The organism is Bradyrhizobium sp. STM 3562, assembly GCF_045571435.1.
Classification (GTDB): Bacteria; Pseudomonadota; Alphaproteobacteria; order Rhizobiales; family Xanthobacteraceae; genus Bradyrhizobium.
The window spans coordinates 6,399,484-6,514,826 of record NZ_CP120694.1; the positions used below are offsets into that span (position 1 = coordinate 6,399,484).

General features: G+C 63.8%; 99 protein-coding genes and 2 pseudogenes (2 of these 101 only partly in view). 43 read left to right on the forward strand and 58 right to left on the reverse strand.

Annotated features, from left to right (window positions below; genetic code table 11):
* The 3 genes from hpaD to P6U23_RS29525 form a co-directional block, all read left to right on the forward strand.
* Window positions 1–257 carry the 3' portion of a 3,4-dihydroxyphenylacetate 2,3-dioxygenase gene (hpaD, locus tag P6U23_RS29515; RefSeq protein WP_407175906.1) on the forward strand. It extends 727 nt beyond the left edge of the window, so the window shows 257 of its 984 coding nt (coding positions 728–984); the start codon falls outside the window, past its left edge; it ends in the stop codon at window positions 255–257.
* Window positions 258–417: 160 nt separating this feature from the next.
* Window positions 418–1,290 (forward strand): fumarylacetoacetate hydrolase family protein, encoded by an 873-nt coding sequence (locus P6U23_RS29520; RefSeq protein ID WP_407175907.1) that lies wholly within the window; start codon window positions 418–420, stop codon window positions 1,288–1,290.
* A gap of 156 nt (window positions 1,291–1,446) precedes the next feature.
* Entirely contained in the window at window positions 1,447–3,072 is a 1,626-nt protein-coding gene (locus tag P6U23_RS29525; protein ID WP_407175908.1) for a thiamine pyrophosphate-dependent enzyme, read from the forward strand.
* Window positions 3,073–3,139: 67 nt separating this feature from the next.
* On the opposite strand, the gene P6U23_RS29530 is transcribed toward P6U23_RS29525, so the two are convergent.
* The 12 genes from P6U23_RS29530 to P6U23_RS29585 all read right to left on the reverse strand — a co-directional run bounded on the left by P6U23_RS29530 (window position 3,140) and on the right by P6U23_RS29585 (window position 14,582).
* Window positions 3,140–4,366, reverse strand: a complete 1,227-nt coding sequence (locus P6U23_RS29530; RefSeq protein WP_407175909.1) for an MFS transporter — start codon at window positions 4,364–4,366, stop codon at window positions 3,140–3,142.
* Window positions 4,367–4,589: 223 nt separating this feature from the next.
* A complete protein-coding gene (gene alkB / locus P6U23_RS29535) occupies window positions 4,590–5,243 on the reverse strand; it encodes a DNA oxidative demethylase AlkB (RefSeq protein ID WP_407175910.1) in 654 nt (217 codons plus the stop codon).
* The gene (locus P6U23_RS29540; protein ID WP_407181627.1) at window positions 5,240–5,989 is read right to left on the reverse strand and encodes a 2OG-Fe(II) oxygenase; all 750 of its coding nucleotides are present in this window, start codon (window positions 5,987–5,989) and stop codon (window positions 5,240–5,242) included. The genes alkB and P6U23_RS29540 overlap by 4 nt, the downstream gene beginning before the upstream one ends.
* A 123-nt stretch (window positions 5,990–6,112) precedes the next feature.
* The gene (locus tag P6U23_RS29545; protein ID WP_407175911.1) at window positions 6,113–6,799 is read right to left on the reverse strand and encodes a DUF2848 domain-containing protein; all 687 of its coding nucleotides are present in this window, start codon (window positions 6,797–6,799) and stop codon (window positions 6,113–6,115) included.
* On the reverse strand, window positions 6,792–8,144 hold the full coding sequence (locus P6U23_RS29550; protein WP_407175912.1) for an amidase: 1,353 nt from the start codon (window positions 8,142–8,144) through the stop codon (window positions 6,792–6,794). The genes P6U23_RS29545 and P6U23_RS29550 overlap by 8 nt, the downstream gene beginning before the upstream one ends.
* Before the next feature lie 23 nt (window positions 8,145–8,167).
* Window positions 8,168–8,488: a hypothetical protein gene (locus tag P6U23_RS29555; protein WP_407175913.1), complete on the reverse strand. Its 321-nt coding sequence runs from the start codon at window positions 8,486–8,488 to the stop codon at window positions 8,168–8,170.
* 4 nt (window positions 8,489–8,492) lie between these two features.
* Window positions 8,493–9,833: an acyclic terpene utilization AtuA family protein gene (locus P6U23_RS29560; protein WP_407181628.1), complete on the reverse strand. Its 1,341-nt coding sequence runs from the start codon at window positions 9,831–9,833 to the stop codon at window positions 8,493–8,495.
* The gene (locus tag P6U23_RS29565) at window positions 9,833–10,552 is read right to left on the reverse strand and encodes an ABC transporter ATP-binding protein (protein ID WP_407175914.1); all 720 of its coding nucleotides are present in this window, start codon (window positions 10,550–10,552) and stop codon (window positions 9,833–9,835) included. Before P6U23_RS29565 ends, P6U23_RS29560 begins: the two co-directional genes overlap by 1 nt.
* Window positions 10,542–11,273, reverse strand: coding sequence for an ABC transporter ATP-binding protein (locus P6U23_RS29570; RefSeq protein ID WP_407175915.1), 732 nt, complete (start codon window positions 11,271–11,273; stop codon window positions 10,542–10,544). The genes P6U23_RS29565 and P6U23_RS29570 overlap by 11 nt, the downstream gene beginning before the upstream one ends.
* Entirely contained in the window at window positions 11,263–12,183 is a 921-nt protein-coding gene (locus tag P6U23_RS29575; protein ID WP_407175916.1) for a branched-chain amino acid ABC transporter permease, read from the reverse strand. Before P6U23_RS29575 ends, P6U23_RS29570 begins: the two co-directional genes overlap by 11 nt.
* A complete protein-coding gene (locus tag P6U23_RS29580; RefSeq protein WP_407175917.1) occupies window positions 12,176–13,102 on the reverse strand; it encodes a branched-chain amino acid ABC transporter permease in 927 nt (308 codons plus the stop codon). Before P6U23_RS29580 ends, P6U23_RS29575 begins: the two co-directional genes overlap by 8 nt.
* Window positions 13,103–13,334: 232 nt before the next feature.
* Window positions 13,335–14,582, reverse strand: coding sequence for an ABC transporter substrate-binding protein (locus tag P6U23_RS29585; protein ID WP_407175918.1), 1,248 nt, complete (start codon window positions 14,580–14,582; stop codon window positions 13,335–13,337).
* A gap of 103 nt (window positions 14,583–14,685) precedes the next feature.
* Between P6U23_RS29585 and P6U23_RS29590 the strand changes: the two genes are divergently transcribed.
* From P6U23_RS29590 to P6U23_RS29615, 6 genes are all read left to right on the forward strand, one after another.
* Entirely contained in the window at window positions 14,686–15,603 is a 918-nt protein-coding gene (locus P6U23_RS29590) for a LysR family transcriptional regulator (RefSeq protein WP_407175919.1), read from the forward strand.
* A gap of 295 nt (window positions 15,604–15,898) precedes the next feature.
* A complete protein-coding gene (locus tag P6U23_RS29595) occupies window positions 15,899–16,309 on the forward strand; it encodes a Zn-ribbon domain-containing OB-fold protein (protein ID WP_407175920.1) in 411 nt (136 codons plus the stop codon).
* A 4-nt stretch (window positions 16,310–16,313) separates the two neighbouring features.
* On the forward strand, window positions 16,314–17,453 hold the full coding sequence (locus P6U23_RS29600; protein WP_407175921.1) for a thiolase C-terminal domain-containing protein: 1,140 nt from the start codon (window positions 16,314–16,316) through the stop codon (window positions 17,451–17,453).
* A 104-nt stretch (window positions 17,454–17,557) separates the two neighbouring features.
* On the forward strand, window positions 17,558–18,472 hold the full coding sequence (locus P6U23_RS29605) for an SDR family oxidoreductase (RefSeq protein ID WP_407175922.1): 915 nt from the start codon (window positions 17,558–17,560) through the stop codon (window positions 18,470–18,472).
* 107 nt (window positions 18,473–18,579) lie between these two features.
* Window positions 18,580–19,743, forward strand: coding sequence for an SMP-30/gluconolactonase/LRE family protein (locus P6U23_RS29610; protein ID WP_407175923.1), 1,164 nt, complete (start codon window positions 18,580–18,582; stop codon window positions 19,741–19,743).
* Window positions 19,744–19,914: 171 nt separating this feature from the next.
* Window positions 19,915–21,030 carry an SMP-30/gluconolactonase/LRE family protein gene (locus tag P6U23_RS29615; protein ID WP_407175924.1) on the forward strand — a complete coding sequence of 372 codons (1,116 nt, stop codon included), beginning with the start codon at window positions 19,915–19,917 and terminating at the stop codon, window positions 21,028–21,030.
* An 83-nt stretch (window positions 21,031–21,113) separates the two neighbouring features.
* Here the strand turns inward: P6U23_RS29615 and ppc are convergent, their stop codons facing one another.
* Window positions 21,114–23,909 carry a phosphoenolpyruvate carboxylase gene (ppc, locus tag P6U23_RS29620; protein WP_407175925.1) on the reverse strand — a complete coding sequence of 932 codons (2,796 nt, stop codon included), beginning with the start codon at window positions 23,907–23,909 and terminating at the stop codon, window positions 21,114–21,116.
* 145 nt (window positions 23,910–24,054) lie between these two features.
* Complete coding sequence (locus tag P6U23_RS29625) at window positions 24,055–24,870, reverse strand: crotonase/enoyl-CoA hydratase family protein (protein WP_407175926.1); 816 nt, start codon at window positions 24,868–24,870, stop codon at window positions 24,055–24,057.
* A 104-nt stretch (window positions 24,871–24,974) separates the two neighbouring features.
* On the opposite strand from P6U23_RS29625, the gene P6U23_RS29630 reads away from it, so the two are divergent.
* The 4 genes from P6U23_RS29630 to P6U23_RS29645 all read left to right on the forward strand — a co-directional run bounded on the left by P6U23_RS29630 (window position 24,975) and on the right by P6U23_RS29645 (window position 30,729).
* On the forward strand, window positions 24,975–25,847 hold the full coding sequence (locus P6U23_RS29630) for an SDR family oxidoreductase (protein ID WP_407175927.1): 873 nt from the start codon (window positions 24,975–24,977) through the stop codon (window positions 25,845–25,847).
* A 96-nt stretch (window positions 25,848–25,943) separates the two neighbouring features.
* Entirely contained in the window at window positions 25,944–27,062 is a 1,119-nt protein-coding gene (locus tag P6U23_RS29635) for an IS630 family transposase (RefSeq protein WP_407175928.1), read from the forward strand.
* Window positions 27,063–28,296: 1,234 nt separating this feature from the next.
* On the forward strand, window positions 28,297–29,877 hold the full coding sequence (locus tag P6U23_RS29640; protein WP_407175929.1) for a fatty acid--CoA ligase: 1,581 nt from the start codon (window positions 28,297–28,299) through the stop codon (window positions 29,875–29,877).
* A gap of 72 nt (window positions 29,878–29,949) precedes the next feature.
* Window positions 29,950–30,729: an enoyl-CoA hydratase-related protein gene (locus tag P6U23_RS29645; protein ID WP_407175930.1), complete on the forward strand. Its 780-nt coding sequence runs from the start codon at window positions 29,950–29,952 to the stop codon at window positions 30,727–30,729.
* 203 nt (window positions 30,730–30,932) lie between these two features.
* Here the strand turns inward: P6U23_RS29645 and P6U23_RS29650 are convergent, their stop codons facing one another.
* On the reverse strand, window positions 30,933–31,727 hold the full coding sequence (locus P6U23_RS29650; protein WP_407175931.1) for an enoyl-CoA hydratase/isomerase: 795 nt from the start codon (window positions 31,725–31,727) through the stop codon (window positions 30,933–30,935).
* A 162-nt stretch (window positions 31,728–31,889) separates the two neighbouring features.
* Here P6U23_RS29650 and P6U23_RS29655 point away from each other — a divergent pair, with 162 nt between their 5' ends.
* The 3 genes from P6U23_RS29655 (at window position 31,890) to P6U23_RS29665 (ending at window position 37,281) form a co-directional block, all read left to right on the forward strand.
* Window positions 31,890–32,669, forward strand: coding sequence for an SDR family NAD(P)-dependent oxidoreductase (locus tag P6U23_RS29655; RefSeq protein WP_407175932.1), 780 nt, complete (start codon window positions 31,890–31,892; stop codon window positions 32,667–32,669).
* Between the two features lie 404 nt (window positions 32,670–33,073).
* A complete protein-coding gene (locus P6U23_RS29660; protein ID WP_407175933.1) occupies window positions 33,074–34,105 on the forward strand; it encodes an efflux RND transporter periplasmic adaptor subunit in 1,032 nt (343 codons plus the stop codon).
* Window positions 34,106–34,107: 2 nt separating this feature from the next.
* Entirely contained in the window at window positions 34,108–37,281 is a 3,174-nt protein-coding gene (locus tag P6U23_RS29665; protein ID WP_407175934.1) for an efflux RND transporter permease subunit, read from the forward strand.
* A 5-nt stretch (window positions 37,282–37,286) separates the two neighbouring features.
* Here P6U23_RS29665 and P6U23_RS29670 read toward each other — a convergent pair whose 3' ends face one another.
* On the reverse strand, window positions 37,287–38,948 hold the full coding sequence (locus P6U23_RS29670; protein ID WP_407175935.1) for a flavin-containing monooxygenase: 1,662 nt from the start codon (window positions 38,946–38,948) through the stop codon (window positions 37,287–37,289).
* Between the two features lie 276 nt (window positions 38,949–39,224).
* Here P6U23_RS29670 and P6U23_RS29675 point away from each other — a divergent pair, with 276 nt between their 5' ends.
* The gene (locus P6U23_RS29675; protein ID WP_407175936.1) at window positions 39,225–40,358 is read left to right on the forward strand and encodes a nitronate monooxygenase; all 1,134 of its coding nucleotides are present in this window, start codon (window positions 39,225–39,227) and stop codon (window positions 40,356–40,358) included.
* A gap of 174 nt (window positions 40,359–40,532) precedes the next feature.
* Window positions 40,533–42,044, forward strand: coding sequence for an acetyl-CoA acetyltransferase (locus tag P6U23_RS29680; protein ID WP_407175937.1), 1,512 nt, complete (start codon window positions 40,533–40,535; stop codon window positions 42,042–42,044).
* Window positions 42,045–42,089: 45 nt separating this feature from the next.
* On the opposite strand, the gene P6U23_RS29685 is transcribed toward P6U23_RS29680, so the two are convergent.
* From P6U23_RS29685 to ltnD, 6 genes and pseudogenes are all read right to left on the reverse strand, one after another.
* Window positions 42,090–43,292, reverse strand: a complete 1,203-nt coding sequence (locus tag P6U23_RS29685) for an efflux RND transporter periplasmic adaptor subunit (protein ID WP_407175938.1) — start codon at window positions 43,290–43,292, stop codon at window positions 42,090–42,092.
* Window positions 43,282–46,461: pseudogene (locus P6U23_RS29690) on the reverse strand (efflux RND transporter permease subunit). The gene P6U23_RS29685 and the pseudogene P6U23_RS29690 overlap by 11 nt, the downstream one beginning before the upstream one ends.
* 216 nt (window positions 46,462–46,677) lie before the next feature.
* Window positions 46,678–48,369: a methyl-accepting chemotaxis protein gene (locus P6U23_RS29695; RefSeq protein WP_407175939.1), complete on the reverse strand. Its 1,692-nt coding sequence runs from the start codon at window positions 48,367–48,369 to the stop codon at window positions 46,678–46,680.
* 177 nt (window positions 48,370–48,546) lie between these two features.
* Window positions 48,547–49,821, reverse strand: coding sequence for a 3-oxo-tetronate kinase (gene otnK / locus P6U23_RS29700; RefSeq protein WP_407175940.1), 1,275 nt, complete (start codon window positions 49,819–49,821; stop codon window positions 48,547–48,549).
* The gene (gene otnI, locus P6U23_RS29705) at window positions 49,818–50,600 is read right to left on the reverse strand and encodes a 2-oxo-tetronate isomerase (RefSeq protein WP_407175941.1); all 783 of its coding nucleotides are present in this window, start codon (window positions 50,598–50,600) and stop codon (window positions 49,818–49,820) included. Before otnI ends, otnK begins: the two co-directional genes overlap by 4 nt.
* 23 nt (window positions 50,601–50,623) lie before the next feature.
* Complete coding sequence (gene ltnD / locus P6U23_RS29710; protein ID WP_407175942.1) at window positions 50,624–51,685, reverse strand: L-threonate dehydrogenase; 1,062 nt, start codon at window positions 51,683–51,685, stop codon at window positions 50,624–50,626.
* Between ltnD and P6U23_RS29715 the strand changes: the two genes are divergently transcribed.
* Window positions 51,636–52,313: an aldolase gene (locus P6U23_RS29715; protein ID WP_407175943.1), complete on the forward strand. Its 678-nt coding sequence runs from the start codon at window positions 51,636–51,638 to the stop codon at window positions 52,311–52,313. The two genes, ltnD and P6U23_RS29715, sit on opposite strands and share 50 nt — an antisense overlap.
* Window positions 52,314–52,449: 136 nt before the next feature.
* Here the strand turns inward: P6U23_RS29715 and P6U23_RS29720 are convergent, their stop codons facing one another.
* The 6 genes from P6U23_RS29720 to P6U23_RS29745 form a co-directional block, all read right to left on the reverse strand.
* Window positions 52,450–53,154, reverse strand: a complete 705-nt coding sequence (locus P6U23_RS29720; protein WP_407175944.1) for an ABC transporter ATP-binding protein — start codon at window positions 53,152–53,154, stop codon at window positions 52,450–52,452.
* Entirely contained in the window at window positions 53,138–53,869 is a 732-nt protein-coding gene (locus P6U23_RS29725; RefSeq protein WP_407175945.1) for an ABC transporter ATP-binding protein, read from the reverse strand. Before P6U23_RS29725 ends, P6U23_RS29720 begins: the two co-directional genes overlap by 17 nt.
* Window positions 53,866–54,846 carry a branched-chain amino acid ABC transporter permease gene (locus P6U23_RS29730; protein ID WP_407175946.1) on the reverse strand — a complete coding sequence of 327 codons (981 nt, stop codon included), beginning with the start codon at window positions 54,844–54,846 and terminating at the stop codon, window positions 53,866–53,868. The genes P6U23_RS29725 and P6U23_RS29730 overlap by 4 nt, the downstream gene beginning before the upstream one ends.
* Window positions 54,846–55,679, reverse strand: coding sequence for a branched-chain amino acid ABC transporter permease (locus tag P6U23_RS29735; protein ID WP_407181629.1), 834 nt, complete (start codon window positions 55,677–55,679; stop codon window positions 54,846–54,848). Before P6U23_RS29735 ends, P6U23_RS29730 begins: the two co-directional genes overlap by 1 nt.
* Before the next feature lie 66 nt (window positions 55,680–55,745).
* Window positions 55,746–56,996, reverse strand: coding sequence for an ABC transporter substrate-binding protein (locus P6U23_RS29740; protein ID WP_407175947.1), 1,251 nt, complete (start codon window positions 56,994–56,996; stop codon window positions 55,746–55,748).
* A 96-nt stretch (window positions 56,997–57,092) separates the two neighbouring features.
* Window positions 57,093–57,911, reverse strand: a complete 819-nt coding sequence (locus P6U23_RS29745) for a putative hydro-lyase (RefSeq protein WP_407175948.1) — start codon at window positions 57,909–57,911, stop codon at window positions 57,093–57,095.
* A gap of 130 nt (window positions 57,912–58,041) precedes the next feature.
* Here P6U23_RS29745 and P6U23_RS29750 point away from each other — a divergent pair, with 130 nt between their 5' ends.
* From P6U23_RS29750 to P6U23_RS29760, 3 genes and pseudogenes are all read left to right on the forward strand, one after another.
* Window positions 58,042–58,968 carry a LysR family transcriptional regulator gene (locus P6U23_RS29750; RefSeq protein WP_407175949.1) on the forward strand — a complete coding sequence of 309 codons (927 nt, stop codon included), beginning with the start codon at window positions 58,042–58,044 and terminating at the stop codon, window positions 58,966–58,968.
* Window positions 58,969–59,079: 111 nt separating this feature from the next.
* Window positions 59,080–60,329 (forward strand): annotated as a pseudogene (locus tag P6U23_RS29755) (Zn-dependent hydrolase).
* 29 nt (window positions 60,330–60,358) lie between these two features.
* Window positions 60,359–61,270 carry an NAD(P)-dependent oxidoreductase gene (locus P6U23_RS29760; RefSeq protein ID WP_407175950.1) on the forward strand — a complete coding sequence of 304 codons (912 nt, stop codon included), beginning with the start codon at window positions 60,359–60,361 and terminating at the stop codon, window positions 61,268–61,270.
* 123 nt (window positions 61,271–61,393) lie between these two features.
* Here P6U23_RS29760 and P6U23_RS29765 read toward each other — a convergent pair whose 3' ends face one another.
* Window positions 61,394–62,473, reverse strand: coding sequence for a tartrate dehydrogenase (locus P6U23_RS29765; RefSeq protein WP_407175951.1), 1,080 nt, complete (start codon window positions 62,471–62,473; stop codon window positions 61,394–61,396).
* Between the two features lie 174 nt (window positions 62,474–62,647).
* Here P6U23_RS29765 and P6U23_RS29770 point away from each other — a divergent pair, with 174 nt between their 5' ends.
* Window positions 62,648–63,421, forward strand: a complete 774-nt coding sequence (locus P6U23_RS29770) for an SDR family oxidoreductase (RefSeq protein WP_407175952.1) — start codon at window positions 62,648–62,650, stop codon at window positions 63,419–63,421.
* 125 nt (window positions 63,422–63,546) lie between these two features.
* Here P6U23_RS29770 and P6U23_RS29775 read toward each other — a convergent pair whose 3' ends face one another.
* Complete coding sequence (locus tag P6U23_RS29775; RefSeq protein ID WP_407175953.1) at window positions 63,547–64,395, reverse strand: alpha/beta hydrolase; 849 nt, start codon at window positions 64,393–64,395, stop codon at window positions 63,547–63,549.
* A 101-nt stretch (window positions 64,396–64,496) separates the two neighbouring features.
* Here P6U23_RS29775 and P6U23_RS29780 point away from each other — a divergent pair, with 101 nt between their 5' ends.
* Window positions 64,497–65,918: an amidase gene (locus tag P6U23_RS29780; RefSeq protein ID WP_407175954.1), complete on the forward strand. Its 1,422-nt coding sequence runs from the start codon at window positions 64,497–64,499 to the stop codon at window positions 65,916–65,918.
* A gap of 59 nt (window positions 65,919–65,977) precedes the next feature.
* Here P6U23_RS29780 and P6U23_RS29785 read toward each other — a convergent pair whose 3' ends face one another.
* On the reverse strand, window positions 65,978–66,622 hold the full coding sequence (locus P6U23_RS29785; RefSeq protein WP_407175955.1) for a TetR/AcrR family transcriptional regulator: 645 nt from the start codon (window positions 66,620–66,622) through the stop codon (window positions 65,978–65,980).
* 199 nt (window positions 66,623–66,821) lie between these two features.
* Between P6U23_RS29785 and P6U23_RS29790 the strand changes: the two genes are divergently transcribed.
* The 5 genes from P6U23_RS29790 to P6U23_RS29810 are packed head-to-tail and all read left to right on the forward strand — an operon-like array spanning window position 66,822 to window position 71,642.
* A complete protein-coding gene (locus tag P6U23_RS29790) occupies window positions 66,822–67,031 on the forward strand; it encodes a ferredoxin (protein ID WP_407175956.1) in 210 nt (69 codons plus the stop codon).
* 54 nt (window positions 67,032–67,085) lie between these two features.
* Entirely contained in the window at window positions 67,086–68,330 is a 1,245-nt protein-coding gene (locus P6U23_RS29795) for a cytochrome P450 (RefSeq protein WP_407175957.1), read from the forward strand.
* Between the two features lie 40 nt (window positions 68,331–68,370).
* Window positions 68,371–69,693: an MFS transporter gene (locus tag P6U23_RS29800; protein WP_407175958.1), complete on the forward strand. Its 1,323-nt coding sequence runs from the start codon at window positions 68,371–68,373 to the stop codon at window positions 69,691–69,693.
* Window positions 69,694–69,708: 15 nt separating this feature from the next.
* Window positions 69,709–70,371, forward strand: coding sequence for a sulfite oxidase-like oxidoreductase (locus tag P6U23_RS29805; protein ID WP_407175959.1), 663 nt, complete (start codon window positions 69,709–69,711; stop codon window positions 70,369–70,371).
* A 47-nt stretch (window positions 70,372–70,418) separates the two neighbouring features.
* Window positions 70,419–71,642 carry an alpha/beta fold hydrolase gene (locus tag P6U23_RS29810; protein ID WP_407175960.1) on the forward strand — a complete coding sequence of 408 codons (1,224 nt, stop codon included), beginning with the start codon at window positions 70,419–70,421 and terminating at the stop codon, window positions 71,640–71,642.
* 16 nt (window positions 71,643–71,658) lie between these two features.
* Here P6U23_RS29810 and P6U23_RS29815 read toward each other — a convergent pair whose 3' ends face one another.
* From P6U23_RS29815 to P6U23_RS29870, 12 genes are all read right to left on the reverse strand, one after another.
* Window positions 71,659–72,741, reverse strand: coding sequence for a YeeE/YedE family protein (locus P6U23_RS29815; RefSeq protein WP_407175961.1), 1,083 nt, complete (start codon window positions 72,739–72,741; stop codon window positions 71,659–71,661).
* A gap of 114 nt (window positions 72,742–72,855) precedes the next feature.
* Entirely contained in the window at window positions 72,856–73,848 is a 993-nt protein-coding gene (locus P6U23_RS29820) for a zinc-binding alcohol dehydrogenase family protein (protein ID WP_407175962.1), read from the reverse strand.
* Window positions 73,849–73,987: 139 nt separating this feature from the next.
* On the reverse strand, window positions 73,988–75,319 hold the full coding sequence (paaK, locus tag P6U23_RS29825) for a phenylacetate--CoA ligase PaaK (protein ID WP_407175963.1): 1,332 nt from the start codon (window positions 75,317–75,319) through the stop codon (window positions 73,988–73,990).
* Window positions 75,320–75,364: 45 nt separating this feature from the next.
* Complete coding sequence (gene paaI / locus P6U23_RS29830; protein WP_407175964.1) at window positions 75,365–75,817, reverse strand: hydroxyphenylacetyl-CoA thioesterase PaaI; 453 nt, start codon at window positions 75,815–75,817, stop codon at window positions 75,365–75,367.
* Between the two features lie 100 nt (window positions 75,818–75,917).
* Window positions 75,918–76,997 (reverse strand): 1,2-phenylacetyl-CoA epoxidase subunit PaaE, encoded by a 1,080-nt coding sequence (gene paaE, locus P6U23_RS29835; protein WP_407175965.1) that lies wholly within the window; start codon window positions 76,995–76,997, stop codon window positions 75,918–75,920.
* Between the two features lie 149 nt (window positions 76,998–77,146).
* Window positions 77,147–77,659 (reverse strand): 1,2-phenylacetyl-CoA epoxidase subunit PaaD, encoded by a 513-nt coding sequence (gene paaD, locus P6U23_RS29840; RefSeq protein ID WP_407175966.1) that lies wholly within the window; start codon window positions 77,657–77,659, stop codon window positions 77,147–77,149.
* Window positions 77,653–78,426, reverse strand: a complete 774-nt coding sequence (gene paaC / locus P6U23_RS29845) for a 1,2-phenylacetyl-CoA epoxidase subunit PaaC (protein WP_407175967.1) — start codon at window positions 78,424–78,426, stop codon at window positions 77,653–77,655. Before paaC ends, paaD begins: the two co-directional genes overlap by 7 nt.
* 121 nt (window positions 78,427–78,547) lie before the next feature.
* Window positions 78,548–78,835: a 1,2-phenylacetyl-CoA epoxidase subunit PaaB gene (gene paaB / locus P6U23_RS29850; RefSeq protein WP_407175968.1), complete on the reverse strand. Its 288-nt coding sequence runs from the start codon at window positions 78,833–78,835 to the stop codon at window positions 78,548–78,550.
* A gap of 18 nt (window positions 78,836–78,853) precedes the next feature.
* Window positions 78,854–79,846, reverse strand: coding sequence for a 1,2-phenylacetyl-CoA epoxidase subunit PaaA (paaA, locus tag P6U23_RS29855; protein WP_407175969.1), 993 nt, complete (start codon window positions 79,844–79,846; stop codon window positions 78,854–78,856).
* Between the two features lie 77 nt (window positions 79,847–79,923).
* A complete protein-coding gene (paaX, locus tag P6U23_RS29860) occupies window positions 79,924–80,796 on the reverse strand; it encodes a phenylacetic acid degradation operon negative regulatory protein PaaX (protein WP_407175970.1) in 873 nt (290 codons plus the stop codon).
* Window positions 80,797–80,845: 49 nt separating this feature from the next.
* A complete protein-coding gene (locus P6U23_RS29865; RefSeq protein ID WP_407175971.1) occupies window positions 80,846–81,613 on the reverse strand; it encodes an esterase/lipase family protein in 768 nt (255 codons plus the stop codon).
* A 233-nt stretch (window positions 81,614–81,846) separates the two neighbouring features.
* Window positions 81,847–82,323 (reverse strand): phasin, encoded by a 477-nt coding sequence (locus tag P6U23_RS29870; protein ID WP_407175972.1) that lies wholly within the window; start codon window positions 82,321–82,323, stop codon window positions 81,847–81,849.
* A 477-nt stretch (window positions 82,324–82,800) separates the two neighbouring features.
* On the opposite strand from P6U23_RS29870, the gene P6U23_RS29875 reads away from it, so the two are divergent.
* The gene (locus P6U23_RS29875; RefSeq protein ID WP_407175973.1) at window positions 82,801–83,721 is read left to right on the forward strand and encodes an alpha/beta fold hydrolase; all 921 of its coding nucleotides are present in this window, start codon (window positions 82,801–82,803) and stop codon (window positions 83,719–83,721) included.
* Here P6U23_RS29875 and P6U23_RS29880 read toward each other — a convergent pair whose 3' ends face one another.
* A complete protein-coding gene (locus P6U23_RS29880) occupies window positions 83,722–84,717 on the reverse strand; it encodes an alpha/beta fold hydrolase (protein ID WP_407175974.1) in 996 nt (331 codons plus the stop codon). It lies immediately after the preceding gene.
* 33 nt (window positions 84,718–84,750) lie between these two features.
* Complete coding sequence (locus P6U23_RS29885; RefSeq protein ID WP_024512157.1) at window positions 84,751–85,008, reverse strand: DUF6489 family protein; 258 nt, start codon at window positions 85,006–85,008, stop codon at window positions 84,751–84,753.
* A 315-nt stretch (window positions 85,009–85,323) separates the two neighbouring features.
* Here P6U23_RS29885 and P6U23_RS29890 point away from each other — a divergent pair, with 315 nt between their 5' ends.
* The 12 genes from P6U23_RS29890 (at window position 85,324) to P6U23_RS29945 (ending at window position 99,348) form a co-directional block, all read left to right on the forward strand.
* Complete coding sequence (locus P6U23_RS29890; protein WP_407181630.1) at window positions 85,324–86,925, forward strand: ABC transporter substrate-binding protein; 1,602 nt, start codon at window positions 85,324–85,326, stop codon at window positions 86,923–86,925.
* 99 nt (window positions 86,926–87,024) lie between these two features.
* Entirely contained in the window at window positions 87,025–88,005 is a 981-nt protein-coding gene (locus P6U23_RS29895) for an ABC transporter permease (protein WP_407175975.1), read from the forward strand.
* Window positions 88,006–88,008: 3 nt separating this feature from the next.
* A complete protein-coding gene (locus P6U23_RS29900; RefSeq protein WP_407175976.1) occupies window positions 88,009–88,983 on the forward strand; it encodes an ABC transporter permease in 975 nt (324 codons plus the stop codon).
* 29 nt (window positions 88,984–89,012) lie between these two features.
* A complete protein-coding gene (locus P6U23_RS29905; protein ID WP_407175977.1) occupies window positions 89,013–89,999 on the forward strand; it encodes an ABC transporter ATP-binding protein in 987 nt (328 codons plus the stop codon).
* Window positions 89,996–90,979, forward strand: a complete 984-nt coding sequence (locus P6U23_RS29910; protein ID WP_407175978.1) for an ABC transporter ATP-binding protein — start codon at window positions 89,996–89,998, stop codon at window positions 90,977–90,979. Before P6U23_RS29905 ends, P6U23_RS29910 begins: the two co-directional genes overlap by 4 nt.
* Window positions 90,980–91,090: 111 nt before the next feature.
* The gene (locus P6U23_RS29915; protein WP_407175979.1) at window positions 91,091–92,896 is read left to right on the forward strand and encodes a gamma-glutamyltransferase family protein; all 1,806 of its coding nucleotides are present in this window, start codon (window positions 91,091–91,093) and stop codon (window positions 92,894–92,896) included.
* A 234-nt stretch (window positions 92,897–93,130) separates the two neighbouring features.
* Window positions 93,131–93,841 (forward strand): DUF1028 domain-containing protein, encoded by a 711-nt coding sequence (locus P6U23_RS29920; protein ID WP_407175980.1) that lies wholly within the window; start codon window positions 93,131–93,133, stop codon window positions 93,839–93,841.
* Window positions 93,838–94,827, forward strand: a complete 990-nt coding sequence (locus P6U23_RS29925; protein ID WP_407175981.1) for an ABC transporter ATP-binding protein — start codon at window positions 93,838–93,840, stop codon at window positions 94,825–94,827. The genes P6U23_RS29920 and P6U23_RS29925 overlap by 4 nt, the downstream gene beginning before the upstream one ends.
* Window positions 94,824–95,933 (forward strand): ABC transporter ATP-binding protein, encoded by a 1,110-nt coding sequence (locus P6U23_RS29930; protein WP_407175982.1) that lies wholly within the window; start codon window positions 94,824–94,826, stop codon window positions 95,931–95,933. Before P6U23_RS29925 ends, P6U23_RS29930 begins: the two co-directional genes overlap by 4 nt.
* 9 nt (window positions 95,934–95,942) lie before the next feature.
* Window positions 95,943–97,469 (forward strand): ABC transporter substrate-binding protein, encoded by a 1,527-nt coding sequence (locus tag P6U23_RS29935; protein WP_407175983.1) that lies wholly within the window; start codon window positions 95,943–95,945, stop codon window positions 97,467–97,469.
* A 43-nt stretch (window positions 97,470–97,512) separates the two neighbouring features.
* Window positions 97,513–98,454 carry an ABC transporter permease gene (locus P6U23_RS29940; RefSeq protein ID WP_407175984.1) on the forward strand — a complete coding sequence of 314 codons (942 nt, stop codon included), beginning with the start codon at window positions 97,513–97,515 and terminating at the stop codon, window positions 98,452–98,454.
* A 3-nt stretch (window positions 98,455–98,457) separates the two neighbouring features.
* Window positions 98,458–99,348: an ABC transporter permease gene (locus P6U23_RS29945; RefSeq protein WP_407175985.1), complete on the forward strand. Its 891-nt coding sequence runs from the start codon at window positions 98,458–98,460 to the stop codon at window positions 99,346–99,348.
* A 169-nt stretch (window positions 99,349–99,517) separates the two neighbouring features.
* On the opposite strand, the gene P6U23_RS29950 is transcribed toward P6U23_RS29945, so the two are convergent.
* The 6 genes from P6U23_RS29950 to P6U23_RS29975 all read right to left on the reverse strand — a co-directional run bounded on the left by P6U23_RS29950 (window position 99,518) and on the right by P6U23_RS29975 (window position 106,704).
* Window positions 99,518–100,261, reverse strand: coding sequence for a hypothetical protein (locus P6U23_RS29950; RefSeq protein WP_407175986.1), 744 nt, complete (start codon window positions 100,259–100,261; stop codon window positions 99,518–99,520).
* 132 nt (window positions 100,262–100,393) lie between these two features.
* On the reverse strand, window positions 100,394–103,486 hold the full coding sequence (locus P6U23_RS29955; RefSeq protein ID WP_407175987.1) for a MexW/MexI family multidrug efflux RND transporter permease subunit: 3,093 nt from the start codon (window positions 103,484–103,486) through the stop codon (window positions 100,394–100,396).
* Window positions 103,487–103,586: 100 nt separating this feature from the next.
* A complete protein-coding gene (locus P6U23_RS29960; protein WP_407175988.1) occupies window positions 103,587–104,780 on the reverse strand; it encodes an efflux RND transporter periplasmic adaptor subunit in 1,194 nt (397 codons plus the stop codon).
* 1 nt (window position 104,781) lies between these two features.
* Window positions 104,782–105,483, reverse strand: a complete 702-nt coding sequence (locus P6U23_RS29965) for a TetR/AcrR family transcriptional regulator (RefSeq protein WP_407175989.1) — start codon at window positions 105,481–105,483, stop codon at window positions 104,782–104,784.
* A gap of 91 nt (window positions 105,484–105,574) precedes the next feature.
* The gene (locus P6U23_RS29970) at window positions 105,575–106,165 is read right to left on the reverse strand and encodes a thiamine pyrophosphate-dependent enzyme (protein ID WP_407175990.1); all 591 of its coding nucleotides are present in this window, start codon (window positions 106,163–106,165) and stop codon (window positions 105,575–105,577) included.
* Window positions 106,162–106,704, reverse strand: coding sequence for a phosphonopyruvate decarboxylase (locus P6U23_RS29975; protein ID WP_407175991.1), 543 nt, complete (start codon window positions 106,702–106,704; stop codon window positions 106,162–106,164). Before P6U23_RS29975 ends, P6U23_RS29970 begins: the two co-directional genes overlap by 4 nt.
* Window positions 106,705–106,948: 244 nt before the next feature.
* Here P6U23_RS29975 and P6U23_RS29980 point away from each other — a divergent pair, with 244 nt between their 5' ends.
* On the forward strand, window positions 106,949–108,172 hold the full coding sequence (locus P6U23_RS29980) for a cytochrome P450 (RefSeq protein ID WP_407175992.1): 1,224 nt from the start codon (window positions 106,949–106,951) through the stop codon (window positions 108,170–108,172).
* Between the two features lie 324 nt (window positions 108,173–108,496).
* On the opposite strand, the gene P6U23_RS29985 is transcribed toward P6U23_RS29980, so the two are convergent.
* The 7 genes from P6U23_RS29985 to P6U23_RS30015 all read right to left on the reverse strand — a co-directional run.
* A complete protein-coding gene (locus P6U23_RS29985) occupies window positions 108,497–109,360 on the reverse strand; it encodes a sugar phosphate isomerase/epimerase family protein (protein WP_407175993.1) in 864 nt (287 codons plus the stop codon).
* Window positions 109,360–110,553: a dihydrodipicolinate synthase family protein gene (locus P6U23_RS29990; RefSeq protein WP_407175994.1), complete on the reverse strand. Its 1,194-nt coding sequence runs from the start codon at window positions 110,551–110,553 to the stop codon at window positions 109,360–109,362. Before P6U23_RS29990 ends, P6U23_RS29985 begins: the two co-directional genes overlap by 1 nt.
* A 10-nt stretch (window positions 110,554–110,563) precedes the next feature.
* Entirely contained in the window at window positions 110,564–111,715 is a 1,152-nt protein-coding gene (locus P6U23_RS29995) for a Gfo/Idh/MocA family protein (protein WP_407175995.1), read from the reverse strand.
* Complete coding sequence (locus P6U23_RS30000) at window positions 111,712–113,115, reverse strand: hypothetical protein (protein ID WP_407175996.1); 1,404 nt, start codon at window positions 113,113–113,115, stop codon at window positions 111,712–111,714. The genes P6U23_RS29995 and P6U23_RS30000 overlap by 4 nt, the downstream gene beginning before the upstream one ends.
* A gap of 7 nt (window positions 113,116–113,122) precedes the next feature.
* Complete coding sequence (locus tag P6U23_RS30005; RefSeq protein ID WP_407175997.1) at window positions 113,123–113,968, reverse strand: ABC transporter ATP-binding protein; 846 nt, start codon at window positions 113,966–113,968, stop codon at window positions 113,123–113,125.
* A gap of 12 nt (window positions 113,969–113,980) precedes the next feature.
* Window positions 113,981–114,976, reverse strand: a complete 996-nt coding sequence (locus P6U23_RS30010; RefSeq protein ID WP_407175998.1) for an ABC transporter substrate-binding protein — start codon at window positions 114,974–114,976, stop codon at window positions 113,981–113,983.
* 64 nt (window positions 114,977–115,040) lie between these two features.
* Window positions 115,041–115,343: the 3' portion of an ABC transporter permease gene (locus P6U23_RS30015; RefSeq protein ID WP_407181631.1), read on the reverse strand. Its footprint extends 480 nt past the window's final position; only the last 303 of its 783 coding nucleotides appear in the window; its start codon lies off the right edge, out of view; the stop codon is at window positions 115,041–115,043.

Consider the following 115,343-nt stretch of genomic DNA (forward strand, 5'->3'; position numbering starts at 1 on the left):
CCGGCCGGCACGGCATCTCGAATGCGTTCTTTCTTTACGTGCGCGATCCCGACGGCCATCGCCTGGAGCTCTACACCAGCGACTACTTTACGATGGACCACGATCACGCTCCCTTGCGCTGGTCGCTCAAGGATCCGCGGCGGCAGACGCTGTGGGGCGCGCCGGCGCCGCGCTCATGGTTCGAGCAGGGCTCGCCTTTCACGGGGCAAAAGGTGCGCGAGCCGCTGTTTGTTGCGGATGTGACGGTTGCGGATTGATGGGGATGAAAAGCAAAGATTGTTACCACGAGTCCTCCCGGCGAAAGCCGGGACCCATAACCAAAGGGCGTTGTGGCGGCAAAGGGCGTCTGTCATCGTGCCCGATTGATGGATCACGCGGTATGGGTCCCGGCGCTCGCCGGGACGACGGAGAACCAGCATGACCTGCGCCCGCCTCGCAACCTATTCCGTTGGTGGCAGGACCAGGTACGGCGCCGTGCTCGACAACGGCATCGTCGACCTCTCCGCGCGTCATGGCAAAGACTACCCGACGCTGCGCGAGGCCGTCGCCGCCGGCGCACTCTCAAAGCTCGCAGACCAAGCGGCGCGGCAATCGCCCGATCATCCGCTGGACGCCATCACCTGGTTGCCGCCGATCCCCGCGCCGGAAAAGATCATCTGCATCGGCGTCAATTATCCGGATCGCAACGCGGAATACAAGGACGGCCAGGAGGCGCCGAAATATCCGTCGATGTTCATGCGTACGCCGCGATCCTTCGTCGGCCACAACACGCCCCTGGTGCGACCGCGCGCCTCGCAGCAGCTCGATTATGAGGGCGAGGTCGTGCTGGTGATCGGCAAAGCAGGCCGGCACATTTCGGAAGGTGCGGCCCTTGACCACATCGCAGCGCTGACGCTCTGCAATGAGGGCAGCATCCGCGACTGGCTGCGGCACGCCAAGTTCAACGTCACCCAAGGCAAGAATTTTGATGCCAGCGGCAGCCTCGGCCCCTGGCTCGTCCCCTATACCAGCGAAAACCAGATCGCCGATATCCGCCTGACCACCCGCGTGAACGGCGAAACGCGGCAGGACGATCGCACGTCGCGGCTGATCTTCCCGTTCCGCTACCTGATCAGCTACATCTCGACCTTCACCACGCTCGTTCCGGGTGACATCATCGTGACTGGCACGCCGACCGGCGCCGGTGCACGCTTCGATCCGCCGCGTTATCTCAAGCCCGGCGATGTCGTCGAAGTCGAAGCCGAAGGCATCGGCCTGTTGCGCAACGGCGTGATCGATGAAGGCCTCTGAGCATGATCCGGAAAAGTGGAAACCGGTTTTCCCTCGCGACAAACGCGGGGACGCGTTTGCGCGGAGATCATGCTCAAACAAAGAGATGAGATCAGGATCCGATTCCGTCTAATCGGATCATGATCGAAGCCAATCCGCAATCAACTGGATCCCGCAATGACCACAATGACCGGCGGCGAAGCGATCGTGAGCGGCCTTGTCGCCCACGGCATCAACACGGTGTTCGGCCTGCCCGGCGCGCAGGTTTACGGGCTGTTCGACGCGTTTCACCAGGCGCAGTTGAAGGTGATCGGCGCGCGGCACGAGCAGGCCTGCGGCTACATGGCCTACGGCTATGCGCGATCGAGCGGCAGGCCCGGCGTGTTCAGCGTCGTGCCCGGCCCCGGGGTGCTCAATGCAGGCGCCGCCATGCTAACCGCCTTCGGCTCGAACGAGCCGGTGCTGTGTCTGACCGGACAGGTGCCGACGGAATTCTTGGGCAAGGGCCGCGGGCATCTGCACGAGATGCCCGACCAGCTTGCGACCTTGCGCACCTTCGTGAAATGGGCGGAGCGCATCGAATATCCCGATGTCGCGCCGACGCTCGTGGCCCGTGCGTTCCAGGAAATGTTGTCGGGCCGGCGTGGCCCGGCTGCGTTGGAAATGCCTTGGGACGTGTTCACCCAACGCGCGGCAACAGGTCCGGCGAAAGTGTTCGAGCCGTTCCCCGCGCCGCTTGCAGATCCCGATCGCATCAAGACCGCCGCGGCATTGATTGGCGCCAGCAAGCAGCCGATGATCTTTGTCGGCAGCGGCGCCATCGATGCACGCGAAGAGATTCTCGAACTTGCCGAACTGATCGATGCGCCAGTGGTAGCGTTCCGCAGCGGACGCGGCATCGTCTCCAACGCCCACGAACTGGGATTGACCATCGCGGCCGCCTACAAGCTCTGGCCGCAGACCGACCTGATGCTCGGCATCGGCACGCGCATGGAACTGCCGACCATGTTCCGCTGGCCGTTCCGGCCCGAGGGCATCAAATCGGTGCGCATCGATATCGATCCGGTCGAGATGCGGCGGCTCACGCCCGACGTCGCGGTCATAGCGGATGCGAAGGCGGGCACGCGCGACCTGCTTGCGGCCGTCCGCAAGGCCGGCTACCGCAAGACCAGCGGCCGGCGCGCGGAGATCGCCGAAGCCTCCGCCGCTGCGCTCACGGACATTCAGCAGGTGCAGCCGCAAATGGCCTATCTGAACATCCTGCGCGAGGTGCTGCCGGACAACGCCATCGTCACTGACGAACTGTCTCAGGTCGGCTTTGCCTCCTGGTACGGCTTTCCGGTCTACGAGCCGCGCACCTTCATCACTTCGGGCTATCAGGGCACGCTCGGCTCGGGCTTTCCGACCGCGCTCGGCGCCAAGGTCGCCAATCCCGACAAGCCGGTGGTCGCCATCACCGGAGATGGCGGCTTCATGTTCGGCGTGCAGGAGCTCGCAACCGCCGTGCAATTCAACATCGGCGTGGTGATGCTGGTGTTCAACAACAACGCTTACGGCAATGTCCGGCGTGACCAGCGCAACCGCTTTGAGGGCCGCGTAGTGGCGGCCGACCTGGTCAACCCGGATTTCGTCAAGCTCGCGGAGTCGTTTGGCGTCGCGGCCAGCCGCGTCACCTCACCGGATCACTTCCGGCCCGCGCTGGAAAAGGCGCTCGCGCATGGCGGGCCTTATCTGGTTGCGATCGAGGTGGAAAGGGACTCGGAAGTCTCGCCCTGGACGTTCATTCATCCGACGCGGCCGTAGTCTCTGTTGTTGTTCTCCGGGTCGATGCTGGCGCATCGCCCCGGAATGACGGAGTAAGAGAGCTAGACTAGATCCCTCGCGCGCTTGGCGCCCTCGAGGCTGCAAGCACCAGCAGCGCGCAGCCCGCGACGAGCCAGCACGCGACCGGGGCCCAGTGCAGCAACGGCGCATAATCGGGCAGTTTTTGCAGCCCGCCCGCGACCGCCGCCATCCGCGCAAATGTCGCAAGCGCAAGGGCGGAGAACACGAGGCCCGTCACCCTGCCCTCCGCGCCCGTGGCGCCGATCGCGAGCGCGGCCGAGACCGCGCTCATCAGCATGCAGCCCCAGGCGGAGCCGGCGAGGAACTGGGCCACGATCAGCGTGTTGAGACTGCCCGCAATTTCTGCGACCCCGATCGCAACCGCGCCCAACAATCCGGCGATGCCCATCACGATCAGACCACCGCGATGCTTGACCACGACGCTTGCCGGAAACATCGCGATGTTGAACCCGATCCAGAACACCGGCATCAGCCATTGCAAGTCGTCGTTCTTCGCAAAGCGCAGATAGGATGGGGCGCTGTTGACGGAAAAATGCAACTGATAGCCGAGTGCGAGCAGCACCGTCATCGCGATGAGGAGCACCGGCACTTTGCCGAGCGGCCTTGCAGGCGTGCGCGGACCCTTCCGCGCAGTCTGTTGAGCAACTTCGGCCTCGACACGTGCGAGACCAAGCGCGGTGAAGAACAGCACGACGCTGGACAGGATGAAGGGAAGCCGCGGGTCCAGATCGCGCAGGACCACGCCCAGATACGGTGACACCGCGCCGGCGATGCCATAGCCGAGCAGGACCAGGGCCGCGAGGAACGGCAGCCGCGGCTTGGCGCTATACTTGCCAAGCAGGATCAGCGGTGGCGCGCGCAACGCGGATGAGGTCACGGCCCAGATCGCGATCAGCGCGATCAGGCCGGCTTTCGCGCCCGGCCCTATACCGGCGACGAAGGGCAAAGCCGCGAAAGCCGCGCATGACAAGAGCGTCAAGCTGCCGACGAAAACGCCGATCCGGCCGACCAGCGCTTCGATCCTGTCGGCGACGATGCCCATCGCGGTGTCGGTGACGGTGAAGATCGCCTGATCCATCATCAGGATCAGGATCACGGCGGCGGGTGCAATCCCGACCTGCGCTGCGAGCTTTGGCAGATAGATGACGTAGGTGGTCCAAAGCAGCGTAAACACCAGTTGTAGGAATGCGAGATAGAGGCCGGTGCGATTGGCGCCCGCGCTCGTTTCGATTGCCAGCTCTTCGGTGGTCATACAGGGCCTCCGGCGCGCGAGCATAGCCCTGCCGGAGCCTCGGCGAAATTGACGGCTCTTCACCTTCGCGTGCAAGACCGGCGCCAGTGTTGTGTCTCTGACATCCGATTCACTCGGTGTCATTCCGGGGCTCGCGAAGCGAGAACCCGGAATCTCGCGCCACAACCTCTTCATTCCGGGTTCAGCCCTGCGGGCTGCCCCGGAATGACGGAGATTCACAACACTAGCGCGCCCGCCGGAAGGTTAGGTTGATGCGTTGGCGACCCATTGCAGCATGTTCGCCATCGGCGAGCGGCGCGACGCCGTGAAAGAACAGCCGCGACGGCCCGCCCCACACCACGACATCGCCATGTTGCAACCGGTAGCGCTGCGGCTTGTCGGCGCGTTTCGGACCACCGAAGAGAAAAACGGCAGAAAGGCCGAGCGATACCGAGACGATCGGCTGACCGAAATCGCGTTCGTCGCGGTCCTGGTGCAGGGACATGCGCGCGCCGGGCTCGTAACGATTGATCAGACAGGCGTCCGGCGCAAAACCGGCGAAGCCCGCGCGACTGGCGGCCTCTCGGGCCAGCAGGAGGAAAACCGCCGGCATGGCCGGCCACGGCTTTCCGCTCTGCGGATCGATGGCGTCGTAGCGATAGCCGCTACGGTCGGTAACCCAGCCGACGGAGCCGCAATTGGTCATCGCCACCGACATCTGGTGACCGCCCGGCGTGTGCATATGACGAAGCGGGGCTTGCACGATGATCGCGTGCAACGCGGGCATCAGATCATGTTCGAACGCTTTGGCAAAGCCGCGCAACAGCATCGCGCCTTGCGCGATCTTTTGCTGCGCAGGGCCAATGTCGAGGACGCCTTCAAACAGATCCGCAGTCATTTGGCGTCGTGAAAGATCACGCCCACGGTATGGCGGTGGCCTGCACGGAGGCGGCTCACGCCATGGCGCATGTTCACGCGATAAGGCCCGCGTGTCCCCTGCACCGGGCGGTGATGCACGGCAAAGGCGACCGCATCGCCCTGGCATAGAGCGACCACCTCGGCGCGCGACTGCATGCGCGGCCGCTGCTCGGTCAGCACGAATTCGCCGCCTTCGAAATCGCGGCCCGGCGCCGACAGCAGGATCGCCACCTGCAGCGGGAAGACGTGCTCGCCATAGAGATCCTGGTGCAGGCAGTTGTAATCGCCGGCCTCATACTGGAGCAGCAGCGGTGTTGGGCGCGTTTGCCCCGCGTCGTGACAGCGCTTGAGGAAAGCCTCATGCCGTTCGGGGTAGCGGATATCGATCCCCATCGCTTCGTTCCAGCGGTTGGCGATGCCGCGGAGCCGCGCGTAAAGCTCAGGACGCAGTTGCGCGATGATGTCCGGCAAGGGATAGGAAAAATACTTGTACTCGCCGCGGCCGAAGCCGTGGCGCGCCATCACGATGCGGCTGCGGAAATGCGAATCGTCAGGATAGAGCGCGGCGAGACGCCGGCACTCCTCGGGTGTGAGGAGCTGCTTCAACACCGCGCAGCCCTGCGCATCGAGCTCGCTTTCCACGCGCGCCCAATCGATGGCCTCGACGCGGGCGGCGACGTCGGAGGATGGAACCGTACGAACGATTTTCTTGGCGTGTGCGATCATGCCCGCAGTCTCGCAGATCGCGCGGGGTGCGACCACCCGATTTCCGACGCGTGATGTCGGTGTCGCTGGAACCTAGCACTCCTCGTCGTCCCGGCGAAAGCCGGGGCGACAGCGGAGATAAACCTAGCCCCGCACCGGCAGCGTAATCACGTCATACGCATGCTGGATGCTGCGCTTCAGCACCGGATCTTTCAGCTCGAACTCGAACCGTTCCGCCGGGCGGATGCCGCCCTTGGCGGCAAAGGTGCCGCCGAACATGGCGCAGCCGTCGGGCAGTTTGCCGCCTTCAAAGCCGCGCTTGATCAGTTCGTCGACCGGCAGCATCGCGTCCAACGTGCCTTCCTGATAGAGCTCGCGCTCGCCTGCGGTGCAGGCATAGGAGCGCAGGATCAACCGGTCCCAGTGCGCGGCGACGTCCTCCAGCTCCCACAACACCGACGCGATCGGCTTGTCGCACATCTGCTTCGAGACGGTGACGTTATAGGTCTCGACCTTGCGGTCGGTGTGGTCGGAGCCCAGGCCGACAAAGATGCGCCCCTGCCAGCCGATCAGCACGAATTCGACCTCCCCGCTGGACTCGCCGCCGCAGACCTCGATGCTGTCTTCCTGCGTCAGCCGCCGCGCCGAGGCGCGGTAGTAGATCGGCGTCGTTGCGGGGCGCGCGATGCCGAGCGCCTCGAGCTCGGCAATGTGCTTGTCGCGCGCCACGGGATCGCGCCCCGTCCAGCCGGCGATCACGAGCTGATCGATTGCGAGCGTCAGCGGCGTCGTGGTGCTCTTGCCGTCGACGGTGAAGGTGAGGTCAAACACGGATCACTCCCTCCAATGCAGCCGCAAGCTCGAGGATGCGGCGGTCCGCGCCGCCGGGCGCTGCCAGCATGAAGCCCACCGGCACCTCGCCCTCCTTGTGGGCAGGAAGCGAGATCGCGCAGCCGTCGATCAGGTTGATCAGCGAACAGTTGCGAAGGGAACGCAGGTTCTCGGTCGTGAACGCCTTATCGTCGGCGGCGAGATCGGCGATGCGCGGCGGGGTATTGGCCGTGGTCGGCAGCACCAGCGCGTCATAGGACGCAAGCCGCGCATTGATGCGCGCAATCAGCGAGCGGCGCGCGTTGAGCATATCGATATAGTCGGGCGCGCTGATGGCCTCGCCACGCAGGATGCGCACGGAGACACGCGGATCGTAAACGTCGCCCTTGCTGGTGAGCAGATAACGATGCCAGGCGTAGCTTTCAGCGGCGGCGAAGCCGCCCTTGCTGTTGATCGGGCCGGCATCGAGGAACTCCGGCACTTCGATATGTTCGATCTCGGCACCCAATCGCGACAATGTTTTCAAAACGCGATCGAAGGTCTGCGCCACCGGCTCATCAAGATCGTCCAGCACGATGGTGGTCGGCACCGCCAACCGCACGCCCTTGATCGGGCGCTGGCGCAGTGCCGTGACCGGCTCATCCGCCAGCACCGCATCGAGGATCGCGCAACAGCCGACGCTGCGCGCGAGCGGCCCATAGCTGTCGAGCGAAAACGACAGCGGCACGCCGCCGTCGAGCGGAATCCGCCGCTGCGTCGGTTTATAGCCGACGATGCCGTTATAGGCGGCCGGAATCCGGCAGGAGCCGCCGGTGTCGGTGCCGAGCGCGCCATGCGCCATGCCGTCGAGCACGGAGACCGCGGCGCCCGAGGACGAGCCGCCGGGGATATGGCCTTCGCTCCGCCGCCAGGCGCCCTTCGGCGTCCCGTAATGCGGATTGATGCCGATGCCGGAAAAGGCGAACTCGGTCATGTTGGTGCGGCCGATCACGACGAACCCCGCGCGGCGCAGCCGCGCCACGACAGGCGCATCGGCTTCGGCCGGGGCGGAATCCTCCAGCGCGCGTGAACCCGCGCGGGTCACCTGTCCCTTGATGTCGAACAGGTCCTTGATGGAAATCGGAATGCCGGCAAAGCGCGAGGGCGCCGCGTTGGCCCTACGCAGGCGATCCATCGCGTCGGCCGCATCAAGCGCGGCATCCTTGTCGACATGGATGAAGGTGCGCTGCCCCTCGCCGGCGGGGTCGGCGATCCTGGCAAGGCATTCCTCAGTCAGCTTGCGGGCGCTGGTGCGGCCGGCTTCGAGATCATCGGCGAGTGAGTTAAGGGTCGGAAGCTTGGTCATGATCATCTCGCCTGACAGTTCAGTTACGCTTTATCGACAGGCGTCTCGATCTCCAGATCGAGCAGCGCTGAAGACAGCGACTTGCCGTGCGCATCCAGCGCCAGCGATCGCGTCACCCCGCCGCCGAGCGCCCGGCTCATCACGAAGTTCAACGCACCTATCCTGGGCAGCTCATAGCGCACCACATCGCCTTCGACAACGCCGGCGAAATGAGCCTTCACCCGCGCCGCCGTCACCTGGTCGAGCAGCAGCGGATAATCCTTCAGATCATAGGCGATCACGGAAATGTTTGAGGTATTGCCCTTGTCGCCGGTGCGGGAATGAGCGATTTCGCGCAACTTCATCGCGTTACACCTCGACAAAGCGCACTTGCGGTTTTGCCAGTTCGCGCGGCAGCAGGACGGAGGCGACCGCCACCACCTCGCGGGCGGATTTCCAGGCGCCACCGCCGCCGGCGGGACCGTTGGTATACAGCGTTTCGACCTCGTTGCCGATCCTGACGGCTTCGCGCAGATTTTCGGTGCGGCCGGTGACGCGGATGCGCACCTCATAGGGCTCGTTGGGATGCACGGAGACTTGCGGCCCGTGTAGCGAGTCCATGCCGATCAGGTCGAAGCGCAATTCGCTCGCGGCAACACGCGTCAGCTTCAGCCGCTCGCGGACGATGTCGAGCGCCAGCCGCCCGCGCGCCAATGCTCCGGGGCCTGCATAGGAGATCTGTCCCTCGCCGATGAAACTGTCGATATAGCCGACCGAGACCTTGAGCGTACCGGTCGGCTCCGTGCCGCGCCCGCCGGTGATGCGGACGCGATCCGGCCCGATCTCCTCGACCTCGACTTGCGAGAAATCCGCCACCACGTCGGGCTGGATGTATCGCGTGGGATCGTGCACCTCGTATAGCAACTGCTCCTTGCAGGTCCGTGCGGTGACGGCGCCGCCCGAGCCCGCGACCTTGGTGACGACAAGCGCGCCGTCCTCGCCGACCTCGCCGATCGGAAAGCCGAGCCGCGCGAGGCCGGCGACGTCCTTGTAGGGCGGATCGGCAAAATAGCCGCCGGTGATCTGTCCGGCGCACTCCAGCAAATGTCCGGCGACCGTGCCCTTGCCCAGAAGAGTCCAGTCGTCCATGGCCCAGCCGAAGGCGTGGATCATCGGCGCCAGGAAAAGCGCGGGATCGGAGGCGCGGCCGGTGATCACGATATCTGCGCCGGCCGAGAGCGCGTTCGCGATCGGCTCGGCGCCGAGATAGGCGTTGGCGGAGATGACGCGGTTGCCGAGCTGCTTGATGGTGCCGGCAAATTCCAGGATTGGCAGATCACCTCGGCTGCAGGCATCCAGCACGTCATCTCCGATGATCGCCGCGATCTTCAGCGACGAGAACCCGAGCGAACGCGCGATCTCCGCGGTCTTCTTCGCCGCCGCTTCCGGATTGGCGGCGCCCATATTGGTGACGATCTTGATGGCTTTGGCGGCGCATAGCGGCAGCACGGCGCGCATCCGCTCTTCCAGAAGAGGATCGTAGCCGAGGTCCGGATTCTTCAGGCGCGCCTGCTGCGCCAGCGCCACCGTGCGCTCGCCCAGGCATTCGAACACAAGATAGTCGATATCGCCCCTTTCGGCGAGCTCGACCGCCGGCTCGATACGGTCGCCCGAATAGCCAGCGCCGGAACCTATTCTGATGGTCCGCATCATTTCAGCCCGAAATAGGCGCGGTGCAGGGCCTCATTGCCGCTCATCTCGACCACCGTGCCGGAGAAGCGGATGCGTCCGCCTTCCAGCACGAACACCCGCGTCGCGACTTCCAGGAAACTGATATTCTGCTCGGCGATCAAGAGCGCCAGTCCCCGTCCCTGCAGACCGCTGAGGACGCGGATGACTTCCTTGACGAATAACGGCGAGAGCCCTGCCGAGGGCTCGTCCATCACAAGGAGCTTGGGCTCGGCGGAGAGCGCCTTGGCGATGCCGAGCATCTTCCGCTGGCCGCCGGAGAGACTCGAAGCCAGCGCGCGGCGCTTGTCGCGCAAGACCGGAAAGAGCTGGTAGAGCTCCTCCATCCGACGGCCCGGATCGGCGTGGCCGAGCGCCTGCGCGCCGATGCGGATATTTTCCTCGATGGTGAGATCGGGAAACACCGCAAGCTCCGACATGTAGGTCATGCCGCGCCGCATGCGGTCGCTGGAGCGCATATGGGTGATGTCGTCGCCGGCGAGCTGGATGGTGCCGCGGCGCGCTTCGACCAGGCCAACCAGGGATTTCAGGAAGGTGGTCTTGCCGGCGCCGTTGGCGCCCAGCAGCAGCACGGTCTCGCCGGGCCGCACGTCGAGATCGACGCCCCACAACACCTGCATGCTGCCATAGCCGGCCTCGATGCCGGCAGCGTTCAACAGCGGCGCGGCCTCAGGCGGCATGCTCGCCTCCCAGGAACACCTCGATCACCTGCGGCTCCTGCACGGCGGCGGCCAACTTGCCCTCGAAAATCTCCTTGCCGGCGTTCAAGACGATGACGCGATCGGTGATGTGCTCGATAAAGCCCATCAAGTGCTCGACCACGATGATCGCCATGCCGCTTGCGGCCAGCGCCTTGATGTGCCCGGCGATCCAGTCGAGCTCCGCCGGATTGAGCCCGGCGGCGAGCTCGTCGAGCAGGAGCAGCCGCGGGCGGGTGGCGAGCGCGCGGGTCAGATCCAGCATCTTCTGCTGCGCGCTGTTGAGCTCGGACGCCGGACGGTCGGCGAGTTCGGTCAGGCGATATTCGTCGAGCAGATCGGCAACGCTCGGCGGCGCCACCGCCGGGCGCCCGTGGCTGAGCGCGACCTGGACATTCTCGCGCACCGTGAGCGACATGAAGGGCTTTGGGACCTGGAAGGTGCGGTTGATGCCGCGGTGCACCAGCTTATGCGAGGCGATGCCGCCGATCGGCTGGCCATCCAGTGTCACCTCGCCGCCATCGGGCGCATAGAGGCCGGAGATCACGTTGATGGCGGTGGTCTTGCCGGAGCCGTTGGGACCGACCAGTCCCAGGATCTCGCCGGGAACGACGTGGAAGCTCAGCCCGTCGAGCGCGTGGAAGCCGCCAAAGCGCTTCACGAGCTTTGCGACGTTGAGAATGGGCTTTGGCCTAGGGGACATGCCATCCCCTCCGCGTCGCCAGCGACACCAGGCCTGCCGGCAGGAACAACACCAGGCCCATGATCAGGAGGCCATAGATGAGCTGGAAATATTGCGGCGTGGTGAAGCCGATCAGGTTGTAGATGCCATAGAGAATGATGACGCCGACGATCGGCCCGGTGATGGTGGCGACGCCGCCGAACAGCGCGAACACGATCGCAAAAATGCTGAACTCGCCGGAGAAGACGTTGTCGGGATAGAACACCGAGACGTACCAGGCGTAGATGCCGCCGGCGAGCCCGGCGACCAGCGCCGATGCCAGCCAGGCAACGACGCGCATCTTCACGACGTTGACGCCCGCCATGGCGGCGCTCACCGAATCCTCCCGCACCGCCTGCAGGGCGAGCCCGAAGCTGGAGTTTTTCAGATACACGACGGCGGCCACGGTCAGCGCGAGCACGACGAGTGCGGCCATATAGGCTGAATTGGGATTGAAGGTGCCGGTCAGCGATACGCCATACGGCCCCTTGGTGATGCTCTCCAGCGCCGGATTGGCGACCAGGTGCAACACCGCAAGAGATGCCGCGAGGTTGGCGATGGCGAAATAGGCGCCCGACAGTCGCAACAGCGGCGTCAGCAACAGCCCGAGCAGGATGCCGACCACGCCCGCGGCCAGCACCGCGAGCAGCGCCGGCGCCTGCAGATGCATCACCATGATGGCAAAGCCATAGGCGCCCGCGCCGAAAAAGCCGACATAGCCGAACGGAAGATAGCCGGTGAAGCCGTAGATGATGTTCACGCCCTGCGCGAGGATCAGGAAGATCACGAAATTGAACAGCAGGAGATGGTTTTGATACACGCCCGGCAGCACCGCCAAGACGATCACCAGCGGCGCGAGAATGAAGAGCGTATGCTTGAGAGCGCTAGGCAACGCGCACCTGCCTTCCGAGCAGCCCGCTCGGACGCAATAGCAGGATCAGGATCAACAGAACGTAAGGCAAGAGATCGGCCCAGGAGGAAAGATAGGTCTGCACCAGCATGTAGCAGACGCCATAGACGACACCACCGAGCGCGGTGCCGAGCGGATTGCCGAGCGAGCCCAGCACCACGATCGCGAAGGAGGTGACGGTGGCATCGGCACCGAAGGCCGGCGTTACCGACCCGAACATGAAGGGCGCGAACACGCCGGCCACCGCGGCAAGGCCGAGGCCTATGCCGAAGGCGGCCGCCGAGACGCGATCGACGTCGATGCCGGTCGCAAGCGCCTCATCTCGCCGCGACATCACCGCGCGCGTCAGCGTGCCGAGCCGGCTACGGTAGAGATAGAGATAGACCAGGCCGATCGCGATGAGGCTGGTCACCGCCGCGATCACCCAGGGCGCCGGAAATCCTTGGCCCAGAATCTGCACCGGCCCGGCCGCGCCCGGTTTGCCGCCAAACCACTTCACCTTGATGGTCGAAAACACCGTGCCGAGCAGCCGGCTCTGGATCGAGCGCTCGCTGGTGCCGGCGAAGATCGTCGTGATGGCTTCGATCACCTGCGACAGGCCGAAGAACAGGATGATCGAGAGCATCTCCGGATTGACCGAGCCCTGCAGCCTGGGCACCAGCACCCAATAGAGCAACAGACCGGCCAGCAGGAAGACGATGAACGCAAGCGGCACCGCGAACAGCGGATCGATGCCGGCGAGCGTCACCACCCCGAGCGCAATGAAGGCGCCCAGCATCAGCACGTCGCCATGCGCAAGGTTGACGATGCGCATGACGCCGAACACGAGATTGAGGCCGATACCGACCAGGCTGAAATAGAGACCGAACAGGACGCCGGCGACCAGCGCGTAAGTTAACATGCTGGATCAGTACCGCTGTCTGGCCAGGTACCCATCCCGCACCGTCATCCTGAGGCGCTCGCGAAAGCGAGCTTCGAAGAGTGAACGGCCCCCGCTGCGAGAGCCAGGCCGTCGCCCTTCGAGACGGCCGCGTTGCGGCCTACTCAGGGTGACGGGGATGGAGAGCCCATCTCGTCTAAGTCCAGTCATTGCGCCCTCCGCAGACGTCCCTTCTTGTTCACCCGCACCCGCCTCACGGAGCTGGATAGACCGGTTTGCCGGTCGCGGTCTCGTGCGGATAGATCGAAACGAACTTGATATGGCCGTGATCGTCGAGCGCGAGCTGACCGAGCGGCGTCAATTCGCCGATCTGTCCGCCCGTCTCGTCGAGCGCGAAGGTGCCGTCCAGGGTCTTGAGCTGGCCGGAGAGGCTGAACACGGCGCGCCGCAGCTCCATCTGATCGAGCGAGGTCGCGACCGACAGCGTCTTTTCGATCACGAGCCCGGTGGTGTAGCCCGCCACAGCATTGAAGCCGAACTCGATCTTGCCGTCAGGATATTTCTTGTCCCAGGCGGCCTTATAGTCTTTCATCGGCATGCCGAAATTGACTGGATATTCCAATTCCGACGGCGGCACATAGGTCCAGATGTGCTCAAGTCCCTTGGCGCCGATGTTCTTCTCCAAAAGCCCGGTCTCGAGCCCGGCATAGATCGCGAACAGCATCTTGAACTTGATGCCGACGTCCTGGACGTTGCGCAGGAGGGCAATGTCGTTCGGCGCGTAGCCGAAGTGGATCACGGCATCCGGATTGGCGTTGTTGATGTTGTTGATGATGACCGTGTAGTTCGTGGTCTCGGTCGGCACACCCTGATCATAGACGATCTCGATCGGCGCGCCGGAATCCTTCACGAACTTGCGGAACGCGTTGGCCTGCGTGCCCGTGAACTCGTTGGTGGCGTAAAGAATGGCGATCTTCTTGATGCCGAGGCCGGGACCGTCATGGGTGATGAAGTCGGCAACCGGCTTCGGCCAGACGGTCGACACCGGGTCGGCCATCAGTGCAATGTAAGGATTGTCCTTGGAAAAGAAGCTTGCGCCGGTACCGGTCTGGTCGAACAGGAACATCTTGTGGTCGCGCGCGATCGCCACGGCAGGCGCGGTCAGCACCGAGCCGGAATCGGCGACCAGGAGATCCACCTTGTCCTGGGTGATGAGCTGATTGTAGAGCGTCGAGGCGGTCGCGGTGTTGCTCTGGTCGTCGTAGGAGATGAGCTTGACCGGCAGCTTCTTGTCGAACGCCTTTACAAAGACACCGCCCTCGGCGTTCTTCTGATCGGCCCAGAGCTTCAGCGCGCTATAGACCGGCATCGAGATCGAGGCATAGCGGCCCGAGGAGGCATACAGGGTGCCGATCTTGATCTCGGCCGGCGCGTCCGCCGCAAAGGCCGGTCCGGCCAGCAGCGCGGCCGCGGCCAGCGCGGCCAAACTGTTCTTGAACATTACGTTTCCTCACCAGTGTTGTCGGTCCCTTTTGGCGCGTCCGCGCGGACAAATCAACTATACGAGGATTGAAATAATTCAATCTCAGCCATACGATTTATCTATGGACATCAGCCTGCGGCAAATGCGCTCCTTCGTCGCCGTCGCCAAGCTCGGAAGTTTTACGCGCGCCGCCGAATTCCTTCACGTATCCCAGCCGACGCTCACGGTGCAGATCAGGCGGCTTGAAGAAGCGCTGCAGCTCAAGCTCTTCGATCGCAATCCGAGGTCGGTGAACCTGACGCGCGTCGGCCGCGACCTGCTTCCCTCCTTCGAGCGGACGCTGCAGGATCTCGATTCCGTGCTGCTGGACGTGAAGCACGTGTCCACCGCGCAGCTTGGCCTCGTGCGGATTGCCGCGCTGCCGTCCTTTGCCGCGAGCCTGTTGCCTGATTCGATCAGGCACTTCAGGAAGCAGAACCCCGGCGCGTCCTTTGCCGTGAAGGACGTCATCGCAAGCGCGGTGCTTGGCCTCGTCCGCTCCGACGAAGTCGATCTAGGGCTCACCGGCGGCAATGTCGATTTTCCGGACATCGAGGTTCTGTTCAGGGCGAGCGACGAGATCAGGGTCATCTATCCCAAGGGCCACCCGATCGATCGATTTTCCCGCATCACAGCCGAGCGCCTGGCGCAGTTTCCGATCGTGATGATGGACAGCCGCACCAGTGTGCGTGCGGTGACGGACAACGCCTTCCGAAAGGCGAAGCTGATGCCGACGCCGGTGACGGAAACCACCCAGATGATGACGGCGCTCGGCATGGTGCGCGCCGGCATCGGCATCACACTGTTGCCGGCTTCCGCGCGCGAGATCGCGGCCGAGCCGACCTTGCGGGCTCGACATATCAGCGACCCCAATTTTTCGCGGCCGGTTTGGCTGATCAAAAGGAAGAACCGCACGCTGCCGCCGTTGAGCAAGGCCTTTGCCGATCACCTCTCGCGCGAGCGCGTCAGCTTTCTGAAGCGGGACGATGACGATCGCTAGATCACGTTGCAGAGCCGGACGAGCGTCTTCGACTAACCGGTCATTGCGAGGAGCGAAAGCGACGAAGCAATCCGCATCCGCGGAGAAAGTCTGGATTGCTTCGCTTGCGCTCGCAATGACGCCTGAGCGTGGGCGCGCGACCACTCGATTCGCTGAGCTCGGCGGCGGCTCCAGCGCAGATTTTGCGCGCCGTGGAATACGTAAAGCGCGCACGCGCATAGCTGCCTCGCCGTTGACGGCAGGTCCTCAATTGGCGCATCAAGATCGCAACGATCTCGATGGAGGAATTGCCGACATGGCCGAGGCAGCGCGGGCGCGACCGAAACCGACTCCGGAGACACAGCATTTCTGGGACGGCACGCGAGCGGGCGAGCTTCGCCTGCAGCGCTGCGAGGCTTGCGCGAAGACCTATTTTCCGCCGCGGCCGTTCTGTCCCGCCTGCGGCTCGCGCGAGGTCTCAGTCTTCAAGGCGAGCGGCAAAGGCAAGCTCTACAGCTACATCATTCATCACCGGCCGGCGCCCGGCTTCACCCCGCCCTATTCCATTGCGGTGGTGGAGCTCGATGAAGGTCCGCGACTGATGACCAACATCGTCGATTGTCCGCAAACGCCGGAAGCGCTCACGCTCGATATGCCCGTCGAGGTCAAGTTCGAAAAGCTCGACGAGCAGATCACCCTTCCGCTGTTTCGTCCAGCGAAGGGGTAAGCCGATGCGTAGAAACCAGGTCGCCGTCGTCGGCGCCGCCGAGACCACCGAGCTTGGCGTCATTCCCCACATGTCGCAGATCCAGTTGCACGCGGACGCGGCACTGAACGCCATCAAGGATGCGGGGCTCAAGCTCTCCGACATCGACGGCTTTGCCACCGCGGTGGAGACACCGCAGCAGATCTGCCATTATCTTGGCATCACCCCGACCTGGGTCGACGGCACTTCGGTCGGCGGCTGCTCCTTCATGCTGCACGTCCGCCACGCCGCGGCCGCGATCGAAGCCGGCCTCTGCAAGACCGTGCTGATCACCCATGCCGAAAGCGGCAAGTCCAACATCGGCCGCACGCCGCGCCTGGTCGGACCCGACAGCCTGAACGGGCAATTCGAACTGCCTTACGGCGTCACCACGCCGGCCAGCATGTTTCCCATCCCCGTGCTGCGATTCATGAAGACCTACGGCATCACCCATGAGCAGCTCGCCATGGTCGCGGTGGTGCAGCGCGAATGGGCGGCGAAAAACCCGCGCGCGACCATGAAGGAGCCGATCACGGTTGCAGATGTGCTCAACTCGCGGATGATCGCCTATCCGTTCCGGCTGCTGCAGTGCTGTCTCGTCACCGACGGCGGCGGCGCCTTGATCCTGACCTCCGCCGACCGCGCCAAGGATTTCCCGCATAAGCCGGTCTACATCCTCGGCACCGGCGAGAGCGTAGAGACGCCGATGGTCAGCCAGATGGAGACGTTCAATTCCTCGCGTGCCTTCAAGGTGGCGGGGCCGCTGGCCTTTCAGGAAGCCGGCATCGCGCACAAGGATGTCGATCACCTCATGATCTACGACGCCTTCGCGCATCTGCCGCTTTACGGGCTCGGCGATCTCGGCTTCATGCCGTATGAGGAGACCGGGAAATTCATCGCCGAGGGCAACACGCGCCCCGGTGGCAAGCTGCCGCTCAATACCAATGGCGGCGGCCTCTCCTACATGCATTCGGGCATGTACGGCATGTATGCGCTGCAGGAAAGCGTGCGCCAGATGCGCGGCATCGCGCCGGCACAGGTGCCAGGCGCGAAGATCTCGGTGTGCCATGGCGTCGGCGGGATGTTTGCCGCATCAGGCACGATCATTTTCACGAACGAACGTTAGCAACTCTCGTCATTCCGGGATACGCCGAAGGCGCAGATCCGGAATTTCGAGATTCCGGGTTCGATGCTGCGCATCGCCCCGGAATGACAAATGAAGGAGACATCATGACAAAATCACTGCAGGACAAAGTTATCGTCGTCACCGGGGCCGGTCGCGGCATCGGGCGCGAGATCGCGCTGCTGTGCGCGGCGGAAGGCGCCAAGGTCGTGGTGAACGACCCCGGCGTTGCCTCCGACGGCTCCGGCGCGAGCGCGGCGCCGGCCGAGGAGGTGGTCGAGGAGATCAAGAAGCGCGGCGGCACGGCGGTCGCGAATTTCGAAAGTGTCGCGGAAGCCATCCCCGCAAGCCGTATCGTCAAGGCCGCGACCGATCACTTCGGCCGACTCGACGGGGTCGTCAACAACGCCGGCATCCTCCGTGACATGATCTTTCACAAAATGAGCGTGGAAGCGTTCGAGGCGGTGATCAAGGTGCACCTGATGGGCTCCTTTTACGTCTCGCATGCGGCGGCCCGGCTGTTCCGGGAACAGGAGAGCGGCGCCTTCGTCCACTTCACCTCGACGTCTGGTCTGGTCGGCAATTTCGGCCAGGCCAACTACGCGGCGGCCAAGCTCGGCATCGTCGGCTTATCGAAATCGATCGCGCTCGATATGCAGCGCTTCAATGTGCGCTCCAACTGCGTCTCCCCGTTCGCCTGGAGCCGGATGATCGGGACCATCCCGACCGAGACCGAAGCCGAGAAGGCGCGCGTGGCCAAGATTCAACAGATGGGCCCCGAAAAGATCGCCCCCGTTGTGTCCTATCTGCTCAGCGATGCGGCCAAGGACGTGACCGGCCAGATTTTTGCGGTGCGCATGAACGAGATCTTCCTGATGGGCCAGTCGCGTCCGTTGCGCTCGGTGCAGCGCAGCGAAGGCTGGACGCCGCAGACGGTCGCCGAGCATGCGATGCCGGCGCTGAAAGCTTCGTTCTACAAGCTCGACCGCTCGGCGGATGTCTTTAGCTGGGATCCGATTTGAGCGGCTCCGCGAACGACACTACCTGAGATTGCAATTCGGATTCTGCCTGCTTTATGCCGGAATGCGGGCAGATGGTTTCCTTCCAACAAAAAATTTGGGAGGGAATCATGACAACTCCACTGACCTTTTCCGACAACAATGCAAAAGCCGGTAACCTCAACCGCCGCACTCTGCTGAGGGGCGCGGCGGGAGCACTGGCGACGGCCGTGACCATGGAGACGGCCGCTGCCGCAACGGTGGCGCCACTTGGCCAAACCGGCACTCCGACACGATCAACCGCGCCGCTGCCCTTGGGCCCGCTTCCCGGGAGTCGCTATCCGGATTCCCACCTGGAGTCTGCCCATCCCAAGGCCACATTCGGACCTTCCGGCTTTCCGGCCTTCGCCGGCACCATGGCGGTTGAACGCGTTGCGACGGGAATGCGCTGGGCCGAAGGGCCGGTCTACTTCGCAGCCGGGCGCTACGTGCTGTTCAGCGACATTCCCAACAATCGCATCATGCGCTTTTCCGAAGATGACGGTCACCTGAGCGTATACCGCCAGCCATCGATGAACTCGAACGGCAACACCATCGATCGAGAAGGACGCCTGATTACTTGCGAACATAGCGGCCGGCGCGTGACCAGGACTGAACTTGACGGCTCGATTACGATCATTGCCGACAAGTACAATGGCAAGAAACTGAACTCGCCGAACGATGCGGTCGTCGCTTCCGATGGTTCGATCTGGTTTACCGATCCGATCTATGGCATCGGCGGCTTTTACGAGGGCGTGAAGGCCGAGCCCGAGCAGGAAAAGCACAATGTCTACCGGGTCGATCCGAAATCCGGAGAGATCAAGGTCGTGGTCGACGACTTCGTAGAGCCCAATGGCATTACCTTCTCGCCCGACGAGAAGAAGCTCTACGTCATCGACACCGGTTTTACGGACGGACCGGACAACCCGTCGCACATCCGCGTGTTCGACGTGGATATCGGGACTGGAAAAGTTTCGAACGGCAAAGTCTTTGCGGAAATGCCCAAGCCCAGCATCACCGATGGGATGCGTGCTGACACCGCCGGCCGCATCTGGTGCTCCGTTGGTTGGGGCGATCCGAACGAGGACGGCGTGCGCTGCTACACCCCCGAGGGTGAACTGCTCGGCAAGATCCACATCCCGGAAACGGTCGCCAATCTGTGTTTCGGCGGCCAGCAACGAAACAGGCTTTACATCTGCGGCTCGAGCTCGCTGTACGCAGTCTACACGAGCGTGCAGGGCGCTATGAAGCCATAACCGGCCCCGGGAAAGTGAAAGCGCAAAAGCGCCCACAATTGTTGGGTTAAAGGATTCGATCGAAAAGAGACTGTGGATCAAACTATCTCTGGTTGCTTGGCCTGATCCGCCCGCTTTATGCCGGAATGCGGGCGGATGTTTTCCCTCCAACAAAAACCGTTGGAGGAAACAATGACAGCTCCACTGACCTTTCCCGACAATGACGAGAACAAGACTGGCAATCTTAATCGCCGCACCCTGCTGAAGGGTGCGGCGACGTTGGCCACCGTGAGTGCGATGGCCTCAGAGGCATCCGCACGCGACTACGGCCGGAGCGCCGAGCCCGAGCGATATCCCGATCCCGATGTCGTCGTGATCGATCCGAAGCGCTTCAAGGCCAAGGTCGGCAACACCGCGATCAAACGCCTTTACACGGGCTGCCTTTGGGCGGAAGGCCCGGCCTGGAACGCACAAGGCCAATATCTGGTCTGGAGCGACATCCCCGCGAACCGCCAGCTTCGCTACCTGGACGATGACGGCCACATTTCCGAGCAGTTCCACAAGCCGTCCAACGAAGCCAATGGCAGCACCTTCGATTTCGAGGGACGGCAGATCACGGCCGAGCGTACCCGGCTGGTCCGCTACGAGCACAATGGCTCGGTCACAGCGCTCGCCGAGCAGGCGGGCGGCAAGCCGCTGAATGGCCCGAACGACATGGTCGTGCATCCCAACGACGGATCGATCTGGTTCACCGACCCCGGTTACGGCGCGCTCAGCACCTACGAGGGACAAAGGGCGAATACGGGATCGCTGCAGCCCTATCAGAAGGAAGCAGTGTATCGGCTGGATGCGAAGACCGGCCAGCTCAGCAAGGTCGCCGACGATCCCTTCAAGCCAAACGGCATCGCCTTCAGCCACGATTACAAGAAGGTCTATGTCTGCGATACCGGCACGACGCATTATCCGCAGGCCAAGAACATCGTTTGGGTCTATGATCTCAACGGCGACAAGCTCTCAAATCCGCGCCAGTTCATCGACATGACGCTGAACGGCAAATCGGGCTTCCCCGACGGCCTGCGGGTCGATATCGATGGCAATGTCTGGGTCGGCGCGGGCTGGGTCGGTCCGGGTTATGATGGCGTGCAGGTCTTTTCCGGCGACGACGGCGCCCGGATCGGCCAGATCATCCTGCCTGAAACCTGCGCCAATCTCTGCTTCGGCGGCAAGAAGCGCAACCGCCTGTTCATGACGGCGAGCCAATCGCTCTATGCCGTCTATGTGGAGACACAGGGCGCGCATAATTGTTGATTTTGCACCAGCCACTACTCTCACCGTCATGGCCGGGTTTGTCCCGGCCATGAGGAATGAGCATGGGGCGATATCGTCCTTCGCTATCCCGTATTCCTCAGCCCCGCCGAGATACCGTTGATGGTGAGCTGGATGCCGCGCAGCACCTGCTCATCGGGATTTTGCGCGCGGTGCTCTTTCAACAGTTCAACCTGCACGTGGTTGAGCGGGTCGAGATAGGGGAAACGGTGGCGCACCGAGCGCTCCAGCAGCGGGTTGCTCTGCAACAGCCGGTCATGCCCCGTGATGTCGAACAGCGTCTCGATCGAGAGATGCCATTCGCGCCGGATGCGGCCGAAGATCTTTTCGCGCAAGTTCGCGTCGGGCACCAGCTCGGCATAGCGCGAGGCGATCGCGATCGAGCTTTTGGCCAGCACCATATCCATGTTCGAAAGCAGCATGCGGAAGAACGGCCACTCCTGATACAGCTCCTTGAGGAACGGCATGCCCTGCTCGGGATGCTCTTCGATCCAGGTCTCGACCGCGCTGCCAAAGCCGAACCAGCCCGGAAGCATGAGGCGGCATTGCGCCCATGAAAACACCCAGGGGATCGCGCGCAGGTCCTCGATCGCGCGCGTCTTCTTGCGCGACGCCGGGCGGCTGCCGATGTTCAGTGTCGCGATCTCGTTGATGACGGTGGAGGCCCAGAAATAATCGACGAAGCCGTCGGTCTCGTAGACGAGGCCGCGATAGGCCTTGAAGGCGAGTTCGGACAGCCGCTCCATGGCGGTGAGATATTCATGCTTGGGCGCATGCTGACGCGGGTGCAACAGGCTCGCCTCGAGCGTCGCGGCGGCGAGGATTTCCAGATTGTTGCGCCCCACTTCCGCATTGGAATATTTGCTCGAGATGATCTCGCCCTGCTCGGTGATGCGGATCTGGCCGTTCACCGCCCCGCCCGGCTGGGCAATGATCGCATCATAGCTCGGCCCGCCGCCGCGGCCGACCGAGCCGCCGCGGCCGTGGAAGAGGCGAAGGCGGACGCCGTGACGCTCGAACACTTCGACCAATCCGATCTCGGCCTTGTAAAGCTCCCAGCCTGAGGTGACAAAACCGCCGTCCTTGTTGCTGTCGGAATAGCCGAGCATCACCTCCTGCACCGCGCCGCGGCTGTCCACCAGGCGCCGGTAATCGTGCAGCGCCAGCATGCGGTCCATGATGCCGGCGCAGGCCTGCAAATCCTCGATGGTTTCGAACAGCGGCACGATGTTGATGGCGCTGCGCCCCGACGGATTGATCAGGCCGACTTCCTTCAAGAGCAGCGCCACCTCCAGCATGTCGGACATGCCCTTGCACATGGAGATGATGCACTGGGGAATGACATCCGAGCCGAATTTCTCGTGCGCTTCGGCCGCGGCCTGGAACACCGCCAGCTCACTCAGCGTCTCCTCGCTGTATTTGACGAATTTCGAGATCAGCGGCCGCGTGTTGCGCAGCTCGCTGGCGAGCAGCGCCACCCGGGCGTCCTCGGTGAGCGCAAGATAGGACATGCCCGGCGTCGCCGCGTCCAACAACTCGGCAACCGTGCGCTCGTGCACCGCCGAATTTTGGCGGATATCGAGCCGCGCCAGATGGAAGCCGAAACAATCGACGGCACGGCGCAGCAGCCGCAACCGTCCGCGCGCGATCACCCGCGCATTGTTGGCGAGCAGCGAGCGGTGCAGCACGTCGAGATCGGCCTTGAGCTCCTGGGCGGTCCGATACGGCGCGGCCTCGCCAACCGGCTTGCGGCTGATCTCAACCTCAAGCTTGTGCGCGGTTGCGGTCAGACGCGCATAGATGCCGGACACCGCGAGACGGTAGGGCTCGCCGCTGCGATGCGGCGAGGTGTCGGGCGAACGTTCGGCGAGCGCACGCAAATCCTCCGAGACATCGGCGAGATGCGCGGCAATGGACAGTTCCGCGCCGAGCGCGTGCAGCTCTTCGAGATAGAATTGGATGATGCGGCTCGACTGCAGGCGCAGCGTGCCGCGCATCACGTCGGCGGTGACGAAGGGATTGCCGTCGCGGTCGCCGCCGATCCAGCTTCCCATCTTGAGGAACGAGGCGATCTCGCCGGCGGCCTCGTCGTCCGCATCGAGCCGGTCTTCCAGCGCGCAAATGAGCCGCGGCACCTCGTGCAGGAAGGTATAGTCATAGAACGCGAGGCCATTGGTGACCTCGTCCAGCACGGTCAGCTTGGTCCGGCGCAACAGGTTGGTCTGCCACAGCGTCAGAACCGCGCGGCGCAACTGCTCATCGCCCGCCTCGGCCTCTTCGGCCGTGAGCTGCACGCGCTCGCGCCGGTCGAGCAGCATCGCGATCTCCATTTCGCGATCCATGGTGCTCTTGCGGCGGACCTCGGTCGGGTGCGCGGTCAGCACCGGGCTCACCAGCGCGTCCTTGAAGAACTTGCGCAGGTCGGGTGCGGAAAAGCCGGCGGCCTTTGCATGTTCCAGAGTTTCGGCCAGGACCCCTGCGCGCGGCGCGCCCCTGGCATTGCTGCGGGCGCGCATCTGGCGGATGTTGTTCTGGTCCTCGGCGATGTTGGCGAGGTGGGAGAAATAACTGAAGGCGCGGACGATGCGCACCGTCTCGGAGGTCGACATGCTGTCGAGGATGGATTCGAGCTCCCGCCGCGCCGCGCGATCCTCGTCGCGGTGGAAGCGGATCGAGGTCTGCCGGATGCGCTCGACCAGATCGAACACCTCGGCCCCCTCCTGGTCGCGGACGGTATCGCCGAGGATGCGCCCCAACAGCCGGATGTCGTTACGCAAGCGGGCGTCTTCCTCGAGCGCCTGCGCCTCATCGGCGCGGTTGGCCCGCTGTTCGAGCTCGGAAGGCATGGTCTGGGGGAACATGGTCGAGGGCTCCAGCAACTGCCCGGCAATCCCGGAGTCTGCAATTTTTTTGACGCAGCGCAAGATAAAGAAAGAGGCGGCCTGAGGTTCTCGCCACTGTCATTCCGGATTGGCCTGTTCGAGGCGCCCCGGAATGACAACAACATCAATCCGGGTCCACGAACTTCGGCGCACGCTTTTCGAGATTGGCGCGGACGGCTTCCGTCTGATTGGGGCTGCCGATCAGCTTCTGCTGCTCGATGGATTCGGCAAGCAGCGCCGGTCCCGGGTCAACCGAGAGCTTACTTAGCATGCGCTTGGCGGCACGGATGGCGTCGGGACTCTTGCCGGCGATCTCGCGCGCCATCTCCAATGCCGCCGCGCGCGGGTTATCGCAGATCCGGCTTGCGAGGCCATAGCTCAACGCTTCCTGAGCGGAAAAGATTCGCCCCGTATAGGTGAGCTCGCGCAGGATATCGTCGCGCACGAGGCTTGCGAGAATCGGCGTGCCTGCCATGTCAGGCACCAGCCCCCATTTGATCTCCATGATCGACATCCGCGCATCGGGCGCGAGAAGGCGGATGTCGGCGCCGAGCGCGAGCTGAAAACCGCCGCCGAAGGCGACGCCATGGACGGCGGCGATCACCGGTACCGGGAGCTGGCGCCAGCCCCATACGGCAGCCTGGGGAAAATTTGCAAGTCCGTGCGTGCGAAGCGTGAGGTCGCGTTTTTCGCCGCCCGGAATTCCGTTCCCGCCATTTTCGTTCATGGCCGCAAAGCGCCCCATGTCGAGGCCGGCGCAGAACGCCCGCCCCTCGCCGGAGAGCACCACGGCGCGCAGTCCCTTCTCCCGGCTCAGCCTGTCGCTTGCATCGACCAGCGCCTCGAACATGGCGGCATCCAGCGCGTTCATCTTGTCGGCGCGCACCAGGCGGACATCGGCGACGCCGTCGGCGATCGAAATCGAGACGCGCTGCTCCATCGGGCTCTCCTGAACAGATTGTTGTTTGTTTGCCGCTTTACAGAACGGCGCCGGACGGATTTAGTCAATCGAGCAATCAACAAGCGATCGCTCGGGCGGACATCATGTTCAAAGACAATCTTCTCCTCGGCCGACGCATCCTGGTCACGGGTGGCGGGACTGGTCTTGGCAAGGCAATGGCCGCGCGGTTTCTTCAGCTCGGCGCCGATGTCCATATCTGTGGCCGCCGCAAGATCGTCTGCGACGAGACCGCAACCGAACTGATGGACCTCTATGGCGGCCGGGTCACCAGCCATGGCGTCGATATCCGCAACCAGCTCGCGGTCGACGAGATGGTGGAGAATATTTTTCACGAAGGTCCCCTCACCGACCTCATCAACAACGCGGCCGGCAATTTCATCTCACGCACCGAAGAGCTGAGCCCGCGCGGCTTCGACGCGGTCGCCAATATCGTCATGCACGGCACCTTCTATGTGACCCATGCGGTGGGGCGGCGCTGGATCGCGGCAAAACTGCCCGGCAATGTGGTGTCGATCACGGTGACCTGGGTGCGCAATGGCTCTCCTTACGTGGTGCCGTCGGCGATGAGCAAGTCCGCCATTCATGCCATGACCATGTCGCTGGCCACCGAATGGGGCCGCTACGGCATCCGCCTCAACACCATCGCGCCCGGCGAGATCCCGACCGAGGGCATGAGCAAGCGCATCAAGCCCGGCGATGATGCCGGCGCGCACACCAAGGCGATGAATCCGATGGGGCGGGTCGGCACCATGGAGGAGTTGCAGAATCTCGCGGTGTTCCTGATCTCCGGCGGCTGCGACTGGATCAACGGCGAGACCATCGCCATGGACGGCGGCCAGGCGCTGGCCATGGGCGGCAACTTCTATCAGCTCCGCGACTGGAGCGACGACGACTGGGCGAAGGCGCGGGAGTCCATCAAGGCCCAGAACGAAAAGGACAAGGCGCAAAGGGGCTAGTGTCCCGAGTCACAAGTTCGCAATCATAGATTCGCAGTAGATTCGCGTCGCTGTGCCAAGAATCAAGAATGAAGGCAAACAGCGGCGGAGTCTCCAATGGCGGTTCGGCAACTTGCCCCCCTGATATTGAGCGATGATGAGCGTGCCGAACTGACGTCGCTGATGATGCGACGGAAAACGGCGCAGGCGCTGGCTCTGAGGGCCCGGATCGTGCTGACCTGTGCAGAAGGTGGCCAGAACAAGGAAGTGGCGGCCAAGCTGGGGCTGGACCGGCAGACCGTAGGCAAGTGGCGGCGGCGTTTTATGGAGCAGCGCGCGGCCGGGCTGCACGACGAGCCGCGCTCCGGCGCGCCGCGCACGATTGACGATGCCCGCATCGAAGCCGTGATCGTGAGGACGTTGGAGAGTTGCCCTGAGAACGCCACTCATTGGAGCTCCCGCGACATGGCAAAGACCAGCGGCCTATCGGTGTCGACGGTGCAACGCATCTGGCGGGCCTTCGGGCTCCAGCCGCACCGGATGGAGACGTTCAAGCTCTCGACCGATCCGAACTTCGTGGCCAAAGTGCGCGATGTCGTGGGCCTCTACGTCTCACCGCCGGAGCACGCCATCGTTCTGTGTGTGGATGAAAAGTCTCAAATCCAGGCGCTGGACCGCAGCCAGCCGATGCTGCCGATGCGTCCCGGCCAGGCAGCCCGAAGGAGCCATGACTACAAAAGGCATGGCACCACATCGCTGTTCGCCGCCCTCGATATTGCGACCGGACGGGTCATCGGCAAGTGCTACGGGCGCCACCGTACCGCCGAGTTCCGCAAGTTCCTCGACGAGATCGAGGCTGCCGTACCGCGCGAACTCGACGTCCATCTCGTCATGGACAATTACGTCACGCACAAGACCCCAATGATCCGCAGATGGCTGGCCAAAAGACCGCGTTGGCACGTGCACCTGACCCCGACCAGTTCGTCATGGCTCAACCAGGTCGAGCGCTTCTTCGCGCTCCTCACCGACAAGAAGATCAGGCGCGGGGTCTATCGCAGCGTCGCCGCCCTCAGGGCGGACATCGCCTCGTTCATCGAACGACACAACGCCGATCCCAAACCGTTCCGATGGACCAAATCCGCCGATGACATCCTTGCTTCCATCGAGCGCTTCTGCCGTTACAATGCCCCGGCAAAACACGACGCGATGTTGCGAACTTCTGGTTCGGGACACTAGTTCAGCATGGTCATGGCTTTCGCCGGGGTTGCTTGCGATTTCAAACAGCATTGTCAGACAGCCGCTCACTCCGCTGTCATCGTCCGGCTTGGCCGGACGATGACATAACCCGTGGCGCGCATTGTGGGCTCACAACGGGCGATACGGGTTGTTGGATGCCCCGCGTTCGCGGGGCGTGACGAGTGAGAGACATGGGTCCTTATTCCCGCAGCGCCTTTCGCCCGAGCCTTGCATCGTCCATCACCCTCTTTCGAGAGGGCGCAGGGAAGACCGGATGGCCGCTGCACCCGGGGCCGCCGCGCAAAGAAATCTGCGCGAGCGCGCGTCAACCACAGGTACAGGCGGGATCAGCCCGGCCTTCCCTGCGCGGTGGCTTTACGGCTTATACGCGCTCTCCCCGGTGAACCAGCGTTTGCCACCGTCATCAGCGCGATGCGCCAGGCATCGTCGCCAATTTGGCGCCTGCATGGGCGCGCCAGGACCACGCGACTTCGCCGTCCGCAAATGATGCCGCTCGTCTGTCGGCGCATTCACGGCCACCGCATCCCCGCCTCACGTTTCGTGACGACCGCGATACGTCCCTCTGCATCGAGGCGAGATGGAAGAACGATACGGCAAATCCGAATTTCGGAAAAGCAGAATATTTTCGAACGAAAGGCTTGACAGAAGTTCGCGCAAGCAGCCCGCCGGGCAAATCACTCTGCGAGTCGTATGAGGTCGTGTCGTTTACAAGCCCGAAGGCCTTGAGGCATCGACATCAACATCCGCTGTTTCCCTCAACCGGACGGTTGCCGCCCAGGAGTGGAATGACGCAAATGTGAAGGGTTTCGGATGCCGGCCGCTTGAGGACGACGCCGCGCATTCTGCGGCCGGCATCCGAAACCCTTCACATCTTCGACCTATTCCACGGACGCGCCAGCCATTCCATTTCAGCTTTGCCCCGCAAGCAACTGGTGACCGGCTGCGCCGACAGCGTCTTTCGCGATCATTTCTTACTGCGGTTATGGGTCCCGGCTTTTCGCTGGGACGACTGCCGTATAGTGGGTGGTAGCGCCGGCCAACGATCCATCACGACAGAGCAGAGTTTGTAAGCCTGGGAGCCATTCCAGCAACATTTCCGCTTGTGCTTATGGGTCGCAGCCGGGACGACCTGCCTGAAAGGGACCCCTCCCCGTATTGTCTTTGTTGCCGCGTGACGTCACTATCGCGGCAAAGAAAACGATACGGGGGAAACATGTCCATTGCCGAGCGGCCGGCGACGCTGGCCGAGATGGTGCGGCTGCAGGCCCAAAACCGCGGCAACGCCACCGCTTTCGACTTTGAAAGTCGCACGACCAGCTTCGCCGAGTTCGACCGCAAGACCAACCGTGTTGCCCGCGCCCTGAGCGCGCTCCGCGTCCGGCCCGGCGAACGCATCGCCTACCTCGGCAAGAACAGCGACATCTATTTCGAATTGCTGCTCGGCGCCATGAAGGCCAATGTGGTGATGGCGCCGGTGAACTGGCGGCTCGCCGGCCCCGAGGTGGCCTTCATCGTCGAAGACTGCAAAGCGCCGGTGCTGTTCGTCGGGCCCGAGTTCATCACGCTGGTCCGCAACATCGCGCCGGAGCTGAAGACCGTGCGGACGATCATCGCCACCGAAGGCGGCGCGCCGGAATGGCCTGACTTTACCACCTGGCGGGACGCGCAGAGCAGCGCCGATCCCGGCGTCGAGATTACGCCAAAGGATATCGCCATCCAGCTTTATACCTCCGGCACGACGGGCAAGCCGAAAGGCGCGATGCTGTCGCACGCCAATTTTCTCAACCTGGTCAACGCCGGCAGCGAAGCCGAAAGGCCGGACTGGAACAAATGGACCACCGAGGACGTCTCGCTGGTGGCCATGCCGATCTTTCACATCGGCGGTTCGGGCTGGGGCGTGATGGGTCTTTATCACGGCGCGCGGGCGGTGATCGCGCGCGAGTTCGACCCGACCAAGGTGCTCGATTTCTTCGAGAGGGACGGAATCACGAAAATATTCATGGTGCCGGCGGCCATGCAATTCGTGGTGCGCCAGCCCCGCGCGCGAAGCGTGGATTTTTCACGCCTGAAATACATGCTCTACGGCGCCTCGCCCATTCCGGCAGCGCTGCTGAAGGAGTGCATCGAGGTGTTCAAATGCGGCTTCGTGCAGATGTATGGCATGACCGAAACCACCGGCACGATCGTCGCGCTGCCGCCCGAAGACCACATCGAGGGATCGGAACGGATGCGTTCGGCGGGCAAACCGCTGCCCGGCGTCGAGCTTGCGATTCTGGACGCCGAGGGCAACCGCCTGCCGCCGCGCCAGGTCGGCGAGATCGCCACCCGCTCCGGCTCCAACATGGTCGGCTACTGGAATTTGCCAGAGGCGACCGCGAGAACGCTCGACATGGACGGCTGGCTGCGGACGGGAGATGCCGGTTACATGGACGAGGACGGCTATCTCTATATCCACGACCGCATCAAGGACATGATCATCTCGGGCGGCGAGAACATCTATCCCGCGGAGGTGGAAAGCGCGATCTGCGATCACCCTGATGTAGCGGAAGCCGCCGTGATCGGCATCCCCGATGACAAGTGGGGTGAAGCGGTGAAGGCCATCGTGGTGCTGAAGCCGGGCATGACGGCGACGGCTGCCGACATCATCAATTTCACGCGTGAGCGCATTGCCGGCTACAAGACACCCAAATCGGTGGACTTCATCGCGGCATTACCGCGCAATCCCTCGGGCAAGATCTTGCGGCGGCACTTGCGCGATCCCTACTGGGCGGGGCAAGACCGACAGGTGAATTGATCCTCAGACCGCGCGCCAAGCGCTAGAATCTGGCCAAGCATTCCGCGCTACAGAAAAAGAAAGGAAGCGAGCATGGAGCTGAGATTTTCGAAGGTGGAGCGCAAGGGACCGATCACCATCGTCACGCTGTCGCGGCCCGAGGTGTACAACGCGCTGCATATCGAGGCGCATTTCGAGCTCAACAAGGTGTTCGACGATTTCTCCGCCGATCCCGAGCAATGGGTGGCGATCGTCACCGGCACCGGCGACAAGGCGTTTTGCGCGGGCAACGACTTGAAATGGCAGGCGGCAGGCGGAAAGCGCGGCTGGGACAAGGGCGGCTTTGCGGGACTGACCTCGCGCTTCGACTGCGACAAGCCGATCATCGCGGCCGTGAACGGCGTCGCCATGGGCGGCGGCTTCGAGATCGCGCTTGCCTGCGACCTCATCATCGCCTCCGAGAACGCGACTTTCGCCCTGCCCGAGCCGCGCGTCGGACTTGCGGCGCTCGCCGGCGGCCTGCACCGGTTGCCGCGGCAGATCGGCTTGAAGCGCGCGATGGGAATGATCCTGACCGCGCGCCACGTCTCGGCGCGCGAGGGCCACGAGCTCGGCTTCGTCAACGAGGTGGTGCCGCAGGGCGAGGCCCTGGCCGCCGCCGAGCGCTGGGCGGAGATGATCTGCAAGAACTCGCCGATGTCGATCCGTGCGTCGAAGCAGACGATTCAGCGCGGCCTTGCGGTCTCGCTGGAACAGGCGATCGCCGAACAGCGCGAGTACCCCGCCGTGAAGGCGATGGTGGAGTCGCAGGATTACATCGAAGGGCCGAAGGCGTTCGCCGAGAAGCGGCCGCCGAAATGGCTGGGGCGGTGAGCCCCAACCTCGTCATTCCGGGGCGGTCCGCAGGACCGAACCCGGAATCTCGAGAGTCCGCCTTCGATGCTTCGCATCGCCTCGGAATGACGGTGGATGGTCAGGCATCGCGCGGCGCAGGCGGGTACCGCCGGACAGCTTGCCCCCAACGACGGTTGCGCCCGGGTAGCAATCGATGACCGAACGCGTAAGTGCGTCCTCGATCATTTGCCCGTAAACTTCGCCGGGCGCTTCTCGAGGAACGCGGTGACGCCCTCGCGAAAATCCTCCGTGGCTCCGGCGGTGCGCTGCGATTGGAATTCCAGGTTGAGCTGATCCTCGAAGGAGTTTTCCGGGCTATCCCAGTAGAGCTTGCGGATCAGCGACAGGGCAACGGTCGGCCCGTTCGCAAGCTCGCGCGCGAGCTTCATCGCCTCTTCCATCAGCACGGCATCGTCATAGACCCGGTTGATCAATCCCCATTCCAGCGCCTTCTCCGCCGGCAGCCGCTCGCCCATCAGCGACAACTCGATCGCGCGCGCCTTGCCGACCAGGCGCGGCAGCAGCCAGGTCGAGCCGCAATCCGGCACGAGGCCGATACGGCGGAACGCCTGCAGGAAATAGGCCGAGCGCGCGGCAAGGATCATGTCGCCCATCAGCGCAAAGCTCATGCCGGCGCCGGCCGCCGGGCCGTTGACGGCGGTGACCAGCGGGCAATGCAGGTTGCGGACCCGCCGCAGGAACGGATGAAAGCCGGTCTCGAGCGCCGCACCGGCGTTGCTGCGGCCCGGCTTCTGCTGCTGGTTACGGCCTTGCAGATTGGCGCCGGTGCAGAAGGCGCGCCCCGCTCCCGTCAGCACCACACAGCGCACCTCGGCCTTTCTTGCCTCGATTTCATCGAGCGCCTCGCTAAGACCGCCCAGCATGTCCAGGGACACCGCGTTCATGACCTCCTGGTGATCCATCCGGAGAACCGCGACCGGTCCATCGATCTCGAGCGTGCAGTGCTTGAATTGCATGGTTTCCTCTCACCTGGTGATCCGCATTTTCCGTGGCGCGGATGGAATAGGGTTCATGGCGCATATTTGATTTTTGCCGCGCGCTTGTCCATGCTCGGGGGCAACGTCGATCTCCCGCAAAACGCACGGCTGACGTGCGTCATCCAACAACGGAAACGCCTCATGAACATGTTCGACCTCACCGGCCGCGTTGCGGTCGTCACCGGTGGCAATGGCGGTATAGGCCTCGGCATCGCACAGGCACTTGCGTCTGCAGGCTGCAATGTTTCGATCTGGGGCCGCAATGCCGACAAGAACAAGGCGGCTGCTGCGACCATGGCCGCCGGCCCCGGCAAGGTGCACAGCCGCATCTGCGATGTCACCGATCCTGCCTCCGTGAGAGATGCCATGATGGCGACGCTGGACACGTTCGGCCGGCTCGACGGTTGCTTTGCCAATGCCGGCATCGGCGGCGGCGGCCGGCGCGCCTTCATCGAACGCACCGAAGAGGAATGGCGCACGATGTTCGCCACCAATCTCGACGGCGTGTTCCACGTGTTCCAGGCGGCGGCCCGTCATATGACGGAGCGCGCCAATAATGGCGACAAGTTCGGCCGGCTGGTTGCGACGTCGAGCCTCGCCTCGCTGTTCGGCACCGCGCGCAACGAACATTATGCAGCGACGAAAGCCGCCATCAATGCGGTGGTCCGCGCGCTCGCGGTGGAGTTGGCGCGTTATGGCGTGACCGCCAACGCCATTCTGCCCGGCTGGATCAAGAGCGAGATGACCGCGAAGATCATGTCGGACGAGAAATTCGTCGGCAACGTGATGCCGCGCATCCCGATGCGGCGCTTCGGCGAGCCCGGCGATTTCGGCGGCATCGCGGTTTACCTGATGAGCACGGCCTCGTCCTATCATACCGCGGATTGCTTCGTGATCGACGGCGGCTACACCGCGTTTTGATCTTTGCGCGTGAGGCGAGTTGGGACCAAACACCGTCGTCATACCCCGCCATCGGGTCGGCGCAAAGCGCCGCCCGATGACAGGCTCCGGCGGGGTATCCAGTACGCCGTATCGCCTCGGCTCTAGCACCGCCGTCTCCGGAATACTGAATCGCCCGCCTGCGCGGGCGATGACAGCTCAGTCTCCGTCGCGAGTCCGTCTCCTCGCGGCGCGTCAGGCCTCCGGGTTTGCCAACGGCAGAGGTGCGGACAAGTCCCCTTCCCGATTGTGACTTCGCCTGGACCAAGGCAGCATGTCGTGGCGGCCATCCCACCCGACCGCCACGATTTTTTCGGCTATAACTGCCCTGGGGAGGGCACCAAGGGTAAATGAGCAAGCGGCAGGCACGGGCAGGATCGCTGTGGATGCGGTTGCTGATTGTGGCAACCATGATCGCCCTCGGTGTGCTGATCGGCTGGGGATTCCTGACCGGACGCCAGGAGGCGGCGAGCGAGGCCGAACGCGAGCGCACGATCAAGGTCCCGATCCGGGCCTCCACCGAAAATGGCGAGCCGGTGATCAGGCTCGACGAGGATACGCTGCGGCGCAGCGGCATCGAAACAGCCACGCTGCCCGCGGCGCCGCATGACGAAGAGCTGCGCGCTTATGGCGTCGTGCTCGACGTGGCCCGACTGACCGAACTCAGCAACAGCTACGCCACGGCCAAGGCGCAGGTGCAAACCGCGCAGGCGAAACTGGCATCCTCGAAGCCGGCGTTCGAGCGCGCGCAGAAGCTCATCAGCGAGCCGCAGGCGGTTTCGCAGGCCCAGCTTCAGGCGGCTCAGGCAGCCTATGGCACGGACCAGGCGAGCCTGGCCGCCGCGGAATCCCAGTTACGCACGCTTGCGGCGACGGCGTACCAGGAATGGGGCCCCGTGCTTGGCAGATCGCTTGTCGAGGGCTCGCCTGACATCACCCGGCTCATCGAGCGGCAGGATTTCCTGCTGCAGGTCAGCTTGCCGCCCGGCGTCACGCTGGCGAAGCCGCCTGCGGCGGCCTCCATTGAAACCGGCAAGGGCAGCCGGGCCGCGATCACCTTCGTCTCGCCGGCAACGCGCATCGATCCGAAGATTCAGGGCGTGAGCTTTTTCTTTACGGCGCCGGCGGAAAGCGGCGTCCTGCCTGGGATGAACGTGCTCGGGTTCCTGCCATCCGGCCGATCCATTGATGTCGCCGCGGTGCCCGCCTCCGCGGTCGTCTGGTGGCAGGGGCGAGCCTGGGTGTATCGGCGCACCGCTCAAGACACCTTCGCACGCACGGAGATCGCGACCGATCGGCCGATGCCGGACGGCGGCTATCTCGTGAAGAACTTGCCCGATCATGCCGAGATCGTGACGCGCGGCGCGCAATTGCTGCTGTCCGAGGAATTCCGCGCGCAGATCCAGGTCGAGGACTAGCCGTGAGCGCCGCCCATCCCTCAGGTCCCCAGGCCGCGATCATCGGATTCGCGATCCGCTTCCGCGGCATCGTCGCCGCACTGGCCTGCCTCCTGGTGGCGTACGGCGTCTATGCGCTCGGCCGGGCCAAATACGACGTGTTCCCGGAATTTGCCCCGCCGCAGGTCAGCATCCAGACCGAGGCCGTCGGGCTGACGCCCGAGCAGGTGGAGATCCTCGTCACCCGTCCGATCGAGAATGCCATCAGCGGCGTGTCCGGTATCAGGACGTTGCGCTCGACATCGATCCAGGGCCTCTCGGTTGTGACGGTGTTCTTCGATCCCGCAAGCGACATCTACCGCGACCGACAGGTCGTCGCCGAGCGGCTCGCCGCGGCGACCCAGCAGCTTCCGCAGGGACTGCAGCCGCCGGTCATGACACCGCTCACCTCCTCGACCAGCCGCATGCTGGTGATCGGCCTGACCTCACAGACGCGCTCGCTGATGGAGCTGCGCACGGCCGCCGACTGGACCGTCCGCCCGCGGCTCCTCGCCGTCCCGGGCGTTGCCAGCGTCACGGTGTTCGGCGGCGACAAGCGTTCGATCCAGGTGCAGGTCCATCCGGACGAGCTCATCCGCTACGATCTCACGCTCAACGATGTGCTGACGGTGGCGCGCCGGTCCACCGGCGTGCGCGGCGCCGGCTTCGTCGACACCAGGAACCAGCGGATCGTTTTCCAAAGCGAGGGACAATCGCTCAAGCCCGACGACATTGCCCGGACGGTGCTGTTGAGCCGGGGCGCCGCGAGCGTGACCTTGGGCAATGTCGCCGATGTGGTCGAGGCGCCTGAACCACCGATCGGCGGCGCGGAGATTCAAGGCGGCCCTGGCGTGATCCTGAACGTGGCGGAACAGTATGCGGCCGACACGCTCGAGGTCACGAAGAATGTCGAGCGGGCGCTCGAAGAGCTGCGGCCGACGCTGCTGGCTGACGATATCGCCATTCATGCCGATCTGTTCCGTCCGGCCAACTTCATTAACACCGCGACGGGCAACGTCCGGGATTCGCTGATCCTGGGCGGCCTGCTCGTGGTCGTGATCCTGTTCCTCTTCCTGTTCGATCTGCGCACCGCGGCGATCTCCTGCACCGCCATCCCACTGTCGCTGCTGGCCGCAACCATCGTGCTCGAGCGGCTTGGGGCATCGCTCGACACCATGACGCTCGGAGGACTTGCGATTGCGATCGGTGTCGTGGTGGATGACGCGGTGATCGATGTCGAAAACATCGTCCGCCGCCTGCGCGAGAACCGGCGATCGCCCCAGCCGCGACCGTTCGCGCGCGTCATTCTCGACGCGACGCTCGAAGTCCGCGGCGCCGTGGTCTATGCGACATTTGCCGTCATCCTGGTCGTGCTGCCGGTCATGACGCTGACCGGCACCGCAGGGCGCCTGTTTGCACCGCTGGGGTTTGCCTACACCACGGCGGTGCTGGCTTCGCTCGTGGTCGCGCTGACGGTAACGCCGGCCCTCTCCATGGCGCTGCTTCCCGGCAAGGTGCCGACGCGCGATCCGCCGCTGATCCGATGGACGCGCGGCCGCTATGAGGCTCTCGCGCGGCGGGTCGCGGAGCGGCCTCGGACGATCATCATCACAGCCGCCATGCTCACCGTTGCGGGCTGCGCCGCGCTGCCGTTTCTTGGCGGCGGCTTCATTCCGGAGCTGAAGGAGGGGCATTTTGTCGCCCACATGTCGGCAGTGCCCGGCACGTCGATCGACGAGTCCTTGCGGATCGGCGGCCGCATTGCCGATGCGCTGCGGCGGGTGCCGGGGGTGCGGTCGGTTGCGCAACGCGCGGGGCGCGCCGAGGAGTCTGAGGACACCTGGGGTCCTCACTACAGCGAGCTCGAAGTGGATTTGCAGCCGGGCCTGTCGGGCGAGGAGGTCGAAAAGGCGCAAGCCGATATCCGCCGCACCTTCGCCGGGTTCGTGGGCGTAAACACCGCGGTGATGACCTTTCTGACGGAACGCATCGAGGAGACGCTGTCCGGCTACACTGCGGCGGTCGCGATCAACGTCTTCGGCAACGACCTCGACGTTCTCGATCGTAAGGCACAGGAAATCGCGCGAACGCTCGGCGAGATCGATGGCGCGACCGACGTTCAGGTCCAGTCGCCGCCCGGCTTGCCGCAGCTTTCGATCCGCTTACGCAAGCCCGATCTGGAGCGCTGGGGCTTTGATGCGGTCGAGGTGCTCGAACTGATCCGCGCCGCCTATCAGGGCGATGTCGTTGGCCAGACCTATGATGGCAATCAGGTCTTCAACGTGATCACCATTCTCGACGCGAGCAGCCGGGACAATATCAGCAAGGTCGGCGACCTGCCATTGCGCAGTCCGGGCGGGGCCTACGTTCTGCTCAAGCAGATCGCGGACATCTACCAGACCTCGGGACGCTACCAGGTTCTGCACGAAGGCGCGCGTCGGGTGCAGACAGTGACGGCCAATGTCAGCGGCACCGACCTTGTTTCCTTTGTCCGGGCCGCCAAGGCAGCGATCAGTGCCAAGGTCCAGCTTCCTCCCGGCACCTACGTCCAATTCGCCGGTGCCGCGCAGGAGGAATCGCGCTCCAAGCGCGACCTTGCGGTCAATTCACTGATCGCGACCGTCGGAATCCTCCTGTTGCTCTCGGTCGTCACGCGGAACTGGCGCAACCTGCTCCTGGTGCTGGCGAGCCTGCCCTTCGCGCTGGTCGGCGGCGTGCTCGCCGTCTTTGCCACCGGCGGACTGCTTACCCTGGGCGGCATGGTCGGCTTCATCACGCTTTTCGGGATCAGCCTGCGCAATTCCATCCTGATGATTGCGCATTACGAGCACCTGGTTGACGTCGAGCGCAGACCGTGGGGATTGGAGACGGCGATCGCGGGGGCGGCGGACCGGCTCACGCCCATTCTCATGACCTCCATCGTGACCGGCCTTGGCATTCTGCCGCTCGCCATCGGCATGAATGATCCCGGCCGCGAGATCCAGGGGCCGATGGCCGTCGTCATCCTCGGGGGATTGCTGACGTCAACGGCATTGAATCTCCTGGTCTTGCCGACGCTCGCGCTGCGTTATGGCCGGTTCGAGCGGCCACGCGACGAGTTCGCGCCCAGGGCTGCATTCGATGACACCGTCGCCGGCGAGTCCGGCGCCGCCGAATGACGGCGCTAAGAAATAACCGCCACCGCTCGCTCCCGCTCGTTCGCCGCCATCGCAAAGCCTTCATAGCCCTTGGCGGCGATCTCGTTGCAGATCTGCCGGTAGGTCCCGACGCCGCCGATATAGGGCATGAAGATGCGCGGCTTGCCCGGGATGTTGGCGCCCATGTACCAGGAATTGGCCTGCGGATACAGCGTCGCGTGGGCGACCTCGTTGACATGCGCCACCCATTTGTCTTCGGCGTCTTTCTCCGCCTCCATGAGGCTAAGGCCCTTCGCATGCATGAAAGCGAGACAATCGGCAATCCAATCGACATGCTGCTCGATCGAGACGATCATGTTCGACAGCACCGATGGGCTACCCGGACCGGTGATGATGAAGAGATTGGGGAAGCCCGTGCTCATCAGCCCGAGATAGGTCTTGGGCCCTTCAGCCCATTTCCGGTTCAGTGTTAATCCGTTGCGGCCGCGAATGTCGATCTTTGCGACCGAGCCTGTCATCGCATCAAAGCCGGTCGCCAGCACCAGCGCATCCAACTCGTACGTTTTGGCCGTGGTGCGCAGGCCATTCGGCAAGATCTCCTCGATCGGATTGGCCTTGATGTCGACCAGCGCGACGTTGTCCCGATTGAAGGTCGCAAAGTAATCGGTATCGACGCAGATGCGTTTGGTGCCGATCGGATGCGAATTGGGCTGCAGCAGCCTTGCCGTCTCCGGATCTTTGACGATCTCGGCAATCTTGCCGCGGACGAAATCGGCGGCGGTGTCGTTGGCGGCCTTGCTCAGCGCGAGATCGTTGTAGGCATACATGAATGTGAGGCCGCCCTTCTGCCAGCGCTGCTCGTACTTCGCACGGCGCCGTTCGTCGCCGTCGTCGAGCGCGCCGCGATCGGGCAGATCGGTATAGATGCCATTGCGCGCGACTTCGCGTGCGAAGCGCCGGATCTGCGGATAGTTCTGCCGGAATGCCTGCCGCTCCTGATCCGTCAGCGGCGCGTTACGTGCTGGAATCGAAAAATTCGCCGTGCGCTGAAATACGGTCAGATGCCTGGCCTGCCCGGCGATCACAGGTACCGACTGGATGCCGGAGGATCCTGTGCCGATCACGCCGACGCGCAAGCCGGTGAAATCCACCACTTCATGCGGCCAATTGCCGGTGTGATAGACGGGACCTTTGAAGCTTTCGAGGCCTTTGATGTCGGGCCTGCGCGCATTGGAAAGGCAGCCGGTGGCGAGCACGACGAAGCTTGCGATCATCGTGTTGCCGTCGGACGTGGTCACTGTCCAAGTGTTCGCAGTTTCATCGAACACCGCGCGATCCACGCGGGTGTTGAACTGAATGTCGCGCCGCAGGTTGAAGCGGTCGGCGACATGATTGGCGTATTTCAATATCTCCGGCTGCGGCGCGTAGCGTTCGCTCCAGTCCCATTCCCGCTGCAGCTCCTCAGAGAAGGAATAGGAGTATTGCATGCTCTCGACGTCGCAGCGTGCGCCCGGATAGCGGTTCCAATACCAGGTGCCGCCGACGCCCCCGCCCTGCTCGTAGACGCGCACTGAAAAGCCGGCGCCGCGCAGCCGGTACAGCATGTACATGCCAGCAAAGCCGGCGCCGACCACCACAACGTCGTAGGTTTTCCGGCCTTCGGGAGAGATCGATGGCAATGCAGACATGAAGGGCGCGCTCCTCGGAATTCGTTCTTGTTGAGCGGAGGATTCCACGTCCGTGCGAAAGCGCAAGAGGCAACACGACGTGACAGATCCTCGCCCAGCGCGGCAAAATATTTTGCTGGGCGGAACGCGTGCGGCACTGCCGCCCAGGGGTAGCGTCTACACGCAAGTCCGGTGCGCGAAACCCGCTTGGCGTCGAGGCGTGCGATGCGCTAGCGTCTCGCGTCATCTTCAAAACAATACGAGCAGACCGAACCCGCCGCGATGGAGTGAACGCCGATGAAATCGCCGATCTGCGAGATGCTGGGCATCGAGTTTCCGCTCGTCGCCTTCAGCCATTGCCGCGATGTGGTGGCCGCCGTCAGTCGTGCCGGCGGGTTTGGCGTGCTCGGCGCGACCGTGCACTCGCCTGAATCGATCGAGCAGGAACTCAAGTGGATCGACGAGCATGTCGACGGCAAACCGTATGGCGTCGACGTGCTGATCCCGGAAAACGTCTCGACCGCGGGCGAGAAGCAGGTGACATGGAAGAGTCTGGAGGCGCGCATACCGCAGGCGCATCGCGACTTCACGCGCGACCTCCTGCGGACATACGGCATCGAGCTCGCCACCACCAATGTTGCCGACAATCAGCCACAGCCCTTCGATGCGGATACGGCCTTGCAGCTTCTTGAGGTCTCGTTCCGCCATCCGATCCGCCTGATCGCGAACGCGCTCGGCCTGCCGCCGAAGGAGATGATCGAGATGGGCAGGAAGCACGGCGTGCCGGTGGCCGCGCTGGTCGGCGCCAAGGAACACGCGCTGCGTCAGGTCGCGGCCGGCGTCGACATTCTGGTGGTGCAAGGCACGGAAGCCGGCGGCCATTGCGGCGAGGTGTCCACCATGGTGCTGGTGCCGGAGGTGATCAAGGCGATCAAAAACATCCGCGACGTGCCGGTGCTCGCCGCCGGCGGCATCATGACGGGCCGGCAGATGGCGGCGTGCATGGCGATGGGTGCGGCGGGGGTGTGGACCGGCTCGGTGTGGCTGGCGACGGTGGAATCCGAGACCACCGAAATTTTCCGCGAGAAGATGATCGCGGCCTCCTCGCGCGACGCGGTCCGCTCCAAGGGGCGCACGGGAAAACCGGCACGGCAACTCCGCTCGGTGTGGACCGATGCGTGGGACCGCGGCGAGAACAGCCCCGGCGCGCTGCCGATGCCGCTGCAAAGCATCATCAGCCGCGATGCCTTCAATTCGATCGACCGCGCCGCAGCCGCAGGCAACGTGAAAGCACGCGATCTCGTCAGTTATTTTGTCGGCCAGGGCGTCGGGCTGATCGACAGCGTGAAATCGGCGGGTGCCGTGGTGCAGGAATTCAAGGAAGATTTTCTCGAAGCGATCGAGCATATGAATGCGCTCGTTGCGGAGTAGTCGCCGCCGTCATTGCGAGGAGCCAATGGGTGGCGCGAACGCGCGCCCGATGCCAGGCTCCGCGACGAAGCAATCCAGACTATCTCCGCGGATCGCTTCTGGATTGCTTCGCTTCGCTCGCAATGTCAGAAGGAAAGAGTACGGCAAGAACAACAGCGTCGTTTCGGAAGTTCGATGAGCAGCCCCCTCCCCTCAGAACGCATTCCCGTCATCGTCGGCATCGGCGAGATCGTCGACCGGCCCAAAGAAATCAGTCAAGGCCTCGATCCGCTCGCGCTGCTGGAGCAGGCGCTTAGGCGCGCCGAGGCGGACTCGGGCGCGAAATTGCTGCACGAGGTGCAATCGCTCGACGTCGTGAACTTCCTGAGTTGGCGCTATCACGACCCGGAGAAACTGCTCGCGCGGCGCCTGAACATCAATCCGGCGCACTGCTATTACGGCCCGGTCGGCGGCGAGAGCCCGATCCGCTATCTGCACGAGGCGGCGCAGCGCATTGCGCGCGGCGAGTGCAGCGTCGCCGCGGTGTGCGGCGCCGAGGCACAATCGAGCGCGACGAAAGCCGAGCGCGCCGGGGTCGCCCTGCCCTGGAGCCCGTTTGCGCATGATGCACCGGAGCCGAAGCGCGGCGCGGCGTTCCAGAAGCCGCTTGCGGTGAAGCTCGGCGTATTCCGCCCCGTGAGCGTCTATCCCTTTTACGAGGTGGCCAGCAGTGCGCATTGGGGGCAAACACCGCGCGCCGCGCTTGCGGAATCGGGCGAGCTATGGTCGCGTTATTCGGCGGCCGCCGCGATCAACCCGAATGCCTGGCTGAAGCGGCATTTTGCGCCGGAAGAGATCACCACGCCCTCGCCGGACAACCGGCTGATCGCCTGGCCCTATACCAAGCTGATGGTCGCCAATCCGACCGTGAACATGGGCGCGGCGGTGCTGCTGACCAGCCTCGCCAAGGCGCGCGAGGCCGGCATTGCTGAGGAACGCCTGGTCTATCCCGTCGGCGGCGCTTTCGCCGAAGAGCCGCGCGACTATCTCATGCGCGACCAGTTCTACGAAAGCCATGCGCAGAACGCGGTGCTCAACGCCGTGATGGATCTCGCCGGCGGCGATGGCCGGGCCTTCGATGCCATCGAGCTCTATAGCTGCTTTCCCTGCGTGCCCAAGATGGCGCGGCGCACGCTCAAGCTCGGACCCGACGTCGAGCCGACCGTGACCGGCGGGCTCACTTTCTTTGGCGCACCGCTCAACACCTATATGACCCATGCGACCTGCGCGATGGTGCGTAAGTTGCGCGAGGGCGGAAAGCTCGGGCTGCTCTACGGCCAGGGCGGCTTCGTGACCAAGCACCACGCGCTGGTGCTGTCGCGCGAGTCGCCGCGCATGCCGCTCGCGCAGGAGACCAGCGTGCAGGCCGCGGCGGATAAGAACAAGCGCGCCGCGCCGGCGTTCGTCACTGAGGCGTCCGGTCAGGGAGCCGTCGAAAGCTTCACCGTGCTCTATGGCCGCAACGGCGAGGTCGAGCATGGCGCGGTCATGCTGCGGACAGAGGCGGATGCGCGCACGCTGGCGCGCGTGGCAGCAAGCGATGACGTGACGCTTAAGCATCTCACCAATATGGAGCACAGTCCGGTGGGCTCGCGTGGCGAGATCGCCATGGCCGACGACGGCGTGCCGGAGTGGCGGGTCGGGTGACGCTGCCACCCCCTTCTCCCCGCAAGCGGGGCGAGGTGGAGAACCCTACCCCTTCACATCCTGCCGTTCGGACACCTTCGCGGGCTTGCCGATGGGCGCCGCGCCGCCGGCGATGTGGACCTGGTCGCCTTCGGCGACGCCGTCGGGCGGGGCGACGATGACGCGATCTTCCGTCGACAGGCCCGAGCCGATCTCGATATCGCGGCCGAGGTCGCGCGCGATGGTCACAGTCTTGAACCGCACCTTGTCGCCGACGCCGACGGTGGCCACGCGCAAGCCCTTCTGGTCGAAGATCAACGCGCTCGCCGGAATGTGCAGCGGCATGCTGTCGCGCTGCAGGCTCAGCCGGACGCTGGCATAGCCGCCCGGCATCAATTCGCCGTTCGCATTGTCGATGCCGAGCTGCATCCGCGTGGTGCCGGAGTTGACATCGACGGCCTGCGCGGAGGCCTCGACGGTCGCCGGGAATGTCCGGTTCGGATATTCCGGCACGGTCACCACGGCTTTCGCGCCGATCTTGATCGCCGGCACGTAGTTCTGCGGCACGTTCACATAGAGCCTGAGCTTTGAGACGTCCGATATCACGAACATCGGCAGCCCCCCACCGCCACCGGCATTGATCAGTGCGCCGACGTCGGTGTCGCGCGCGGTGACGATGCCATCGAAGGGCGCGGTAATCTTCTTGTAGCCGGCCAGCACTTCAAGTCGCTCGACATTGGCCTGGGCTGCCTTGACCGCGGCGATCTTGTTGGAGAGATCGGCGGTGCGCTCGTCGATTTCCTGCATCGAGACGAAATTCGAGGCGAGCAGCGTCTTGCGGCGGTTCAGCGTCGCCTCCGACAATTTCGCGCTGGCCTCTTGGCTGGCGAGATCGGCGCGCGCCTGCAGCAACTGCTGATCGAGATCGGGCGCCTCGATCTCGGCGATCACCTGCCCCGCCTTTACCTTGGCGCCGATGTCGGCGCTCCAGCTTTTGAGGTAGCCGCTGACGCGGGCGAAGATGGGAGCGCGTGAATAGGCTTCTAGCCGCCCCGGGAGGTCGATCGTCGCGCTCAGCGCCTTCGCGTTCGGCTGCACCACGGCCACGGTTGGAATGGCCTGATCATCGGTCCATTCACGCAATTTTGCGGCGCTGTCTTCACGCGCCCTGATGCCGGTCACCACCACCAGAACGGCGGCTAATCCGGCGAGACCTGCGAAAATGCCCAACTTCCGGCGCGACACCGGCGTGGTCTGTTCAGTGGGCATGCAGCGTCTCCAATGCGGCGGCGGCTTTGGCGCCTTGTTTCTTGTGTACCATACTAAAGACCACGGGAACAAACATCAGCGTCGCCATGGTGGCGAAGATCAGCCCGCCGATGACGGCCCGCCCGAGCGGGGCGTTCTGCTCGCCCCCCTCGCCCAGACTCAGCGCCATCGGCGTCATTCCGATGATCATGGCGAGCGCCGTCATCAAGACGGGACGAAAGCGCACGAAGCCGGCCTCGATTGCCGCCTAGATCGGATCGCCAAGCTCCTCGTAGCGTTCACGCGCAAAGCTGATCACCAGCACGCTGTTGGCGGTGGCAACCCCCATGCACATGATGGCACCGGTCAGCGCCGGGACGGACAGCGTGGTGTTGGACGTGAACAGCATCCAGATGATGCCGGCGAGCGCCGACGGCAGCGCGGTGATGATCACGAAGGGATCAGACCAGGACTGGAAATTCACGACGATCAGCAGGTAGATCAGCACGACGGCGGCGAGCAACCCGAACAACAGGCCGGCAAAGGCACTGTTCATGGTCTGCACCTGGCCGAGCAGCACCACGGAAGACCCCTTCGGCACCTCCTTGGCGGTGTCGGCGATCACGGCCTGCACGTCGGCCGCGATCGCGCCGAGGTCGCGCCCCTGCGATGTCGCGAAGATCTGCACCATCGACTGGATGTCGTATTGCGAGACCACCGCGCTCGAGGTCGAGCGCTTGATGTCGGCGATGCCGCCGAGGATCGGCGGCGTGGACGTCGAGGCCGCCGTGATCGGCAAGGTCTCGAGCGCACTCAGCGAGTCGATCTGGAATTGCGGCGTCTGCATCACGATTGAATAGGACACGCCGTTGTCGGGATTCAGATAGTAGGTCGGCGCGACCTGCGAGGAGCCGGCAAGATTGACCACGAGGCTGTTGGTGACGTCGCGCTCGGTAAGGCCGACATATTGCGCTCGGGTGCGGTCGACATCGATGTTGAAGGTCGGATTATCAGGCGACTGCTGGATGCGCGCGTCCGCGATGCCGGGGATATGGCGGATGCGGCTGAGCAGCTTGTTGGCATAGACGAAGTTGGCGTCGAGGTTGGCGCCGCGGATCTGCAGATCGATCGGCGCCGGCGCGCCGAAATTGAGGATCTGGCTGACGATATCGGCAGGAAGGAACGCGAACGTCATGCCCGGAAACTGCCGCGGCAACTGCTCGCGCATGATCCGGACATATTCGTCTGTCGGCCGGTGTCCCTCTTTCAGCTTGATCTGGATGTCGCCGTCCTGCGGGCCGATCACGCCGGTGTTGTTATAGGTCATGTTGATGCCGGAGATCGGCATGCCGATATTGTCGGCCAGCGTTTCGATCTCGCTCGGCGGAATGATCTTGCGGATCGCCTTCTGCACCTCCGCGAACTGGCCGGCGCTTTCCTCGATGCGGGTGCCGATCTGGGTGCGGACGTGCATGAGGATCGAGCCGGAATCGACGGCCGGAAAGAAGTTGCGGCCGAGATACGGCGCCAAGAGGAACGACAGCCCGACGAAGCCCAGGAAGCCGGTAAGGAAGATCGGCCGGTGCTGCATGGCGAGCGTCAACAGGCCACGATAGCCCGTGCGGATGCGCTCGAAGCGCGCCTCGAAGCCGCGCTGGAACAGCACCAGCGGATTGCGCGAACGTGGCGGCTCGCCGTCGTGATGCTCGTGCTTGTGCAAGAGATACTTCGCCATGGTCGGCACCAGCGTGCGCGACAGGATGAACGACCACATCATCGCGAACATCACCGCTTCGGCCATCGGCACGAACAGGAAGCGGGCGACGCCGGTCAGGAAGAACATCGGCACGAACACGATGCAGATGCAGAGCAGCGAGACGAAGGCCGGCGTCACGATCTGGCGCGCGCCGTCCATGATCGCGGGCTCGACGTCCTTGCCCTGCTCCAGGTGCCAGTTGATGTTCTCGATGGTGACGGTGGCGTCGTCGACGAGGATGCCGACGGCGAGCGCCAGGCCGCCCAGCGTCATGATGTTCAGCGTCTCGCCGATCGCCGACAGCAGAATGATCGCGCCGAGCACCGAGAGCGGGATCGACACGGCGATGATGATGGTCGAGCGCCAGCTTCCCAGGAACAACAGGATCATCACGCTGGTCAAAAGCGCCGCGATCACGCCTTCAAAGGCCACGCCCGTGACCGCGCTGCGCACGAACACCGACTGGTCGCCGATGAAGCCGATCTTGAGCGCATCGGGCAACTGATCGCGGACGTCGATCACCTTCTGCTTGATGCCGGCGATGATATCCAGCGTCGAGGTGTAGCCGGCCTTCAGCACCATCATCAGCACGGAGCGGTTGCCGTTGACGTGGACGATGTTGGTCTGGGGCGGATTGCCGTCACGGACGCTCGCGACATCGCGCACATAGACCATGGCGCCGTTCACCGCTTTGATCGGCAGGTCGCCGAGCTCCTCCATCTTCAAGGGCGAGTTGTTGAGCTGGATGTTGTATTCGAACCCGCCGATCTTCTGCGTGCCGACCGGGGTGATCAGATTTTGGGCAGCGAGCGCATTGGCAACGTCCTGGCCGGAGAGGCCGCGGGCCTGCAGCGCCGTCGGGTTGAGGTCGATCTGCACCTGGCGCTGCTTGCCGCCGAACGGATAGGGAATAGCGGCGCCGGGCACCGTGACCAGCGGCGTACGGAGCTGGTTGATGCCGATATCGGCGAGGTTCTGTTCGGTCAGGCCATCGCCGGACAGCGCCACCTGGATGATCGGAACGGTGGAGGCGCTGTAGTTCAGGATCAAGGGCGGGGTGGCGCCCGGCGGCATCTGCTTCAGAAGCGTCTGCGAGATCGCGGTGACCTGCGCGTTGGCGGTGCGGATGTCGACGTTCGGCTGGAAGAAGATCTTGATGATGCCGACGCCGTTATAGGAATTGGCGACGATGTGCTCGATGTCGTTGACGGTGGTCGTCAGCGCCCGCTGGAACGGGGTGGTGATGCGGCCGGCCATCTGGTCAGGCGGCAGGCCGGTATACTGCCAGACCACGCCGATCACGGGGATACGGATGTCGGGGAAGATGTCGGTCGGCGTGCGCAGCGCCGCGAGCGGCCCGATGATCAGGAGCAGCAACGCGAGCACGACGAAAGTGTATGGCCGGCTCAGGGCGATGCGGACGATTGCGATCATAGGATAGGCGCTTTCCAGGTGAGGCGGGACCGCGCGGAACCTGCGCCCCCGAACCGCAGGGGATTGATTTACCTCAACCGCGGCCGGTTAGCTAAGGCCTGCGCGTAATGGCCGCATTCGCTTCCGCGATATCTGGCGGAGGCGCCCCCAATGACCGGCCAAAAGGAAACGGGCCCGCTTCACGACGGGCCCGTCCAAATTGCTCCGGCGGGTTGCTCAGGCCGCCCGCACCGAGGTCAGGAACTTCGAGACCTCGTTCTTCAGGCGGCTGGAATCGCCCGACAACATTTGGGCGGCCGAGAGCACCTGCGAGGAGGCCGATCCGGTCTCGCTGGCGCCGCGCTCGACATCGGCGATGTTGGACGAGACCTGCTGCGTCCCCTGCGCGGCCTGCTGCACGTTGCGGGCGATCTCCTGCGTGGCCGCGCCCTGCTCTTCCACGGCAGCCGCGATGGTCGAGGAGATTTCGGACAGCTTTTCGATGGTACCCGAGATTTCCTTGATCGCGTTCACCGATTCCTGCGTGGCCGCCTGGATGCCCGAGATCTGCTGACCGATCTCGCCGGTGGCTTTCGCGGTCTGCTCGGCCAGCGCCTTGACCTCGGAGGCGACGACCGCGAAGCCGCGACCGGCCTCGCCGGCGCGGGCAGCCTCGATCGTGGCATTGAGCGCCAACAGGTTGGTCTGGCCGGCAATGGTGTTGATCAGCTCGACCACGTCGCCGATGCGGGTCGCGGCCTTGGAGAGTTCGCTGACGCGCTCAGTGGTGGTGCGGGCCTGGCCGACGGCATCGCCGGCCATGCGGGCCGATTCCTGCACCTGGCGGCTGATCTCGGTGACGGAGGACGCCATTTCTTCGGTCGCTGAGGCCACCGACTGGACGTTGGTGGAAGCTTCCTCCGAAGCGGAGGCAACGGCGGTGGCGAGCTGCTGCGAGCGCTCGGCGGTGGCCGAGAGCTTGCCGGCGGACGATTCGAGCTGAGAGGAAGCCGAGGACACGGTGTTGACGATCTCGCCGATCATCGCCTCGAATTCGCGGGTGATGTTGTCGACGCGGCGGCCGCGCTCGATCTTGGCTTCCGCGTCGTGGGCGGCGGCCTCGTCGGCAGCTTTCTTGGCGATCAGGGCCTCCTTGAAGACCTGCAACACATCGGCCATCTGCCCGATCTCGGTCTTCTCGCCACGGTGCGGAATCTCGACCGAGAGGTCGCCGTTGCCGAGCGCCTGCATCGGCGTGACGATCGAGGCGATGCCGCTGGAAACGTCGCGGATCAGATAGACGCTGACGGCGATGCCGAGGACAATGGCGGCGACCAGGATCACGGCCAGGATGGCGAAAGCCGAAGCGTAGTTGGCCGTGGCATCAGCCGCCGCCTTGTCGGCGCCGGTGTTGTTGAGATTGATGTCGTTCTTCAGGATCTCGTCGGCCTCCATGCCAATCTTGTTGACCGTCTTGGCGTTGAGCTCGTGGGCCTCATGCGGGAGTTTGCCGGTATCCTTGCGCGACAGCGCCAGCACCTCTTCGGTGGCTTTCTTGTATTTTTCCCAGTTTGCCGACCAGTCATTGTAGAGCGCGCGCTCCTCCGGCGAGGTAATCATGGGCTCGTACGCCCTGCGGAGCTTGGTGTTGTTCTCGACGACGCCTGCAAGCACTTTTTCAACCGAGGCCTTCTCTTCCGGCGTCTCGCCCAGCATATGCTCGCGAATGACGGTGCGGTAGGTGACGACGCCGGCGCGCAGCTCGCCCAGAACGCGGACGCTCGGCAGCCAATTGGTCGTGATGTCGACGGTGTTGGCGTTGATCGACCTCATGCTATGGACCGCAAGCAGTCCCATGCCGGTCATCGCGACGAGCAGGAACGCGACGACCGCAATGATCTTCGCGCGGATCGAGTACTTGGCGAGCATGATCTAATTCTCTCGTTTTTGGCCGCGCTGCGCGGCCAATTGTGATGCTTAAAAACGGCAGACTCGGCAAATGCCTGCCCATCAGAGCCGAGGCGCCCTTCACTTTGGGTAAACGGCGTGCTCCGTATGACTACTGAAAAGCTAAAGAAATGAATTAAGGACTAAATTCCCGTGCGCTCAGCGCATGAGCCTAAGCGCGTCGGCGAAAAATTCAGGTCCGCCGAAATTGCCTGACTTCAAGGCAAGCAGCATGGCGCCTTCCTTGGTGCCGACTGCGCGCAAAACAGGCACGCCGGCCGCAATTTCGTCGCCGACGAGGAAGCCTGGTATACGCAAGCGGTCGACCACCGCGCCCGACGTTTCGCCGCCGGCGACCACCAGGCGACGAACGCCGGCTTGCACCAGTCCTTCGGCGATGTCCGCCATGGCTTCCTCGATGGCATGGCCCGCGGCATCGCGACCGTAACGTGCCTGCAGCGCGGCTACTCGATCAGGCGTTGCGCTACTCGCGATCAGGAACGGGCCTTTGGCGAGCCGCTCGCCGGCCCAGGCCAGCGCCCGCCGGGCCTCGTCCTTGCCTTTCACCGCCTGCTCGGGATCAAGATGCAGCACCGGCATGATCGCTTCAGCTTTCGCGATCTGGCCGAGGGTTGCCTGCGAGCAACTGCCGGCCAGACACGCCGCCGGCCCGCCGACCGCCGCCATGGCGTCGGCATGGGAGGCATTTTGCCGGCCGCTTGCGGCAACCAGCGCCCGCGCCAGACCTAGTCCGATCCCGGAGGCACCGACCGACAGGCGATGATCGAGCGCGACGGTGCCGATGGTCTCGAGATCGCGGTCAAACACCGCATCGATAATCGCGGCCCCAAATCCGTCCGCCGCAAGCGCGGCAACGCGCGCGCGCACCGCGTCCACTCCGCGCGTCACGGTGGCGAACTCGATCAGCCCGATCCTGGTCTTGCTCTGGCGGGCCAGCACCCGCACCAGGTTGGAATCGTGCATCGGGTTGAGGGGATGATCCTTGAGCGGGCTCTCGTTCAGCGGCACCGATCCCACGAACAGGTTGCCCTGGTAGACGGTGCGGCCGGTTTCCGGAAAAGCGGGCGTCACCAGCACGAGCTTCTCGCCGCAATCGTCGCGCAGCGCATCCATCACCGGGCCGATATTGCCCTTGTCGGTCGAATCGAAGGTCGAGCAGATCTTGAACAGCACGTGGCGGGCGCCGCGCCCGCGCAGCCATTTTTCCGCCTCGCGCGAGCGGGCGACCGCAAGGGAGGCCTCGATGGAGCGGCTTTTCAGCGACACCACCACCGCATCGATCTGCGGCAGTGCGAGATCGTCAGAGGGCACGCCGATGGTCTGCACCGTGCGCAGGCCCGCGCGCGTCAGCGTGTTGGCGAGATCGGATGCGCCGGTATAGTCGTCGGCGATACAGCCGAGCTTTAACGTCACGGCTTTACTCCAGCATAGGGCTTGAACCAGGCGAGACCATCGGCGGTCTTGCCGCGCGGATTATATTCGCAGCCGACAAAGCCGGCATAGCCGAGCCGGTCGAGTTCCGCGAACAGGAACGGATAGTTCAACTCCTCACCGTCGGGCTCGTGACGGGAAGGAATGCTGGCGATCTGGATGTGGCCGATGATCGGCATCGTCTCGCGCAGCCGCATGGTGACGTCGCCATGAATGATCTGGCAGTGATAGATGTCGAACTGAAGTTTGAGGTTGGGAATGGCAAGCTCGCCGATCAGGTCGCGCGCGAAGGCGAAGTCGTTGAGGAAATAGCCGGGCACATTGCGCGGGTTGATCGGCTCGATCACCACATCCAGCCCATGCGGCTGGAAAAACTCCGCCGCCCAAATGACTGATCTGCGGAACGCCGCAACTGCATTCGCATCCTTGCGATCGGCGATCCCGGCCATCAGATGCAGCCGCTTGACGCCGGTCGCCTTGACGTAGGGCAGCGCCATCTGAAGGCTCTGCTGCAGATCGGCGAAACGGTCGGGCAGCGCCGCAAAGCCCTTTTCGCCGGCATCCCAATTGCCGGGCGGCAGGTTGAACAACGCCTGGGTCAGGCCGTTGCGGCGCAGCCGCTCGCCGACGTCCTCGGCGGGATATTCGTAAGGAAACAGGAATTCGACTGCGGTGAAGCCGCATTTGGCTGCCGCCTCGAAGCGATCGAGAAACGGCACCTCGTTGAACATCATGGTAAGATTGGCGGCGAAACGGGGCATTGGCTGACCTCTTCTCTCTCGTCCTAGCTCGGCTCACCAGGCAGCTTGGCGCCACTAATCTTGGCATACATCCGCGCCACGGAGGCATCATCGTCGCGGCCCATACCGGACGCCGATGTCATCAGGAACATCTGCAGCGCCGCGGCCGCGACGGGCACCGGAAAGCGCGCCGAGCGCGCCATGTCCTGGATGATGCCGAGGTCCTTGACAAAGATCTCCACCGCGCTGCGCGGGGCGTAATCGCCGTCCAGCACATGCGGCATCCGGTTCTCGAACATCCAGGAATTGCCGGCGGAGGCCGTGATCACCTCATAGACCTTGCGGATGTCGAGGCCCTGCTTGGCGGCAAAGGCCACGGCCTCGGAGGCCGCCGCAATATGCACGCCGGCCAAGAGCTGGTTGATCATCTTGAAGGCGGCGCCCTGGCCGGCCGCATCGCCGAGCTCGTAGACCTTTGCCGCCATCGCATCCAGCGCGGGTCGCGCCTTGGCGAAGGCGGCGGGACTGCCGGAGGCCAGCACGGTGAGTTCGCCCTGGGCGGCACGCTGCGCCCCACCCGAAATCGGCGCATCGAGATAATGCCGCCCCGTTGCCTCCAATTGCCTGGCGAGCCGGCGCGCGATGTCGGGATCCATGGTGGCGGAGGAGATGAACACCGCATCCTTGCCCAAGGTCTCGGCGACGCCGCTTTCGCCAAACAGGATGGCTTCGGTCTGCGCCGCATTGACAACCACGCTCACCACGATATCGGCGCTCTTGGCGGCCTCGGCCGGTGTCTTGGCCCCCTTTCCGCCCTCCTTGACGAACCGCGCCACGCTCTCGGCCGCGACATCGCAGCCGGCGACCTCGAAGCCGGCCCGCTTGAGCGAGGTCGCCATCCCGAAGCCCATCGAGCCGAGCCCGATCACGGCCATTTTCGGTTTGTCGGATTGCGGCATGCGGCAACTTCCCTTTGCGTTTCCGTTTATTGAGCTTTGCCTCTGCCTATCACGGCTTGGCCGTGCTGCCAAAGCGTGAGACAAGGCGGAATAAGGGATGGCCGCCATGAGCGAAACAAAAAGCGAAACAAAGATCCGCGAGGACATCTGCCGCTTCGGGCGCTCGCTGTTCGAGCGCGGGCTGACGCCGGGTTCCTCCGGTAATATCAGCGTGAAGTTGGACGATGGCGGCTATCTGGTGACGCCGACCAATGCCTCGCTCGGTTTTCTCGATCCGGCGCGGCTGTCCCGGCTTGATGCGAACGGAAAATCGCTCTCGGGCGATGCGCCGACCAAGGAAGTGCCGCTGCACAGCGCGCTGTATCAGACCCGCGGCGCGGCACGGGCCGTGGTCCATCTGCACTCGACCCATTCGGTGGCGCTCTCGATGCTGCCGGAGATCGATCCGCGCGCCGCGCTGCCGCCCATGACGGCCTATTACCTGATGCGCTGCGGGGCGACCGCGCTCGTGCCCTATTACCGGCCCGGCGATCCGGCGGTGGCCGACGCGATCAAGGGCCTCGCCGGACAATATTCCTCAGTGCTGCTCGCCAATCACGGCCCGGTGGTCGCGGGCGACACGCTGGAAGCCGCGGTATTTGCCACTGAGGAGCTGGAAGAGACCGCAAAACTCTATCTGCTGTTGCGGGGCCTGAACCCGCGCTATTTGTCGCCGGAGCAGATTGCGGATCTTGTCAAGACGTTCGGGCTGACATTGCCGGAGCACGGGCATTAGGCCCTGGCCGTCCGTGCCAGGCACGTCATTCCGGGCGATCCGAAGCATCGAACTATGGTGCGCAATTGCGCACCTGAGAATCTCGAGATTCCGGGCTCGCCTCTTCGAGGCGCCCCGGAATGACGGTGCCGAGAAATTACAGCCCCAGATACGCCTTGCGCACGTCGGGATTGGTCTTGATCTCGGCCGCAGGTCCCTGCATCAGCACACGGCCGGTCTGCAGGATGTAGGCGCGGTCGGCGATTTCGAGACACTCGGCCATGCGCTGCTCGACGATCAGCACGGTCATGCCGGCGTCGCGGATCCGTTTCACCGCGGCGAAGATCTCGTCCACCAGTTTCGGCATGATGCCCTGCGAGGGCTCGTCCAGCATCAAAAGCCGCGGGCGCGTCATCAGCGCGCGACCGATCGCCAGCATCTGCTGCTCGCCGCCGGAGAGCGTCTCGGCCCGCTGCTCCAGCCGCTCGGATAGCCGCGGAAACAGCTTGAACACCAGATCCAGCGGCCCCTCGCGATCGCTTTGGGAGCGATAGAGATAGCTGCCGAGCCGCAGATTGTCGCGCACCGACAGGCGCGGAAACAGCCGCCGGTTTTCCGGCACATAGGCGATACCGCGCGCCGTGATCAGATGCTGCGCCAGCCCATCGATCCGGTTGCCGTCGAAGCTGACGCTGCCGGAGCGCGGGCGCTCGGCGCCGGCGATCGATTTGAGCAAAGTCGACTTGCCGGCACCGTTCGCACCCGCGACGCAAACGATCTCGCCCTGCTCCACCTCGAGGCTGACGGCAGAGATGGCGACCAGCCCCTGATAGGCGGTGGTGACTTCACGCACCGACAGCATGACGGTCCCCGAGATAGGCGGTGATGACTTTGGGATCGCGGACGACGTCGACAGGCTTGCCTTGGACCAGCACCTTGCCGAGATCGAGCACGATGGCGCGGTCGACCAGCGGCATCACGATTTCCATGACGTGTTCAACCATCAAAACGGTGATGCCGGTATCGCGCACGCGCCGCACCAGCTCAACGCCGGTCTGGGCCTCCGTGGGCGTGAGCCCGGTCAAGACTTCGTCGAGCAGCAGCAGCTTCGGCTGGGTGGCGAGCGCACGCGCCACCTCGAGCCTGCGCTTTTCCGCCGGCACCAGATCGGAGGCGAGCACGTGGGCACGGGCAGCGAGGCCGGCGAACTCCAATACTTCATACGCCTTGCGCCGCGCCTCGCGCATGACGGTGGTGCGCACCAGCGCGCCGACAATGACATTGTCGATCACGCTCATGGTCTCGAAACTCTTGACCACCTGGAAGGTGCGCCCCACGCCGCGCTGGCAGCGCTCGGCTGCGGGGAGCGCGGTGACATCCTCGCCGTCGAACCAGATCGAGCCTTCGGTCGGCCGGAACACGCCGGCGATCAGGTTGAACAGCGTCGACTTGCCGGCGCCGTTGGGACCGATCAGGCCGACGATCTCGCCGCGCCCGACCGAAATGGATACGTCGCTGTTCGCCACCAGCCCGCTGAAGCGCTGGGTGATGTTGCGGGTCTCCAGCAGAGCCGTCATCGCGCAGGCACCTTTTTGCCTCGCGAGAACAGGCTGACCAGACCTTGCGGCCGCGCCAGCGAGATCGCCACGATCAGCGAGCCGTAGACGATGAGATCGACTCCGCGCCCCGACCCGCCGATGTAAGAGCGCGTGAGCTCAGTGAGCGGGATCAGGATCACGGCACCTAACAGCGGCCCCCACAGGGTGCCGATGCCGCCGAGCACGGCGGGCAAGGCCATGAGAAGCGAGAACTGGAAGCCCATGACGCTTTCAGGATCGATATAGGACACGAACTGCGCATAGAAGCTGCCGCCGATCGCGGTGAGGAAGGCCGAGACCGCGGCCGCGCCCATCTTGGAATTGAACACCACGACACCAAGGCTCTCGGCGGCTTCCGGATTGTCCTTCACCGCGCGCCACCAATAGCCCCATTTGGAATCCTCCAGCCACCAGGTCACGAACCAGGCGATGGCCGCGAGCACCAGCGCGAAATAGAAGTAAGGCAGCTTGCTGCGCGTGAACTGGAAGGTGAGCCAGCTATCGCGGCGGATCGGAATGTCGATGCCGAGCGCAGCGCCCGCCCAGTCCCAGTTCTGGAACAAGAGCAGCGCGATCTCGGCGATCACGATGGTTGCGATGACGAAATAATGCCCGCGCAGGCGGAAGCAGGGATAGCCGAGCGCCATTGCGATCAGCGCCGACAACACGCCGCCCGACAGCATGCCGAACCACGGCAGGATGCCGAACTTCATGAACATCAGCGCCGTGGTGTAGGCGCCAAGGCCGAAATAGAGGGCGTGCCCGAGCGATATCTGGCCGCAATAGCCGGACAAGATGTTCCAGCTCTGCGACAGCGCCGCATACATCAGGGTCAGCACCATGATGTTCTGGACGTAGACGTCCTTGACAAACAGCGGCGCAAGGGCAGCAAGCGCCGCCAACACGGCGGCGACGATCAGCTCGCGGCGGCGACGGCTGGCAAAATCCTTGTCCATCAGATCGACCCGAACAGGCCGCGCGGCCGAATGAAGACCACCAGGAGGTAGACGGCATAGATGCCGACCGATTTCAGCGAGGGCGGCAGGAGCAATGCGGTGGTCGCTTCGACCAGGCCGACCAGGATGCCGCCGGCGAACGCGCCGAACACGCTGCCGAAACCGCCGAGCGCCACCGTGACATAGGCGATCAGCGCAAAGGAGGCGCCGACATCGGGATAGATATAGAAGAATATCGCCATGATGGCGCCGGCGAGCCCTACCAGCGCCCCGCCAAGCCCCCAACCGAGCGCGAACACGCGGTTCTTGTCGATGCCGACCAGTGCCACGGCGCCCGCGTCTTCACGGGTTGCTTCCAGTGCGCGGCCGAAATCGGTGCGGTGGATGAAGAAGTAGAGCGCGACAAAGGCCGCGATCGCCACCAGCGCGCCGACGAGCTGCGGTTCGGGCAGGAAAATGCCGGCAACCGAAACGGTCTTGCCGCCGAGCCAGGAGTGATTGATGCTGCGATAGTCCGGCGTGAAGAAGAACTGCGCCAGGCCGCGCATGACGATCGCAAGACCGAAGGTCGAGAAGATCTGCACCATCCCGGCATTGGCCTTCGCCCGCACCGCAAAGCGCACTATCAACAGATAGACCACCGCGCCGAACACGAACAGCGCGGCGGCGACCAGCGGCGCCGACAGCAGCGGATCGAGCGCGAAGTACGCGAACAGGAAGAACGTCACGTACATCGCGATCATGAGGAATTCGCCGTGGGCGAAATTCACCACGTCCATCAGGCCGAAGATGAGGGCGAGCCCTACGGCGATCAGGCCGTAGAGCAAGCCCATCAACAGGCCGCTGGCGAGGCTTTGAATAATGGTTTCGGCGGTCACGCCCCCTGCCTCGCTCGCTGTTTACTTCGCCGGCATCGGCCAGACAGGCTCGGATACGGCCACCTGCGCCGGCGCCACGGTCACGAACTTGCCGCCCAGATACTGCAGCAGCACCGGATCGGCATCGTTGTTCTGGCCCATCTCGTCATATTTCACGCGCTTCCAGGGCATGATGGTGACGTCGCCCGGCATATCGGTCGCCGCCAGCGCTTCCCGGATCTTGTCGCCATCGATGGACTTGGCGCGGTTGATCGCCTCCGCCATCAGGATCAGGCCCATGAACTGGCGCGAAGTGTAGTCGTTGAAGTCCTTGCCGGAGCGCGCCTTGAACATCTCGTTGATGAGGCCGACCATCGGCCGCTTCTCGGCGAGGTCGAGCGAGAAACTGCCCCGCGAGATCACGCCTTCCAGCTTGTCGCCGACGGCATCATATAGCGCCTTTTCGGAGAAGCCGGCATCCTGCGCCATGATGTTCTTCGGCTTGTAGCCGAGTTCGGCCATGGTCTTGACCAGGAGGATGGCATCGGTGGTGTAGCTCGAGGGCATCAGCACGTCGGCGTCCGCCGCCTTGAGCTGCTGTACCTCGGCGGTCAGCGACGGCGAATTGGCGCGATATTTGATGTCGGCCACAATCTTGTAGCCACGTTCGCTCGCCAGCTTGGTCTGCGCGTTGGCGGAATCGGTTCCGAAAATCGTGTCTTCGTGGAACAACGCCAGCGTCTCGATCTTCTGGCCCTTCTTGCGCAGGTCGTCGAAGAAATCGAACATGGCCTTCGAGAACATCTCGTCATGCGGCGAGGCACGGAAATAGAATTTCAGGCCGCGGCGATGCAGGCTCGGCGAGGAATTGTCGGCCGACAGGAACGGAATCTGGTAGCGCTCGCAGGTCTGGCTGACGGTGACCGCAACGGCGCTCTGATATGTGCCGACGATGGCGCAGACCTTCTCCTGCGTGATCAGGCGTTCGGTTTCGGCGCGGCCCTTCTGCGGATCGGCCTGGTGGTCGGCGAACACCAGCTTGACCTTGGCGCCGCCGAGGCCCGGCAATCCCTCGCCCTTGGCGAGCGGCAGCTTGAAATCATAGTCTTTGTTGATGATGTCGGCCGCGGTCTCGAAGGCCTTCTGCGCGTCCACTCCGATCTGGGCGCTGGAGCCGGACAACGGATAGATCACGCCGATCGCAACTTCCGAAGCCTCTGCGCGGGCTGCGATCGGGCCGAGCGCGGCGGCTGCACTGGCCCCAAGCAACAGATTACGGCGGCTGATCTTCATCACTTCATCCCCTGTTTATGCCCCGGTTTTTGCGGCAGCTAAATGTAACGGTTGGCGGCCGCCGTAAAGCCTCAAGTAACGGCAGTCCCCTGCCCATTAGAGCACGGCCAGATGTCTGTTCTGCAAGTCCGTCACCAGCATGAGCCCCGGCGCGTGCGTGATAGCAAACGGCACCTTGGCCGCGGCGATCACCGCTTGCGGCGTGACGCCGCAGGCCCAGAACACCGGAATCTCATCCGCTTCGACCGGCACCGGATCGCCGTAGTCGGGTTTCGCAATGTCCTTGATCCCGATCAGGTGCGGATGGCCGAGGTGAACCGGCGCGCCGTGCACAGACGGAAAGCGCGAGGTGATCTGCACCGCGCGGATCGCATCCGCCGGCTTGTACGGACGCATCGAGACCACCATGGGACCCGCGAACGGCCCGGCGGACGCGCAGGCAATGTTGGTGCGGTACATCGGCACGCGCACATCGCGCTCGATATGCTTGATCGGCAGCCCTTCCGCGAGCAGCGCCTCTTCGAATGAGAAGGAGCAGCCGAGCACGAAGGCGACGAGGTCGTCGCGCCAATGCGCCGTGATGTCGGTCGGCTCCTCGACCACCTCGCCGTCGCGCCAGACGCGGTAGCGCGGTACATCGGTGCGGATGTCGAGATCGGCGCCGAGCGCGGGAATGCGGGGATTGCCGACATCCGACATGCCGATGATCGGGCACGGCTTCGGATTGAGCTGGCAGAAGCGATGAAAGGCAGAAGCGAACTTTTCCGGCAGGATGGCCAGGTTGCCCTGCACGTAGCCGTTGGCGACACCGGCGGTGCTGCCGTCCTTGCCGGCGCGATAGGCGCGTCGTGCTTCGACGCTCGGAAGAATCTTCTCCTCGCCGCGGAATTGCTGCCCTGCCGCAAAAACAGTCATCGGAGCGACCTGCCTAATATCTCGACATGCTCACTCAATCCCAATCGTGGTATAAAGTCTAATCGTTGTTTTTGATCATGATCGATAAATCGAATTTATCAGTCGTGGCAAGCATCTTAGGCGGATTCCGATGCTGGATTTCAGGTCGATCGAGACGTTTCTGTGGGTGGTCAAACTCGGCAGTTTCCGCGGCGCCGCCCAGCGGCTCAACACGACCCAGCCCGCAATTTCCCAACGCATCGCCCAGCTCGAACGCGAAATGGGCGTGAAGCTCTTGAACCGGGACCACCGCGTCGCCTCGCCCACCCCGAGCGGCCGGCAGATGATGGTTTACGCCGAAAAGCTGATCGGGCTGCGCTCGGAAATGCTGGCCGAGGTCGGCGAGCGCACCGCCATGCGCGGCGTGCTCCGGCTCGGTGTCGCCGAGACCATCGTGCACACCTGGCTGCCGCGTCTGATCAAGAGTCTCAACACCGCCTACCCGAACCTGCTCCTGGAAATCGAGGTCGATATCACACCGAACTTAAGCGCACGGCTGCTCAACCAGGAGATCGAGCTGGCTTTCGTGGTGGGACCGCTGTCAGGCTCCGGTGTCCACAATCGCGTCCTCTGCGATTACCCGATCAGCTTTCTTGCCAGCCCTTCGCTCGGGATTGGCAGCGGCCCGATCACGCGGGCGGAGCTCGCGCGATTTCCGCTGATCACCTTCCCGCGGAAGACCCAACCCTATGAAGCCGTGCGCGCGGTGTTCAACCGGCCCGACCTGCCGCCGATCCGGCTGCACGCCAGCACTTCGCTCTCGACCGTGATCCACATGGCGATCGAGGGGCTCGGCATTGCCGTGATTCCGGCGGCGATCGTGGAGAGCGAGCTCGCCGACGGACGGTTGCAATTGCTCAACACCGATCTGAAGATGGAGCGCCTGACCTTCACGGCAAGCTGGCTCGCCTCTCCTGACGTCGTCGCGGTCGAGCGCGTGGCCGATCTCGCCGGCCAGATCGCGCATGCAGGCATGTCGGTTGACGCCGCCCTGGCCCCGAGTCATGTGACGGCTTGAGTGCAATGGCGACTTGGTTGAGATCGCCATCGCACTCAAGATTCTCTTTCAGCATGATCTCTTCGGAAAACCGATCATGCTCTTGAACAACGCCGTTCAGAGGAAAGCAGCATGAGCCGAGCCGCAACCAACCTGCAGATCGATTCCGCCCGCCTGTGGGAAACAATTCACGAAACCGCGAAGTTCGGCGGCACCCCCAAGGGCGGCGTGCGGCGTTTGACGCTCTCGGCCGAAGACAAGCAGGTGCGCGACTGGTTTCGTGGGCATGCGAGGCCGCCGGCCTCGAGGTGAGGATCGACGCGCTCGGCTCGATGTTCGCGCTGCGCAAGGGCCGCGACATGAGCAAACCTCCGGTCGGGCTCGGCTCGCATCTCGATACCCAGCCCACGGGAGGCAAATATGACGGCGTTCTCGGCACATTGGCGGCGCTCGAAGTCGTGCGCACGCTCAACGATGCCGGGATAGAGACGGACGCGCCGATCTGCATCATCAACTGGACCAACGAGGAAGGCTCGCGCTTTGCGCCGGCCATGATGGCGTCGGCCGCTTATGTCGGCGACTTCACGACCGACGATATTCTGTCGCGCAAGGATGCCGAGGGCACCACCGTGGCAGAAGCGCTCGATCGCATCGGCTACCGCGGCGACCTCCCGGTCGGCGGCCAGAAGCTGGGCAGCTTCGTCGAGCTGCATATCGAGCAGGGCCCGATCCTGGAAGCGGAGAACAAAACCATCGGCGTCGTCGATTCCGGTCAGGGGGTGCTGTGGTATGATGGCAAGATCACCGGCTTCGAGAGCCATGCCGGCTCGACGCCGATGCCGCTGCGGCGCGATGCGCTCGCGACGCTATCGGAAATCGTGCTTGCCGTGGAGGCCATCGCGAAAAAGCATGGCCCCAAAGCCGTCGGCACCATCGGCGAGGCGGTAATCGCAAAGCCCTCGCGCAATGTGATCCCGGGCGAGATCGCCTTCACCGCCGACCTGCGCAGCTCGGATGATGCGATCATGAACGCGCTCGACCGCGATTTTCGCGCGGCTGTGGCCGAGATCGCCCAAAAGCGCAAGGTCGAAGTCGGCCTCGAGCTGATCTGGCGCAAGCCGCCGACCCATTTCGACGCGAAGCTCGTCGACGCCGTGGAGCATGCCGCCAATTCGCTCGGCTATTCCAATCGCCGTATCACCTCCGGTGCCGGTCACGACGCTTGCAATCTCAACACCAGGATTCCGACCGCCATGGTGTTCGTGCCGTGCAAGGACGGCATCAGCCACAACGAGCTGGAGGACGCAACGCAGGCCGATTGCGCCGCAGGCGCCAATGTGCTGCTGCACACGGTGCTTGCGCTCAGCGGCGTTGCTTCCTGACCTCAATCATCGAGCAGCGGAGAACCATCGTGCGCGGAGTCTTTGTCGATGCCAACGAATCGCTGGCCGTCATCTTCGAGCGGCTGCAGCAGCCCGGCGATCCCAAGGTGCGGATCAACCGCAACCCCGATTTGACGCCGGACGAATGGCCGCAAGTGCTCGACGGCGCCGAAATCGCCGTGGTCGACCACACGCCGCTGCCAACCGAGATCGCGAGGAAATGCACCGGGCTGAAGCATGTCGTGTTTCTCGGCACCGGGGCGCGCAGCTATATGAATCCGGAAGAGCTCGCCGAGCTCGGCATATCAGTGCATCTGATCAAGGGCTATGGCGACACGGCGGTCGCCGAATGCACCATCGCGCTGATGTGGGCGTCCGCCCGCGTGATCGCGCTGATGGACCGCGAGATGCGCGCAGGCCAATGGCTGCGCGAGGACGGCATGCAGCTCACCGGCAAGACGCTGGGACTGATTGGCTTTGGCGGCATCGCCGCGGAAGTCGCGCGCATCGCGTCCGGCTCCGGCATGCGCGTGACCGCCTGGAACCGGACACCGAAAAGCCATGCAGGCGTCGAGTTCGTTTCGCTGGAGAGATTGCTCGCGGACAGCCACGTGGTCTCGCTGCATCTCTTGCTCAATGACGAGACTCGCGGCTTCCTCTCGCGAGAGCGCATCGCCGCGATGCGGCCGGGTGTCATCCTCATCAACACCGCCCGCGGTGCCCTCGTCGACGAGCCCGCCATGATCGACGCGCTGAAGTCGGGCCATATCCGCCACGCGGGGCTCGACGTCTTCAACATCGAACCGCTGCCGGCGGATCATCCGCTGACAAAACTGCCGAACGTGACGCTCTCAGCCCATTCCGCCTTCCGGACGCCTGAAGCAAGCGAGAACCTTATTGCCGCCGCATGGGAGCATTGCCGGCGGGTCGCGAAGGGATAGCGCGAACGTCACCGTTTCTCTTCCGTCATGCCCGGGCTTGTCCCGGGCATCCACGCCTTCAAACTCGGAGGCCCGTGGATGGCCGGAACAAGCCCGGCCATGACGCAAGCAACGACTTGCCTCCTACTCCATCATCTCCGCGACCGCCTTGCCGCAGGCTGTCGTGTCGGCGTTGCCGCCGAGATCACGGGTGCGCAGCGTGCGTTCGCCGAGCGTGCGCTCGATCGCGGTGACGATCGCTTCACCTGCGGCTTTCTCGCCGAGATGCTCCAGCATCATCGCGCCGGACCAGATCATGCCGATCGGGTTGGCAATGCCCTGGCCCGCAATATCGGGCGCGGAGCCGTGCACCGGCTCGAACACGGAGGGGAAATCGCCTTCCGGATTGATGTTGCCCGACGGCGCAATGCCGATCGTGCCGGTGCAGGCCGGGCCGAGGTCGGAGAGAATGTCGCCAAACAGGTTGGTGCCGACCACGACGTCGAACCAGTCCGGATGCAGCACGAAATTCGCCGTGAGAATGTCGATGTGGTACTTGTCCCACTTCACGGATGGATACCTCTTCGCCATCGCCTCCACGCGCTCGTCCCAATAGGGCATGGTGATGGAGATGCCGTTCGATTTCGTCGCCGCGGTGAGGTGCTTCTTCGGACGCGACTGCGCGAGTTCGAAGCCGAACTTCAGGATCCGATCCACGCCGACCCGCGTCATCACGGTTTCCTGGACCACGAACTCGCGCTCGGTATCCGGGAACATCCGTCCGCCGATCGAGGAATATTCGCCCTCGGTATTCTCGCGCACCACCCAGAAATCGATATCCCCCGGCTTGCGGCCCGCGAGCGGGGACGGCACGCCCGGCATCAGCCGCACGGGGCGCAGATTGACGTATTGATCGAACTCTCGCCTGAACTTGATCAGCGAGCCCCACAAGGAAATGTGATCGGGGATTTTGGCCGGCCAGCCGACCGCGCCGAAATAGATCGCATCATGCTTGCCGATCTTCTCCTTCCAGTCGTCCGGCATCATCTGGCCGTGCTTGGCGTAATAGTCGTAGGAAGCGAAATCGAAATGATCGAACTGCACGGATACGCCGTGCTTTTTCGCCGCCGCCTCCAGCACCCGCAGCCCCTCCGGCATTACCTCCTTGCCGATGCCGTCACCGGGGATGACCGCGATCCGATATTGTTTCCTTGCGCTACTCATCGAGAGTTTCCTTGAGACATATTTGGGCTTGAGCCGGCGAGGCCCTGCGTTGACGCAAATTGCAATGGACCAAACTTGCCCGGCGCGCAACGCTGCAGTGCAATGTTGACCGCTTGATCCGGCCCCGCCTAACGGTTTTGCTGAAGGAATCCCTCCCATTCAGCGAGCAACCCCATGGATCTGCATCTACGCGGCAAGCGCGTCCTGATCACCGGCGCCTCAAAGGGCATTGGAGCTGCGGCGGCCGAAGCCTTTGCCGAAGAAGGCTGTCACCTGCGCCTGGCCGCCCGCAGCGGCGACCAGCTCAAGGCGCTGACGGAGCGCCTGCGTTCGGCGCATCAAATCGACGCCACCGCCCATGCGGTCGATTTGCGCAAACCCGAGGACGTCGCCCGCCTGGCGAAGGATGCGTCCGATATCGACATCCTCGTCAACAATGCCGGCGATATTCCCGGCGGCTCGATCGACAAGATCGACGAGGCGACCTGGCGCCACGCCTGGGAGCTCAAGGTGTTCGGCTATATCAACCTGACGCGTGCGGTCTATGCGCAGATGAAGGCACGTGGCGGCGGCGTCATCGTCAACGATATCGGTGCGGCCGGGGAGAAGTTCGATGCCAACTATATCTGCGGCAGCGCCGGCAATGCCGCGTTGATGGCCTTCACCCGCGCGCTCGGCAGCAAGAGCCTCGCCGACAATATCCGCGTCGTCGGCATCAATCCGGGTCCGGTCGGCACCGACCGACACGTCACGCTGCTCAAGACCCGGGCCAAGAATCAATTCGGCGACGAAAGCCGCTACACCGAGTTCCAGAAAGGCCTGCCGCTCGGCCGCCCCGCACATGCGCGCGAGATCGGCGACCTCATGGCATTTCTGGCATCCGATCGCTCCGGCTATACGTCGGGTGTGATCTTTACGGTCGATGGCGGCATTAGCGCGGGATGGTGAAGTTCTCACCGTCGTTCCGGGACGGTGCTCCGGCCCAGACCTCAGATGCGCGATTGCGCATCGGGGGGCCCCCCGAGATTTCCGGGTTCGATGCTGTCGCATCGCCCCGGAATGACCGAAGTGGTTCACCCCGCCCGCCCGAACAACTGCCTGATCAGCGTCGTCATCCGCCCAGCAGGCGAAATCATCTCGTTCATGATGGTAAAGTGATTGGCGCCGGGGATTTCTTCGTAGGTCAGCGGCAGCCCGCGTCTGGCACGGTAACAGGCAAAATCCGCGGTCTGCTTGCGCAGCAGCGGCAGTTCGCCCGAGCCGACGATCAGCGACAATGGCTTTGCCGGCCCGCTGTCCTGCATCACCGGCGAGTTGCGTCGTGAGGCGGCCTCGTCGAGCCCGAGCTTGGCGTTGAGATAACTGTGGCGGATCGGCTCGAGCTCGTAGATGCCGCTGATGCCGAGCCCTGCCGCGACTTTTGGATGCGACAGCGCCATCGCCGTGAGATGGCCGCCGGCGGACCAGCCGGAGACGACGATGCGGCTGCCGTCGCCACCAAGCGCAGGCAGTTGCGCGCAAAGAGAATCGATCCCGGCATGAATCTCGGCAACGATCTCGTCGAGCGTCGCGTCAGGCGCGAGCGTGTAACCGATCAGCGCCACATTGATGCCGTGCGCCATCGGCCCTTGCGCGACCAGCGTAAAGACTTCCTTTGCCCGCATCTGCCAATAGCCGCCGTGGATGAACAGCAGCGTCGGCGCGCGATCCGCGGCTTTGAGGAAGTCGATCCGATTGCGCTCGCGCGGGCCGTAGCGGAGATCGAGGTAGTCCGGGTGGCGCTTGCGCAGCTCCGTCGAGCGGCGCTCCCAGGTAGCGACGATCTCGCCGCTGTCGGCAACCGCAAGGCTGTTGTTGAGGCCACGGTCGAGCTCGTCCTGGTTCATTTCGCGCCAATCTGGCGCCTCGAGTGGCATCGTCATGCCGAAATCTCCGATACGTGACGCGTTGCCACTCTGCCGCAAAATGTTCTACAGGGCTAGCGGGGTCCGCTTGTGAAGTGCAGAGCGAACGGAGAGATGAAGTGAGCCAGCAGGAATTGATCCGCCAGAGCGCCTGTGACGTCGTCGCGAAGTTGAAGGCGGGTGAGGTAACCCCGCTCGATCTGCTCGACGTCTTGGAGAAGCGGATCTCCGAGGTCGACGGCAAGGTCAACGCGCTGCCGATCCTTTGCTTCGAGCGCGCGCGCGAGCACGCCAAGGCGCTGATGAGAAAGCCGGCCTCCGAGCGCGGCCTGCTCGCGGGCCTTCCGGTGCCGATCAAGGACCTCAGCGACGTCGCGGGCGTGCGCAACACCCAAGGGTCTCCCATCTTCAAGGACCACGTCTCGGCGCGTTCGGACATCCTGGTCGAACGTCTCGAGGACAATGGTGGCGTGGTCTACGCCAAGTCGAACACGCCGGAATTCGGCGCCGGCGCCAACACCTTCAACGAGGTGTTCGGCGCAACCCTCAACCCCTTCGACACGTCACGCTCGGCGGCCGGCTCGTCCGGCGGCGCCGCGGTCGCGCTCGCCACCGGCATGGCCTGGCTGGCGCATGGCTCGGACATGGGCGGCTCGTTGCGCAATCCGGCGAGCTTCTGCGGTATCGTCGGGATGCGGCCGAGCATCGGCCGCGTCGCACACACGCCAAAATTCAAGCTCGACCGCACGCTCGGCGTGCAAGGTCCGATGGCGCGCAATGTCGAGGACCTGGCACTGCTTCTGGACGCGATGAGCGGCGAACACCCGGCCGATCCACTATCGCTGCCCGCGCTTTCGTCATCGTTTCGGTCCGCGGCGCGATCCGGCAAGAAACCAAAGCGCGTGGCGTACTCCCCCGATCTCGGGATTACCCCGGTCGATCCCGAAGTCGCCGCGATCACCCGCAAGGCGGCAGAGCGCTTCACGGAGGCCGGCTGCATCGTCGAGGAAGCTCATCCCGATCTCAGCGAGGCCCATGAATGCTTCCACGTGCTGCGCGCCTTCGATTTTGCGGTCAGCAAGGCCGCGCTCTTGCGCAAGCATCGCGACCTGCTCAAGCCCGAGGTGATCTGGAACATCGAGGAAGGACTGAAACTGACAGTCGAACAGATTCAACGCGCCGAAGCCCAGCGCATCGCGATGACGGCGCGCGCGGTAGAATTCTTCAAGACCTACGATCTGCTGCTGGCGCCGACGACGATCGTCGCGCCGTTCCCGGTGCAAAACCGCTACGTCGCCGAATGCGCCGGGAAGAAGTTCGACAATTACGTGCAGTGGCTCGGGATCGTCTACGCGATCACGCTCGCCTGCTGCCCCGCGCTGTCGCTGCCCTGCGGCTTCACCAATTTGGGCCTGCCGGTCGGCCTGCAGATCGTCGGTCCCCCGCGCGGCGAAGCGCAGGTCCTCGCCGGCGCCAAGGTGCTGGAGGATATTTTGGGCCTACGCGGCACCACGCCGATTGATCCGAGGGAGCCGAGGTAAATAGCCGCCGCTAATGCGCCTTGGTCTTGCGGGTCTCTTGAGACAAACTGCTCAGCCCCTCAACACAGTATCGCGCCGCGCCGTGCCGCCTCGATCGCGGCCGTCAGCGCCAGCTTCGTCTCCGCAACGATATCCTCCACCAGTTCCTCGCGCGTGGTGCCGGCGATCTGGCCGGTCCACAGGCCCTGTTCGGCCAGCGTGATCACGCCGTGCAGCGAGGCCCAGATCTTGAGCGCGTAGCGTTCGCGCAAGAGGCCGACGGCCGGCGCTTCCAATGCTTCAACGAGCAGCGCAAAGGTTTCCCGTCCCGCCGCATGAAGCTCGCTGTCCTTTGCCGAGCAAGCCATCACGCGCGAGGCAAACATCAACCGATAGATGCCGTTGCGGCGCAGGCCGAATTCCAGCGTGGCGCGCGCGAAGCGCGACAGCTTTGAACGTTTCGAGGGCTTGTTGATGATGCCGCGAAGTTCCGCGCTGAATTGGCGAAAGGCTTCCGCCGCGGCTGCCACGAGCAGCGCTTCGCGGTCGGCAAAGTGACGGTAAGGCGCCGGCTGCGACACGCCGAGCCTTTTCGAGAGCGCCTTGAGGCTGACGGCTTCGGGGCCGCTTCTCTCCACCTCCTCCAGCGCGGCCTTGATCAGCGCCTCGCGGAGGTCGCCGTGATGATAAGCGTTGAGCGGCTTGCGCGCGAGCGGCTGCGACATCGCGTTATGGTGATCTCCCGACTATTTGGCTTGACAGGACGAGACCAAGCCGAATGTAATATGCTATAACTTGGCGGTGCAGCACAAGCAGCACGCAGCGCAAATTGCACAAATGTGGCCCGACCACAGGCGCGCGCCGCCGACAAAAACACAATGCGCCCGCACCAATGGCGCGCATCTTCACCGAGGGAACGTTCGAATGTCTGCAAAACTGAAAGTTCACGTCGATCCCGACAAGTGTCAGGGGCACGCCCGCTGCAAAGCGCTGGCGCCCGAATTGTTCGACCTCGACGAATACGGCAACGCGCATGAGCATGGCGACGGTGTGGTGCCGGCGGGCCTCGAGGACAAGGCCTGGCTCGCCAAGGCGAACTGCCCGGAAATCGCGATCGACGTCATCGAGGAGTGACCAGACGCCTCGATGCATCGAGCCAAAGCGAACGCAGGAAGAGGAATCGAAGAAATGTCCGATCTCGCCCAAGCAATGCCCGAAGCCGACCGCGTCCTTCCTGAACATCCGCCCGTGACAGACTGGGTGCACGATTTCGACCACACCGACCCGCGCTGGATCGAAGACCCGTTTCCCATCTGGGACGAGTTGCGCGCGACGTGCCCCGTGGTGCACACCAAGCGCTTTCAGGGGTGCTATCTGCCGACCAGCTATGAGGCGGTGAAACAGATCGCGCACGATACCGAGCACTTCTCCTCGCGCCGCATCATCGTCCGCGACGAGCGGCCCGAGATCCAGAAGAATGCCGCTCCGCCGATCACTTCCGATCCGCCGGAGCACAAGCCCGCCAAGCAATTGTTGCTGCCGCCGTTCACGCCCGATGCGATGAAGAGGCTCGAGCCGCGGGTGCGCGCGATCTGCAACGAATTGATCGACGAGTTCATCGCGGATCGCCGGTGCGATGCCGCGGCGCGTTACACCAAGCACATCCCGGTGCGCGCCATCTGCCATATGCTCGGAATCCCCGAGCGGGACGGCGATCTCTTCGTCAAATGGATCCACATGATCCTCGAACTCGGCATCAAGGACGAGAGCATGCTCAAGCAGGGTGTGCAGGAGATGTCGGCCTATTTCACCGACCGGATCGAGGAGCGCAAGCAGCGTCCGACCGACGACCTGATTTCCACCCTGATGAACGCCAGGGATAAGAATGGCCAGCCGCTCGACGACAGCCATGTCCTGGGCAGCTTGCGGCTGCTGCTGATTGCCGGCATCGACACCACCTGGAGCGCGATCGGCGCCTCACTCTGGCATCTGGCGAAGGCGCCTGCCGACCGCGAGCGGCTGGTGAACGAGCCGGAACTGATGCCGACGGCGGTCGAGGAACTGCTGCGGGCCTATTCGCCCGTGACCATGGCACGCGAGGTGATGAAGGAGACCACGATCGCCGGCTGCCCGGTCAAGCCGGGCAATATGGTGCTGCTGTCGTTCCCGGCGGCCAACCGCGATCCCGCCGTCTTCCCTGATGCCGAGAAGGTCGTGCTCGACCGCAAGAGCAACCCGCATGCTGCCTTCGGGTTGGGCATTCACCGCTGCATCGGCTCCAATCTGGCGCGGATGGAGATGACGGTTGCACTTCAGGAATGGCTGAAGCGCATTCCCGACTTCCGGCTCGACCCGGCCGGCAAGGTGACGTGGTCGGAAGGCACGGTGCGCGGCCCCAGACAGTTGCCGATCCTGTTCGAAAAGGCTACCTGAGGCCCCGAAACCCACCCACAAGACCTTCGGAGGCCCGACAATGACAGATCAGACACTAACCCGGGCCCCCGAAAAACTCGACGTCGCCGACGTCGAGCGCCGGGTTCGTGCGATCTTCATCGGCTCGGCCGGCAACCTCGTCGAGTGGTACGATTTCTACGCCTACACCGCGTTCGCGTTGTACTTCGCGCCGGCGTTCTTTCCCGCCAGCGACCCTGTGGTGCAGCAGCTCAACGCGGCCGTGCTGTTCGCCGCCACCTTCCTGATGCGGCCGCTCGGTGGCTGGCTGTTCGGCTATCTGGCCGACCATTTCGGCCGGCGGCTGTCGCTGACGCTCTCGGTGCTGTGCATGTGCTTCGGCTCGCTCATGATCGCGGTGACGCCGACCTACGCCTCGATTGGCTTTGCCGCGCCGGCGATCCTGGCGCTCGCCCGCGTCATCGAAGGCCTGAGCCTAGGGGGAGAATACGGCGCAAGCGCCACCTACTTGAGCGAGGTCGCCGATGCCAAGCACCGCGGCTTCTATTCCAGCTTCCAATACGTCACCCTGATCGGCGGCCAGCTCACCGCGATCATCGTGCTGCTGTTGCTGCAGAAGGTGTTCCTCACGCCGGAGCAGCTCAAGGCCTGGGGTTGGCGCATCCCCTTCGTCATCGGCGCGTTGCTTGCGATCTTCACCGCGGTGATGCGGCGCAACCTGCATGAGACCGAGGCGTTCATCGAAGCCAAGAAGGCCGTCAAACCGAGGGGCTCGCTCCGCGACCTCTTCCGCTATCCGCGCGAGCTGTTGCTCGTCATCGGCCTGACGGCCGGCGGCACCGCGGCGTTCTACACCTTCACCACCTATATGCAGACCTTTGTAAAACTGTCGGTCGGGCTCACCGAGGATCAAACCACCATCGTGATCTTCGGCACGCTGGTGTTCGCGACGCTCTTGCAGCCGACCTATGGCGCGCTATCGGACAAGATCGGCCGCAAGCCGCTCCTGGTGTTCTTCGGCATCGTCGGCACGCTTGCGACCGTTCCGATCCTGATGACGCTGAAGGAGACCAAGTCGCCTTTCATCGCGTTCCTCCTGATCTGCGCGGCCTGGATCTTCGTCGCGGGCTACACCTCGATCAACGCCATTGTGAAAGCCGAATTGTTCCCCACCAATGTGCGCGCGCTCGGGGTTGGGCTACCTTACGCCATTACGGTGTCGATGTTCGGCGGCACCGCGCCGGCGATTGCGCTCTACTTCAAAAGCATCGGACACGAGACCTGGTTCTACTATTATCTGAGCGGCATCATCTTCCTGTCGCTGCTGATCTACTCAACGATGCGCGACACCAAGCACGAATCGGCAATGCACCGGCACGAATAGCGGAGGTCGCACGAAATGGCCGATGAGAACGAGCCCCCCGAGAGCAAGCTGACCCGCACCAAGCAGCGCTGGGCGCAGGAGGGGCGCTTCCTCACTGGCAAGGTCAGTCGCCCCGAGGAACAGCGCCTGCCGCCCGGGCAGCATTTGACCCGGGATTGGCCGGTGCTCGATCTCGGGCTGACGCCGGAGATTTCGCGTGAGCGCTGGCGGCTCGACGTCTACGGTGCGGTCGAGCAGCCGGTCTTCTGGGATTTCGCCCAGTACATGGCGCAGCAGCAGAGGCAATTCACCTCCGATATTCACTGTGTCACGACCTGGTCGCGTTACGATAACCAATGGGAAGGGCTCGCGACGCAAGACCTGCTCACGGCCTGCCAGCCCCGCGAGGACGCGCGCTTCGTCGTGCTGCACTCCTACGACGGCTACACCACCAATCTGGCACTGGAGGATTTCGCCGCCGACGACGCGCTGCTCGCGCATAGCTGGTCAGGCCAGCCGCTCACGGCCGAGCATGGCGGCCCGGTGCGGCTGGTGGTGCCGCATCTCTATTTCTGGAAGAGCGCGAAATGGCTACAAGCGATCGAATTTCTCGACAAGGACGCGCCGGGCTATTGGGAAGTGCGCGGCTATCATAACCGCGGCGACCCCTGGGCCGAGCAACGCTATTCCGGCGATTGAGGACCTGCTCCTCTCCACGTTGCAGAGACCATCATGGAGGCCGAACGATGCCGACTGAACGCTTCCAGTTTTTGGGCGAAGGCGGCCACCAGCTCGCGGCTACGCTCGACCTGCCCGATCGTGCGCCCATCGCCTACGCGCTGTTCGCCCATTGCTTCACCTGCGGCAAGGACGTGCTCGCGGCCAAGCGGATCGCGGTGGCGCTTGCCGCCAAGGGCATCGCCGTGCTGCGGTTCGACTTCACCGGACTCGGGTCCAGCGAGGGCGATTTCGCCAATTCCACCTTCTCTTCCAATGTCGCCGATCTCGTGCACGCCGCCGATCATTTGCGCGAAACGCGGAAAGCGCCGGCGATCCTGATCGGCCATAGCCTGGGCGGCGCCGCCATCCTGGCCGCCGCGGAAAGGATTCCGGAGGCGCTCGCCGTGATCACCATCGCTGCGCCCTCCGATCCGAACCATGTCACCGGTCTGTTCGAGGATCGTCTCGAGGACATCAGGGCAAACGGCCGGACCGAAGTCTCTCTCGCCGGCCGCCCCTTCCCCATCACGCGCGAATTCCTCGACGACGTCGCCGAGCATGAACTGATGCGGCACATCGCCCATCTGCGCAAGGCGCTCCTGGTCATGCATGCGCCGACGGACGACACCGTCGGGATCGAGAATGCCACGCGCATCTTTCTCGCGGCCAAGCATCCCAAGAGCTTCGTCTCGCTTGACGATGCCGATCATCTGCTGACCAACCGGCGCGATGCGACCTACGTCGCCGATGTCATCGCCGCCTGGGCGAGCCGCTATCTCGAGCCCGCCGGTCCCGCGGCGACCTTGAACCTCGGCGAGACGCCGCGCCACGTCGTGGTGCGCGAAACGCGCGAGAGCAAATTCCAGCAGACCATCGCCGTCGGGCCGCATCGATTGCTTGCCGACGAGCCGATCGCGGCGGGCGGCGAGGACTCAGGACCAGGGCCGTACGACTTCCTGCTGGCGGCGCTCGGGGCCTGCACCTCCATGACCATGCGGCTTTATGCCGAACGCAAGGCGCTGCCGCTCGACCGCGTCACCGTGACGCTTGCCCACAGCAAGATTCACGCGGAGGACTGCGCCGAGTGCGAGACCAAGATCGGCCTGCTCGACCAGATCGAGCGGGTGATCGGCATCGAAGGCGCGCTCGATAGCGAGCAGCGCAAGCGACTGATGGAGATCGCGGACAAGTGCCCGGTGCACCGCACGCTGACGTCCGAGGTCCGCATCCTGACCAGGCCCGCCGATTGACGAAGAGCCGGAGGCCTCAGGCCGATGGACTTGATTGCGGCTCCAGCGCGGATGCCAGCGGCCGCACGCGCAGCGCGCCGCGCAGGCCCGCGGCCGTCCCCGCCAGAATGCCGGCCACCGCAATGAAGGAGCCGAGCGCCAGCGTCGACAACCCGGTCAGCCCCTGCCCGACCGAGCAGCCAAGAGCCATCGCGCCGCCCGCGCCCATCAGCACTGCGCCGCCCGCCGAGCGCAACATGTGGCGCGGCGAGTTGAAACCTTCCAGGTGGAGACGGCCGGTCACGAGCGCGGTCGCGACACTGCCGGCGAACACGCCGGCAACGGTGGCGATGCCGAAATTCAACGTGAGGCCCGTCGACAACATCACATACTGCAACGTGTCGGCGATCGGCGCGATGAAAGTCAGCGAGGTCACCGGCACCGGGTTGAATTCGTCGGCGCCGAGATAACCGGTCGCAAACCAACCGGCCGCAACCAGAAGGCCGATCATAATGCCCGCCCCGATCTGGCCCGGTGCGCGGCGGAACGGCGGATGCGCGAAGGCGAAGACCAGAAAGGCGGCGCCGATCGCGGCAGCGGCCACGATTCGCGCCGGCGCGCCGTGCAAACCGACACTCGACAGCCAGGCCGGCAGCGAGGTGACCGTGACGGTGCTCTGGGAGACCTGCAGCGCGGCAATGCGCATCGGCGCAATCAGACCCTTCAGCGTCATCTGCGCGGAAATGCCGACCAGGACGATCACGACGAAGGAGCGCAAATTGCCGCGCCCAAGCAGGATCAGCGCGCGGGAAGGACAGCCGTTGGCCATCACCATGCCGTAGCCGAACAACAAGCCGCCGAAGAACATCAGCGGGCCGGAGAAGGTCGGCTGCAGATAGATCGATTTGCCGAGATCGACCACCCCGTAAGCGGCAAGCGCCTGACTGGCCGCGACCGCCACGGCGATCGCAAGCGCATATGTGCGAACGAGGCGCGCGTCGCCCTTCGCCCACCAGCCGCGCAGGCTGCTCATCAGGCAAAAGCCGCTCGTAAGCCCGATGCCTCCGTAGATGAGGCCGATGATGAGGCCGACGAGAACGACGAGGTGATTAGAGTCCATCAACAGTCCTAGAGTGGGTCGTCATTGCGAGGAGCGAAGCGACGAAGCAATCCAGATTCCTTTCGGCGGAAACAGTTCTGGATTGCTTCGCTTCGCTCGCAATGACGTTTCGCGTTACGGCCGCAAGATCACCCGGTCGCGCGACGAACCGGCGACCGCGAGATAGGCGCGCCCGGCGTCTTCCAACGGATAGATCGCAGTCGAATTGATCGCAAACGGTTTCAGGTGCCCGCTCGCAAAGCCGGGCGCGAGTTCCCGCAGCACGTCACCGGTCGCGACCGACGAGAGCGCGAGCGTATCGATACCGACATAGGTATGCTGCCCGCGATAGAATTCCAGGATGTTGAACTGCACGACCGGATTGACGGCTGCGATCAGGATCTGGCGGCCGCGAACGGCGAGCGATTTGTGCGCCGCCTGGAAATAGGGATCGCCCACCGTGTTGAACACCATCGACGCGCCCTTGCCGTCAGTCAGCTCGCGCACCCGCACGGCGACATCGGTGGCAGAGGCGTCGATGACCTCGATCCTTGCATTGGCGTGACCTTCGTAGGCCTCGTTCTTGCGCACCACCCCGATGACCCGCGCGCCATGCCATGTCGCGATCTGTGTCGCCGCCTGGCCGACCTTGCCGTTGACACCCATGATCAGCACGGTTTCCCCGGCTTTCGGGATGCCGGAGCGGCGAAAGCCTTCCATCGCGGTAACGAAGGGAACACCGATTCCCGCCGCCTCTTCCCAGGAGATCGTCTTCGGCTTCTCGACCACGGCGCCGGTTTCGACGGCGAGATGCGTGGCATGAGTGCCGTCGCGGCGAATACCGAGGTCGCCGGAGGAGCCGAACACCTCGCGCCCGACCGTCCCTTCCGGGCCATCGATCACCACGCCGGCATAGTCGCGGCCCGGCGTGCGCGGAAACACGGCATAAGCCATCAGCCCGGTCGCGGCCTTCACGTCCGAGGGATTGACCGCGGCGGCCTTGATCTGGATCAGCACCTCATTGTCGCGGCGCGACAGCGTACGCCGCTCGATCACGGGCGCAAGCGAAGCGACGTCAGCCGCCTTCGCGTTCAGCCGCACGCAGCGCGCTTCGACGTCTTTAGACACTCCCAGTTCCCCTATCGAACACTCGTGTCCCTCCTCCCGAGCAGCCGCGAAGCGGCGTCTCGAAGGATGAGGCCACCGGCCGGGCCTCATGGTTTGAGACGGCGCTCACGCGCCTCCTCACCATGAGGAGCAAAAATGGTTACCCCTTCGGGCGCTTGTCGTAAACCCGCTTGGCCTTGCCGAGCGAACGCTGCAGCGTCTCCGGGGCAACCGCCTTCACCTTGGCGGTGATGCCGATGGTGTTCTTGATGTGTGCGCTGATCCGCTCGGCGTGCTCGACGAGGCCGCGGCCGTCCCAACTCTCGGGGCGAGACTCGGCGATGATGGTCAGTTCGTCCATGCGGCCATCGCGAGTCAGTTCGAGGATGAAGTGGCCGCCGCACCATTCGGTCGCGAGCAGCACCTCCTCGATCTGGGTCGGGAACAAATTGACCCCGCGCAGGATGATCATGTCGTCGGAGCGTCCCGTGACCTTCTCCATCCGCCGCATGCCAGGCCGCGCGGTGCCCGATAGCAGCCGTGTCAGGTCGCGGGTGCGATAGCGGATCACCGGAAAGGCTTCCTTGGTCAAGGAAGTGAACACAAGTTCGCCCTTCTCGCCGTCCGGCAGCACCTTGCCGGTCTCGGGGTCGATCACCTCGGGATAGAAGTGATCCTCCCAGATGTGCAGGCCGTCCTTGGTCTCGATGCATTCCTGCGCGACGCCCGGACCGATCACCTCGGAGAGCCCGTAGATGTCGGTCGCATCCATATCGAAGGCGTCCTCGATCTCGGCGCGCATTGCGTTGGTCCAGGGCTCGGCACCGAAGATGCCGATCTTGAGCGACGATTTGCGCGGGTCGAGGCCCTGGCGCTTGAACTCATCGAGGATCGCCAGCATGTAGCTCGGCGTCACCGTGATGATATCAGGCCGGAAATCGTTGATGAGCTGCACCTGCCGCTCCGTCATGCCGCCGGAGATCGGCACCACCGTGCAGCCGAGTTCTTCCGCGCCGTAATGCACGCCCAACCCGCCGGTGAAGAGGCCATAGCCATAGGCGTTATGGATGATCATGCCGGCCCGGCCGCCGGCAGCACGGATCGAACGGGCCATCACGCTCGACCAGGTCGCGATGTCCGCTCTGGTGTAGCCGACCACGATCGGCTTGCCGGTCGTGCCCGACGATGCATGCACGCGCACCAGCTTCTCGCGCGGGACCGCGAACATGTTGAAAGGATAGTTTTCGCGCAGGTCCGTCTTCGACGTGAACGGGAATCTGGCGAGATCCGACAGCTCTTCGAAATCGGAAGGATGCACGCCGGCCCTGTCGAAAGCCTTCCTATAATGCGCGACGTTTTCATAGGCATGGGCGAGCGACCATTTCAGGCGTCGCGTCTGCAGCGCCATGATCTCATCGCGCGAGGCGCGCTCCGCCTCATCCATTTGAGGATTATAACTGCCGGCCCCTACTTTCAGGCTTGTCGTCGCCATCTCGCTGTCCTCGGCGTTTCCCAGAATTTTTCATTGTTATTTGAGTTATTTGACCTCGCTGTCCGGCAGCCAATTCCCAGCAATGGTGCGGGAATGGCCGCGAAACTCGGCGATCACCTCATCGCCGGCACTGACGCGCACATCGTAAATGCCGGAGCGTCCGTTGCGCGAGATTTCGCGGGCCACGGCAACGAGGCGATCCCCGAGCTTTGCCGGTCGGATGAAGCTGATCTGGCAGTGCGCGGCGACAGCGCGCTCGTTGCGGCTGTTGCAGGCGAAGGCAAAGGCGGAATCGGCGAGCGTGAAGATGAAGCCGCCATGGGCGATCCGCTGGCCGTTCACCATCTGCGGCTGGATGGTCATGGCGAGCGTCGCCTCGCCCGCCTTGACGCTCAGGATTTCCATGCCGAGCCCCGAGCTCGCATCGTCCTCCTTCCACATCGCGTCCGCGCAGGCGCGCGCGAGATCGTCGGGCGATAGTGTGGCCTTGACGTTCACTTACAACTCCCCGGACTATCGGCTTGTGCGAGCAAGCCTCTTAAACTTGTAAACTTCTATGCTGCGGCGACGCGATCGACGAGTCAACGACGCCTCATCTTCAGACGTGGTCGTAGTCCACGACCACGCGCTCAGACACCGGCTTTGCCTGGCACGTCAGGACAAATCCAGCCTTCAACTCCCACGGCTCCAGCGAATAGTTGATGTCCATCTCCGCCTTGCCTTCGACAAGCTTGGCACGGCAGGTCGAGCACATGCCGCCCTTGCAGGCAAAGGGCAGATCGATACCGGCGCGCAACGCAGCATCCAGGATGGCCTCGCCTTCCGCCACCGGCACGTCGCGGCGCTTGCCGTCGATGATCAGCGACGCGAATGCCTTCGGCGCCGCCGAGGCCGGAACCACCGCCTTGGGCCGCGGCTTGCCGCCGAATTCGGAGACGAAACGCTCGACATGAATGCGTTCGGCCGCGATGCCGAGCGCGCGGCAAGTCGCCTCGACTTCCTCGCTCATGCCGGTCGGACCACAGATGAAGACATGATCGACGCTCTCGGCCGGCACCATCGCGCGCAGCAGAACTTTCACCTTGTCGCCGTCCAGCCGCCCATGCAGGATCGGGATGTCCTGCTCCTCGCCAGAGATCACGTGAAACACCGAGAAGCGGTCGATGAAACGGTCCTTCAACTCCTCGAGCGTTTCGCGAAACAGCATGCGCTCGGTGGTACGGTTGCCATAAAACAGGAAGAAGCGGCTCTTCGGCTCGCGGGCGAGCACGCCCTTGATGATGGACAGAATTGGGGTGATGCCGGAGCCTGCGGCAAAGCCGACATATGTGCGCGCATCAGCGGCCGCTGGCGCGACACCGAAGCGGCCGGTCGGCGTCATCACGTCAAGCTGATCGCCTTTCTTCAGGTCCTCCGCGGCCCAGTTCGAAAACGCCCCGCCATCGACCTTCTTCACGGCGATGCGCAACTCGCCGTCATCGGGGCCGGAGCAGATGGAATAGGAGCGACGCACTTCCTCACCGTCCAGCGTGGTCCGCAGGGTGAGGTATTGGCCCGGCGCGAAACGATAGTCATCGGCGAGCTCTTTGGGGATCGCGAAGGTGAGCGAAATTGCATCGGCAGTTTCGCGACGAAGATCGTCGACCGCGAGGCGATGAAAGCGAGGAGCGTTGGACATTACAATTCTGCTCTCGATACACATGGCGCGTCATTGCGAGGAGCGGGGCGACGGAGCAATCCAGAGCCGCACGCCTGGCTCTCGATTTCTTCGCGGAGCCTGTCATCGGGCCGCGCTTCGCGCGGACCCGTTGGCTCGCAATGATGGCATTAGTGGCATTTGAAATAATCAAACGGTTCGCGGCAGCTCTTACAGCGCCACAGGGCCTTGCAGGAGGTCGAGCCGAACTCCGAGAGCAGCTCGGTGTCATCCGAACCGCACTGCGGACACGCAACGTGCTGCATACCGAACAGCGCGCGGCGGGAGCTCGCAGGCAGAGGCGGCGCGATGCCGTAGTCCCGCAATTTGCGGCGTCCCTCCTCGCTCATCCAGTCAGTCGTCCAGGCCGGCGACAGCACAGTGCGCACCTTGGGATTGCGGAACCCCTCGCGCTCCAGGGCCAGCTCAATCTCCAGCGCAATCATGTTCATGGCGGGGCAGCCGGAATAGGTCGGCGTGATCGCAACCTCGACGCGGTCACCGGCGACCGCGACGTGGCGCAGCACGCCGAGATCGGCGATCGTCAACACCGGAATCTCAGGGTCGACGACGCTCGCGGCCGCCTCCCAGGCGCGTCGCTGGTCGTCGGTCTCGTGATCGACTTTGTCTTGCGCGGCTACCATGTGAGACCCGGAAATGTCCGCTGCATATACTGCAGCTCACTTAAGAGGTGGCCGAGATGCTCGCTGTGCCGGCCACTGCGGCCGCCCTGCTGCATCCAGCTATTATTCGGTAGCGTCAAAGTCGCTTCGCCCACGACATCGGAAATTGTCTTCAGCCAGTGCTGGCGCAAGCCTACCGGATCGATCGCGGCGCCCTTATCGATCAAGCCGCGCTCGGCGTCATCGACCGAAAACATCTCGCCGGTGAAGGCCCAGAGATCGTCGATCGCGGCCTGCGTGCGCGCGTGGCTTTCCTCGGTGCCATCGCCGAGCCGGATGATCCATTCGCAGGAGTGGCGCAAGTGATAGGCGCTCTCCTTTTCCGATTTCGCCGCGATGGCCGCGAACGTGGCATCGCTCGATCTCATGGCGCGCCAATAGAGATCGGCGAAGGCGGAATAGAACAATTGCCGCACCATTGTGCGGGCAAAATCGCCGTTCGGCTGTTCGAGCAGCAGCAGGTTGCGGTATTGCCTGATATCGCGCAGATAGGCGAGCTTGTCCTCGTCATTGTCCCGGCCCTCGACCTTGGCCGCATAACGATAGAGCTCGCGCGCCTGGCCCAGGAGGTCGAGCGCGATGTTGGATAGCGCCATGTCCTCTTCCAGCATCGGCGCGTGGCCGCACCATTCCGACAGCCGGTGACCGAGGACCAGCGCGTCATCGGCGCGGCGCAGCGTGTACAGCACCAGCGGCGTTTCGGAGACCTGAATATTGGAGACGGCCATCGGTCAACTTGCTCCTTCCTCATCCTGAGGAGCCTGCGTGAGCAGGCGTCTCGAAGGATGGGCCGCGGGCCTCATGGTTCGAGACGGCGCTGTCGCGCCTCCTCACCATGAGGATTGAAAGTCACATATGCCCGACTTCTTCCGGCACTTCATAGAACGTCGGATGCCGGTAGATTTTGGACGCCGCCGGTTCGAACATCATGCCCTTGTCGGCCGGATCGGACGCGGTGATCGCGCTCGACGGCACCACCCAGATCGACAGGCCCTCGCCGCGGCGGGTGTAGATGTCGCGCGCGGCCTGCAGCGCCATGGTGGCGTCGCTCGCATGCAGCGAGCCGACATGCTTGTGCGCGAGCCCGTTGCGGCTGCGGATGAATACCTCCCACAACGGCGTGTTCGGCGTGGCCATGCTCACCTCCCTTAAGACCTATTCGGCGGCCTGTGCGGCCTGCCGGTATTTGCGCTTCTCCGCGTAAGCCGCGGCGGCTTCGCGTACCCAGGCGCCCTCGTCATGCGCCTTGCGCCGCGCGGCCAGACGGTCGCGGTTGCAGGGGCCGTTGCCGGCAAGCACCTGCTTGAATTCGTCCCAATCGATCTCGCTGTAACGCCAATGCCCGTCGGCATCCTGCGTCATGCCAGGGTCCGGAATGGTGAGCCCCAAAAATTGCGCTTGCGGCACGGTGGCATCGACGAATTTCTGGCGCAGCTCGTCATTGGAGAAGCGCTTGATCTTCCATTTGGTGGAAGTGTCGCCGTGCTGGCTCGCTTTGTCGGGGGGACCGAACATCATCAAGACCGGCCACCACCAGCGATTCAGCGCATCCTGTGCCATCGCCTTCTGCTCGTCGGAGCCGCGGCAAAGCGTCAGCATGATCTCGTAGCCCTGGCGCTGGTGAAAGGATTCTTCCTTGCAGACCCGGATCATGGCGCGCGCATAGGGGCCATAGGAACACCGGCAGAGCGGAATCTGGTTCATGATCGCGGCGCCGTCGACGAGCCAGCCGATCACGCCGATATCCGCCCAGGTCAGGGTCGGGTAATTGAAGATTGAAGAGTACTTCGCCTTTCCCGCCAGCATCGCATCGACCAGTTCCTCGCGCGAGGCGCCGAGGGTCTCGGCGGCGGCATAGAGATAGAGCCCGTGCCCGCATTCGTCCTGAACCTTCGCGAGCAGCGCCGCCTTGCGGCGCAAGGTCGGCGCGCGAGTGATCCAGTTCCCTTCCGGGAGCATGCCGACGATCTCGGAATGAGCGTGCTGGGAGATCTGCCGGACCAGGGTCTTGCGGTAGGCGGCCGGAATCCAGTCGTTCGGTTCGATGCGTTCTTCCGCATCGATGCGCGCCTGGAAATGCGCGGCGCGCGCGGCGTCCTCAAGGCTGCGATCGTCCGCATCCGACGTATTCAGCGCCTGGGTGTACATGGCGCACCTCCCATGTTTATTGGGAGGAAATATATATCATAATCACCGAATGGCAAGATATTTTTGTAACATATCGGTCAATTCGCGAACCGGCGGGACAGCACCGCGCGCGCCTGCGGCAGCGCCCCGGATTCGTTGGTTCCGTGGCTGTCGAGCCATTGTTCGGACGTGATCAGCAGGGCGCGATAGATCTCGCCGCAAAGCTGTCGCGCCGCGCTCCCCGGCCAATCCTTCGGCAGGAGTTTTGCCGGCAGCAGCGGATCGCGCAGCACCACACGGCGGTAATAGTGGATGAGGAGGATGCGCGCGATGAAGGCATCCAAATCGGCGAGCGGCTCACGGCGGCCGATCCAATCGCGCAGCGGCGCAAAGGTCTTCATGAATTTCAGATAGGCATCCGCGGTGCGATCGAGCGGCCAGCTCTCACGCAACAGACGCCGGCCGCTGTCGTCCTCGGCCGAGACCTCCAGGCGGATGGCGCGACTCGCCTCCTGCGGAACGGCAACGCCTGATGGCGCCACCCACACGCCGGGCAACGGACTGCCGAAGCCGGCATTCTTCAGCGCCTCGCGCGAAGCCTCGCGGTCCTCGCCGTTGGCGATCAAGAGCAGCTCGAAGCGTCCGCTCCAGTCCGACGGCGGCGGATCGTAGATGTGCCGCGTCGCAGCCGCGAAGGTCTCACTGCCCTTCTCCGCCAGTCGATAAAAGCTGTTGCGGCCGACCTTTTCGCGTTCCAGCCAGCCGTCGGCGGCGAGCCGCGACATCGCCGTGCGCACCACGCCGCTATCGATGTCCAGAGCCGTGAAGAATTCCAGCAGCGTTCCGAGCCACACCGAGCCGCCGCGCGGCACAATGGCGTCGCCGAATACGGTGATGACGATGGAGCCGGTGCGCGAGGGCTCGCGCTTGAGCTGATGGATGATGCGACTGAGCGCGGCGGGCTGCGGCATGCACGAAGGCATAGCGCGATTTTCAGCTCGCGAACAATGCCGCGAGACCTTACCGGTGCGGATCGGGATAGACGAGACTGCGCCAGCCGCTGCGGTCGAACGGCTTCCAGCGGCCCTCCGGCTGCGCCAGGCGATCGGCGATCGCATAGACGACCGCGGGATGATAGCCCATCCCGCAATGGCTGCTTTGCACCTCGATGCTCTCCGAGTTGGCCGATGTCTTTTCCATGCAGCCCTGCCAGGCGCAGATGCCGTCGCTGCGGCTATAGATCGCGGTGGTCGGCACCGGCGGCGGCTCGGCAAGCGAGCCGAAGCGCGGATCGACCTCGTCGGCGCGACGGCCGCTGACGAGTTCATATACGCGCCAGGCGTTGGTCGCCTTCGGATGGCCCGCGAACGGGCTTGCCAGCGTGATCACGCTGCGCACCCGTTCCGGCATCATCTTGGCAAGCTGCCGGGCGTAGAGGCCGCCAAGGCTCCAGCCAACCAGGCTGATCTTGCGGCCATGCGCGTCGTTCAGCTCGCGGACCAGATCGACCATCGCCTCGTGCACCCCGTCGCGAGGACCATAGTTGCGTCCCAAACGCCAGCCGCTCACCGCATAGCCGCGGTTCTTCAGGAAGCTGCGCAGCGGCCGTGTCGACAGATCCGAAGCGACCAGACCGGGCAACACCAGCACCGGGTGGCCGTCGCCGCGTGGCGCCAGGCTCAGGAGCGGCAGGCTGCCGAGGAAGGCGCCGAGTTCGTGGATCGCCCTGCCCTCGAGCAGCATCAAGGTTTTGGACGGTGGGCGCGGGATTTGCGCGGGGATGGACATCCTCGATTTCCTCGCTTGGTCTCGCCTCTCCGGCGAATGCGTGCGCCGATGCGTGGGGCACTCTGCCGCCTTCAATTCAGCTAGGCCGAATTCTGTGCCATTCAAGCGGACTGTGTGTGGCGGGCTGTCTGGATTGGCTCGTCGCCTGCGCTCCTCGCAATGAGGAGAGCGAAACAAAAAGAAAGGCCCGCGCGGAGCGGGCCTTGCGAATGATCCGCCGATTTGAAATGCAATCAGGCCGTCTTGTTGTAGGCCTTGGCGAAGTTGTCCTGTACGGTCTTTGCACCGCTGGCGACGAGCTTGCCGAAATACTCGCCGGTCGACTTGGCCCGCGAGAGGAAAGTTTCGCCGCTGGCGCGCGCAAGGTCCGACTGGATCTGCACCGCCTCGTTGAAGGTCCTGGCGGAGGCCAGCTTGTCGATGCCAGCGAAGAACGCCTCAGTGTCTTGATAGATCGCCTGCTGGATGTTGCGGCCGATCTTGGTCGCCTCGCTGACTGACTCAGCAACGGCGCTCTCGATCACGGCGGTCACCTTCTCCGAGCCGGCATAGGCTTCGGCAACCCGCTCCTTCGCGGTATTGGCCGCGCGCTTCACGAACTCGCGCGCGGCTTCGGGAACTTCCGCGTTCTGCAGATTCTTGAACGCCTCGGTGACGGGCGCGAAGGCTTCCTTTACACCGTCGAACACGGAATTCGTCTCAATGGTCATAAGTCTCTCCATCCTCAGATTCGAGCTATGGGCTCACCCCGTCCGGATTGGCCCGGGGCACCTTTTCTTATGCCAAAATTAATGGTGCGCTGCAATATGTATGCTGCAGCGCGACATCACGCATTCGTGAGCCCAGGGTTGTTTAGGTTTCATAGTACCTCTATCCGCCAAAACTGCGGTCGCCCCCGCTCAACTATCGCCAAGCTGCTTATTGCGCAGCCGTCGGGACCTTCGCGCCAGAGTTCGGCGACTTGTCGGATGAGTTGGCGGGCGACGATGACAACAGCCAGGCAACTTTCCACGACGCGGAGTTGCGGCCTTGTCGTTGGTCGGCCACGCGGCTGCGACGAGCGGAGTGCTCAAGCTCCGTGGCCGAAACAGCAATACCGCTGGCATGTATTCTGCGATGCTCAGGCCGTGGCCTGAACCCTTCTCCTTCAGTATGACCTCCCGCAGGCAACCCGCAGAGGAAACACCGTGAGCTCAGTCGCCCATCAGGGAGAACAGTTCGTCCGCGCCAACGGCATCGACATCTGTTACGAGATCTTTGGCGCTGCCGACGCCGAACCCATGCTCCTCATCATGGGGCTCGGCGCGCAGATGGTGCTGTGGGATGACTCGTTCTGCGCGCAACTCGCCGCGCGCGGCTTCCGCGTCATCCGTTTCGATAATCGCGACATCGGCAGATCCTCAAAGCTTTCCGGCGGCAAGCGGCTGACCCCGCTCGAACTGCTCAAACTGCGTTTCCTTCGCATTCCGGTCACCGCGCCCTACAAGCTCCATGACATGGCGAAGGACACGGTTGGCCTTATGGATGCGCTCGGTATCCACTCGGCGCATCTGGTCGGCGCGTCCATGGGCGGCATGATCGCCCAGGAAGTGGCAATCTCCTTCCCACACCGGCTGCGTTCGCTGACGTCGATCATGTCGACCACCGGCAATCCGCGCGTGCCGCCGCCGAGCCGCCAGGCGACGGCTGTCCTGATGGCGCCGCCGCCCAACACGAAAGACGAATTCATCACACGCTTTGCGCAGACCTACAAGATCCTGCGCGCCGGCCGCTTTCCGCAAGATGAAGCGCTCGACCGCCCCCGTGCCGAACGCATCTTTGCGCGCGGGCTGAGCCCCGCCGGCAGCGGGCGGCAATTGCGCGCGATCCTCGCTTCCGGCAGCCGCAAGGAGCGGCTGGCATCGGTGAAGGCGCCGACGCTCGTCATCCACGGCACGGCCGATCCACTGGTGCACCCTTTTGGCGGAAAGGACACCGCGGCATCCATTCCCGGGGCAAAGCTCCTGATGATCGAAGGCATGGGGCATGTGCTCGCGGTCGAGCTGTGGCCGCAGATCATCGATGCGATCGCAGCGCATGCGCATGGGGCGGCGGCGGAGGCGGCGTAGCTACCCGAACCGCCGTCTCCGCCATTCGATCAGCTTGGCGCTGACCTCGTCCGGCTTTTCCTGCTGGGTCCAATGGCCGCTGTCGCGCACAAGATATTTCTCCAGGTCCGGCACCAGCTTCTCCATCCCGTCGGCGGCGGACGGCGGCAGCACGCGATCGTCCTCGGCCATGATCATCAGGGACGGCACGCGCACGATGTGATCGAGATCGGCCGAGCGCTGCCAGTTGCGTGACATGTTGCGGTACCAATTGATGCCACCGGTGAAGCCGGTTCGCGTGAAGGTGTCGACAAAGACCTGCATCTCCTCCGGCGACAGGAATGGCTGTCGGGGATCGCGCTTTCCGTCATAGCTCGCGACGATCTGCGGAAAAGCGAGATTGACCTTCGGCAAGGCGCCGATGCCTGCAACCGGCGGCTCGGCCAGCGGTGCGTCGGTGCGCGGCAATGGCTTGCGCATGAAGAAGTCAAAGGTCTGTTCCACGCGGCTGCCGAAGATTCTATCCGGCTCGTGCGCGGTGTCCTGGAATTGCACGATATACATGTCCGCGCCGAAGCGGGCACGCAACAGCTCGATGGGGTCGGCCCAGGCGCGGTTGGTGTGCGGCGTGTTGAGGCCGACAACCCCGGCAACGCGCTCAAGGTGCCGCAGTGGCATCTGCCAGACGACGAAACCGCCCCAGTCGTGGCCGACGAAAACCGCCTTGTCGATGCCGAGATGATCGAGCAGGCCGACGAGGTCGCCGGTCAGATGCTCGATATCATAGGCCTCGACAGGCTCTGGGCGGTCGGTCGCGCCATAGCCGCGCTGGTCGGGCGCGATGACGCGGATCCCGGCTTCGCTCAACGCCTTGATCTGATAGCGCCATGAAAAGGCGAGTTCGGGCCAGCCATGACAAAGCACGAGCGGCGGCGTGTCCGTCTTCGGTCCGGCGTCATAAAAGCCTATACGGATGCCGTTCGCCTGCGCGAATTGGAGCGGCGGCATGTCGATCATGATTGCCTCCCGGCGTTCGGCGTGCGGCCGCCGCTATTTCTTCTTGTCGTTCGGGCGGGAGCTGCCGAGACCGGCCATGGTCACGAACATGTCCTGAAAGCGTTCGGCAAGCTTGGGATCGAAGGTCAGCCAACTCTGGATCAAGGCCTCCGGCGACATCTTTTCGATGTTCGTCATCATCTGCTGCTGCAGCTTGTCCATCACCGCCGTCTGCATGGGCGCGACGTCGGGAAATCCGAAAAATTGCCGGGCTTCGAGAGGCGTGCAATCGATCTCGATATTGACCTTCATTTCCACTCCTGAGCGCGCTGTGCTGGCCGGTTGCAGTATCGCCGCGACGACCCGTGCTGCGCAAGCGAACTGATGCTCTGATCGTGCTCAAGGTGAACGTCGCTGGCGCAGCCCATTTTGCCGCCGATTAAAACGCGTGGCGCCGCTGCAGTGGCAAAGCCGTCGCTCGCAGTTGCAAACCGCTGGTTTCCCAGGGAAATCGCGCTTGCGCGGCGGGAAAACTCGATCCAACATGGCTCAATCCTTGCACGGTCGCGATGCTGGATGAGCAGCGCCATCAGCGGAGAACGTTGGAGAACGTTGGTAATGTCGGTAATGTCGGTACGTCAAAACTTGCTCGCGGCGATTGTCGCCGCAACGGTGGCTGTCGCGGCGTCGCCGGCTTCAAGTCAGGTGCTGCGCTATGCCAACCAGGGCGAATTGAAGTCGCTCGATCCCTATACGCTGAAGGAAACCACGACCATCGCCCACCACGCCCATGTCTATGAGGGCCTGGTCGCGCGCGACAAGGATTTGAAGATCGTCCCGGCGCTGGCGGAGAGCTGGGAAACTCTGGATCCGACCCATTGGCGCTTCCACCTGCGCAAGGGCGTCAAATTCCACAATGGCGATCCCTTCACCGCCGACGACGTCCTGTTCTCCGCCGACCGGGTGCGTGCCAACGGCTCCAACTTCCTCTCCAACGTCCCCGGGGACGCGAAATTCGTCAAGGTCGATGATTACACCGTCGACGTGATGCTCTCGGCGCCCAACCCCATCCTGATCTCGCAATGGGATGGCTGGTACATCATGGACAAGAAATGGTGCGAAGAGCACGACTCGATCGCGCCGACACCGGCTTCCGCCACCACGCCGAGCTTTGCCGCACTGCACGAGAACGGCACCGGCCCCTTCATGATCGAGAGCCATCAGCCCGGGGTGAAGACCGTGTTCAAGGTCAACCCGAACTGGTGGGGCAAGCCGGAGCATAATCTCAAGGAGATCGTCTTCACCCCGATCGCCTCGGACGCGACCCGGGTTGCCGCCCTTCTGTCGGGCGAAGTCGACGTGATCGAGCCGGTTCCGGTTCAGGACATTCAGCGGGTCAACGCCAGCGGCGTCGCCACCGTCATGAACGGACCCGAGGTGCGCACGATCTTTCTCGGCATGGATCAGGCGCGAGACGAACTGCTCTATTCGAATGTCAAGGGCAAGAACCCGTTCAAGGACATCCGTGTCCGTGAGGCCTTCTACAAGGCGATCGATGTCGACCTCATCAAGAACCGCGTGATGCGCGGGCTGTCGACTCCCTCCGCACTGATGATCGCACCGCAACTCTTTGCCTTGTCCAAGGATTTCACGCGGCCGAAAGCCGACATCGACGGCGCCAAGAAGCTGATGGCCGACGCCGGCTACGCGGACGGCTTCGAGGTCACCATGGATTGCCCCAACGACCGCTACGTCAACGACGCCGCGATCTGCCAGGCCGTGGTCGGCATGCTGGCGCGCATCGGCGTCAAGGTCGATCTCCTGGCGCAGCCCAAGGCACAGTATTTTGGCAAGGTGCTGAAGCCGGGCGGCTATAAGACCTCATTTTACCTGCTGGGCTGGACGCCGGCCTCGCAGGATTCGCATAACGTGCTGCACGATATCCTCGGTTGCCGCGATGACCCCAAGGACCCCACACGCGGCGAAGCCAATCTCGCCGGCTATTGCAACAAGGAACTCGATGCGCTGGCCGACAAGATCCTGGTCGAGAGCGATACCGCCAAGCGCGACCAGATGATCAAGCAGGCCTTCGAGATCGCGATCAAGGATTGGGCCTACATCCCGCTGCATCAGCAGGCGCTGTCCTGGGGCGTGTCGAAGAAAGTGAATTTGACCCAGCGCGCGGATAACCAGGTGCTGCTGTACTGGGCCACCAAACAGGAAGAGTAGGCGCCGGTGCGCGTGAAGTCCCGGAAGCATTCGCTTCCGGGACTTGTCGTTTTGGCCGCGCCGGCGCGGCGCGTTTTGAAGAGATGTAAAAAGGAAGAGATGCTCGCTTTCACTCTTCGCCGCATGATTCAGGCGATCGGCGTGATGCTCGCGGTCGGCATCATCGCCTTTGCGATGTTCCGCTTCGCAGGCGATCCGGTGAACCAGATGGTCTCCATCGATACATCGGCCGCCGAGCGCGCAGCGATCCGCAAATCGCTTGGCCTCGACGATCCGATCATCATGCAGTTCGCCCATTACTTCGCCAATGCCGCGCAGTTCAACTTCGGCGTTTCCTACCAGTTCCGTCTTCCGGTTGCCGATCTGCTGAAGGAGCGGATGCCCGCGACGCTGGAGCTCGCCACCTGCGCCACCATCCTCGCGATGGTGTTTGGCATTCTCATGGGCGTGTATTCGGCGCTGCGCCGCGATACGCTGCTTGCCAAGGCGTTCCAGGCGATTTCGCTGATCGGAATCTCGCTGCCGACCTTCCTGATCGGCATTTTGCTGATCTATCTGTTTTCGGTCACGCTGGGATGGCTGCCCTCCTTCGGCCGCGGCGAGGTGGTGAAGATCGGCTGGTGGAGCACGGGGCTGCTCACGCTCTCGGGGCTGAAGGCCCTGATCATGCCCTCGATCACGCTCGGCCTGTTCCAGATGACCTTGATCATGCGCCTGGTGCGCGCCGAGATGCTGGAAGTCTTGCGCACCGACTACATCCGCTTCGCCCGCGCACGCGGATTGACCACGCGTGCCATTCATTTCGGACATGCGCTGAAGAACACGCTGGTTCCGGTCATCACCGTGACAGGACTGCAGTTTGGCTCGGTAATTGCATTCGCGATCATCACCGAGACCGTGTTCCAGTGGCCGGGAATGGGCCTTCTCTTCGTGCAAGCCGTGCAAAACGTCGATATCCCGATCATGGCGGCTTATCTCTTGATGGTCTCCTTGATCTTCGTCACCATCAATCTGGTTGTCGACATCCTCTACACCATCGTCGATCCGCGCTTGCGCGCAACCATCAGCCGTCCGGCCTGACGCATGAGCGACGCCGTCGTACCGCACAAAACCGATGCCCGCGCCCAAGCAGCACGCGCCTCGGCGTCCGGCTGGTTCACGCGCGTGATCGAGAGCGACCTGTTTTATTCGTTCTGTCGTTCCAAGCTGACGATAGCAGCGGCACTTGTGACGTTGCTGTTCTTTCTGCTCGCGATTTTCGCGCCCCTGCTCTCGGTGCAAAATCCGTTCGACCCGGCGCAGTTGCAGCTCATCAATTCGCGCATTTCGCCGCTCTGGACCGCTGACGGCCAGACGCCGTTCCTGCTCGGCACCGACGAGCAAGGCCGCGACGTGCTCTCGGCCATCCTCTATGGCCTGCGCATTTCGCTCATCGTCGGCGTGCTCGGCGTCGCCTTCTCCGGCGCGCTCGGCATCCTGCTCGGCCTGATCGCAGGTTATGTCGGCGGCGCGGTCGACAGCCTCATCATGCGGATCGCCGACGTGCAACTCACCTTCCCCGCCATCCTGATCGCGCTGCTGGTCAATGGCGTGGTCAAGTCGGTGTTCGGCAACCGGCTCGATGCCGCGAGCATGCTGGGCGTACTGGTGCTCGCGATCGGCCTGAGCTTCTGGGTACAATATGCGCGCACGGTGCGCGGCTCGGTTATGGTCGAGAAGAGCAAGGATTACGTCGCAGCAGCCCAACTGATCGGCCTGCCCGCGCCCGTCATCATGCTGCGCCATGTGCTGCCCAACACCATGGGCCCGATCCTGGTGATCGCCACCATCAATCTCGCGCTTGCCATCATCACGGAAGCGACGCTGTCCTTTCTCGGCTCCGGCATGCCCGACACCATGCCCTCGCTCGGCACCTTGATCAGGATCGGCAACAACTATCTGTTTTCCGGCGAATGGTGGATCGTGGCCTTTCCCGGGTTTGCGCTGGCCGCACTGATCCTGTCCATCAACCTGCTTGGCGACTGGTTGCGCGACGCGCTCAATCCGAAGCTCAGATGAGCCGCCAGTTTTCTTGAAGACCTGACCGCATGATCGAACCCGTGCTTTCGTTGCGCAACCTCCAGGTGGAGTTCAAAACCCGCCGCGAGAGGTTGCGCGCCATCGACGGCATTTCGTTCGACATTGCCAAAGGCGAGGTGCTGGGCGTGGTCGGCGAATCCGGCGCCGGCAAATCGGTGACGGGCTCGGCGGTGATCGGCTTGATCGATCCGCCCGGCCGCATCGCGGGCGGCGAAATCCACCTCTCGGGCTTACGCATCGACAATCTCCCTCCGGAGGAGATGCGAAGGATCCGGGGAAAACGGATCGGCATGATCTTTCAGGATCCGCTCACCAGCCTCAACCCGCTGTACCGGATCGGCGACCAGATCGTGGAGACGATCAGGACCCACATCGGCATGTCGGAACAGGCCGCGCGCAAGCGCGCCATCGATCTGCTCGCCGAGGTCGGCATCCCAGCGCCGGAGAAACGCATCGACGGCTATCCGCACGAATTCTCCGGCGGCATGCGGCAGCGCGTTGTCATTGCGCTCGCGATCTGCGCCGAGCCGGAACTGATCATCGCCGATGAGCCGACCACCGCGCTCGACGTCTCAGTGCAGGCGCAGATCATCGCCCTGATCAAGCGGCTCGGCCGCGATCACGGCACCGCGGTGATGCTGGTGACCCATGACATGGGCGTGATCGCCGAGACCTGCGACCGCGTGGCCGTGATGTATTCGGGGCGTATCGCCGAAATCGGCCAGGTGCAGGGCGTCATCAAGAATCCGCTGCATCCCTACGCCAAGGGACTGATGGGCGCGATCCCCACACTGACCGGCGAAGACCACCGGCTGGTGCAAATCCCCGGTTCGATGCCGCGGCTGTCCGCGATTCCACCGGGTTGTCCGTTCAATCCGCGTTGCGCCTTCGCCTTCGAGCGCTGCCGCGTCGAGCGGCCGGAGCCGATCCAGCGGGGAGCCCAGGCGGTCGCCTGCCATCTCTACGACAGCTCGCTCAAGGAGAGCGCGGCATGAGCTTCGTCGAGATAAAGAATTTGCGGCGCGTATTCGACGTCTCCAAGCCGTGGCTGAACCGCGTGCTCGAAGGCGGCCATCTCGAATTCCTCAAAGCGGTCGATGGCGTCAGCTTCGACATCAAGAAGGGCGAGACCTTTGCGCTGGTCGGCGAGTCCGGCTCCGGCAAGACCACGGTGGCGCGCATGGTGGTCGGCCTGCTGCCGCCGACGTCAGGTGATGTCGTGATCGACGGCGTCTCAATGACCGATCCGCGCCAGGCGCAGATGCGGCGACGCCTACGCCGCCGTATCCAGATGATCTTCCAGGACCCCTATGCGAGCCTCAACCCGCGTTTCAGGGTCGATGCCATCATCGCCGAGCCCATCCGTGCCTTCGACCTGATCCAGGGCGAACGCCAGATCAAGGAGCGCGTCTGCGAGCTGCTGACCCTGGTCGGCCTGCATCCCGACGACGGCTTGAAATATCCGCATGAATTTTCCGGCGGCCAGCGCCAACGCATCGCGATCGCGCGTGCGCTCTCCTCCGAAGCCGAATTCATCGTCTGCGACGAGCCGACCTCGGCGCTCGATGTTTCGGTGCAGGCGCAGATCCTTAATTTGATGCGCGATCTGCAGGACAAGTTCGGCCTGACCTATCTCTTCATCAGTCACAACCTCGCCGTCGTCCGCCACATGGCGTCCCGCATCGGCGTGATGTATCTCGGCCGCATCGTGGAGATTGCGGAAGGTCGCGAGCTTTTCAGCCGCCCGCGCATGCCCTACACCAAGATGCTGCTCGGCGCGGTGCCGGATCTCGCGATGTGCGGCCGCCAGCGCATCCCGGTCAAGGGCGAGATCCCCAACCCGATCGATCCGCCACAAGGCTGCGCCTTCCACCCACGCTGTCCGCTCGCCTTTGACCTCTGCCGCAAGGAAACGCCCGAACTGATCGACGGGGTCGCCTGCCACGCCGTCAACACGGCGCCCGCACCGGCATGATGACGCAGATGCGAGACAGGCTTGCGGCGGGGCCAGTTGGCAGCGGCCTACTGCTGTGATCAAGTGCGCCTGCTCACGTTGCATGCCAAATGCCAAACTAATGGATAAGCCATGGCCAACCATATCAATCCCGATCCGTTCACGACGCGCCCCGAGATCGAGGGCACCTTCGGCGTCGTGACTTCGACCCATTGGATCGCAACCGCGGTCGGGATGGCCACGCTGGAAAAAGGCGGTAACGCGTTCGACGCCGGCGTCGCTGCGGCCTTCACGCTACAAGTGGTCGAACCGCATCTCAACGGCCCCGGCGGCGATGTGCCGATCATCGTGCATGACGTCAAACGCGGCCGCACCGAGGTGATCTGCGGCCAGGGTCCGGCGCCGGCGCGCGCCACCATCGCGCATTACAAGAGCGAGGGCCTGGACATGGTGCCCGGCACCGGGCTGCTCGCCGCCTGCGTGCCCGGCACGTTCGAATCATACATGCTGCTCCTACGCGATTACGGCACGATGCGGCTGCGCGACGTGCTGGAGCCCGCGATCGCCTATGCCCGCGATGGCCATCCGCTGGTCGAGCGCGCCTGCGCCACCATCAAGACCGTCGAGCAATTGTTCCGGCAGCACTGGCCGACATCCGCGGCGGTTTATCTGCCCAACAATGAAGTGCCGAAGCCTGGCACCATCTTCACCAACAGGCAGCTTGCCGAAACCTACACCCGCATCCTGAAGGAGGCCGAGAGCGCCGGCGGCGATCGCGTGGCACAGATCGAACGCGCGCGTGCGGCCTGGTCGAAAGGTTTTGTCGCGGAAGCGATCGACAAATTTTGCCGGACCCAGGAGGTGATGGACGTCTCGGGCGCGCCGCACAAAGGCGTGCTCTCCGCCGACGACATGGCGCGCTGGCAGCCGACGATCGAGGCGCCGCTGACTTACGACTATGGCCGCTACACGGTGTGCAAGGCCGGCGTCTGGAGCCAGGGACCGGTGATGCTGCAGCAGCTCGCGCTCCTCAAGGGTTTTCAGCTCGACGGCCTCGATCCGGTCGGGCCCGACTTCATCCATCTGCAGATCGAATGCGCCAAGCTCGCCTACGCCGACCGCGAGACCTTTTACGGCGATCCCAAGTTCACCGAGATTCCGATCACGACGCTGTTGTCGGATGCCTACAACGACGCGCGGCGCAGGCTGGTCGGCGAGAAGGCTTCGCTCGATTTCATTCCAGGCTCGGTCGAAGGTTTTGGCTCGGTCGTCAAGCTGCGCCGCGCCGAAGGCCATCGCGAGGCGGTCGGCGCGATGGGGGCCGGCGAGCCGACGGTCGGGCGCTTTGGCGAGGTGCGCGGCGACACCGTGCATTTCGATATCATCGATAAGGACGGCAACATGATCTCGGCGACGCCCTCCGGCGGTTGGCTGCAATCCTCGCCCGTCATTCCCGAGCTTGGCTTCTGCCTCGGCAGCCGCGCCCAGATGTTCTGGCTCGAGGACAATCATCCGGCCTCGCTCGCGCCGGGCAAGCGGCCCCGCACCACGCTCTCGCCCACCATGGCGCTGCGCGACGGCGAACCGTATCTGGCGTGGGGCTCGCCCGGCGGCGACCAGCAGGATCAGTGGATCACGCAATTCTTCCTGCGCCACGTCCACGCGAAATTGAACCTGCAGGAAGCGATCGACGCACCGGCCTGGCATTCCGAGCACTTCCCGATCTCGTTCTGGCCGCGCACTGCGCGCCCCGGCGTGCTCGTGCTGGAAAACCGCGTGCCGAAGGCGACCGTCGCTGAGCTGGAGCGCCGCGGCCACATTGTCGAGATCGGTCCCGACTGGTCGGAAGGCCGCCTGACCGCGGCCTCCCGTGTCGGCCGCCGCCGCCGCGCCGCGGCCAATCCGCGCGGCATGCAAGGCTACGCTGCCGGCCGCTAGACATGGTGCCTCTCTCGCGAACTGGTTTGCCTGCGGGCGCGGACCACCTCTCCCCATCGGGGAGAGGTCGGATTGCAACGCCAGGTGCAATCCGGGTGAGGAGTCTCAGGTCCCACGATAAATGGCGCCCCTCACCCGGTGCTCCGCGCCGACCTCTCGCCAAGCAGAGGCGTCGCACCGCCGATGCGGCGGCGACGCAGTCTGACCACACCGCGCGCTAGTGGGATTGACGGTATGACCTGGTCGATCATCGCAAAGGACAATGTGACCGGCGAGATCGGCATCGCGGTTGCCACGAAATTCTTTGCGGTCGGCGCGCGCGTGCCGTTTGTCGCGGCCGGTTTCGGCGGCATCGCGACGCAAGCGCTGGTCAATCCCTATTACGGCATCGACGGGCTGAGATTGCTGCGCGACGGCAAGAGCCCGCAGGAGATCGTGAACACCCTGACGGCGGCGGATCCGGGCCGCGAAAGCCGGCAGCTCCACATCCTGGATGTGCAAGGGCGGATCGCCGCGCATACGGGGCGCGAATGCATCGACTGGTGCGGCCATGTCCAGGGCGACGGCTTTTCCGTCGCGGGCAACATGCTGGCCGGTGCCGACGTGCTGGATGACACGGCTAGCGCCTATGGCGCCAATCACAGCCTGCCATTCGCGCAGCGGCTGATCGCGGCGATGCGCGCCGGCGAGGCGGCCGGCGGCGACAAGCGCGGCAAGCAATCGGCGGCGCTGTTGATCTATGGCAACGAGGAGTGGCCGGCGCTCGACCTGCGCGTCGACGATCATCCGGATCCGCTGATCGAGCTGGAGCGGCTCGAGCGGGTGAGCCGCGAACGCTGGGTGCATTTCCGACAATTTCTGCCGACCCGCGACAGCCCGGCCGGGATTACCGACCGCGCCATTATCGACTCCAGTCTTCAGGCTGGCCCGGCGAGCAAGCGATGAGCACACATCCCCTGATCGAAATCGAGGGCCTGCGCATTCTGTTTCGCGGCGATGACGGCCGCACCATGCACGCGGTCGATGCCGTCGACCTCTCCGTCGCCCATGGCGCCACGCTAGGCCTGGTCGGCGAATCCGGTTGCGGCAAGAGCGTCACATCCCTTGCGATCATGGGCCTGTTGCCGAAACGTTCGACCGAGATTTCCGGCTCGATCCGCTTCGACGGCTTCGATCTGCTGCAAACGCCGGACGAGACCCTGCGCGATTTGCGCGGCAATCGCCTTGCCATGATCTTCCAGGAGCCGATGACCTCGCTCAATCCGAGCTTGACCATCGGCGACCAGATCATCGAGGCCGTTTTGCGCCATCGCGGCGGATCGCGCCGCTCCGCGCGTGATCGCGCAACCGAGCTGCTCCGCCGCGTGCATATCCCCTCGCCCGAGAGCCGCATCGACGAATATCCGCACAAGCTTTCGGGCGGCATGCGCCAGCGCGTCATGATCGCGATGGCGCTCGCCTGCGATCCGCGCCTCTTGATCGCGGACGAGCCGACCACCGCGCTCGACGTCACGCTGCAGGCGCAAATCCTCGACCTGATGCGCGAGCTGAAAGCCGCGAGCGGTGCGGCAATCATCCTGATCACCCACGACCTCGGCGTCGTCGCCGAGGTCTGCGACGAGGTCGCGGTGATGTATGCCGGCGAGATCGTCGAGCGCGCCGCCGTCGATGAGCTGTTCGCCTCGCCGCAGCATCCCTACACGGTCGGCCTGCTCGGGTCGATCCCGCGGCTTGATCGTCGCGCCGAGCATCTTGCCACCATCGAGGGCATGGTGCCGAGCATGGCCAAGCCGCCGGCCGGCTGCCGCTTCGCGGCGCGCTGCCCCTTCGTCAGCGAAATCTGCCTGAAGGCACCGCCGCCGCTGGTCGCGGTGAGCGCAAATCACGCCTCGCGCTGCATCAAGGCGCCGCTGGAAAGGCTGGTCTCATGACCACGCTGCTCGAAGCCGAAGGCCTGATCAAGCATTTTCCCGCCGCGCGTTCACTGTTCGGCCGGCCGACATCGTTCGTGAAAGCGGTCGAAGGCGTCAGCTTCAGCGTCGACGCCGGCGAGACGCTGGCGCTGGTCGGAGAATCCGGCTGCGGCAAGTCCACCGTCAGCCGCCTGCTGTTGCGCCTGATCGAACCTGATGCGGGCCAAATCCGTTTCGAGGGCCGCAACCTGCTCGCGCTGGATGCGAGCGAGCTGCGCGCCTTCCGCCGCAAGGCCCAGCTCATCTTCCAGGACCCCTACGCTTCGCTCAATCCGCGCATGACCGTGGGCCAGGTCCTGAGCGAGCCGCTCGCGCTGCACGATCTGGTGCCGCCGCAGGCGCGCCGCCAGCGGGTGGAGGAATTGCTGCGGCTGGTCGGGCTCGCGCCGAACGCGGCGCGCCGCTATCCGCATGAGTTTTCCGGCGGTCAACGCCAGCGCATCGCGATCGCACGCGCGCTCGCGGTCGAGCCGAAACTGATCATCTGCGACGAGCCGGTGTCCGCGCTCGACGTCTCGATCCGCTCGCAGATCTTGAACCTCCTGCGCGGCCTGCAGGAGCGGCTAGGGCTCGCTTACATTTTCGTGTCCCACGATCTCGCGGTGGTCAAGCATATCGCCGACCGCGTCGCCGTGATGAATCTCGGCAAGATCGTCGAGACCGCGCAGACCGACGCGCTGTTTGCCTCGCCCCGCCATCCCTATAGCCGCGCGTTGCTGTCGGCCGTTCCGGTGCCCAAGCCGCAGGCAAAACGCAGCCGTATTGTGCTGCAGGGTGAGCTGCCGAGCGCGCTCAATCCCCCCTCGGGCTGCCGTTTTCATACCCGCTGCCCCTATGTGGTCGCGCGTTGCCGCGACGAAGAGCCTCACTTGAGGGCAGATGGCACGGGTCATGCAACCGCCTGCCATCGCGTGGCGGAACTGCCGCCGGCGGAGGCGATCCTGCCGTCCGACGGCGGCTTTTCGCCTGCTCTGGAAAAGCTGGTCTCAGCCTTCAGCAATGGCAGGGAAGTCGGGACGGGCGTCGGGGTTGATACCAGCAAAACCACGACAACGGCGTTGTAGGTGAGAGTGATGAGAACGAGTGCGATCAGGAAATTGGGTTTGGCGGGGCTCGCGACGGCGCTGTGGCTCGCCTTCGATGCGGGCGCGTTCGCCCAAACGACGCTGCGGATCGGCATTGCGCAGGACCCTGACATCCTCGATCCCTCGATCGGCCGCACCTATGTCGGTCGCATCGTGTTTTCCGCCTTTTGCGACAAGCTGTTCGACATCGACGAGAAGCTCAACATCGTCCCGCAGCTCGCGCTGTCCTATGAGACCTCCGCCGACGGCAAGGCGATGACGATCAAGCTGCGGCCGGGCGTCAAATTCCACGACGGCGAGCCGCTTGATGCGCAAGCGGCGAAATTCTCGATCGAGCGCCACATGACGCTGCCGACCTCCTTCCGCAAGTCTGAGCTTGCCAGCGTCGACCATGTCGAGGTCGTCGACCCCTTGACCATCAAGCTCGTGCTGAAGACGCCGTTCGCGCCGCTGATCACGCAGCTCACCGATCGCGCCGGCATGATGGTCTCGCCCAAGGCGGCAAAGGAGGAAGGCGACAAGTTCGGCCTGCACCCCATCTGCGCCGGTCCCTACAAATTCGTCGAGCGCGTGCAGCAGGATCGCATCGTGTTCGAGAAATTCGCCGATTATTGGAACAAGGACAACGTTTTCATCGACCGCATCGTGTACCAGCCGATTGTCGATGCCACCGTGCGCCTTGCCAACCTGAAATCCGGCAGTCTCGACCTGATCGAGCGTGTGCTCGCGACCGACATCAAGGACGTGCGCTCCGATCCGAACCTCGTGCTGGCAACCGCGCCCTCGCTCGGCTATCTCGGGCTCACCATCAACATCGCCAACGACAAAAATAAAGGCCCGCTCAGCCAGTCGGCCAAGGTGCGCCAGGCGCTCGAGCTGTCGATCGACCGCGAGGCGTTGAACCAGGTCGTCTTCAACGGCGAGTTCACCCCGGGCAATCAATGGGTCAGCCCGGAGCATCCCTATTATCAGAAAGCGTTTCCGATTCCCCAGCGCGACGTCGAGAAGGCCAAGGCGCTGTTGAAGGAAGCCGGCGTCACTCCCCCTATCACCGTCGACATGATGGTTCCGCAAGGGTCTGAGGAGCAGGCGGTTGCGCAGGTGGTGCAATCGATGGCGGCGGAAGCAGGCTTTGATCTCAAGATCAGGACGATAGAATTTGCGACCTCGTTCAAGGATGCGCAGGCCGGCAATTTCCAGATCTTCCAGATCGACTGGAGCGGCCGCATCGATCCCGACGGCAATTCCTACGTCTTCATGCACACCAAGGCGCCGCAAAACGACGGCGGCTATTCCAACCCCGAGGCCGACAAGCTGATGGAGGACGCGCGCCTCGTCAACGATCCCGCCCAGCGCAAGGCGATTTACGAGAAGCTGACCAAGATCCTGCTCAATGATGAGCCGATCATCTATCTCTTCCATCGCAAGATCCTGATCGCACACACCAAGAAGCTCGAAGGCTATCGGTCGATGCCGGACGGGCTGGTGCGCGTGGTCGGGCTCAAGCTGAAATGAGCATGCGCGCCCTCTCCGCTTTGCATGGAGGCACGTGCGCCTCATGCTGAACTTTCTGGCCCGCCGCCTCGCCCAGCTCGTTCCGACACTGTTCTTCGTGTCGGTCCTGATCTTCTCGCTGCAACACCTCCTGCCCGGCGACCCCGCGCTGGCGATGGCGGGCGAGGAGCGCGATCCGGCTGTCATCGAGCAGATCCGGAAGCTGTACCGGCTCGATCAGCCGATTCCCGTGCAATATGCCTACTGGCTCAAGGGCGTGCTGTCGGGCGACTTCGGTGAATCCTTGCGCATCAAGGCACCGGTGCGCGACCTGATCGCGCAGAAACTGCCGGTGACGCTGCAGCTCGGTTCGATGGCGATCGTGATCGCCTTGTTGATCGGCATCCCCGCCGGAATCATCTCGGCGGTGAAACGCGGCACGGCCTGGGATTACGGCGCCAACCTGTTCGCGCTCTGGGGCATTTCCACACCGAATTTCTGGCTCGGCATCCTCCTGATCTTCCTGTTCTCCATCAAGCTGAACTGGCTGCCCGCCTCCGGCTACGTGCCGCTCACCGAGAGCTTTCGTGGCAGCCTCGCCTCGACCATTCTGCCTGCTTTCGTGCTCGGCAATGCGATCGCGGCGATCCTGATGCGACACACGCGCAGCGCCATGATGCAAGTGCTCGAGAGCGACTATGTGCGCACGGCGCGCGCCAAAGGCCTGCCGGAGCGTTCCGTCATCCTCAAGCACGCCATGCGCAATGCCTTAACACCGGTGATCACGCTGGGCGCGCTTGAGCTGGGTACGCTGCTCTCGGGCGCGGTGCTGACCGAGCAGATATTCTCGATCCCCGGTTTCGGCAAACTGATCGTGGATGCGGTGTTCAACCGCGACTATGCCGTCGTGCAAGGAGTGGTGCTGGTGACGGCGACGGTTTATATCCTGCTGAATCTTGTCGCCGATATCGCCTACATCCTCGTCAATCCGCGGCTGAGGGGCTGAACCATGAGCGAGGCCACTCTCGCCGCCATCGGCGTAACCGGCTCGAACGAGACGCTGGAAAGCCCGGCTCGCCGCGCGCTGCGCCGGCTCCTCAAGCACAAGGGCGCGATTGCGGGCCTCGTCGTAATCTCGACCTTCATCCTGCTCGCCCTGTTTGCGCCGCTGATCTCGCCCTACAATCCGATTGCGACGAGCTGGACGCTGGTGCGCAAGCCGCCCTCCGCGCTGCACTGGTTCGGCACCGATGATCTCGGGCGCGATATTCTCGCCCGCGTCATCTTTGGTGCCCGCGCCTCCCTGCTCGCAGGCCTGATCTCGGTCAGCATCGCGCTATCGATCGGCGTTCCACTGGGGCTGCTCGCCGGCTATCGCGGCGGCTTCGTGGACGCGCTGATCAGCCGCATGACCGATGCCATGCTGGCCTGCCCGTTCCTGATCCTGGCGATTGCGCTCGCCGCCTTCCTGGGTCCCAGCCTCGGCAATGCGATGATCGCGATCGGCATTTCCGCGACGCCGGTGTTCATCCGCCTGACCCGCGGACAGGTCATGGCGGTGAAGATCGAGGACTATGTCGAGGCCGCGCGCGCCGTGGGCAATCCACCCTGGCGGATCGCGCTGGTCCACATCCTGCCGAATATCCTGCCCGCGCTGCTGGTGCAGGCGACACTGTCGATCGCAGCCGCGATCATCGCGGAAGCCGCGCTGTCGTTTCTGGGCCTCGGCCAGCAGCCGCCCGCGCCGTCCTGGGGCAGCATGCTCAACGCCGCGCAGCGCTTTCTCACCAACGCGCCGTGGATGGCGATCTGGCCGGGGCTGGCGATCTTTCTTGTCGTGCTGTCGCTCAACCTGGTCGGCGATGGCCTGCGCGACGCGCTCGATCCGCGCCAGCGGTGAGCACTGCGGCAAACACTTCTGTTTCACCGTCATCTTGAGGCGCCACCGCGGAGCGGTGGCCTCGAAGGGCGACGGCCCAGGTGCTGCAGCGGGGGCCGTTGATCCTTCGAGGCTCGCTTCGCGAGCACCTCATGATGACGGGTCTAACAAAGAAACGGCTTCAACAGGTTCAGATGACGGTCTCCCGCAGCACCCGCCGGCAATCCATCTCGAATTCGAGATCGATCACCGGTGGCCGCGCAAAATGCCAGGTCAGGCCGGAGCGAGCGGCGCCGCGGTGGACCAGCTCGTCGGCGAAGGCGGGATGGAAATCGCGGATGGTGTAGGCCTGCACGCCCGTGGTGTCCTTCCAGGCGAAACCGAATGCGGCGAGGCGTTCTTCCATCGATCGGGCGGTGAAGCGAACCTTCTCCCGCAGGCCTTCCGGCGAGAGATCGCGATAGCTCACGATGCGTTCGGGATAGCTGCCGGCGCCTCCACGCGCTTCGGCCCCGCCCGCGATGACAAAGCTCGGCGATGTGCCCTGGCTCGGGCGGATGAAGGAGAAGGCATAAAACGACGGCTCGGCAGGCGGATCGATCTCGGGGCAGACATTGCTGCGCGCCACCGGATTGGTGGAGCCGTCATAAAGCCCCCACTCCGCGAGCGTCTTCACATAATGCAGATTGAAGGCGCGAAAGCCCTCCTCGGTGAAGGCCGCCGGTGAGCGCAGCTCGCAGGCGCAGAACGCGGTCAACGGCCGGCCTGCAGCCTGAATGTGGCTTGCGATCTTCGCAAAGCCTTCGGCCAGCGGCACGAGCCGGTCAAACCGCACGCGCTCGATCTCGTAACCGGCCTCGGCGGCCGCGCCGCTCGAATATTGGAACACGGCCGGAATGAACTGGTAATTGCCGGGTGCAAATGCGCTGATCATTTTGCCTCTCGCCATTCGATTCGCATGCGGACGCCCGCGTTCGCAGGATATCACGAGAGGAGGCTCAAACGACAATGGGCGGCCACAAGGGCCGCCCATGCCTTAACCAACATCCGATCAGGCTGTACCTGATCAGGTCGGCTTGAGCTGGCGGCCGAGATCGAGTTCGGCAATCTCCTTATTCCGTTCGGATTCGGCCTCCGCGCGGTGATCGGTCGCGATCGCGACATACACCGCCGGCAACACGAACAGCGTGAACAAGGTTCCAATCGACATGCCGGCGACCACGACGAGCCCGATCGAGAACCGGCTCGCGGCACCGGCGCCACTGGCAGTCAACAGCGGGAGCAGGCCGGTGACCATCGCCGCCGTCGTCATCAGGATCGGGCGAAGCCGGACACGGGCGGCCATTTCGATCGCCGAGCGGCGGTCGAGCCCTTCCTTGAGCTGCAGCTCGTTGGCGAACTCGACCATCAGGATGCCGTGCTTGGAGATCAGCCCGACCAGCGTCAGCAATCCGACCTGGGTGTAGATGTTCATGGTCGCGGCGCCGAAGAACAACGGGATCAGAGCGCCGACGATCGCCATGGGCACGCTGATCATGATCACCAGCGGATCGCGCAAGCTTTCAAACTGCGCCGCCAGCACCAGGAAGATGATGATCAAGGCGAACGCAAAGGTGATGGCGAGCTGGTTGCCCTCCTGCACATATTGGCGGGAGTCCGCGAGATAATCGTGGCTGAAGCCCGCCGGCAGTTTCTTCGCTTCCCCTTCCAGGAAGTCCACGGCCTGGCCGACCGTAACACCGGGCATCGGCACGGCCTGGAAGGTGGCGGAGTTCAACTGGTTGTAGTGGGTGAGCGAGTTGGGATCGGTCGCGGTCTCGATCGACACCACCGTCGACAGCGGCAGTTGCTGGCCGGTCGAGGTCGTCACGTAGTAATTGCCGAGCGATTCCGGCGTCAGGCGCTTTTCACGCGGAACCTGCGGGATCACCTGATAGGACCGCCCCTCCAGATTGAAGCGGTTGACATAATTGCCGCCGAGCAGGGTCGCCAGCGCGCCGCCGACGTTCTGCATGGTGATGCCGAGGTCATTGGCTTTGGTGCGGTCGATCTTGATCCGCACCACCGGCTGGTTGAATTCGAGGTCGCTGTCGGTGACGATGAACAGGCCACTCTTGCGCGCGGCATCCTTGAGCTTCTGCATCTGCTCATAAACGGCCTGGAAGCCTTGCGTCGAGTTGATCACCATCTGCACCGGCAGACCACCCGGACCGCCCGGCAGCGGCGGCAGGTTGAAGGCAAAGGCGTTGACGCCTTCGATTTTCGAGAGCTCGCCCTGCACCAGCGGCTTCAGCGCGATCGATGAGCGCTTCCGCTCGTCCCAGGGCTTGAGCAGCATGCCGGCGATGCCGCCCTGCGGGCCGTTGATGCCGTTGAGTACGAAGCGCAGGTCGGTCTCGGGGAACTTCTGGAAGGCCTTGTCGAGCTTGTCGCCGTAGAAATCGAGGTAATCGATGTTGGCGTATTTCGGCGCCTTGGTCACCGCGAACACGATGCCCTGGTCCTCTTCCGGCGCCAGCTCCTTCGAGGTGTGCATGTAGAGGAAGCCGACCAGGCCGAGGATCGTCAGCGCGAACAGGCCGGTGACGGGGCGGTAGTCGAGCGTGCGGTCGAGCTTGCGCCCGTACCAGCGCGTCATCGCGCCGAACACCTTGTTCACGAGCCTGGCGAACCGCCCCTCCTCCGCGCTCTTCAAGAACACCGAGCACATCATCGGCGAGAGCGTCAGCGCGATCACGCCCGAGACGATCACCGAGCCCGCGAGCGTGAAGGCGAATTCGCGGAACAGCGAACCGGTGAGGCCGCCGAGGAAGCCGATCGGCGCATACACGGCGGCCAAAGTGATGGTCATCGAGATGACCGGGCCGACGATCTCGCGCGCGCCTTTCATGGCCGCCTGCACCGGAGGGGCGCCTTCTTCCAGGTGCCGGTGAATGTTCTCGACGACGACGATCGCGTCGTCCACCACGAGCCCGATGGCCAGCACCATGGCGAGCAGCGTCAGCAAATTGAAGGAGAAGCCCAGCGCCAGCATCATGCTGCAGACGCCGATCAACGACAGCGGAATGGTGACGACGGGAATGACCACCGAGCGCAGCGATGCCAGGAACAGGAAGATCACCACCACGACGATCACCACGGCTTCTCCCAGCGTCTTCTCGACCTCGTCAATCGACGACTGGATGAACTTAGTGGAGTCGTAAGCAACCTTCATCTTCAGCGAAGGCGGCAGGTTGCGTTCGATCTCGGGGAACAGCGCGCGAACGCCTCTCACGATGTTGAGCGGATTACCTTGCGGCGTTGCCTGCACGCCGATGAAGATCGCGTGCTCGCCGTTGAAGGCGACGCTGGCATCGGTGCTCTGCGCCGCAAGCTCGACGGTCGCGATGTCCTCCATGCGAACGAAGCCGCCGTCCTTCGCCTTCACGATCATGCGCTTGAACTGGCTGACGTTCTGCAGATCGGTATTGGCCGAGACGTTGGAGACGATGAAATAGCCCTTGGCCTGGCCGGCCGCGGCCTGAAAGTTGTTGGCGGCAATGGCGGCCGATACATCAGCCGGCGACACGCCGCGCCCGGCCATCTTCACGGGATCGAGCCATAGCCGCATCGCGAACGTCTGGCCGCCCAGGATGTCGGCCGAGGCCACGCCGTCGACGGTCGACAGCACCGGCTGCACGACGCGCGTCAGATAGTCGGAGATCGCACTGCCGGTCAGCTCCTCGCTCGAGAAGCCGATATACATCACCGCCGTGGTCTGGCCGGTGGTCTTGGTGACGATCGGATCGTTGGATTCCTTCGGGATCAGGTATTTGACCGAGTTCACCTTGGCGAGCACTTCGGTCAGCGCCTGGTTCGGATCGAAATTGAGCTTGATGTAGACCTGAATCGTAGATGTACCGAGCACCGAGGACGAGGTCATGTAGTCGACGCCCTCGGCGGAGGCGACCGCCTGCTCGATCGGCGTGGTGATGAAGCCCTGGATCAATTCCGCGGACGCGCCGGGATAGGAGGTCGTGATGTTGACGACCGTGTTCGACAATTTGGGATACTGCCGGATCGGCAGGACGGTTGCCGCGCGAAGGCCGATCAGCAGGATCAGCAAGCTGACCACCACCGACAATACGGGGCGCTTGATGAAGATATCGGTCAAAGCCATCGCGACGATCTCGTTCTTTCAAATATTCCGGCATGACCCGAAGCCGAGGCCGGGCCATGCTGCTGTTGCGCGCAGTTCTTTACGCGTAGCTACGCGTCATTCAGTAACGCGGCGGCTGCGCCGGGATCGGCGGCGGCGGATCGGTCGATATCGCGACGGCCGCGCCCGATTGCAGCTTGAGCTGGCCGAGCGCGACAACCCGGTCGCCCGGCTTCAAGCCCTTGAGGATCTCGGCGCGACCGTTCACGCGATCACCGGCCTGCACGAAGGTGCGCACCGCGGTCAGGCTGGTCTTGCCATCGTTCTCCTGCTTCTCGGTGATGAGGAACACGGAGTCGCCGTAGAGCGTGTAGTCCACCGCGGTTTCGGGGACGGTCACGACGGGCGGCTTGTCCGGCAGCACCACGGTGGTGGTGACGAACATGCCCGGCTTCAGGATACGGTCAGGATTGGCGATCGTCGCCTGCACGCGGATGTTCCGGGTGTCGGTGGCGACCTGCGGCTCGATCGTCGTGATCTTGCCCTCGAAGGTCCGCCCCGGATAGGCATCGACCCCAAGGCGAACGGTCTGTCCGACCTTCAACTGACCGCTGTCCTTCTCCGGCACCGTGAAGTTGGCGTAGAGCTCGGACAGATCGGTCAACGAGACGATGGCCGTGCCCGCGGTCAGGTATTGCCCGACCTCGACATGGCGAACGCCGAGTTCGCCCTCGAACGGAGCGCGCACCAGCTTCTGCGAGATGATGGCCTCGGTCTTGGCAATGCCGGCAAGGGCCTGGTCGTATGCCGCCTGCGCCGAATCGACGGTTGCCTGTGGACCGAATTGGCGCTCGGCGAGCTGCTTGGCGCGGTCCAGCGAAAGTCGCGCCACCGTGGCCTGCGCCTTGTAATTGGCAAGGTCGCCTTGGTCGGGCCCATCGAATAGCTGCACGAGCGGCGTGCCCGCCGTCACACGAGACCCCGGCGTGAACAGGATTTCCGTGACGCGGCCGCTGACGTCGGAGGTGACGTTGACCTGGTGCACGGCCGCGAGTTCGCCCACCGCGGTCAGCAGGTTCGGCACCACCTCGGCCTTCGCCTCGGCGACCGCAACGTTGAACGGCGGCGGCTTATTATTGGCGAAGAACTGCGCGATCATGTGGCTGCGGAAGGCATTGAAGCCGACCAGCGCCCCGACCAGGAGCAGCAGCAACAGGCCGACGATGGCAAACCAACGCACCATCCGCACCGGCCGGGTGCGCGGCTTCTCCTCGATCGGCTTTCCCGAGAGCTTTGGTTCGGTCGCGATATTCATGTCATGCACTTTCTGCAATCACCGATTGAGCCGGCGGCGGCTTCAATTGGCGGCCCAAATGTGAAGCAATTGCGGCCTGGTTAAGTCCAATTCCACGCAAAAGGAACTCGCAGAGCTGGCGTTCCACATCAATTGCGTTGTCGTAGGCGAGACAGGGCATGGCGGGAAGCCGCATCAGCGCCGTCGAAAGCAGCGTGTGATGAACGAACCAGAACAGGTTCAGCGGCGCGACCCCGATCGGTGACGCATCGCCTGCGGCGACAGCTCGCTCGAGCGAAGCGACGAAGATGCCGCCGATCAGACCCTCGACCTTGGCATAGACGAGCCGGGCAAATTCGCCGTCGTCGAGATGGCTTGTGACCATCAGCCGCAGCCGCTGCTCGTCCTCCTTGTCCGGTCCGTTGGAGACCTGCAGGAAGTGCTGGACCATGGTCCTGACGAACTCGACCAGCGTCGCGGTCGAGGGCTCCCGCTCGAGCAGATCAGCGAGCACGGGATCGGCCTCGCACTCCTCGGCCAAGATTTCCGCAAACAGCGCTGCCTTGGACGGGAAATGCTTGAACAGCAGCGCTTCCGAAATCGCCGCCGCCGCCGCGACGCTCTTGGTCGTGGTGCCGGCAAATCCATGGCGGGCGAAGCAGCGCTTGGCAGCGCCCAGGATCAACTGGCGCCGCAGGTCGCTGGTCATGCGGAGGGTGCTCATCCTTGTGAGTAAGCACTCACCTACGACAAAAGTCAAGGTATGATGCTGCGCCGCAACTCGCGCGGTGCGTGTTTGGAGTCCCTATGTGTCTTCAGAGAGGGGCCAAGTCCAGGTCGCCGCGCAGCCGGGTTAGTATGAACATACCATCCCTGGTCGGCAACACCCGCTCCAGATTGGCGCTATCGATCTTCACGCTGGCAAAGCGCGGCCCGGTGGAGACATCCTGCATGGATTTCGCGAAAGCCTCGACCTCCGCCATCGTCGAAATGGCGCGGCTGTCTGATATCCCGCACGATCTGGCGACACCGACCAGATCGGCGGCCACGGCCGTGTGACTCATCTGGCCGCCGGTCTCGCCGTAGCATTCGTTGTCGAGCACGACGATCGAGAGGTTGGTCGGCTTCTGCAGGCCGATGGTCGCAAGGGCACCCATGCCCATCAGCATCTCGCCGTCGCCCGTGATGACCACCACGGGCAGCTTCGGCTGCGCGAGCGCCAGGCCAAGCCCGATCATCGCGGCACCGCCCATGCCGCCCCATAGATAGAAGTTGCGGACGTGGTCGCCGGCGGCGGTGATGTCGTTGGTCGGAGCACCCAACCCGCCGATTGCGATCGCGCCCTTGCGGTCGGCGAGCAGCGCTTTGACGACGTCGCGCCGATGGAGAAGGTTTGGCTTGCTCATTTGACAAACACCTTGGCGCCGATCAGGCGCTGCGACAACAACACGGCGGTCGGCGTGCACGCGTTGTAGGCCTGGCTTGCCGCGGCCTCGACCACCTCGCGCACTTCTTGCGGGTGCGAAGCGCGCAACACCTTGATGCCGGCGAGTTCGAAAGCGGCTTGCGTCGCCGATCCCATCGGCACCTGCCAGGGATTGAACTCGCCCCATTCACCGCGCATCGTCACCAGCGTCAGGAACGGAAAACGGAAGATCTGCGTCAGCGACAGCATGTTGATGCAGTTGCCGACACCGCTCGACTGCATCAACAGCACGCCGCGTTGACCGCCGGCCCATGCGCCAAGCAGAAGCGCCACGCCCTCCTCTTCGGTCGTCAAGGGAATGCCGCGCATCGTGGATGACGCAAGCACGCGGCGGATCAACTGCGAATGGCCCGCATCCGGCACGTATGGGACCTGACGAACCTCGAAGCGCTGCAAGATTGCAAAGATATCGTCGGGCCAGGCGGAGACCGTATCGGAGTCATCGGCGCGCGCGTGCATTTGGCTGTGTCCAGTTGGCGAGCAACAACGGCGGCGGGACTGTAGACGGAGCCGGGTGTTTCCTCAAAGCGCAAAAACGGCATAAGGCTCTGCGGTAACGATCGCCCCATTTGGCTGCACAGCAGCGAGCAGCCGAGTTCGGTCATGCGTTCCCAAACCGGTCCGAATTGTGTTGCACGGGCGCGGCGCTGCCGTCTAACATCGTTGCAAGTGAAACTAATAACCCGCCGCCAAGGTGTGACGGATGAATGGAAACGCGCGCGAGCTGGCTGCGAGCTTCGATCTCGAGAAGCTGACGCCCGAATTCTACGAGAACCCCTACCCGACCTATCGTGCACTGCGGGAGAACGAGCCGGTCAAGCGGATGCCCAACGGCTCTTATTTCCTGACGCGCTACGACGACCTGGTCGCGGCCTACAAGGCGACACGCGCGTTCTCCTCCGACAAGAAGAAGGAATTCGCGCCGAAATACGGCTCTTCGCCGCTTTACGAGCACCACACCACCAGCCTCGTCTTCAACGACCCGCCGATCCACACCCGCGTGCGGCGGCTGATCATGGGCGCGCTGTCGCCGCGCGCGATTGCGGAAATGGAACCCGCACTGATCGCACTGGTCGATCGGCTGCTGGATACTGTTGCGGCGAAGGGAAGCTTCGAACTGATCGGCGATTTCGCGTCCGCCATTCCCGTCGAGGTCATCGGCAATCTGCTCGATGTACCACATGAGGAGCGCGAGCCTTTGCGCGACTGGTCGCTGGCGATTTTGGGCGCGCTCGAGCCGGTCATCGGCCCGGAAGCGTCCGCCCGCGGCAACAAGGCGGTTGCGGACTTCCTCGCCTATCTGGAGACGCTCGTGGCGCGCCGCCGCGCAAAACCCGGCAATCCCGAGCGCGACGTGCTGACCCGCCTGATCCAGGGTGAGCCCAATGGCGAGCGGCTGAGCGAGAAGGAGCTGCTGCACAATTGCATCTTCCTCCTCAACGCCGGGCATGAGACCACGACCAACCTGATCGGCAACGGACTTGTCGCCTTGCTGAAGCATCCGACGCAAAAGCAGCGGCTGATCCAGAACCCGGACCTGATCAAGACCGCGGTCGAAGAAATGCTGCGCTACGAGAGCTCGAACCAGCTCGGCAACCGCATGACCACCGAACGCGTCGAACTTGGCGGCGTGATGATGGACGCGGGCACGCCGATCACGCTCTGCATCGGCGCCGCCAACCGCGATCCCGCGCAATTTCCCGATCCCGAAACGTTTGACATCGCGCGCACCCCCAATCGCCATCTCGCCTTCGCAACAGGCGCCCATCAATGTGCTGGCATGGCGCTGGCGCGCCTCGAAGCCGCCATTGCCATCTCGCGCTTTTTGGCGCGCTTTCCGAACTACGCACTGAACGGCGAGCCCGTGCGCGGCGGCAGAGTCCGGTTCCGAGGATTCTTGAGCGTGCCGTGCGTGATCGAAGCATAGTCCTCATTCCAGCCCGCACCGGAAGGCTCCGAACCGGGCTGTCGCGACACGGCAATCGGAATTGATGCAACGCATGCCGCAATAGCGCGTTGATTCGAAGGACCGGTCGCATCGGTTCATGAACTCGCGGAGGTCGCGACATGCACGACGTGGTTGAGGACGCCAGCGTCCTGGGCGGATTGGCCGTTTTCGTCCTATGGACGTACGTTTTCCTGCCTCTGGTTTTCTTTCATCATTGACGTGTAGGATGGGTTGAGCGGAGCGACCCATCAACCTCGATGCCGCACATGACGGGTATCGCTCCGCTCAACCCATCCTACAAATCTACACCACCGTCCGGTGCCGTTCGATGCAGGTGCGCAGGACCTCATCGATCGGCCTCGCCCACCAATCATTGGAAAAAATCTCGATCTCGGAGTAGCCGGCAAAACCTTGCGCCTCGACGGCGGCCCGGATCGAACGGATGTCGATCACGCCATCACCCATCATGCCGCGGTCGTTGAGGATGTCCTTTGTCGGCACCAGCCAATCGCAGACGTGAAAGGCGAGCAGGCGGTCGCGACCGGCCCGCGCGATCTGCGCCATCAACTCCGGATCCCACCAGATGTGATAGACGTCGAGCGCGACACCGAGCGCGCCGGTGTGGCCGGGGTCGAGGCGATCGCAGATGTCGAGCGCCTGTTTGGTCGTGTTGACGCAGGCGCGGTCGGCCGCATAGGCGGGGTGCAGCGGCTCGATCGCCAGCGGCAGTTTTGCCGCCCTCGCGTAGTCGAGCATCTCGGCAATGGCATCATCCACCTGCGCACGCGCCGCCGCGATATCCTTCGAAGCCGTGCTGCCGGGCCGGGAATATTGCGGCAAGCCTCCGACCACCAGCACGACGCAGGAGGCGCCGAGCGCCGCGGCCTCATCGACGGCGCGCCGATTATCATCGCGCACCTGGCCGCGCCGCGCCGCATCGGAGGTGAACATGCCGCCGCGGCAATAGCCCGACAGCTCAAGCCCCGTGTCGCGCACTACGCGCACAGCACGTTCCAGCCCAACCGCTGCGACCTGGTCGCGCCAGGGATCAATGGCGCGAATGCCATGGCGTGCACAGGCCTCGATGATGTGAATGAGATCACCCTGCTTGCGGACGGTCGCAGTATTGAGCGAGAGCCAGCGATGATCGGAAGAAAAGTCGCGCATCACGCCTCGACACCGCGCAAGGTCAGCACCGCCTTCATGCGCGCGGTCGCCAATTCCGGATTTGCGAGCAGTCCCGCCTTGTCGGCCAGCCGGAACAGTTCGGCCAGATGCAGCGTCGAACGCGCGCTCTCCTGCCCGCCGACCATTGTGAAATGGTCCTGATGGCCGTTGAGATAGGCCATGAACACCACGCCCGTCTTGTAGAAGCGCGTCGGCGCCTTGAAGATGTGGCGCGACAGCGGCACGGTCGGCCCTAGCACGTCGTGGAAACTGGCCTCGTCGCCTGCGGCGAGCCGCGACAGCGCGTAGGAGGCCGCCGGGGCGATCGCGTCGAAAATGCCGAGCAGCGCGTGCGAAAAGCCGTAGCTGTCGCCGGCGATCAGTTCTGCATAATTGAAATCGTCGCCCGTATACATCTTGATGCGCGCATCCAGCCGCCGGCGCATGTCGATCTCGCGCTGCTTGTCGAGCAACGACACCTTGACGCCGTCGACCCTGGCCGCATTTGCATTGATGATGGCAACCGCCGTATCCATGGCGGCATCGAGATTTGCGCTGCCCCAATAACCCGCGAGCGCCGGATCGAACATGTCCCCCAGCCAGTGAATGATTACGGGCTCGCGCACCTGCGACAGCACGCGGTCGTAGACCGTTGCGTAATCATCGGCATTGCGGGCGAGCTTTGCCAGCGCGCGCGAGGCCATCAGGATGATGCGGCCGCCGACTTTTTCGATGGCCGCGATCTGTTCTTCGTAAGCGCGAACAACATCGTCCAGACCTCGCGCATCGTCCACAGCTAGATGATCGGTGCCGGCGCCGGAAAAGATCAGAGCGTTGCCGCGCCGCTTGGCGGCTGCCACCGAACGGGTGATCAACTCGAGCGACGTCGGCCAATCCAGCCCCATGCCGCGTTGGGCGGTGTCCATCGCCTCGGCGACGCCAAGGCCGAGATCCCACACATGTTCGCGAAACGCGATCGTCTTGTCCCAATCGACGGCGGCCGACAGCCAGGGATCGACATCGGCGAGCGGATCGGCAACGACGTGCACCGCGGAAAACGCCACGCGGTTCAGCGTGCCTTCAAGCCTCGCGGGAAAGCTCCGCGAGGCAGCGAGGCGATAGGTTTCGAGCGAGCCGTCGGCCCTCGGCAGCTTCAAGGACCGCGAAGACATCGGCAGAACCGGCTTGTTCATGGCCCTCTCCCTAAAGCTCGATCGGAGCGACGTCGACGAAGCGCCGCTCGCGCCAGCTTTGCAGGGCGCATTCGGCGAGCTGCACGCCCTTGGCGCCCTCCAGCAGCGTGTATTTGTAGGGCACGTCCTCGCAGACGTGGCGGATGAACATCTCCCATTGCTCCTTGAAGCCGTTGTCGTAGGCGACGTTGTCCGGCAGCTTCTGCCAATCGGCATAAAAGTCATGCAGCCGCTTCTCGTCCGGATTCCACACCGGCCGCGGCGTCGCCTGCCGTGCCTGGATCATGCAATCGGTAAGGCCCGCGACAGCGGAGCCCAGCGTACCGTCGACCTGGAAGGTCACGAGATCATCGCGATAGACCCGCGTCACCCAGGACATGTTGATGTGCGCGATCACGCCGCCCTTCAAGGTGAAGGTAGCGTAGGCGGAATCGTCGGCGGTGGCCTTGTACTTTTTGCCCGCCTCGTCGAAGCGCTCGGGAATGTCGGTGTTGCCGATGCAGCTCACGCTCTCGACTTCGCCGAATAGATTGTCGAGCACGTAGCGCCAGTGGCAGACCATATCGAGGATGATTCCGCCGCCATCCTCGGCGCGGTAATTCCAGGACGGTCGCTGCGCTTCCTGCCAGCCGCCTTCGAACACCCAATAGCCGAACTCGCCGCGCACCGAGAGCATGCGGCCGAAGAAGCCGGAGTCGCGCAAGAAGGCGAGCTTCTTCAAACCGGGCAGGAACAGCTTGTCCTGCACGGTGCCATGCTTGATGCCTTTCGCATTGGCCAGCCGCACCACATCCAGAGCCTCCTTGAACGTCGTGGCGATGGGCTTTTCGCAATAGATATGCTTGCCGGCGTTGATCGCTTTGGTCAGCAGTTCGGGCCGCGCCTGCGTGGTGGCGGCATCGAAGAACACGGTATCGTTCCTGTCCGCCAAGGCCTTGTCGAGATCGGTGCTCCAGCGCTCGATGCGGAATTGTTTTGCAAGCCGCTCGACCTTCTCGGCGTTGCGCCCGATCAGGATCGGATCCGGCATCACGCGATCACCGTTCGACAATTTGACGCCGCCTTGCTCGCGGATTGCAAGGATCGAGCGGATCAGATGCTGGTTCAGCCCCATACGGCCGGTCACGCCGTTCATGATCAGGCCGAGGCGTCGGGTGGTCATATCATTTGCTCCTGCAGGGTTCTTGGCTTTGTTTCTTCGAGCGGCGACAGCGCCGACCAGTCCGGATGAACGGAGGCGGCAAAGCCTGGTACGGCCAGCGATCCCGTCAGGAGATCGCCATCGTGAATGGCAAGGCGGATATTGTCCCCATCGCCTGTGTAAAGATCGGAATGCGCGGTCCGAAAGGCCTGCGCCTCTGCCAGCGGCGCGCCGGCAAAACCATCGACATAATGATGGCCGTTGCGCTCGGCGTGGGTGACGCCGATCAGGGCGCCGAGTGCGAGGTCCTGCTGCACGGCTAGGCCCGCCTGACAGGTGAGGTCCTCGCCGGTGATGAAGAAGCGCCTGCCCTCCTCGCTCCACTTGGCGGCGCGGGTCGCGTTGATGATGGATTTATAGATGCCCTTGCAGGACTTGGAGGAGATGCCGGTATAGCCGAGCTCCCGCGCGGTCGGAAAAGCACCGTAGGAATCATCCGCTTCGTCGATGATGAAATCGCGCGCCGCGAGCGCACCGAGCGGCGATTGCCTGGTGATGTCGCGCGGCATCGGCTGTTCGATATAGAGCAGCTTGTCCGCGATCGGACGCAAGGCGGCATCACGGTCGAGCCGGTCGACCAGTGCGCCCAGCGCATTGAGGTCCGCATATTGCTCGTTGGCGTCGAGCGTGACCTTGTAATCATGCAGCCCGCTCGCAAGCTCTCGGCCGATCCTGGCAAGCCGATCCGCATCACTGTCGGGATCGCCGCCGAGCTTCAGCTTGAAATAGCGCGCGCCGGAATTTTCGTTGGTGTCGGCAACACCGCCCTCGCCCTCGACACGATCGCCGAGGCCTACCGTATGCCGGACCGCGACACGTTCCAGCCTACGCCTGCGCGCGAGGAATGAGTTGATGTCGCGCCCCGACAGATCGGGCGACAGGCGTGCGTCGATGTCCGCGATGTTTTGCGCCATGCCGTCGAAGATGTCGAGATTGGCGGCGCGCAGCAGCGCGTCCAGAATGGCCTTGTCGATCTCGGCGGCACCGTAGCTAGCCGCGAGCGGCGGAATATCTTCCCTGGCGCAGGCCGCGAGCAGCGGGCCGATGCACGCCGCATGCAGCCCGAAGGCGGTCTCAAAGCTGGCGTCGCCAAGATAGAGACCGCGTGCGATCATGAGCGAACGGCGGAGCTCGGCGACCGTCGCATCAGGCGAAAGCTCGGGGCGCTTGTCGAACCATTTCGGCACCAGGAGCTCGGCGCTCCCGCCAATCGCTCGTCCTCTGCCCTCGACCTCGATCTCGACCCGCACGAAGGCCTGCGGGGTTGCGTCGATGGTCACCGCGCCGAAGCGGAACGGCCGGGCGAAATGCACCGGGCGCTCAAACAACGAGATGTCGCGAACAACGAGGCGAAGCGGCATGACACCTCTAGTCCAGCGCGCCTTGCGTGAAGAAGTGCTTGCGGATGCGCTGTACCAACTCCGTGAACAACGGATCGGCCATGGCGTCGAGCGAACGGGGCCGCGGCAGCGGCACGTCGTAGATCGCCGCGATCGCGCCCGGCCGCTCGGTCATGACCAGAACACGGTCTGCCAGAAACACCGCTTCGGGAATCGAATGCGTGATCAGCAGCACCGTCTTGCGGGTTTCGCGCTGGATCCGCATCAATTCCACATTCATGCGCTCGCGCGTCATCGCATCCAGCGCGCCGAACGGCTCGTCCATCAGCATGATCTTGGGATCATGCACCAAGGCGCGGCAGATCGAGGCGCGCTGCTGCATGCCGCCGGACAACTGCCAGGGCAACTTCTTCTCGAAGCCCTCAAGCCCGACCAGTTTCAGCAGCTCCTTCGCGCGCGGCAGATATTTGCCGCGCGGCAGCCGCTTCATGTCGATTGGCAGCAGGACATTGCCGAGAATGGTCCGCCAGGGCAGCAGCAGGGCATTCTGGAAGACGATACCGACATTGCCGTGCGGCCTTGTCACGCGCTCGCCTTCCACCAGGATTTCGCCGGTCGACGGCGGCAACAGGCCCGAGATCATTTTCAAGAGCGTGGATTTGCCGCAGCCGGACGGGCCGACAACGACAAAGAATTCGCCGTCCCTGATATGAAAATCGAGCGGGCGCAGCGATGGCACATCGCCGTCGCGCGTGCGATAGGTCTTGGAGACGCCAGACAGCTTGATGCCGGACGCGCCGGTCTCGGCGCGATCGCTCACCAGGCGCAAATGCGCTGACCTCTGATCGGCAGTCATTCTCGTCGCGGGCTTCATGCGGCAATCCCGTCAGGAGTCGCCCTTGGGCAGATAATCGTTGGTGTAGAACGCCTTCGGGTTCTCCTTGGCCTTGGCATCGAGGCCGCCATATTCCACCATCAGATTGACCGTATCGGTCATGTTCTGGTCGGTGACCTGGAACGGCCGCTTGGTCTTGGTTTCCGCCGTGCGGTAGAGCGGGATAGTCAGCTCAAAGCCTTGCGTGAGCGTCTCGATCTTGCCGCCCTTCGGATTGGCGTCGAGGATCGATTGCGCGGCAGCCTTCGGGTCCTTCTCGGCGGCTTCGACCGCCTTTGTCGTCGCGGACATGAAGCGCTTCACCAGATCGGCATGCGCCTTGACGTAATCGGTATTGGCGATGATGCCGGATGAAACCATGTTGATGCCGTAGTCGGCGAACTTGATCGGATAGACCTCCTTGCCGGTCGCGTCCTTGATCTTCATGGATTGGTCCATGACGTAGCCGAGCAGCAGATCGGCCTGGCCGTTGATCACGGCATTGAGCTTGGTCTGACCATCGCCCGCGACAGTCTTGAAGTCGCTTTCCTTCAATCCCGTCTTCTTCAGAAACAGCGGCCAGATCTGGGTCATGGAATCCGCCGGCGTGATCGCGACGGTCTTGCCCTTGATGTCCTCGGGCTTGCGGATGTTCTTGTCGGCAAAGCCCATCACCGACATCGGGCTGGTCTGCAACAACACGCCCGTGGCAATGACAGGCGCTCCCTTCACCGCCGCGCGCATCATGGTGGGCACGTCGACATAGCCGAAGTCGGCGGTCTTGGCGGCCACAGCTTGCGTGGTCGCCGCCGAGCCGCGGCCCTCCTGGATCTCGAGATCGATGCCTTCGGCCGCGTAAATGCCCTTGGCCTTGCCGTAGTAGAACGGCGCGTGCTCGCCATAGACATACCAGTTCAGCATCAGCACGACTTTGTCAGCCGCCGCTGCCGGCACCGACCAGAGCGCTGCCATGCCCAAGGCCATTGCGGCCGCGGTCCATCGCTTCATCTGCTTCTCCTCCCATTCGCGTTTTTTAAGGCCATCACATTTTCTTCGGCTGGCCATTTGTCGTCTACGAAGCGAAAATGACCTCCTCGCGCTGGCTGACATGCCAGGGGATCAGCAGGCGCTCGATACGGTCGACGATCCAGAACAGGATGACGCCGAGCAGCGCCAGGATCACGAGCGCTGCAAACATGGTCGGCAGATCGAAGGTGCCGATCGAGCGTTGCATGACATAGCCGATGCCGGAATTGGAGCCGACGAACTCGCCGACGACGGCGCCGACCACGGCCAGGGTCACCGAGACTTTCAGGCCCGAGAAGATCGCCGGCATCGCGTGCGGCAGGTTCACCGCACGGAACACGTGGAAACG

Coding starts and splice junctions, on each gene's coding strand:
- P6U23_RS29520 (WP_407175907.1), top strand. CDS start 418: ATGACCTGCGCCCGCCTCGCAACCTATTCCGTTGGTGGCAGGACCAGG.
- P6U23_RS29525 (WP_407175908.1), top strand. CDS start 1,447: ATGACCACAATGACCGGCGGCGAAGCGATCGTGAGCGGCCTTGTCGCC.
- P6U23_RS29530 (WP_407175909.1), bottom strand. CDS start 4,366: ATGACCACCGAAGAGCTGGCAATCGAAACGAGCGCGGGCGCCAATCGC.
- alkB (WP_407175910.1), bottom strand. CDS start 5,243: ATGACTGCGGATCTGTTTGAAGGCGTCCTCGACATTGGCCCTGCGCAG.
- P6U23_RS29540 (WP_407181627.1), bottom strand. CDS start 5,989: ATGATCGCACACGCCAAGAAAATCGTTCGTACGGTTCCATCCTCCGAC.
- P6U23_RS29550 (WP_407175912.1), bottom strand. CDS start 8,144: ATGACCAAGCTTCCGACCCTTAACTCACTCGCCGATGATCTCGAAGCC.
- P6U23_RS29555 (WP_407175913.1), bottom strand. CDS start 8,488: ATGAAGTTGCGCGAAATCGCTCATTCCCGCACCGGCGACAAGGGCAAT.
- P6U23_RS29560 (WP_407181628.1), bottom strand. CDS start 9,833: ATGCGGACCATCAGAATAGGTTCCGGCGCTGGCTATTCGGGCGACCGT.
- P6U23_RS29565 (WP_407175914.1), bottom strand. CDS start 10,552: ATGCCGCCTGAGGCCGCGCCGCTGTTGAACGCTGCCGGCATCGAGGCC.
- P6U23_RS29570 (WP_407175915.1), bottom strand. CDS start 11,273: ATGTCCCCTAGGCCAAAGCCCATTCTCAACGTCGCAAAGCTCGTGAAG.
- P6U23_RS29580 (WP_407175917.1), bottom strand. CDS start 13,102: ATGTTAACTTACGCGCTGGTCGCCGGCGTCCTGTTCGGTCTCTATTTC.
- P6U23_RS29585 (WP_407175918.1), bottom strand. CDS start 14,582: ATGTTCAAGAACAGTTTGGCCGCGCTGGCCGCGGCCGCGCTGCTGGCC.
- P6U23_RS29590 (WP_407175919.1), top strand. CDS start 14,686: ATGGACATCAGCCTGCGGCAAATGCGCTCCTTCGTCGCCGTCGCCAAG.
- P6U23_RS29595 (WP_407175920.1), top strand. CDS start 15,899: ATGGCCGAGGCAGCGCGGGCGCGACCGAAACCGACTCCGGAGACACAG.
- P6U23_RS29600 (WP_407175921.1), top strand. CDS start 16,314: ATGCGTAGAAACCAGGTCGCCGTCGTCGGCGCCGCCGAGACCACCGAG.
- P6U23_RS29605 (WP_407175922.1), top strand. CDS start 17,558: ATGACAAAATCACTGCAGGACAAAGTTATCGTCGTCACCGGGGCCGGT.
- P6U23_RS29610 (WP_407175923.1), top strand. CDS start 18,580: ATGACAACTCCACTGACCTTTTCCGACAACAATGCAAAAGCCGGTAAC.
- P6U23_RS29615 (WP_407175924.1), top strand. CDS start 19,915: ATGACAGCTCCACTGACCTTTCCCGACAATGACGAGAACAAGACTGGC.
- ppc (WP_407175925.1), bottom strand. CDS start 23,909: ATGTTCCCCCAGACCATGCCTTCCGAGCTCGAACAGCGGGCCAACCGC.
- P6U23_RS29625 (WP_407175926.1), bottom strand. CDS start 24,870: ATGGAGCAGCGCGTCTCGATTTCGATCGCCGACGGCGTCGCCGATGTC.
- P6U23_RS29630 (WP_407175927.1), top strand. CDS start 24,975: ATGTTCAAAGACAATCTTCTCCTCGGCCGACGCATCCTGGTCACGGGT.
- P6U23_RS29635 (WP_407175928.1), top strand. CDS start 25,944: ATGGCGGTTCGGCAACTTGCCCCCCTGATATTGAGCGATGATGAGCGT.
- P6U23_RS29640 (WP_407175929.1), top strand. CDS start 28,297: ATGTCCATTGCCGAGCGGCCGGCGACGCTGGCCGAGATGGTGCGGCTG.
- P6U23_RS29645 (WP_407175930.1), top strand. CDS start 29,950: ATGGAGCTGAGATTTTCGAAGGTGGAGCGCAAGGGACCGATCACCATC.
- P6U23_RS29650 (WP_407175931.1), bottom strand. CDS start 31,727: ATGCAATTCAAGCACTGCACGCTCGAGATCGATGGACCGGTCGCGGTT.
- P6U23_RS29655 (WP_407175932.1), top strand. CDS start 31,890: ATGAACATGTTCGACCTCACCGGCCGCGTTGCGGTCGTCACCGGTGGC.
- P6U23_RS29660 (WP_407175933.1), top strand. CDS start 33,074: ATGCGGTTGCTGATTGTGGCAACCATGATCGCCCTCGGTGTGCTGATC.
- P6U23_RS29670 (WP_407175935.1), bottom strand. CDS start 38,948: ATGTCTGCATTGCCATCGATCTCTCCCGAAGGCCGGAAAACCTACGAC.
- P6U23_RS29675 (WP_407175936.1), top strand. CDS start 39,225: ATGAAATCGCCGATCTGCGAGATGCTGGGCATCGAGTTTCCGCTCGTC.
- P6U23_RS29680 (WP_407175937.1), top strand. CDS start 40,533: ATGAGCAGCCCCCTCCCCTCAGAACGCATTCCCGTCATCGTCGGCATC.
- P6U23_RS29685 (WP_407175938.1), bottom strand. CDS start 43,292: ATGCCCACTGAACAGACCACGCCGGTGTCGCGCCGGAAGTTGGGCATT.
- P6U23_RS29695 (WP_407175939.1), bottom strand. CDS start 48,369: ATGCTCGCCAAGTACTCGATCCGCGCGAAGATCATTGCGGTCGTCGCG.
- otnI (WP_407175941.1), bottom strand. CDS start 50,600: ATGCCCCGTTTCGCCGCCAATCTTACCATGATGTTCAACGAGGTGCCG.
- P6U23_RS29715 (WP_407175943.1), top strand. CDS start 51,636: ATGGCCGCCATGAGCGAAACAAAAAGCGAAACAAAGATCCGCGAGGAC.
- ltnD (WP_407175942.1), bottom strand. CDS start 51,685: ATGTCCTCGCGGATCTTTGTTTCGCTTTTTGTTTCGCTCATGGCGGCC.
- P6U23_RS29720 (WP_407175944.1), bottom strand. CDS start 53,154: ATGCTGTCGGTGCGTGAAGTCACCACCGCCTATCAGGGGCTGGTCGCC.
- P6U23_RS29725 (WP_407175945.1), bottom strand. CDS start 53,869: ATGACGGCTCTGCTGGAGACCCGCAACATCACCCAGCGCTTCAGCGGG.
- P6U23_RS29730 (WP_407175946.1), bottom strand. CDS start 54,846: ATGGACAAGGATTTTGCCAGCCGTCGCCGCCGCGAGCTGATCGTCGCC.
- P6U23_RS29735 (WP_407181629.1), bottom strand. CDS start 55,679: ATGGGCTTGCTCTACGGCCTGATCGCCGTAGGGCTCGCCCTCATCTTC.
- P6U23_RS29740 (WP_407175947.1), bottom strand. CDS start 56,996: ATGAAGATCAGCCGCCGTAATCTGTTGCTTGGGGCCAGTGCAGCCGCC.
- P6U23_RS29745 (WP_407175948.1), bottom strand. CDS start 57,911: ATGACTGTTTTTGCGGCAGGGCAGCAATTCCGCGGCGAGGAGAAGATT.
- P6U23_RS29750 (WP_407175949.1), top strand. CDS start 58,042: ATGCTGGATTTCAGGTCGATCGAGACGTTTCTGTGGGTGGTCAAACTC.
- P6U23_RS29765 (WP_407175951.1), bottom strand. CDS start 62,473: ATGAGTAGCGCAAGGAAACAATATCGGATCGCGGTCATCCCCGGTGAC.
- P6U23_RS29770 (WP_407175952.1), top strand. CDS start 62,648: ATGGATCTGCATCTACGCGGCAAGCGCGTCCTGATCACCGGCGCCTCA.
- P6U23_RS29775 (WP_407175953.1), bottom strand. CDS start 64,395: ATGACGATGCCACTCGAGGCGCCAGATTGGCGCGAAATGAACCAGGAC.
- P6U23_RS29785 (WP_407175955.1), bottom strand. CDS start 66,622: ATGTCGCAGCCGCTCGCGCGCAAGCCGCTCAACGCTTATCATCACGGC.
- P6U23_RS29790 (WP_407175956.1), top strand. CDS start 66,822: ATGTCTGCAAAACTGAAAGTTCACGTCGATCCCGACAAGTGTCAGGGG.
- P6U23_RS29795 (WP_407175957.1), top strand. CDS start 67,086: ATGTCCGATCTCGCCCAAGCAATGCCCGAAGCCGACCGCGTCCTTCCT.
- P6U23_RS29800 (WP_407175958.1), top strand. CDS start 68,371: ATGACAGATCAGACACTAACCCGGGCCCCCGAAAAACTCGACGTCGCC.
- P6U23_RS29805 (WP_407175959.1), top strand. CDS start 69,709: ATGGCCGATGAGAACGAGCCCCCCGAGAGCAAGCTGACCCGCACCAAG.
- P6U23_RS29810 (WP_407175960.1), top strand. CDS start 70,419: ATGCCGACTGAACGCTTCCAGTTTTTGGGCGAAGGCGGCCACCAGCTC.
- P6U23_RS29815 (WP_407175961.1), bottom strand. CDS start 72,741: ATGGACTCTAATCACCTCGTCGTTCTCGTCGGCCTCATCATCGGCCTC.
- paaK (WP_407175963.1), bottom strand. CDS start 75,319: ATGGCGACGACAAGCCTGAAAGTAGGGGCCGGCAGTTATAATCCTCAA.
- paaE (WP_407175965.1), bottom strand. CDS start 76,997: ATGTCCAACGCTCCTCGCTTTCATCGCCTCGCGGTCGACGATCTTCGT.
- paaD (WP_407175966.1), bottom strand. CDS start 77,659: ATGGTAGCCGCGCAAGACAAAGTCGATCACGAGACCGACGACCAGCGA.
- paaC (WP_407175967.1), bottom strand. CDS start 78,426: ATGGCCGTCTCCAATATTCAGGTCTCCGAAACGCCGCTGGTGCTGTAC.
- paaB (WP_407175968.1), bottom strand. CDS start 78,835: ATGGCCACGCCGAACACGCCGTTGTGGGAGGTATTCATCCGCAGCCGC.
- paaA (WP_407175969.1), bottom strand. CDS start 79,846: ATGTACACCCAGGCGCTGAATACGTCGGATGCGGACGATCGCAGCCTT.
- paaX (WP_407175970.1), bottom strand. CDS start 80,796: ATGCCGCAGCCCGCCGCGCTCAGTCGCATCATCCATCAGCTCAAGCGC.
- P6U23_RS29865 (WP_407175971.1), bottom strand. CDS start 81,613: ATGTCCATCCCCGCGCAAATCCCGCGCCCACCGTCCAAAACCTTGATG.
- P6U23_RS29870 (WP_407175972.1), bottom strand. CDS start 82,323: ATGACCATTGAGACGAATTCCGTGTTCGACGGTGTAAAGGAAGCCTTC.
- P6U23_RS29880 (WP_407175974.1), bottom strand. CDS start 84,717: ATGATCGACATGCCGCCGCTCCAATTCGCGCAGGCGAACGGCATCCGT.
- P6U23_RS29885 (WP_024512157.1), bottom strand. CDS start 85,008: ATGAAGGTCAATATCGAGATCGATTGCACGCCTCTCGAAGCCCGGCAA.
- P6U23_RS29890 (WP_407181630.1), top strand. CDS start 85,324: ATGTCGGTACGTCAAAACTTGCTCGCGGCGATTGTCGCCGCAACGGTG.
- P6U23_RS29895 (WP_407175975.1), top strand. CDS start 87,025: ATGCTCGCTTTCACTCTTCGCCGCATGATTCAGGCGATCGGCGTGATG.
- P6U23_RS29900 (WP_407175976.1), top strand. CDS start 88,009: ATGAGCGACGCCGTCGTACCGCACAAAACCGATGCCCGCGCCCAAGCA.
- P6U23_RS29905 (WP_407175977.1), top strand. CDS start 89,013: ATGATCGAACCCGTGCTTTCGTTGCGCAACCTCCAGGTGGAGTTCAAA.
- P6U23_RS29910 (WP_407175978.1), top strand. CDS start 89,996: ATGAGCTTCGTCGAGATAAAGAATTTGCGGCGCGTATTCGACGTCTCC.
- P6U23_RS29915 (WP_407175979.1), top strand. CDS start 91,091: ATGGCCAACCATATCAATCCCGATCCGTTCACGACGCGCCCCGAGATC.
- P6U23_RS29920 (WP_407175980.1), top strand. CDS start 93,131: ATGACCTGGTCGATCATCGCAAAGGACAATGTGACCGGCGAGATCGGC.
- P6U23_RS29925 (WP_407175981.1), top strand. CDS start 93,838: ATGAGCACACATCCCCTGATCGAAATCGAGGGCCTGCGCATTCTGTTT.
- P6U23_RS29930 (WP_407175982.1), top strand. CDS start 94,824: ATGACCACGCTGCTCGAAGCCGAAGGCCTGATCAAGCATTTTCCCGCC.
- P6U23_RS29935 (WP_407175983.1), top strand. CDS start 95,943: ATGAGAACGAGTGCGATCAGGAAATTGGGTTTGGCGGGGCTCGCGACG.
- P6U23_RS29940 (WP_407175984.1), top strand. CDS start 97,513: ATGCTGAACTTTCTGGCCCGCCGCCTCGCCCAGCTCGTTCCGACACTG.
- P6U23_RS29945 (WP_407175985.1), top strand. CDS start 98,458: ATGAGCGAGGCCACTCTCGCCGCCATCGGCGTAACCGGCTCGAACGAG.
- P6U23_RS29950 (WP_407175986.1), bottom strand. CDS start 100,261: ATGATCAGCGCATTTGCACCCGGCAATTACCAGTTCATTCCGGCCGTG.
- P6U23_RS29955 (WP_407175987.1), bottom strand. CDS start 103,486: ATGGCTTTGACCGATATCTTCATCAAGCGCCCCGTATTGTCGGTGGTG.
- P6U23_RS29960 (WP_407175988.1), bottom strand. CDS start 104,780: ATGAATATCGCGACCGAACCAAAGCTCTCGGGAAAGCCGATCGAGGAG.
- P6U23_RS29965 (WP_407175989.1), bottom strand. CDS start 105,483: ATGAGCACCCTCCGCATGACCAGCGACCTGCGGCGCCAGTTGATCCTG.
- P6U23_RS29970 (WP_407175990.1), bottom strand. CDS start 106,165: ATGAGCAAGCCAAACCTTCTCCATCGGCGCGACGTCGTCAAAGCGCTG.
- P6U23_RS29975 (WP_407175991.1), bottom strand. CDS start 106,704: ATGCACGCGCGCGCCGATGACTCCGATACGGTCTCCGCCTGGCCCGAC.
- P6U23_RS29980 (WP_407175992.1), top strand. CDS start 106,949: ATGAATGGAAACGCGCGCGAGCTGGCTGCGAGCTTCGATCTCGAGAAG.
- P6U23_RS29985 (WP_407175993.1), bottom strand. CDS start 109,360: ATGCGCGACTTTTCTTCCGATCATCGCTGGCTCTCGCTCAATACTGCG.
- P6U23_RS29990 (WP_407175994.1), bottom strand. CDS start 110,553: ATGAACAAGCCGGTTCTGCCGATGTCTTCGCGGTCCTTGAAGCTGCCG.
- P6U23_RS29995 (WP_407175995.1), bottom strand. CDS start 111,715: ATGACCACCCGACGCCTCGGCCTGATCATGAACGGCGTGACCGGCCGT.
- P6U23_RS30000 (WP_407175996.1), bottom strand. CDS start 113,115: ATGCCGCTTCGCCTCGTTGTTCGCGACATCTCGTTGTTTGAGCGCCCG.
- P6U23_RS30005 (WP_407175997.1), bottom strand. CDS start 113,968: ATGAAGCCCGCGACGAGAATGACTGCCGATCAGAGGTCAGCGCATTTG.
- P6U23_RS30010 (WP_407175998.1), bottom strand. CDS start 114,976: ATGAAGCGATGGACCGCGGCCGCAATGGCCTTGGGCATGGCAGCGCTC.